The 115,343-nt window shown below is 60.4% G+C and carries 92 protein-coding genes and 10 pseudogenes (2 of these 102 only partly in view); 60 read left to right on the top strand and 42 right to left on the bottom strand.

Features of this window, described 5'->3' with window-relative positions:
- The 3 genes and pseudogenes from IVB26_RS40760 to IVB26_RS40770 form a co-directional block, all read left to right on the top strand.
- A pseudogene (locus tag IVB26_RS40760) lies at positions 1-297 on the top strand (IS110 family RNA-guided transposase) (it extends 734 nt beyond the left edge of the window).
- 379 nt (positions 298-676) lie between these two features.
- Entirely contained in the window at positions 677-4,063 is a 3,387-nt protein-coding gene (locus IVB26_RS40765; RefSeq protein WP_247973510.1) for an ATP-binding protein, read from the top strand.
- A 140-nt stretch (positions 4,064-4,203) separates the two neighbouring features.
- A pseudogene (locus IVB26_RS40770) lies at positions 4,204-4,344 on the top strand (ABC transporter substrate binding protein); the annotation flags it as partial.
- Between the two features lie 124 nt (positions 4,345-4,468).
- Here the strand turns inward: IVB26_RS40770 and IVB26_RS40775 are convergent.
- Positions 4,469-4,742, bottom strand: a pseudogene (locus tag IVB26_RS40775) (hypothetical protein).
- Between the two features lie 1,136 nt (positions 4,743-5,878).
- Here IVB26_RS40775 and IVB26_RS40780 point away from each other — a divergent pair.
- Positions 5,879-6,151 carry a hypothetical protein gene (locus tag IVB26_RS40780; protein ID WP_247973511.1) on the top strand — a complete coding sequence of 91 codons (273 nt, stop codon included), beginning with the start codon at positions 5,879-5,881 and terminating at the stop codon, positions 6,149-6,151.
- Positions 6,152-6,306: 155 nt separating this feature from the next.
- Here the strand turns inward: IVB26_RS40780 and IVB26_RS40785 are convergent, their stop codons facing one another.
- Complete coding sequence (locus IVB26_RS40785; protein ID WP_247973512.1) at positions 6,307-6,528, bottom strand: hypothetical protein; 222 nt, start codon at positions 6,526-6,528, stop codon at positions 6,307-6,309.
- Between the two features lie 2,671 nt (positions 6,529-9,199).
- Positions 9,200-9,682, bottom strand: a pseudogene (locus IVB26_RS40790) (helix-turn-helix domain-containing protein); the annotation flags it as partial.
- Between the two features lie 462 nt (positions 9,683-10,144).
- Between IVB26_RS40790 and IVB26_RS40795 the strand changes: the two are divergent.
- The 5 genes from IVB26_RS40795 to IVB26_RS40810 all read left to right on the top strand — a co-directional run bounded on the left by IVB26_RS40795 (position 10,145) and on the right by IVB26_RS40810 (position 12,325).
- Positions 10,145-10,399, top strand: a complete 255-nt coding sequence (locus tag IVB26_RS40795) for a hypothetical protein (RefSeq protein WP_247973932.1) — start codon at positions 10,145-10,147, stop codon at positions 10,397-10,399.
- A gap of 77 nt (positions 10,400-10,476) precedes the next feature.
- Positions 10,477-10,728, top strand: a complete 252-nt coding sequence (locus IVB26_RS40800; RefSeq protein WP_247973513.1) for a hypothetical protein — start codon at positions 10,477-10,479, stop codon at positions 10,726-10,728.
- Between the two features lie 311 nt (positions 10,729-11,039).
- Positions 11,040-11,297 carry a DUF6894 family protein gene (locus IVB26_RS43635; protein ID WP_458309389.1) on the top strand — a complete coding sequence of 86 codons (258 nt, stop codon included), beginning with the start codon at positions 11,040-11,042 and terminating at the stop codon, positions 11,295-11,297.
- Between the two features lie 13 nt (positions 11,298-11,310).
- A complete protein-coding gene (locus tag IVB26_RS40805; RefSeq protein WP_247973514.1) occupies positions 11,311-11,586 on the top strand; it encodes a DUF1488 family protein in 276 nt (91 codons plus the stop codon).
- A 511-nt stretch (positions 11,587-12,097) separates the two neighbouring features.
- A complete protein-coding gene (locus IVB26_RS40810; protein ID WP_247973515.1) occupies positions 12,098-12,325 on the top strand; it encodes a hypothetical protein in 228 nt (75 codons plus the stop codon).
- 643 nt (positions 12,326-12,968) lie between these two features.
- Here the strand turns inward: IVB26_RS40810 and IVB26_RS40815 are convergent.
- Positions 12,969-13,151 carry a hypothetical protein gene (locus IVB26_RS40815; protein WP_247973516.1) on the bottom strand — a complete coding sequence of 61 codons (183 nt, stop codon included), beginning with the start codon at positions 13,149-13,151 and terminating at the stop codon, positions 12,969-12,971.
- Positions 13,152-13,265: 114 nt separating this feature from the next.
- On the opposite strand from IVB26_RS40815, the gene IVB26_RS40820 reads away from it, so the two are divergent.
- From IVB26_RS40820 to IVB26_RS40830, 3 genes are all read left to right on the top strand, one after another.
- Positions 13,266-13,415: a hypothetical protein gene (locus IVB26_RS40820; protein WP_247973517.1), complete on the top strand. Its 150-nt coding sequence runs from the start codon at positions 13,266-13,268 to the stop codon at positions 13,413-13,415.
- A gap of 818 nt (positions 13,416-14,233) precedes the next feature.
- Positions 14,234-14,782 carry a response regulator transcription factor gene (locus IVB26_RS40825; RefSeq protein WP_247973518.1) on the top strand — a complete coding sequence of 183 codons (549 nt, stop codon included), beginning with the start codon at positions 14,234-14,236 and terminating at the stop codon, positions 14,780-14,782.
- 72 nt (positions 14,783-14,854) lie between these two features.
- Entirely contained in the window at positions 14,855-15,067 is a 213-nt protein-coding gene (locus IVB26_RS40830; protein ID WP_247973519.1) for a hypothetical protein, read from the top strand.
- 14 nt (positions 15,068-15,081) lie between these two features.
- On the opposite strand, the gene IVB26_RS40835 is transcribed toward IVB26_RS40830, so the two are convergent.
- Together IVB26_RS40835 and IVB26_RS40840 are read right to left on the bottom strand one after the other, a co-directional pair.
- The gene (locus IVB26_RS40835) at positions 15,082-15,273 is read right to left on the bottom strand and encodes a hypothetical protein (protein WP_247973520.1); all 192 of its coding nucleotides are present in this window, start codon (positions 15,271-15,273) and stop codon (positions 15,082-15,084) included.
- A 276-nt stretch (positions 15,274-15,549) separates the two neighbouring features.
- Positions 15,550-15,699 (bottom strand): annotated as a pseudogene (locus IVB26_RS40840) (SOS response-associated peptidase); the annotation flags it as partial.
- Between the two features lie 47 nt (positions 15,700-15,746).
- On the opposite strand from IVB26_RS40840, the gene IVB26_RS40845 reads away from it, so the two are divergent.
- Positions 15,747-16,172: a DoxX family protein gene (locus tag IVB26_RS40845; protein ID WP_247973521.1), complete on the top strand. Its 426-nt coding sequence runs from the start codon at positions 15,747-15,749 to the stop codon at positions 16,170-16,172.
- Between the two features lie 366 nt (positions 16,173-16,538).
- On the opposite strand, the gene IVB26_RS40850 is transcribed toward IVB26_RS40845, so the two are convergent.
- Positions 16,539-16,949, bottom strand: a complete 411-nt coding sequence (locus tag IVB26_RS40850) for a hypothetical protein (RefSeq protein ID WP_247973522.1) — start codon at positions 16,947-16,949, stop codon at positions 16,539-16,541.
- 30 nt (positions 16,950-16,979) lie between these two features.
- Here IVB26_RS40850 and IVB26_RS40855 point away from each other — a divergent pair.
- Both IVB26_RS40855 and IVB26_RS40860 read left to right on the top strand, forming a co-directional pair.
- A pseudogene (locus IVB26_RS40855) lies at positions 16,980-17,273 on the top strand (low affinity iron permease family protein); the annotation flags it as partial.
- Positions 17,274-17,345: 72 nt separating this feature from the next.
- On the top strand, positions 17,346-17,528 hold the full coding sequence (locus IVB26_RS40860; protein ID WP_247973524.1) for a DUF3606 domain-containing protein: 183 nt from the start codon (positions 17,346-17,348) through the stop codon (positions 17,526-17,528).
- Between the two features lie 39 nt (positions 17,529-17,567).
- Here IVB26_RS40860 and IVB26_RS40865 read toward each other — a convergent pair whose 3' ends face one another.
- Positions 17,568-17,834, bottom strand: coding sequence for a hypothetical protein (locus IVB26_RS40865; RefSeq protein WP_247973525.1), 267 nt, complete (start codon positions 17,832-17,834; stop codon positions 17,568-17,570).
- 345 nt (positions 17,835-18,179) lie between these two features.
- A complete protein-coding gene (locus IVB26_RS40870) occupies positions 18,180-19,349 on the bottom strand; it encodes an MFS transporter (RefSeq protein WP_247973526.1) in 1,170 nt (389 codons plus the stop codon).
- Positions 19,350-19,580: 231 nt separating this feature from the next.
- Between IVB26_RS40870 and IVB26_RS40875 the strand changes: the two genes are divergently transcribed.
- Positions 19,581-19,997 carry a hypothetical protein gene (locus IVB26_RS40875; RefSeq protein ID WP_247973922.1) on the top strand — a complete coding sequence of 139 codons (417 nt, stop codon included), beginning with the start codon at positions 19,581-19,583 and terminating at the stop codon, positions 19,995-19,997.
- A 1,025-nt stretch (positions 19,998-21,022) separates the two neighbouring features.
- The gene (locus IVB26_RS40880; RefSeq protein WP_247973527.1) at positions 21,023-22,738 is read left to right on the top strand and encodes a methyl-accepting chemotaxis protein; all 1,716 of its coding nucleotides are present in this window, start codon (positions 21,023-21,025) and stop codon (positions 22,736-22,738) included.
- A gap of 285 nt (positions 22,739-23,023) precedes the next feature.
- Here the strand turns inward: IVB26_RS40880 and IVB26_RS40885 are convergent.
- Positions 23,024-24,310 (bottom strand): annotated as a pseudogene (locus IVB26_RS40885) (ISNCY family transposase); the annotation flags it as partial.
- A 360-nt stretch (positions 24,311-24,670) separates the two neighbouring features.
- Here IVB26_RS40885 and IVB26_RS40890 point away from each other — a divergent pair.
- The 4 genes from IVB26_RS40890 (at position 24,671) to IVB26_RS40905 (ending at position 34,757) form a co-directional block, all read left to right on the top strand.
- Positions 24,671-25,129, top strand: coding sequence for a helix-turn-helix domain-containing protein (locus IVB26_RS40890; protein ID WP_247973528.1), 459 nt, complete (start codon positions 24,671-24,673; stop codon positions 25,127-25,129).
- A 2-nt stretch (positions 25,130-25,131) separates the two neighbouring features.
- Positions 25,132-25,722 (top strand): PIN domain-containing protein, encoded by a 591-nt coding sequence (locus IVB26_RS40895; RefSeq protein WP_247973529.1) that lies wholly within the window; start codon positions 25,132-25,134, stop codon positions 25,720-25,722.
- Between the two features lie 1,545 nt (positions 25,723-27,267).
- The gene (locus IVB26_RS40900) at positions 27,268-33,501 is read left to right on the top strand and encodes a DUF4082 domain-containing protein (RefSeq protein WP_247973530.1); all 6,234 of its coding nucleotides are present in this window, start codon (positions 27,268-27,270) and stop codon (positions 33,499-33,501) included.
- 8 nt (positions 33,502-33,509) lie between these two features.
- Positions 33,510-34,757 (top strand): GTP-binding protein, encoded by a 1,248-nt coding sequence (locus tag IVB26_RS40905; RefSeq protein ID WP_247973531.1) that lies wholly within the window; start codon positions 33,510-33,512, stop codon positions 34,755-34,757.
- Between the two features lie 268 nt (positions 34,758-35,025).
- Here the strand turns inward: IVB26_RS40905 and IVB26_RS40910 are convergent, their stop codons facing one another.
- The 3 genes and pseudogenes from IVB26_RS40910 to IVB26_RS40920 form a co-directional block, all read right to left on the bottom strand.
- Positions 35,026-35,316 (bottom strand): WGR domain-containing protein, encoded by a 291-nt coding sequence (locus IVB26_RS40910; protein ID WP_247973532.1) that lies wholly within the window; start codon positions 35,314-35,316, stop codon positions 35,026-35,028.
- A gap of 228 nt (positions 35,317-35,544) precedes the next feature.
- Positions 35,545-36,460, bottom strand: a pseudogene (locus IVB26_RS40915) (nucleotidyl transferase AbiEii/AbiGii toxin family protein).
- A complete protein-coding gene (locus IVB26_RS40920) occupies positions 36,441-37,238 on the bottom strand; it encodes a type IV toxin-antitoxin system AbiEi family antitoxin (RefSeq protein WP_247973533.1) in 798 nt (265 codons plus the stop codon). The pseudogene IVB26_RS40915 and the gene IVB26_RS40920 overlap by 20 nt, the downstream one beginning before the upstream one ends.
- A gap of 1,092 nt (positions 37,239-38,330) precedes the next feature.
- Here IVB26_RS40920 and IVB26_RS43640 point away from each other — a divergent pair.
- Positions 38,331-38,951: a hypothetical protein gene (locus tag IVB26_RS43640; RefSeq protein ID WP_458309390.1), complete on the top strand. Its 621-nt coding sequence runs from the start codon at positions 38,331-38,333 to the stop codon at positions 38,949-38,951.
- A gap of 3,169 nt (positions 38,952-42,120) precedes the next feature.
- On the top strand, positions 42,121-42,342 hold the full coding sequence (locus IVB26_RS40930) for a hypothetical protein (protein ID WP_247973534.1): 222 nt from the start codon (positions 42,121-42,123) through the stop codon (positions 42,340-42,342).
- A 76-nt stretch (positions 42,343-42,418) separates the two neighbouring features.
- Here IVB26_RS40930 and IVB26_RS40935 read toward each other — a convergent pair whose 3' ends face one another.
- Positions 42,419-42,877, bottom strand: a complete 459-nt coding sequence (locus tag IVB26_RS40935; protein WP_458309391.1) for a hypothetical protein — start codon at positions 42,875-42,877, stop codon at positions 42,419-42,421.
- A gap of 3 nt (positions 42,878-42,880) precedes the next feature.
- Positions 42,881-43,102, bottom strand: coding sequence for a hypothetical protein (locus tag IVB26_RS40940; RefSeq protein ID WP_247973535.1), 222 nt, complete (start codon positions 43,100-43,102; stop codon positions 42,881-42,883).
- Between the two features lie 590 nt (positions 43,103-43,692).
- Between IVB26_RS40940 and IVB26_RS40945 the strand changes: the two genes are divergently transcribed.
- From IVB26_RS40945 to IVB26_RS40970, 6 genes are all read left to right on the top strand, one after another.
- Positions 43,693-43,914, top strand: a complete 222-nt coding sequence (locus tag IVB26_RS40945; protein WP_247973536.1) for a hypothetical protein — start codon at positions 43,693-43,695, stop codon at positions 43,912-43,914.
- A 1,185-nt stretch (positions 43,915-45,099) separates the two neighbouring features.
- Positions 45,100-45,312, top strand: a complete 213-nt coding sequence (locus IVB26_RS40950) for a hypothetical protein (RefSeq protein ID WP_247973537.1) — start codon at positions 45,100-45,102, stop codon at positions 45,310-45,312.
- Between the two features lie 173 nt (positions 45,313-45,485).
- On the top strand, positions 45,486-45,674 hold the full coding sequence (locus IVB26_RS40955; protein WP_247973538.1) for a hypothetical protein: 189 nt from the start codon (positions 45,486-45,488) through the stop codon (positions 45,672-45,674).
- Between the two features lie 137 nt (positions 45,675-45,811).
- Complete coding sequence (locus IVB26_RS40960) at positions 45,812-45,973, top strand: hypothetical protein (RefSeq protein WP_247973539.1); 162 nt, start codon at positions 45,812-45,814, stop codon at positions 45,971-45,973.
- A gap of 366 nt (positions 45,974-46,339) precedes the next feature.
- Positions 46,340-46,630 carry a hypothetical protein gene (locus IVB26_RS40965; RefSeq protein WP_247973540.1) on the top strand — a complete coding sequence of 97 codons (291 nt, stop codon included), beginning with the start codon at positions 46,340-46,342 and terminating at the stop codon, positions 46,628-46,630.
- A gap of 400 nt (positions 46,631-47,030) precedes the next feature.
- Entirely contained in the window at positions 47,031-47,339 is a 309-nt protein-coding gene (locus IVB26_RS40970; protein ID WP_247973541.1) for a PilZ domain-containing protein, read from the top strand.
- 81 nt (positions 47,340-47,420) lie between these two features.
- On the opposite strand, the gene IVB26_RS40975 is transcribed toward IVB26_RS40970, so the two are convergent.
- The gene (locus IVB26_RS40975) at positions 47,421-47,627 is read right to left on the bottom strand and encodes a cold-shock protein (RefSeq protein WP_247321172.1); all 207 of its coding nucleotides are present in this window, start codon (positions 47,625-47,627) and stop codon (positions 47,421-47,423) included.
- A gap of 314 nt (positions 47,628-47,941) precedes the next feature.
- On the opposite strand from IVB26_RS40975, the gene IVB26_RS43260 reads away from it, so the two are divergent.
- From IVB26_RS43260 to IVB26_RS40990, 3 genes are all read left to right on the top strand, one after another.
- Positions 47,942-48,172, top strand: a complete 231-nt coding sequence (locus tag IVB26_RS43260; protein ID WP_346732900.1) for a DNA ligase-like domain-containing protein — start codon at positions 47,942-47,944, stop codon at positions 48,170-48,172.
- Positions 48,173-48,324: 152 nt separating this feature from the next.
- Positions 48,325-48,492, top strand: coding sequence for a hypothetical protein (locus IVB26_RS40985; protein WP_247321137.1), 168 nt, complete (start codon positions 48,325-48,327; stop codon positions 48,490-48,492).
- A 978-nt stretch (positions 48,493-49,470) separates the two neighbouring features.
- Complete coding sequence (locus IVB26_RS40990; protein WP_247973542.1) at positions 49,471-49,770, top strand: DUF2934 domain-containing protein; 300 nt, start codon at positions 49,471-49,473, stop codon at positions 49,768-49,770.
- 2,246 nt (positions 49,771-52,016) lie between these two features.
- On the opposite strand, the gene IVB26_RS40995 is transcribed toward IVB26_RS40990, so the two are convergent.
- Positions 52,017-52,139 (bottom strand): DUF1127 domain-containing protein, encoded by a 123-nt coding sequence (locus tag IVB26_RS40995; RefSeq protein ID WP_346732901.1) that lies wholly within the window; start codon positions 52,137-52,139, stop codon positions 52,017-52,019.
- A 302-nt stretch (positions 52,140-52,441) separates the two neighbouring features.
- On the opposite strand from IVB26_RS40995, the gene IVB26_RS41000 reads away from it, so the two are divergent.
- Positions 52,442-54,007, top strand: coding sequence for a winged helix-turn-helix domain-containing tetratricopeptide repeat protein (locus tag IVB26_RS41000; protein WP_247973544.1), 1,566 nt, complete (start codon positions 52,442-52,444; stop codon positions 54,005-54,007).
- Between the two features lie 349 nt (positions 54,008-54,356).
- Here IVB26_RS41000 and IVB26_RS41005 read toward each other — a convergent pair whose 3' ends face one another.
- Both IVB26_RS41005 and IVB26_RS41010 read right to left on the bottom strand, forming a co-directional pair.
- Complete coding sequence (locus tag IVB26_RS41005; RefSeq protein WP_247973545.1) at positions 54,357-54,557, bottom strand: hypothetical protein; 201 nt, start codon at positions 54,555-54,557, stop codon at positions 54,357-54,359.
- A gap of 1,181 nt (positions 54,558-55,738) precedes the next feature.
- The gene (locus IVB26_RS41010; RefSeq protein ID WP_458309399.1) at positions 55,739-56,680 is read right to left on the bottom strand and encodes a PhnA-like protein; all 942 of its coding nucleotides are present in this window, start codon (positions 56,678-56,680) and stop codon (positions 55,739-55,741) included.
- A gap of 488 nt (positions 56,681-57,168) precedes the next feature.
- Here IVB26_RS41010 and IVB26_RS41015 point away from each other — a divergent pair, with 488 nt between their 5' ends.
- The 8 genes from IVB26_RS41015 (at position 57,169) to IVB26_RS41055 (ending at position 67,661) form a co-directional block, all read left to right on the top strand.
- Positions 57,169-57,804 carry a YsnF/AvaK domain-containing protein gene (locus IVB26_RS41015; protein ID WP_247973546.1) on the top strand — a complete coding sequence of 212 codons (636 nt, stop codon included), beginning with the start codon at positions 57,169-57,171 and terminating at the stop codon, positions 57,802-57,804.
- A 583-nt stretch (positions 57,805-58,387) separates the two neighbouring features.
- The gene (locus IVB26_RS41020; protein ID WP_247973925.1) at positions 58,388-59,566 is read left to right on the top strand and encodes a cell surface protein; all 1,179 of its coding nucleotides are present in this window, start codon (positions 58,388-58,390) and stop codon (positions 59,564-59,566) included.
- A gap of 67 nt (positions 59,567-59,633) precedes the next feature.
- Positions 59,634-60,539, top strand: a complete 906-nt coding sequence (locus IVB26_RS41025) for a DUF6384 family protein (protein WP_247973547.1) — start codon at positions 59,634-59,636, stop codon at positions 60,537-60,539.
- A gap of 4 nt (positions 60,540-60,543) precedes the next feature.
- The gene (locus IVB26_RS41030; protein ID WP_247973548.1) at positions 60,544-61,935 is read left to right on the top strand and encodes a coiled-coil domain-containing protein; all 1,392 of its coding nucleotides are present in this window, start codon (positions 60,544-60,546) and stop codon (positions 61,933-61,935) included.
- A 353-nt stretch (positions 61,936-62,288) separates the two neighbouring features.
- The gene (locus IVB26_RS41035; protein ID WP_247973549.1) at positions 62,289-63,350 is read left to right on the top strand and encodes an IS110 family RNA-guided transposase; all 1,062 of its coding nucleotides are present in this window, start codon (positions 62,289-62,291) and stop codon (positions 63,348-63,350) included.
- Positions 63,351-64,775: 1,425 nt separating this feature from the next.
- Positions 64,776-65,231 carry a hypothetical protein gene (locus tag IVB26_RS41040; protein ID WP_247973550.1) on the top strand — a complete coding sequence of 152 codons (456 nt, stop codon included), beginning with the start codon at positions 64,776-64,778 and terminating at the stop codon, positions 65,229-65,231.
- A gap of 815 nt (positions 65,232-66,046) precedes the next feature.
- Positions 66,047-66,682: an ABC transporter substrate binding protein gene (locus IVB26_RS41050; RefSeq protein ID WP_247973551.1), complete on the top strand. Its 636-nt coding sequence runs from the start codon at positions 66,047-66,049 to the stop codon at positions 66,680-66,682.
- A 760-nt stretch (positions 66,683-67,442) separates the two neighbouring features.
- Positions 67,443-67,661 carry a hypothetical protein gene (locus IVB26_RS41055; RefSeq protein ID WP_247973552.1) on the top strand — a complete coding sequence of 73 codons (219 nt, stop codon included), beginning with the start codon at positions 67,443-67,445 and terminating at the stop codon, positions 67,659-67,661.
- Positions 67,662-67,954: 293 nt separating this feature from the next.
- Here the strand turns inward: IVB26_RS41055 and IVB26_RS41060 are convergent, their stop codons facing one another.
- Positions 67,955-68,194, bottom strand: a complete 240-nt coding sequence (locus IVB26_RS41060) for a hypothetical protein (protein WP_247973553.1) — start codon at positions 68,192-68,194, stop codon at positions 67,955-67,957.
- A 450-nt stretch (positions 68,195-68,644) separates the two neighbouring features.
- Here IVB26_RS41060 and IVB26_RS41065 point away from each other — a divergent pair, with 450 nt between their 5' ends.
- Positions 68,645-68,890, top strand: coding sequence for a hypothetical protein (locus IVB26_RS41065; protein WP_247973554.1), 246 nt, complete (start codon positions 68,645-68,647; stop codon positions 68,888-68,890).
- Between the two features lie 631 nt (positions 68,891-69,521).
- Here IVB26_RS41065 and IVB26_RS41070 read toward each other — a convergent pair.
- The 5 genes from IVB26_RS41070 to IVB26_RS41090 form a co-directional block, all read right to left on the bottom strand.
- Complete coding sequence (locus IVB26_RS41070) at positions 69,522-69,761, bottom strand: hypothetical protein (RefSeq protein WP_016839771.1); 240 nt, start codon at positions 69,759-69,761, stop codon at positions 69,522-69,524.
- Between the two features lie 222 nt (positions 69,762-69,983).
- Entirely contained in the window at positions 69,984-70,193 is a 210-nt protein-coding gene (locus IVB26_RS41075; protein WP_016839772.1) for a cold-shock protein, read from the bottom strand.
- Between the two features lie 808 nt (positions 70,194-71,001).
- Positions 71,002-71,520, bottom strand: a complete 519-nt coding sequence (locus IVB26_RS41080; RefSeq protein WP_247973555.1) for a flavin reductase family protein — start codon at positions 71,518-71,520, stop codon at positions 71,002-71,004.
- Positions 71,521-73,517: 1,997 nt separating this feature from the next.
- Positions 73,518-73,757, bottom strand: coding sequence for a hypothetical protein (locus IVB26_RS41085; RefSeq protein ID WP_247973556.1), 240 nt, complete (start codon positions 73,755-73,757; stop codon positions 73,518-73,520).
- A 418-nt stretch (positions 73,758-74,175) separates the two neighbouring features.
- Positions 74,176-74,388, bottom strand: coding sequence for a cold-shock protein (locus tag IVB26_RS41090; RefSeq protein WP_247973557.1), 213 nt, complete (start codon positions 74,386-74,388; stop codon positions 74,176-74,178).
- A gap of 2,471 nt (positions 74,389-76,859) precedes the next feature.
- On the opposite strand from IVB26_RS41090, the gene IVB26_RS41095 reads away from it, so the two are divergent.
- Together IVB26_RS41095 and IVB26_RS41100 are read left to right on the top strand one after the other, a co-directional pair.
- Positions 76,860-77,360, top strand: coding sequence for a phasin family protein (locus IVB26_RS41095; protein WP_247973558.1), 501 nt, complete (start codon positions 76,860-76,862; stop codon positions 77,358-77,360).
- A 198-nt stretch (positions 77,361-77,558) separates the two neighbouring features.
- Positions 77,559-78,518, top strand: coding sequence for an alpha/beta fold hydrolase (locus tag IVB26_RS41100; protein WP_247973559.1), 960 nt, complete (start codon positions 77,559-77,561; stop codon positions 78,516-78,518).
- 168 nt (positions 78,519-78,686) lie between these two features.
- Here the strand turns inward: IVB26_RS41100 and IVB26_RS41105 are convergent, their stop codons facing one another.
- The 6 genes and pseudogenes from IVB26_RS41105 to IVB26_RS41130 all read right to left on the bottom strand — a co-directional run bounded on the left by IVB26_RS41105 (position 78,687) and on the right by IVB26_RS41130 (position 84,007).
- Entirely contained in the window at positions 78,687-79,064 is a 378-nt protein-coding gene (locus IVB26_RS41105; RefSeq protein ID WP_247973560.1) for an NUDIX hydrolase, read from the bottom strand.
- Positions 79,065-79,067: 3 nt separating this feature from the next.
- Entirely contained in the window at positions 79,068-79,907 is an 840-nt protein-coding gene (locus IVB26_RS41110) for an endonuclease/exonuclease/phosphatase family protein (RefSeq protein ID WP_247973561.1), read from the bottom strand.
- Positions 79,907-80,716, bottom strand: a complete 810-nt coding sequence (locus IVB26_RS41115; protein WP_247973562.1) for a carbohydrate ABC transporter permease — start codon at positions 80,714-80,716, stop codon at positions 79,907-79,909. Before IVB26_RS41115 ends, IVB26_RS41110 begins: the two co-directional genes overlap by 1 nt.
- Positions 80,713-81,633, bottom strand: coding sequence for a carbohydrate ABC transporter permease (locus IVB26_RS41120; RefSeq protein ID WP_247279488.1), 921 nt, complete (start codon positions 81,631-81,633; stop codon positions 80,713-80,715). Before IVB26_RS41120 ends, IVB26_RS41115 begins: the two co-directional genes overlap by 4 nt.
- Positions 81,634-81,690: 57 nt before the next feature.
- Positions 81,691-82,924: pseudogene (locus IVB26_RS41125) on the bottom strand (ABC transporter substrate-binding protein).
- Between the two features lie 63 nt (positions 82,925-82,987).
- Positions 82,988-84,007 (bottom strand): ABC transporter ATP-binding protein, encoded by a 1,020-nt coding sequence (locus IVB26_RS41130; RefSeq protein ID WP_247973563.1) that lies wholly within the window; start codon positions 84,005-84,007, stop codon positions 82,988-82,990.
- Positions 84,008-84,229: 222 nt separating this feature from the next.
- On the opposite strand from IVB26_RS41130, the gene IVB26_RS41135 reads away from it, so the two are divergent.
- The 9 genes from IVB26_RS41135 (at position 84,230) to IVB26_RS41175 (ending at position 94,658) form a co-directional block, all read left to right on the top strand.
- On the top strand, positions 84,230-85,033 hold the full coding sequence (locus IVB26_RS41135; RefSeq protein WP_458309392.1) for a DeoR/GlpR family DNA-binding transcription regulator: 804 nt from the start codon (positions 84,230-84,232) through the stop codon (positions 85,031-85,033).
- 182 nt (positions 85,034-85,215) lie between these two features.
- Positions 85,216-86,610, top strand: coding sequence for an ABC transporter substrate-binding protein (locus IVB26_RS41140; RefSeq protein ID WP_247973565.1), 1,395 nt, complete (start codon positions 85,216-85,218; stop codon positions 86,608-86,610).
- A gap of 3 nt (positions 86,611-86,613) precedes the next feature.
- Positions 86,614-87,549 carry a carbohydrate ABC transporter permease gene (locus IVB26_RS41145; protein ID WP_247973566.1) on the top strand — a complete coding sequence of 312 codons (936 nt, stop codon included), beginning with the start codon at positions 86,614-86,616 and terminating at the stop codon, positions 87,547-87,549.
- Complete coding sequence (locus IVB26_RS41150; protein ID WP_247973567.1) at positions 87,546-88,385, top strand: carbohydrate ABC transporter permease; 840 nt, start codon at positions 87,546-87,548, stop codon at positions 88,383-88,385. The genes IVB26_RS41145 and IVB26_RS41150 overlap by 4 nt, the downstream gene beginning before the upstream one ends.
- Entirely contained in the window at positions 88,382-89,434 is a 1,053-nt protein-coding gene (locus tag IVB26_RS41155; RefSeq protein WP_247973568.1) for an ABC transporter ATP-binding protein, read from the top strand. Before IVB26_RS41150 ends, IVB26_RS41155 begins: the two co-directional genes overlap by 4 nt.
- Positions 89,435-89,438: 4 nt before the next feature.
- The gene (locus IVB26_RS41160; protein WP_247973569.1) at positions 89,439-90,212 is read left to right on the top strand and encodes a GntR family transcriptional regulator; all 774 of its coding nucleotides are present in this window, start codon (positions 89,439-89,441) and stop codon (positions 90,210-90,212) included.
- Between the two features lie 32 nt (positions 90,213-90,244).
- Positions 90,245-91,888 (top strand): arylsulfatase, encoded by a 1,644-nt coding sequence (locus IVB26_RS41165; RefSeq protein ID WP_247973570.1) that lies wholly within the window; start codon positions 90,245-90,247, stop codon positions 91,886-91,888.
- 3 nt (positions 91,889-91,891) lie between these two features.
- A complete protein-coding gene (locus IVB26_RS41170; protein WP_247973571.1) occupies positions 91,892-92,866 on the top strand; it encodes a formylglycine-generating enzyme family protein in 975 nt (324 codons plus the stop codon).
- 1 nt (position 92,867) lies between these two features.
- Positions 92,868-94,658 carry a chloride channel protein gene (locus tag IVB26_RS41175; protein WP_247973572.1) on the top strand — a complete coding sequence of 597 codons (1,791 nt, stop codon included), beginning with the start codon at positions 92,868-92,870 and terminating at the stop codon, positions 94,656-94,658.
- 3 nt (positions 94,659-94,661) lie between these two features.
- Here IVB26_RS41175 and IVB26_RS41180 read toward each other — a convergent pair whose 3' ends face one another.
- The 3 genes from IVB26_RS41180 to IVB26_RS41190 are packed head-to-tail and all read right to left on the bottom strand — an operon-like array spanning position 94,662 to position 98,135.
- Positions 94,662-95,384 carry a GntR family transcriptional regulator gene (locus IVB26_RS41180; RefSeq protein WP_063684293.1) on the bottom strand — a complete coding sequence of 241 codons (723 nt, stop codon included), beginning with the start codon at positions 95,382-95,384 and terminating at the stop codon, positions 94,662-94,664.
- 28 nt (positions 95,385-95,412) lie between these two features.
- Positions 95,413-97,008: a GMC family oxidoreductase gene (locus tag IVB26_RS41185; RefSeq protein WP_247973573.1), complete on the bottom strand. Its 1,596-nt coding sequence runs from the start codon at positions 97,006-97,008 to the stop codon at positions 95,413-95,415.
- Positions 97,008-98,135, bottom strand: coding sequence for a mandelate racemase/muconate lactonizing enzyme family protein (locus tag IVB26_RS41190; protein ID WP_247973574.1), 1,128 nt, complete (start codon positions 98,133-98,135; stop codon positions 97,008-97,010). The genes IVB26_RS41185 and IVB26_RS41190 overlap by 1 nt, the downstream gene beginning before the upstream one ends.
- 105 nt (positions 98,136-98,240) lie before the next feature.
- Between IVB26_RS41190 and IVB26_RS41195 the strand changes: the two genes are divergently transcribed.
- The 3 genes from IVB26_RS41195 to IVB26_RS41205 are packed head-to-tail and all read left to right on the top strand — an operon-like array spanning position 98,241 to position 100,835.
- Positions 98,241-99,011, top strand: coding sequence for an ABC transporter permease (locus IVB26_RS41195; protein ID WP_247973575.1), 771 nt, complete (start codon positions 98,241-98,243; stop codon positions 99,009-99,011).
- Positions 99,008-99,817 (top strand): ABC transporter ATP-binding protein, encoded by an 810-nt coding sequence (locus IVB26_RS41200; protein ID WP_247973576.1) that lies wholly within the window; start codon positions 99,008-99,010, stop codon positions 99,815-99,817. The genes IVB26_RS41195 and IVB26_RS41200 overlap by 4 nt, the downstream gene beginning before the upstream one ends.
- Before the next feature lie 22 nt (positions 99,818-99,839).
- The gene (locus IVB26_RS41205) at positions 99,840-100,835 is read left to right on the top strand and encodes an ABC transporter substrate-binding protein (RefSeq protein ID WP_247973577.1); all 996 of its coding nucleotides are present in this window, start codon (positions 99,840-99,842) and stop codon (positions 100,833-100,835) included.
- A gap of 314 nt (positions 100,836-101,149) precedes the next feature.
- Here IVB26_RS41205 and IVB26_RS41210 read toward each other — a convergent pair whose 3' ends face one another.
- The 5 genes and pseudogenes from IVB26_RS41210 to IVB26_RS41230 all read right to left on the bottom strand — a co-directional run bounded on the left by IVB26_RS41210 (position 101,150) and on the right by IVB26_RS41230 (position 105,333).
- Positions 101,150-101,599, bottom strand: coding sequence for a cupin domain-containing protein (locus IVB26_RS41210; RefSeq protein ID WP_247973578.1), 450 nt, complete (start codon positions 101,597-101,599; stop codon positions 101,150-101,152).
- A 21-nt stretch (positions 101,600-101,620) separates the two neighbouring features.
- Positions 101,621-102,042 (bottom strand): annotated as a pseudogene (locus tag IVB26_RS41215) (OsmC family protein).
- Positions 102,043-102,149: 107 nt separating this feature from the next.
- Positions 102,150-102,998 (bottom strand): enoyl-CoA hydratase/isomerase family protein, encoded by an 849-nt coding sequence (locus IVB26_RS41220; RefSeq protein WP_247973579.1) that lies wholly within the window; start codon positions 102,996-102,998, stop codon positions 102,150-102,152.
- A 59-nt stretch (positions 102,999-103,057) separates the two neighbouring features.
- Positions 103,058-104,371 (bottom strand): epoxide hydrolase family protein, encoded by a 1,314-nt coding sequence (locus IVB26_RS41225; protein ID WP_247973580.1) that lies wholly within the window; start codon positions 104,369-104,371, stop codon positions 103,058-103,060.
- Between the two features lie 260 nt (positions 104,372-104,631).
- A complete protein-coding gene (locus IVB26_RS41230) occupies positions 104,632-105,333 on the bottom strand; it encodes a VOC family protein (RefSeq protein WP_247973581.1) in 702 nt (233 codons plus the stop codon).
- Positions 105,334-105,916: 583 nt separating this feature from the next.
- On the opposite strand from IVB26_RS41230, the gene IVB26_RS41235 reads away from it, so the two are divergent.
- The 4 genes from IVB26_RS41235 to IVB26_RS41250 all read left to right on the top strand — a co-directional run bounded on the left by IVB26_RS41235 (position 105,917) and on the right by IVB26_RS41250 (position 109,650).
- Positions 105,917-106,618 carry a type 1 glutamine amidotransferase domain-containing protein gene (locus tag IVB26_RS41235; protein WP_247973582.1) on the top strand — a complete coding sequence of 234 codons (702 nt, stop codon included), beginning with the start codon at positions 105,917-105,919 and terminating at the stop codon, positions 106,616-106,618.
- Positions 106,619-106,761: 143 nt separating this feature from the next.
- The gene (locus IVB26_RS41240) at positions 106,762-107,718 is read left to right on the top strand and encodes an alpha/beta fold hydrolase (RefSeq protein ID WP_247973583.1); all 957 of its coding nucleotides are present in this window, start codon (positions 106,762-106,764) and stop codon (positions 107,716-107,718) included.
- A gap of 64 nt (positions 107,719-107,782) precedes the next feature.
- Positions 107,783-108,826: an alpha/beta fold hydrolase gene (locus IVB26_RS41245; RefSeq protein WP_247973584.1), complete on the top strand. Its 1,044-nt coding sequence runs from the start codon at positions 107,783-107,785 to the stop codon at positions 108,824-108,826.
- A 104-nt stretch (positions 108,827-108,930) separates the two neighbouring features.
- Positions 108,931-109,650: a hypothetical protein gene (locus tag IVB26_RS41250; RefSeq protein ID WP_008559589.1), complete on the top strand. Its 720-nt coding sequence runs from the start codon at positions 108,931-108,933 to the stop codon at positions 109,648-109,650.
- 6 nt (positions 109,651-109,656) lie between these two features.
- Here the strand turns inward: IVB26_RS41250 and IVB26_RS41255 are convergent, their stop codons facing one another.
- The 3 genes from IVB26_RS41255 to IVB26_RS41265 all read right to left on the bottom strand — a co-directional run.
- A complete protein-coding gene (locus tag IVB26_RS41255; protein WP_247973585.1) occupies positions 109,657-112,530 on the bottom strand; it encodes an ATP-binding protein in 2,874 nt (957 codons plus the stop codon).
- A gap of 570 nt (positions 112,531-113,100) precedes the next feature.
- The gene (locus tag IVB26_RS41260; protein WP_247973586.1) at positions 113,101-115,278 is read right to left on the bottom strand and encodes a xanthine dehydrogenase family protein molybdopterin-binding subunit; all 2,178 of its coding nucleotides are present in this window, start codon (positions 115,276-115,278) and stop codon (positions 113,101-113,103) included.
- A gap of 1 nt (position 115,279) precedes the next feature.
- Positions 115,280-115,343 carry the 3' end of a (2Fe-2S)-binding protein gene (locus IVB26_RS41265; protein WP_247973587.1) on the bottom strand. 407 nt of this gene lie beyond the right edge of the window, so 64 of the gene's 471 nt are visible here — the last part of the coding sequence; the start codon falls outside the window, past its right edge; its stop codon occupies positions 115,280-115,282.

Genomic DNA, 115,343 nt, shown 5'->3' on the forward strand with positions numbered 1-115,343 from the left:
TCGGCTTGGGTTGGGCTCGTGCCGAAGCAGAACTCGAGCGGAGGCAAGGACAAGCTTGGCAGCATCAGCAAGCAGGGCGACCGCTATTTGCGCAGCCTGTTCACGGCAGGCGCACTCGCCGTGATCCGCTATGCCAAGATCCATGGCACGGGGCATCGGCCCTGGCTCACCGCGTTGCTGGCGCGGCGCCCCACCAAGGTCGCTGCCATCGCGCTCGCCAACAAACTCGCCAGGATGGCATGGGCGATGATGGCCAGGAACGAACGCTACAAGGAACCCGTCGCTCTTACGGCGTAACCGAGATCACAGCCGGTCATCCGGGTGTGACGTAACGGTTGGAAGGACGAACAGCACTAATGCAGCGCCGGTCGATCCGGCGATCGGGACAACCCACATGGGCCATGGCATCTTCGAATGCGTGCTTTTGATCGGGACCTGATCCGCGGAGGGCATTATGGCCAGCGGTCATGTGGACCGCGCAAACAGGCCGAACACATGGCCGCTCCGACCAACGCCGCAAAGTGAAGATTCTCCTTGCCAACCAGGAGCCGTCCACACATGGGCCATGGACCGAGGGGCAGAGCAGACGTCGTCCCACCGAGGGGCTCAGGGCTGCCTTTGACCCAAACCGGTCCTCAAGAGGGCGCTCTAGACAGGCTGTCTCAACTGCAGGATCATGCAGCGCAAGGCGAACCGGGGCGCCATCATGGACGTCGGAGTTTGGCTGCGGAGGCTTGACCTCGAACAATATGAGGCGGCATTCCGCGAAAATGAGGTCAGTGAGAAGGTCCTGCCCAATCTGACGGCGGAGGACTTGAAAGACTTGGGCGTCGCCATGGTTGGGCACCGCCGCATGCTTCTAGATGCGATTGCGGCTCTGCGCGCGGAAAAGAGCGCAGCCACGCCAGTATTCGACGTTTCTCTGGCAATCCACGAAGAGGACACCGCCGAGCGTCGCCAAGTGACCGTAATGTTCTCGGATCTCGTCGGCTCGACGGCGCTCTCGGTCCGGATGGACCCAGAGGATTTGCGCGAGGTCATCACGGCCTATCAGAAATGTGTTGCCGAGACCGTCCGCAGCTTCGGCGGGTTCGTGGCAAAATACATGGGCGACGGCGTTCTCGTCTACTTCGGTTATCCTCAAGCGCATGAGGATGACGCCGAGCGAGCTGTTCGTGCCGGCCTCGCCCTGATCGACGCGGTTGCTGCCCTCCCAGCTCGCGAGCCCCTGCGGATGCGGGTTGGGGTTGCCACCGGGCTGGTGGTCGTCGGAGATCTCGTCGGCTCCGGCGAAGCGCAGGAGCGCGGGATTGTCGGCGAGACGCCGAACCTTGCGGCCCGTCTGCAAAGCATCGCGGAACCGAACACGGTCGTCATTGCCCAGGCCACGCGCAAACTGCTGGGCAATCTCTTCGAGCTGCGGGACCTCGGGCCAACGGAGCTTAAGGGGATCACAGGTCCAGTGCGAGCTTTCGCGGTGCTGCGGGCCAGTTCTGTCGAGAGCCGTTTCGACGCAATGCATCCCGGCGGCCTGACCGCACTCGTCGGCCGCGAAGAGGAGCTTGAACTCCTGTTACGGCGCTGGGCAAAAGCCAAGGCCGGCGAAGGCCAGGTGGTGCTGCTGTCCGGTGAGGCCGGTATCGGCAAATCCAGGCTCTCCACTGCACTCATGGAGCGCCTGACGGCCGAACCCCACACACGGCTTCGTTATTTCTGCTCGCCCCAACACATCGACAGCGTTCTTTATCCGATCATCGGGCAGCTCGAACGGGCTGCCGGACTTGTGCACGGCGACATACCGCAAGCCAAGCTCGACAAGCTCGATGCGCTCCTGGCGCAGACTTCGACGTCCCGGCAGGACGCGGCGCTGTTGGCCGAGATGTTGTCGCTTCCTAACGACGGACGCTATCCCGCTCTGGAGCCTGTTCCCGAACAGCGCCGGCAGAAAACGCTGGCGGCACTCGGCGTCCAATTGGAAGCCCTAGCGCGGTCCAGCCCCGTGCTCATGATCGTCGAGGATGCGCACTGGGGCGATCCCACGAGCCTGGAAGTGTTCGGTCGCTCGGTGAACCGGATCGTGAGCCTTCGCGTGCTCTTGATCGTGACGTTTCGGCCTGAGTTCGACGCGCCCTGGGTCGGACAACCGCATGTGACAACGCTTGCCCTCAATCGGCTGGGACATCGCGAGGTCGGGACCGTCATCGAGTGCGTCGTCGGCAATAAGCTGCTGCCGGCGAAGGTCAGAAAGGACATTGTCGAGCGCACCGACGGCATCCCGTTGTTCGTCGAGGAGATGACGAAGGCGGTGCTGGAGGCTGGGGGCGAGCGCGGAGCGATGCAGACTGCGGCCGCGATTCCCTCTCCAGCGCTGGCGGTCCCCGCGAGCCTGTATGCTTCTCTGATGGCGCGGCTCGACCGGCTTGGCCCGGCCAAGGAGGTAGCACAAATCGGAGCGGTGATAGGTCGAGAGTTCTCTCATGTGCTATTAGCCGCCGTGCTGCGGCAGTCAGAGCCGGAACTGGTCTCGGCGCTCGACCGCCTGATGCAAGCCGGGTTGCTGTTCCGAAACGGCATCCCGCCGCACGCGACCTATTTGTTCAAGCACGCCCTCGTTCAGGACACCGCCTATGGCACATTGCTGCGCAATAGGCGGCACGCGCTGCACGCGCGCATTGCCCGGGCGCTCGAGGAGACGTTTCCGGACATCGCGGCAACCCAGCCGGAAGTGCTTGCGCACCACTTCACCGAAGCTGACCTTGCGGAAAACGCCGTTGCCTACTGGCAGGCGGCCGGCCAGCGCGCGGCTGAGCGCTCGGCGCATGCCGAGTGCCTTGCCCATCTCTACAAGGGGCTGGCGCTCGTCAGGCGGGTCGCCGATCCGGCGGAGCGTGCCCGCCGCGAACTCGCCCTGCAGCTCGTGCTTGCGCCGGTGCTGATCGCCACCAAGAGCTATTCGGCGCCGGAGGTGGAGCAAGCCTATCTGCACGCACGCGATCTGTGTCAGCAAGCCGGCGATGTAGCGCAGCTCTATGCCGTGAACTGGGGGCTGTGGCTTGTTTACCAGCAGCGCTGCGAGTTCAAGGCGGCTCGCGGCCTATTGGACGGGCTGTTCGCGGTCGCTCGGCAGAGCGCCGATCCGGCGCTCCTCCTGCAGGCGCATCATGCCGCATGGACGACACTCCTTCATCTCCCGGAACTGACCGCGTGTCGGACGCATCTCGAAGCCGGATGGGCGCTGTATCGGCCGGACGCGCACCGTGGCCATACGTTCCTGTATGGCGGCCACGACGCAGCCGTCTGCAATCGATACACCGCGGCCCTCACGCTGTGGCCGCTTGGTTTCCCCGAGCAGGCGCTTGCCACGGCGCGCGAGGCGGTGAGGATGGCGCGGGGGCTGTCGCACCCCTTCAGCCTTGTTCTCGCCCTGGTGTTCGCGGCAATGATCTACCAGCATCGGCGGGAAGCGGAGCCGGCCCAGGAGCATGCGGAGACCGCAATCGCGGTGTGCGCCGAGTATGGCATCGCACCGCACCTGGCGGCGGCTGGGAGCATCTTGCGGGGGTGGGCGATCGCGGCACGCGGGCAGGCGGTGGAAGGGATCGCGGAGATTCGCGGCGGTCTCGCGGCCGTCGAGCCGACGGGCGTGCGCATCCGTCGGCCCTATTATCTCGCGTCGCTGGCCGAAGCATCGGCGTGGGCCGGAGAAATCGAGCAAGGATTAACCGCGCTGGTCGAGGCTGCGCGCATTGTCGAGGAAACCGGCGAGCGGCGATGGGAGGCGGAAATCTGCCGGTTAACTGGGGAGCTGACGCTTGCCAGGCGGAGCGGCGACGGGACCGAAGCAGAAGGGTGGTTTCAGCGTGCGCTAGACGTGGCGGGTTGCCAGAGCGCCAAATGCCTGGAGCTGCGCGCTGCCACCAGCTTGGCCCGGATCTGGCGCGACCGTGGCAAGCGCAGAGAATCCCGCGATCTCCTCGCGCCTATCTACGGCTGGTTCACCGAGGGCTTCGACACGTTGGATTTGAAGCAGGCCAAGTCCTTACTCGACGAGCTGGCGCAATGAAGGTGCTTGTGGTCGCGGGGGGCCACGTGGAAGGTCAGGTTATGGCCCGTAGCGGACCCTTGCGGCGATCCCCGCTGAAGCCGCTTGTGACCCATTGCGTGCATATCGTCGGGCCGCTTTGCGTCGCAATATTGCACTCACTGAAAGGCGCCAATCCGTCCGATCTACCGGTAGAGCAGCCGACTAAATTCGAGTTCGTGATCAACATGAAGACTGCCAAAGCACTCGGCCTCAGCGTGCCGACCTCATTACTGCTTCGCGCTGATGAGGTGATCGAATAGAGATCCTATTTGCTGCAATGCACGGGTCTCTGTTGGCCCAAAGCGGAGATCTGTCTTCGCGGCCTTTACATCAGCAATTAATCCAGAGCGGACGAGGCTGGCCGCCTCGAGGTCCGAGCGTTCGCTAGCGCTCCTCGGCAGGCAGGCACTCGGGACAAGTGTCTCCGATCTCACCAAGAATTTCCGCTACCGCCACAGTTGCTGCCCTTGGTGAAACTCCTGCCGGAGGATGTTGCCGAGCTATTGCGAATGCCTCGGTCGCGGGCATGAGGGTGAGCCCGGTCCTTAGCCCAGCCGTGCTCCTCGCACTCGCGGATGGTGCCGGCCTCCTGCAGCACGCTCAGTGCCCATCCACGCAGCGTGCGTATCGCCGGCCGTCTCTCCTTCGCCATCAGCATCGAGATTGCTCCTGCCGGGACGAATCCTTGCGCCCTTCTGTTCGTTCCGAGCGGTTAGCACAGGGCAAGGATTCACAAATGTGCAGGGTCGAGCTTGTCCACCTGTTCCGGACCGGTCTGTGGACAGCTACCGGTTAGATTTTAGAAGTGCCGCGGAAGTATGAGCACTTATTCATCTGACGCTCGACGATATAGGCGGAGCTAATTCAGACCGGCCGGCACTTAAAATCGACTTAGCACAACATGCACCAGCGCCGCTGTTTCGCAAAGTCCGTTTCGGGTCACAAGCGACGGTCGGGGTGATCCGGTCCCGCGAATGGTTCACTGTTGATAGCCGACTTTACAACGGCCATCCGGGTGCTTCGGCTAGGGGCCAATTCCGGAACTCGAGCTACCACCGAGAGCGAACGACGTCCTGGCCTGCATATGACCGGCTTACTTCGGAAAACTCACCCTCGAACGTCGCCACGGCGGCCAGTCGCTGATCCACCTCACTTCGGCCGAGGTGGTGTTGAGCGCGGCGTCACGCGCTGGCTGCCCGCCACTGGCAACGAAGCTGTGTCGGGCGCGTTTGGAGAATACTCTCCCCATACTCGGTCAGCTTGCATCGAATGTTGCTGTCACTCAGTGGTAAAATTGTTCGCGCTGTGGTTGGATTTTAATTGGCGTTCGGCGCCCTTGAGTTGTTTGACGAAGTTTTGCTGAAACAATGCGCTGCTATAGTCTGTACTAGCGTGACTAGCCCTGTTGTTTTTCGCGCAGACGATCAGGTCAACCAATCGGCTCTTGAACTTTCGAACTGGTGCAGTCTGTGAACGGGCTCACATCGAAGAGCCATCTGACGGGGCTACAATCACCGCGAAAATCGAGGTGGAAAAATCTGACATTGACACTCAAACGGTGGGGGTGACGATGCCCGCCATATTCGACCTGCTCTATCGTGAATATTGCCGCGCCTGCCTCGCGGAGATGCGAAAGCAGCTTCTGATCGCAGCTGAACGCCCAGAGGCTCCAGCCCGTGTCTGCAATCCGCGCTCCGACCCTCCTCTCACGTCGTCTTGGAGATCACGGCTCGAAATCGGGCACGCGCGCTCCTTGCTTTCGTAACAACTACGTCGCCCCACAGGAGGTGTATCATGAAGACCGCACTTCTCATTGCAGCTATGTTAGCTGTTGGTGTCGTATCCGCTGATGCTGGTCGAAATCAGCGTCATGGTTCATCATTCCACAAAATGCACCGTGTCGGATCAAGCATGGCGGCTGTTGGTGTTCCAGCAGGCGGTGGTCTTGGCGAACAGCCTGCTTCGGCACTTTATAGGCGGAATCTGCGTGACTCAGGCTACGATGCTAAGAAGAACTTTGATAAAGGTGGTCATATGTGCGTGTCCTGTGATTTTTACGGCAATTGACAAAGCTGGTGCTGTGGCGACTGAGAATGGGATAACAACAGGAGCAACCGGGCAAGACGAACCGGGCCGGGTGTGCAAAGAGAAGCCTCGCAGTTTTTGAATACGAGCTTCGCCAAAAACTCCCCCGCGTGGGACGTTCTGCGGGCAGCTGCATATCAGGTCTCTTTGTAAGCGTGTTCAGCCTCGACGCCGCGGAGCAGGGCGGCAAGGCTGGGATATTCCACGCCATTGCGGACGTAGCGGTTGACGTGCTCGACATAGCGGGCCGATCCGTCGGGCTTGCCCTGCCAGCTGAACAGCAGCACGGCACTGTTGTAATGGCGCAGTACGTGGCCAGCGCCATTACTGAAAGACTTGCTCATGGCGTGGCGCTTCATGGCTGCGCCTCCAGCTTCGCCAGCTCCGGCTCGTCAACTTCCGGAAAGCATCCGGAACCGAGACGTTCCTATTGCGAAGCGAGAAGATCTTCGCCGGGCGCAAGCGGCTTCACGTAAGTTCCACCTTCGTGAAGCACAAGATATTCTCCGCGCATTAACATTGAAATCTGGGCCCCCCTCGCAAGTGGCCGGCCAGTGTGCTGCCGAAGAGAGAGGATAAGCTGATGGCTTCCGTGATCATAACTGAGGGCGGTTCCTGTCAGCGCCACATCGACGGTCTCTTGGTCGCAAATTCGGTCTGCCGAGATAGCAGAGCCTCTGCACGTTGGGTGCTTTCGAGAGCACACTCATTGCACCTAAACAGTTGGGACCCGCCGTGCTCTCCCAAACACTTCATTGGCTCCAGGCAGAGTTCGCACGGGCAAAACGGCGTAGCCACAGCAGCTTTGAAATCAACTTTCATCCTAATCTCCGACCATTTGCTCTTCGTACGGCCGAACCAGTGCCGCGAGCAGATCTGCGATGCTCGCAACGTCGCTTGCGCAATCTCGATAGAGCTTGAGATCGTCTTCGCTCAATATTGAATCGATCTCACACTGGACAGCAGCCTAGAACCGGCGGGGGCAAGTGCCTGTACCCGCCTAGACACGCTGCGGGCTATTCGTCTGTTTTCCCCAGAGAGGCTGGATTTTCCACACGGACCGCTCGGCCAATCCGGTACTGCGCGCACCCGGTAGGCCTTAAGGCGGATGATCAGCTCCAGCTTGAACTGATGTCGCGCGCGATTGCCCGAGGCTTTGTTGTTATAAGGGCGTGCTGCTTTATGTGCCCGAGACCCGGACGCTCTCATACCAAAAGATGGATGACGTGCACCGGATGGAGTGGCGGCGCGGGTAGGCCGGCGGGTCATCCCGAGCAGGAAAGCAAAACCGGTGGTCTGGCCCCAATTTTACGCTAGCAGCAGGGGTCAAATCTGATGCACGGGGCCCTAATGCAATGCCTTGGAGCTGATTTCGATCAGCGAGGCGGTCCTGGCTTATCGGGATCAACAAGACCACTTTGGGCCGCCAGGTCGACAGCGGTTAATGCTAATCGAGCCACGCGATGGGGCCTCCAAGCGTCTCTGTTAAGTTCCAGCGGGTCCTTGAGCGACGTCAATGACATGTCGGTCCGAACCTACTGTGATCACGATCGTGTAGCTCTTCTGAGCTCCTGACTGGCTGGATCCGCAAAGACCATGCCAGCGTGCAACCTGACGCAGAGAGCGCTGTAGGCGGGCGCGAGGACTATCGGGTGGGTGGCACCTTCCATCCATAGGACTGGCGCGGAATCTGGCCAGTAATGTCGACGTCCTTTTCGTCAGAGAGGCGCCAGGCTGCCACTCCGAAGCAGACGGTCAGAACCACGGCTGTTGTTAGCAGCAGCATCGATAGAAACTGGCTCACATTTACACCCCTGAACGCGACGCATGGGCGAGCGACCATGGAACGTCGATTCGGAAAATGCAGATGCGTTGGCCTAACGCCGGAATGTCCCCAAGCTTCTGCAGGATAGCGCAAGTAACCCGGGTCGCACTCGCTGTCCGATCAAAGCGACGCCGCCCGCCGCGGTAATTTGGTATTCGGTTTCGCCTGATGTTTGGGGGGATTGCGTCCAGGCCGAGCTCCACCAAGCGCGCGACGAGTTCGTGATCGAACAGTGGGGCTGATCCACGGTTCGGTAGATAGCTGCTTCAGGAACGCGCGCGCAATATTCACGCAGACGCCGAAGGATGATCGTCGTTGAAATCGCGCAACCCAACCACTCTGTCCCTGGGCTAACTCAGCCGCGGCCGGCGAACTTAAGTGCTGGAGGGGACCATTAGTGCTGGCGCGAACCGTTCCGAGAATGTTGCGGCCTTCGCATCCCGCGCTGCAGAAAGGGCGGCCGAAATAAACGATGAGAATCCGATCGTTGCTAGTGCGACGAGCACTACGCCGAAAATCAGGCTCCGCATCTAACCCTCCTTCAGGGGCGATACACCTACTCATTATCGGATCGCATTGTTTCAACACCGCTTCGTGCGACGACCAAAATGGCTTCATGTGGAGAGAGTGGTCGGATGAAACGGAACGCGAGAGTTACGGATCGCTCAATCTGAACAAGCTCGCAAGGCGGAGCTCAGCGTTTGCGCATTGCAGCAAGACGGTGCCAGACACGCCGCGGTTGGAGCTCGGCATTTGTCGGATTTCGGCCCGTCTTGGGAAGTCATCGCCACCAGCGGGGATGAGCTTCGAATGCGCTCGGAAGCCGAGGCATAGTGGTCGGAAAATTCCAATCCATTTGCTGTTGCCCATTCTGACACTGTGCGGAAACATGCCCGATCACTGAGGGCGGTCTAATGGGGCTTTCAATCCGCTTGGCGGAGCAGGCGAAGATACCGTGCAACACGCTGTTGCTCGCCTACACCAACGTCAAGGCTTTCGAGCAACGACGCGCCGCGGGGCGTTTGTCCTGATTGCTTTACCGACGTCCGGTTCTGGCCCGTTCGAGACATGCCGGTCCGATATCCGCTTATCCGGTCAGACCGGAAGTCACCTGCTCAGGGCAAACCGACGCGATTGACCCGACGCGGACACAGCCGCGCGTTGCTCGTGCCTCTAACTGGCTTACACCCCCGCCAGCTGACCGTGCTGTCCCTGATACCGAGCACCAAGCGACGCCATGCCGCCGGGCTAACGCCGACCACGGCCGAAAACGCGCGCGTAAGGCGGCTTTGGTTCGCGAAGCCAACCGATATCGCGATCTTGGCCAGCGGCAGCTCGCGTACGGTCGTCAACTGCTGCGCAGCCTCCGCGCGCCGACGAAGCAGCCACTGATGCGGAGGCTGGCCGGTTGAATTCCGGAAAGCGCGCGAGAAATGGCTAACCGACAGGCCGAACTCAGCCGCGACCTGTTGCAGTGAGAGCTTTCCACCAAGATCGGCGTCAAGCCTTTCACAAGCTCGTTTCACCTGCCAGTGCGCGAGACCGCCCCGTGCAAACGCCGCGATGCTTCGCATACCGCCATAAGTCTGCGCGACGTGTACAGTGAATGCGAGCATCATGTGATCGATGAAGAGCTGGTTGATCTCAGCGGGCCTACTCAGCGCTTGCAGGAGCGACCCACCAATATGCAGCGTCCAAGCCATTGAGATGTCGGCTGTGGGAGGTAGAGCAGGCGCTGGGCAGCACCAGCGTTCACCGCCGCTTGTGACCCTTAGCTGACTTTGAGGCTCCTGCACTTCCTTGAAGGGAGAGGACGGCCGTCCCTGAGGCGCGGAGCGAACTTGTAATGTGACGGCCACGCTACCAGCGGTTAGCTTTGATGTATGAGCCAGACCGAAAGCGACCTTCTCAAGCGAGCCGACGAAGCCATCGCCGAGAGCCGCTGGCTTTGCGAACAGAACCGCTCAAACATTGCGAAAAGCCGGTGGCAGCTCCAGCAATTCTATTGGACCTTGAAAGAGAGGCAGCCCGCCCGACCTCCGAAGCCGAAATAGCGCTGAAGAACGAGCCGACATTGCACGACAAGCTAAGCGTGGTGGCCCGCCCCTGGAGATTAAATCGGGTTCCAAGAGGGTTGAACTGAGTGACCCATGAAGGATATGCAAGCGCAGGCGGAAAAGCTCCGGACAGACGCGGCCGAGTGCGCGCTCATTAGGGACCTTGCCACCGAGCCTCACAAGCGCGAGCTTTTCAACCGACTGGCAGAGCACCTCAACACTCTCGCAGACAGCGCTGATCCTGATTTTGCTCACCCGCGGAGGCGCCTGATGAGCACAATCGTCCTCATCTTTGAGTTGAAAGCCGCCCGCGAGAGGAAGCCGCTGCCATCGTCCCGAAGCGAGTGACAGCTCCTTGAACACAAGGCCGCGCGCTCATCCACTCAGATTCCGGCAGCCGATGTAAGGCTCCCGTCAGGATCGCGATGCTATACAAACGCCAAGTTCTGAATCATTCAAAAATGTCGGCAGCAAGACCAGAGCGCAAGGTGAAAGAATACAGAGCATATATCGCCGACAAAGACGGTCACATTGCGAGCCGGATCGACCTCGTCTGTGAAGACGAGGACAGCGCCCGCCAGCGCGCCCAGCAGCTTGTTGACGGTCACGTCGTCGAGCTATGGCGGGGCAATGAGAAGATCGAGCGGTTCGAGCCACCACCGCGCGCCCAACCCTGAAGGCGTGGACGTTCAACCTACCTTGTGGCTATTTGGGCCTATGAGCCAAGAAGACGCAAAGCGGTTCCGCGAGCAGGCGAACGACTGCCGCCAACAGGCGGAGAAAATCGATCAGCCAAGACGCCGCCGAAGCATGGTTGCAGCCTGGCGGGCGACTGGATGAAGCTCGCCGAAGACGCCGAAAGGCGACGAGGTCGTTTCGATCCGCCAGAGTCTGAGCAGAACGGCTCACTTTGAGTAAGTGAAAGCTGATCGCCGCAACCGGCTCTCAATCGATAGGAACGCTATTAGCCAAGGCAGTGTTGGCCCATATGCGCTTCTACTTTGACTATCAAGACTCGGCAGGCATCATCCTTGACGGCCAGGGCGAAGAGCTTCCGAGCTTCGAGGCTGCCCGGGACGCCTCGATGAGATATTTAGCTGAGGCCATACGAGACCACAGTCTTCCAAGCTTGACCGAGAAGCTGGCCGTGCTCATACGAACGGAAGAGGTCCCGATCATGACCGTGTCGGCTACAGTTGAAGTGGCGGCGGCAACTCCGACTGGGAGAAGCAGAAGCCTCTCTTGAGGGAGAATCCGAGATGCCCCTTTCCCCCGATCCCTCCGGCGGCTTCCAGCAAGCCGAGTTGGAAGCTGTTCTGTTCGCAATGTTCAACGGCGACGACCGTATTGGCTGCAGGGTCGAATGGTCCGCCTTGCGCGACCGTGCCATCTTCGACGGCACCGCCCCGAACGACATCTCCGGCACGTTTATGAGGCATCGGGCGACCATTGAGCGAATAGCGAGTGACCAGTTCGATGCAGGCAAAGAGATGCCGGTCGTTGAGCCTGAGCAGCTTACGCCGGCGGTGCCTTAAAGGGAGTGAACTCTTAGTCGGCTTTTGCCTCTGTCTTGCACCATCTCTTCAGTGCGCCCTTGCTGACGTCCCCGGACACCTCAAACTGATGTCCCATAACCGCCCTTAGTGCATTGCAGCATGCTTCGTTGAAGGGGAGCATGACACCAGTTTAGTTCCTGATCTCGGAACCAAATTATGCGGGTCAAAGATTCACGTGCTTAAATGTGAGTGGCTCCGCCTCCCATCTTAATTGAAGTCGTTTCAGAAGCGGCTTTAGCGATGGGGTCTTGATGCATAACTTTCGCACGTTTCTCGTTGCCCAACGATTGAATGAACTCACCTCTCAGCTCTCAGAATTGGAAATTCTTCGAGCTCAAGTCGAAGAAGCGGAGCAACGCGCCCGCGCCGTTCGTCGTCTTCCTCGGTCGCCGCCGAGCGCTCAATCGCTTCGCCGTTAACCCTTGTGATTGTCGGAATTTCCACAGCGTGCTCGACTTGGCCCAACCAAGTTAAGCGGGGTGGATCCGTGATGACCGAACGTTCGTTTAGAGCCTATGAGCTTGATCTGGAAGGTCATATCGTCGGCCGCTGGGACTTTGTGGGTTGCGCATGTGACAATGAAGCACGCCAACTTGTCAGTCATCTGCCCAACGGACAACCAATAGAGCTATGGGAAGGGGCTCGTTTGGTTGCAAGGTTTGCGCCTGCGGCCGGCCATCAGAAGAGCGGGCTTTATCCAGATGATCTTCTAAACTAAGCTGACGCATCGGGCAGCGAGCTTTCGGTAGGCTATCGCTTGCCCCTAAAGATTCGGCTTGAAACGCATGCTCTCGTCTGCGGCCCGCCGCGAACTCATTGCCTTTCGATGTAACGCATCAACGTCGCCTTGCGACCCTGCGACGTGCAGCTAGTCCCGCTATTTCCCGCACGTTCATATGATCGGTCGCTGGACTAACCTGGATTAGCAAGGCTTCACGAGTAGCAGAAACGAGCCAGTGCGCGAGGAACGGCTAAACAATAGACTCGTTGCAGGGACGTCGATGACGATCATTCCTCCCCATACTAACTCGGTCAGCGCTGCTGGCCGAGTTTTCTTTTCAAAGGGCGCTAGAAGCGCTTAAAAAAGGCCGCCACCTGAGTCGGCCCTTACTCGTTGCCCTCGGTCCAGGTGCGTTCGCCGCACTGGCATTCGAAAACGCGGACGGTAAGACCCCGCACGGAGTCCATCATGTTATGGACGAGTCTGGGTTGAGCACCGCACTTGCAGCGCCGGTCTTCCCGCGTCTTAGACCCTGAGAATTTATCGCTACTGAAATAGTTCATGGAGGGACCCTGCCACAGGCGAGTCATTAAGTACCAAAGTGCACATTTGTTCCATCAAAGCCGACTGCTGGGCCGCTTTACTCGGCTGCGTCTTGAACGGTACGTATTTGTTCGGCGCGGCGGGCGAGTTCGTCGTAGGTCTTGGCGACTTTACGCAAGCTCTCGCTCGTCTGTGCAAATTCGCAGTTGTCGGCCTTGGCGCGGAACTCCTCCGCTCGCATTCGCCAGTACTTCGGCGGGTGCATACGCTCGATACCCATGACGCCAATCCCCGGAATTGGTCCGTCCATGTTGGTTAATGAACATGCAGTTGAAGTATTCCATTCTTGCATACACGCTCACAGTCAACACGGAGAGCACCGGTCATTAAGCCGGTGGCCGTCCTGCTCCAGTTCTCTCAGGATTCGGGCGCGGTGCCCAATGTGCAGCATCTGAGTGGCGAAGAAACTATTGAGAAGCGTCTGAGCTTCGGCTGTGTCTGCCCCGAGCCGGATAAGACGCACAATCCGATCTTCCTGCTCTGAGATGTGGCGCTCGCCTGGGCAATATGCCGCTCTGCTTCTTCCAGATGGCGCAGCTGCATGGCTCGGTCCATGAGCCAAGCTAGAGCAAAACAGGCCACCGTAGAGATTAAATCAGCCTACCAAGTATGAAGACAGGCAGTGCCCGCCAAGGCTATAGGAACATACCGGCAGCCGGAACAGTCCTGAGACCCCACTGCGTCGGCTAAGGGGTCAAAATGCGAAGAACTCAGGTTGAGCAAATCTGAACCGCTCTGCCGCGATGAGCGGACCTCCGTCAGACCCGGCGCAACTTCGCTTATGGGCCACAAGGTGACATTCAACAGGCCGATCCTTATCAGCATGAGCGCCGAGAAAGCGCATGGTTGGCTCAACGGCGAGCTACGTCCGCCCAAGTAAAGGCCGCCCCAGTTGGCGGCCTCTTGCCTTTCAGGACGTTTCTCTCTTGGCGCGTGGCTGCCGCCTATCGGGCTCGCAGTGTCCGCTATCGAGGGCTGAGCAAAAATAAGCTTCATGGAGCTGCCGAGGGCAGCCTTTGATCCGAACCAGACATCCACTTCGTGCTCGCTTGCGTGGCGCGGACAGGATCGTCTAATCAATTTGGCCGTCGGGTTCTGCGCCCCGCGTTTTTGGAGTTCCCCTATTCCAGACTGGCGCTTGATCTGATTGTCCGACCGCCACTATTGGACAGACCACCGAGGGCAGACGGCGCGATAAATTTTCTTTTGGCTGGGGACCAAGCAGTGCCTTCAGGGGGTGATCGGAAAATCGTTAACATCGTCGATGACAATGCCACCTTCCGTAAGGCGGTAGAGGCTGTCTTGACGAGATTTGGGTATGAGGTTTTGGCCTATCCTTCGGCCCAGCACCTGCTGGATCGCTTGCCGAACGACGAGCTGCCAGGCTGCATCCTACTTGACGTGCGCCTGCCAGAAATGAGCGGTCCAGAGCTGCAACAGCAATTGAACGCACTCAACTTCGCGCTACCAATCATCTTCCTCACTGGCTACGAAGATATTCCCACCACCGTGCGGACCATAAAAGCGGGTGGCGAGGACTTCCTCACCAAGCCGGTCACACCGGAGCAATTGCTGGGCGCCATTGAACAGGCAGTGGCCCGCCACGCAATCATGCTTAACGCGCGACGCGGGCTGCAACAGATACAGGCGCTGTTGGCGACACTGACTGCGCGTGAACGGCGGGTATTCGAGCTTGTCGTGCGCGGAAAACTCAACAAGCAGATCGCGTCTGAATTGGGAGCGACGGAGCGGACAATCAAGGCACATCGTCATCGAGTGACGGAGAAGATGAAAGTGCGGTCTCTGGCAGAGCTGGTCACGATAGCTCAGCGGCTCGGATTGCTTGCTTAACGAATCTGGCCGCGATGATTGATACGGTCGAACGTGCTCAACTTAGACACCGCAAGGTAGCAAAGGCCAAGAATGTCAGCAGCCATTGAGCTGATCGTGGAGGGTTACGTTTCGCTCAAGGACCCGAAGTCTCTCGATGGGCTTAGGATGCAGCGCCGGAAACTGATTGCCGACCTCAATGCGTGTACCGGGATCGACTGCACGAGCACAATCCAGCAGATCGAGGAAGACATCGTCGTGATTGAGGCCGGGCTGGCGCGCTTCGACAGCGCGAGGACGAGATAACCGTCAGTCTGTGTTCACCCTGGTGTGGCCCGCAGGTTGCGGAGGTAATAGCCTTGTGCCCGCACGGCTGACTGGATTTCCTCGCTGACCTTGAGAACTCTTTTTCTGCTCTTGCGCCACTTATGCGCAGAGTAAAGCACGGGGACGGCAGAGCCTGTGCTTAGAACGAGCAAGTCGCGCTTGTGATTGCGATAGACATCAAACACCTTCTGCGCCCCGCTGATCATATGAACTAAGAATGAAGTATGTTTCTCGTCTCTATCGCGGAGCTTAGTGCCTCGAATGGCTATGCGGGTTGTAAATCTGCAACGCCTGCCGCTTTTTCCTTCATCGCGAATTGATGCAAGTCCACGGCTGGAGCGGGCGGCGCTTACGGAATTACCCTAGCGATGCCTTTCAAGGCACCAGCGGCTGTTGGTGACGAGGAAGGGGCGGCTTGTGCCTGGCGGTAGTGAACAGCTCCCGCATTAGCGTCATCTCGCTCCGGCCTCGGTGTTGCGGACCAGCCTGAACCGGTAATCGCGAAAGACGCCGGGCATCGGCTGTAAATTGCCGACGTAGCGATTGAGCACACGGAAGAGCGCGAGGATGGCAGCTTGGCTTGTTGTGATAGAATAGAGACTGCACCACATTTGCAGAGGATTACGCGTCGCAACAAAATTCGATTTAGGAGGTCAATATGGTTGATCAACGGACCGCGCCATGGGCGGCACTTCTGCTACGTCTAACTCTCGGCTCGCTCTTTATCGCACACTTGTATTGGAAGTTCGCCATACTCCCCGGAGGTCTAAGCACGTGGTGGGAGAACTTTGCAAAGAACGGATATCCAGCCATTACCCCATGGTACTGCATCTCGGCTGAATTTCTCGGTGCCATCCTCTTAATACCAGGCATTTGGACCCGCTGGGTCGCGCTCTACGCGCTCCCGCTTATTGCAGGAGCCGCCCATTTCTGGCTGATCCGAAAAGGCTTCTTTTTTACTGGAGCCGGGGCAGAGCTGCCGGTCGTCTGGTCGATAATGCTTGCGACCCAGGCCCTGCTTGGCGACGGGCTTTACGCCATGGTGCCTTCACTCGGCTCTCGAAGCGACTTGAGAGCCGCCTAGCTGCCCTTGGACGCCTAGCATCGGCTGCAAGTCGCGACGCAGCGGTTGACCACGCGGAAGAGCGCGAGGATGTCCGTGCTGCTTTCATTATTCCTTTTGACATCTCGGCCTTGGCAATATTGTCCAATGAGGCAGGGATTTCGGACATCATTGCTTCGAAAGCTGATGTAACTAGCTGCTTGTCCAGCGCGTTCATTCGGTCCCAGCGTTGCAATGTATCTTCGACTTCCTTTTTTGCTTCCATTGCTCGCGCTTCAGCCCATGGCTTCTTAATTCCTTCAAACATACCTGCTCCCCCCTCGATCACCGAATAAGCCGGTAGGCCTTAGGCTGGTAGCAACGCCAGCAGTGCGATTACCGTCTTGGTCATCGCGGCAAACAGGCCTTTAGCGATTCGCATCGAGTACACACACCCGCACTTTGGGATGGCGCAAAAACTATGCCTGAAGGATCGATTGACTGACGTGAATTGATGACGCGCATATCCTTCTGCACGGTCAACAGCCCAACAGGCGTACCGTCGGCATCCAATTCAACGAATACATGAGCGCCCATGCGGTCGGCGAAAGCAAAAGCTTTGTTTCCGATTCCGGGTGAGATGCCGATCCGCGCGTATTGACCGTCATTCTGATTGGTGTCGGGTGGGGACGTGATGAAAATGCTTTCGCTGAAGCCTTCGATTCTGCACCTCAGCACGTCGGCCGAGACGTTAGTCGCTAGAATGGTGAGCGTCAGCGAGGCGGCGAACGATAGCAGGGCGCATAGTGTCTTGGTCATCGGTTTCGTACCACCGAGCAGGTGCCGCTCTCCGACACTTGGCAGCTCGTCATCAACACCGGGACGACCATCGTGACCTTCCTGATGGTCTTCCTGATCCAGAACTCGCAGAACCGCGACAGTGCCGCGATCCAGGTGAATCTGGATGAGCTGATCCGGACGGGTATCGTGCAGAACAGCTTCGTGGGAATCGAGCATCTGAGCGCGGACGAACTCGAAGAACTGCGCGCGCGCTGCGAAGAACGCGCGAAGACCGTCGCCCAAGACGAGGTCGAGCGCAAGACGGGGAGGGCCGGCAGAGGCCGGAGAGCCGCAACTGACTAATCTGCTTCCGCCATCCGCTATTCCGGAACCCATGAATCCTTTGCTGTGTTACACGACGAACAGGAGGAGCCGATGGCGACAGCGAAGAAGACGGCACGCGGACGCAAGCAGGACCGGGCGCGCGTGGCCGGCGGGCAGGACCACGAAGTGAGATTCGAATCGAAAAAAACCGGGCGGTCGGCCTCGGCTGTGAAGAAGGCGGTCAAGAAGGTCGGCACCAGCCGCAAACGGGTCGAGAAGCGCCTTGGCCGGTAGTCGCCAACCGCGGCGCGACGTTGCACCGCGGCGCGCCGGCTATTTTTCCGGCGGGCACTCGGGGCAGGTGTCGCCGATCGAGTCCATGATGTCACGAACCTCGGCGGCGGCCTCGTCCGGAGAGATGCCGGACGGCGGGGCCAGGCGGGCGATGTCGAGGGCGCGCTCGCGGGCGTGCGGGTCGCCGCGGTCCTGCATCCATCCGTGTTCCTCGCACTCGCGGATGGCGCCCGCTTCCTGCAGCACGGAGATTGCCCAGCCGCGCAGCGTCCGGATGGTGGGCCGCCTCTCTCTCGTCATCAGCATTGAAATTGGTCCTGCTCGGTCGAATCCTTGCCACCCGGCCTTCGTTCCGGCCTGCTAACACAGTGCAGGGATTCGAAATCGTGCCGCGGCTTTTCCACCTGTCCGCCGCCCTGAGCAAATGGGCATTGCGCAATTTGGCAGCAACGCTCTGCCAAATTCCTCGGCTCACGCCGTTGCCCCTCCGGCATCACCGATCTGCTTGGTCTGGAGACGGAAAGGCCGACGACGCGAGCTCCTCAGCCGCAGGACGAGCTCCTGTCGGCGGTTGGCAGCGAACGGGAGCAGGGGCCGGCTTTCGTCCGTCGTCCTATTGGGAGGGATCCGAACGCCGGTTGTCAATGAACATCAGCGGAGTGATGTTCGTGGCGCGAGGCCAAACCACCCAAGCGGAAGCGCTATGCCGCAGAGAATTGCCATCCAGAGGAACGCTGCTCCACCATATGCGGCGTAGAGCATTCCTGACAGGAAGGTCAGTATAGCGGTCACCGAACCTGAGCCAAACGCGTAGAAGGTTTGGGCCGTTGCTGCGAGACTTGGGTGCACAAGCACTGCCATGGTGCGCATACAAGCAAGGTGAAGCAGGGCGAAGGTCAGACCGTGGAGTGGCTGCAGAATCGAGAGGGTGACGATGGACGTGGTCACGCCCGCAATCGACCACCGTATAATTCCAGCGATGGCCGCTACTGCGGCTGCGCCACGCGCATCGATACGATGGAGTAATGCCGGCCCAACTAGAACAAAGACGACGACTTCCGCAGCTACTGCTTCGGACCACAGCACGCTCATGATCCATGGCTGTATTCCAGCATTGCTCCATCTGATCACCGCAAACGCATCATGCAATGCGTGGCTCCCGTAGACTAGGGCTGATACCAAGATGACTGCCCGAAACTGCGGAATGGTGAGGAGTCTATATAGTCGAGCGAGAACTGGTGCGGCCGCATGTGATGACGATCGTGTGGCGGCAGGAGGGAGCCATGCGGTTGTTGCCGCCGTCAGCACAAGCAAAGACGCATTTATCCAGACGATAGGCGTCAGGTCGGTACTGGTTATGACGAGACCGATCGACAATGTGCCTGCAACGAATGCCGCAGACGCCGAACCTCGGACCCAGCCGTATTCAAAAGCTCGTCGTCCAGCCTGAGGCGTTGCTGCGTTGACTGACAAAGCATCCGCGATCGATGTTGTAGGGGCAAGCGCGGCCGCTTGAACCAAAGCTATCAAAAGGAGTAGCTGGAACGCCCGCGTCCAGAGCAGGGCAGTAGCTGCTCCCGCCGCGGCAATAGCGCAGGTTGCGAGGGTGAGCCGCAGCGATCCAGTGAGATCAGCGAGCACTCCAATCAAGGGACCAGCCGCTAGACGTATCAACATGGCTGCGGCCAATATCAGACCAATCTGCTGAGGTGGTAGAGCTTTTGTTTCGAAGAATTTCGGCCAAAACGGCGATGCCGCTCCAAAGGCTGCGTATAGAGCAGCGTAAAGAAGAATGTAGTCAAGTGGTCCGTTAACGCGCATGAATTTATTGCCGGTATGGGGCGACGAGGTGCAACGGGTTTTCTTCCTATGAGTTTCCCGCTGCGCAGGAACACCCTCCCTGTGGATGAATTGGGCTCTATGGCACGACGTGTAAGAGGTCCGTGGCCATCAAACGCGAAGGGAGTTGCGCTCGTATCGGCCCTGACACATAGGAACAGTCCCTTGAAGTACGTTGTTTATTCTCTTCTGGCGATAGCCGCTTCGACCACAATGGTCGGGGCACAACCGGTGCGCTGGACGACTTTTTCAATTCCGCAGACAGGCACATCGGTTCAGATCCCTTCATCAATATTCAGCCAAAGGGCAGGGCAGCCAGACGGGTTTGGACAACGGTTCGAAACGGTTGATGGCCGCGCTGAACTGACAATCCAGTCGGTACCTAGAAGAGGTAATGAGACGCCGGCGACCTTTCTAGCGGAAAGGGGGCCACCCGCGCACATTCAATACAAGAGAGTGACGCCGCAGTTCTTTGCAGTATCGAGTTACAAGCGGGATGTGGTCTGGTACAATCGATGCAACTTCTCTCGTCGCTTCGTGCACTGCGTATTGATTAACTACCCAGCGCGCGAGGAGCGCGCCTGGGACCAAATCGTCACGCGCATCAGTCTATCTCTGAAAGCCGATTGACGGGTGAAAGCCCTCTTGGCGTTGCAGCAGCACTTCCTCCGCTCAGAGCGCCGCCCGGCTGAGCGCCCTCATGCCGGCTCGGACGGGATCCAACTTTACCCGCTTCGCGGCCGCCTTGACCTACTTCGACGTCGCGTGCGGCACGCTGCAGAACGTGCTCGTGTAGAGAGCGCTTCGGTCGCGCAGCGAGCCTGGTCCAATACCCGCCGAGGCCAGTCCGTACTTCAAGGAGTGCCAGGGCAACGGGTACTGATCATTGCCGATCCGAGGAACCCGCCGAAGCCGAGATGCGCCTTCATCGGCGATGACATTGGATCCTGAGCAAAACGGCGGCACCTCGACGAGCGTTCCCATCAATTGCAACATAGGTGATGGACGGCCTCTCGCCGACCACCCTCGAGCTGTTTCGAGGAAATACGCGAGCTCTGCAAGGACGTCGAGGACGTCCTCGAGGCCGCAAAGCGCTTTGGCGTGCCGGCGCGGCTGCTTTCGCTGATCAAGGCGTCCCGAGACGATTTGCACGCCCACCTCGCCGAGACTGGCCCAAGACCATACTAGGACCGCGAGCCTTACCGGACAGCAGATCGCAGGCTCGCACTAGCACGGGGGCAGGCCCGCGGTCATCCGAAGTCGCTCGCGTCTACGCGATCTTTCTTGCCTCGGACGGGCAACTGGGAGTGCCGCCGTCGTAACGCGCCCGAACCGAGGCGATAGCGGCTCGGAGTCTTCCGGGCGCGTGGCAATCTCCCGAAGCTGCGCGCGAGTGCTCTCGAGGTCGTGCGTAGTCGTTGCTGTAAGCTGAAACATCTGCGCCTGCCAAGGTGCGCGATGCGGGCGGTGCTTCCGTGTTGCCGACAAACCGCTGCGTGCCCGTAAAGATACTGAGTAGTGCGACGTTAACCCTGTCTTTGGAGCGCATCGGTAGGATTGCCTAATAAGTGTGCAATCCCAGCAGGTTGCATGCAGGACCTGCACGAAGAGGTTGAGAGAGACAGATGCGCATGATCGAGAACATTGGAATTGGAATGAAGCTGGCCATTTCGTCCATGTTGGGCATCTTGCTCGTTGCCGCGATGGTCGCAGCTCAGATAATTAGCAACGCGACCATTCAGGCCGCCAACGACACAGCAACCATTCAGCAGACAATCACGAAGGATGGAATCGACGCGAAAGCTTCGGTGCGCGGCCTGCAAGTGGGCGTGCGGGACATCCGGCTTGCTGCCAGCACGGACGAGATGCAGTCCGCCCTAGAATATCTTTCGGCACGCGAGAAGTCGGTGCTCGGCTTCTGCGACGAGATGCTGAGGCTCTCGCAATCGGCGGAAAACCGAGAAAGAATTTCGAGGCTGAGAACGCTTGCCAACGAGTTCGTCAGCAAGGCTGGAGGCATCGCGAAGGTTAGAGCCGAGGCGATCCAATTCGGGGACAAGCGAGCGACGGCAGAAGACGCTGCCCGGATCGCAAAGCTGGAAGTCGAGGCCAAGCGCATCGCCGTCGAGCAGACACTGCCCATCGCGACTGAGATGGACAAACTCGCCAATCGGATCGGGGACTTCGCCAAGCACCGCGTCAAGGAGGAGCATGACAAAGCAATGGCGGAGATGGGATGGTCGGAGCGGAAGTCCCTCATGATCGGAGTTGGCGTCGCGTTGATGTTGATCGGCGCGGCCGTACTTTCGTTCATGACCATCGCACGGCCGGCCCGGTCCCTTGCCGGGGCCATGCACGAACTTGCCGGCGGCAACTTCTCCGTTACTTTGCCTGGTCTTGGCCGCAGGGACGAGATCGGCGCGATTGCCGCGGCAGTCGAGCAGTTCAAGACGATATCCGAGCAGAAGGCCCGCGACGATGCCGAAGCCAAGGCTGCGCAGGACCGTCTCGTGGCCGAACGCCGAAAAGCCGACATGATGAGGCTGGCCGAAGAATTCGAAGGAGCCGTCGGCGGCATCGTCGAGGCTGTCTCCACGGCTTCCGGTCAGCTTAAGGCCTCTGCCACGACCCTCACTTCCACGGCGGGTCGAGCCCAGGAAATGGCGACAATGGTCGCAACAGCTTCGGAAGAGGCCTCGACCAACGTGCAGTCCGTCGCCAGCGCCACCGAGGAATTGTCCTCGTCCGTCAACGAGATCAGCCGCCAAGTGCAGGAATCAGCCCGCATGGCCGGTGCAGCCGTCGACCAGGCCCGCACCACGACCGATCGGGTGGGGCAGTTGTCCAAAGCCGCGGCTCGCATTGGCGACGTCGTGGAATTGATCAACACGATCGCCGGCCAGACCAATCTGCTCGCGCTCAATGCGACCATCGAAGCGGCGCGCGCCGGCGAAGCCGGCCGTGGCTTCGCGGTCGTAGCCTCCGAGGTGAAAGCCCTTGCCGAGCAGACCGCCAAGGCCACCGGGGAGATCGGCCATCAAATTGCGAGCATACAGTCCGCGACCGGGGACTCCGTTACCGCCATCAAAGACATCAGTGCCACGATCGAAAGGCTGTCGGAAATCTCATCGACCATCGCGGCCGCCGTGGAAGAGCAGGGCGCCGCAACTCAGGAAATCGCCCGAAACGTGCAGCAGGCCGCTCAAGGCACCGGGCAAGTGTCCGCCAACATCATCGACGTGCAGCGTGGCGCCAGCGAAACCGGTTCTGCCTGCTCGCAGGTTCTGTCCGCGGCCCATTCGCTCGCCACCGACAGCAGCCGCCTCAGTCATGAGGTGGGCAGATTCTTGAACACTGTTAGAACGGCGTAGGGCCGCTTAGGATTGCTCCAGTGTGGCGGCTACGTACACCCACGAAGCTCAGTGCGCTCTTGTTTACGCGGCGACCCCCTGGTCGCCAATCTTCCGATGTTCGCCGGGCTCGACGCCGCCGGGCGGAATGATTGGAGCCCTCAGTTTGGGCTCGTTAGAAATGTCACCACAAGGTCCGGCGAGGAGGGCGCACGGACGCGAAGCTGGCCGGGGTTGCGCAGCGGCCGGGCGCCCGGATGAGAGGCCCAGTGCCAGTGACGGCGACTGGTCGATGCGGGATTTATAGCCTGCCTTGAACAGGCTCGCACCTTGGCCGCGCCGGCGCGGGGCCTTCTGGCTGCGGCTGACGTCGAGCAGCTTCTGCTGCTCGGCGATGTACGCCAGAACCGGTCCCAACCTCTTGTTCTCGACGATCGCCGCCTGGTCGACCTGTCGCACCTTGTCGAATGTCCGGTAGGGCAACGCACGGCCCCTGTGCTTGATCACAAGCCGCCCATCCGGATAATCGAACACGGTGACGCGCTGGCGGGCGAGGGTGCTCGTGATCTCGTTCGGCTCGAGGATGAACAGCATCTTGTCGTATTGCAGCGTCAAGCTCTGCGATACCGTGCGCTCTCCCTTCCAGGCAAAGGCATCATCCACGACGTCCTGCTCGGTCAGTGGGCGATGAACGTCCTTGTCAGTGGAGTCTTCGCAAATCGCCGATTGTAATCTTCCATAAACGCCGGCAAAAATGCATTGCCGGCCTCGATGGTCGAGATTCCGGCCAGCCGCATCTCCTTCACAGCCGATCTTGGAGCGTTCCATTGGCACGTTCGACACGGCCCTTCGCCTGCGGAGCGTTGGCACAGATGATATCGATGTTGAGCTCGTGCAGCGCACGGCCAAACTGGGTCATGCCATCGCCCCCGGTTGCCCCGACCTTGTTCAGCCGGAACGTCGCGTGCTTATCCGAGTAGAATGCGATCGGCTTGCCATAGCGCTGCAAATAGGCGCGCGTCGCGGCAAAATAATCAAAGGTCGACTCCGTCTCTGCAAAGCGCAAGTGCATCAAACGACTGGTCGCATCATCGATGAAGACGAGCAGGGTGCATTGTGGGCCGCGATCCTCGAACCACCAGTGTTCAGAGCCGTCGATCTGAATCAACTCGCCCACACAGTCGCGGCGATGCCGTGGCTGGTAGACCCGTTTGAGCCGTTGCCGGCGATCCTGCCAGAGCCCGTCGGCCAGCATCCAGCGCCGCACCGTCTCAACACCAAATGCAGCCCGTGCCGCTCCGAAAGCTTCTCCGCCGCCAACGTCGGGCCGAAGTCGCCGTAATTGGCCTTGATCAGCGCCATCGCTTCGGTCCGGACAACCGCCGGATACGCCCGATTGCTCGGCTTGCCGCGCTTCTTGGAAATCAGTGCTGCAGGGCCGCCAGCGCGATATGCCTTGAGCAATCGGAACACTTGGCGTCTCGTCACGCCCATCAGCTGCGCCGCTTCGCTCGGTCGTATCCGCTCGGCCAGCAAGTCCTTCAGCACGTGAACCCGGTCGAGCTCCGCTCGGCTCATCGACAGCACCGTCATCACACCAAACTCCCAAGCCCTCATGGCCGGGACAGTAATGAGGACAGGTGTGACCTTTCTAATGGTGGTCTACATCATTTCTTCGCATAAGATTGATTTCGGAATATATTCCTACCGTGGAAGCTTAGGTCTTGCGGAGAATCGCTCTGACTTCACCGAGCGGTTGCCCGATTTTGTGCCAATTCCCCGGCATTTCCATGCCTGTCCGGGGCGGCCCCGAAAGTCTCACCCTGAATTGAGCTGCTTGACCCGGGGGCAGGGAGCCCAGCTGACTGGAACGTTATCGAGTTTCGTTTATTTCTCCTGTTGCGTTTATTTCGAATATCGCCTACATACAAGGCCTGCAGGGGAGAAGATACAATGACGATGCCAGCCTATGCCGAAGAGCTGGGAGGTACTCGCTTGCCTTCCGCGAGTGAGAAGGCGGCAGCCAACCAGCTCCGTCAGATACTCGCGTCGCATGCGACAGGAGATGCCAAACTGCGCGTGCTCGACGATGCGCAAAAGGCTGCTGAGATCACCTTGTCACCGGCCCTGTCGAGTCTCTTGATGGAATTGCTGCGGCATATCGGTCGCGGCGACGCGGTGACGCTCGTGCCTGTACATGAGATGTTGACTACGCAGCAAGCTGCCGACATCCTGAATGTCTCGCGTCCGTTTCTGGTCTCGCTGCTCGAGAAGAACGAAATTCAGCACGTGACAGTGGGACGTCATCGCAGGATCAGGGCGGAGGACCTCTTCGCCTATAAGCGCATGCGTGATGAGAAGCGGGGCAACGCGCTTGCGAATCTCGGTGAGCGGGACGCGGAGCATTTGTAAGCTTGTTTGCAAACCGCTTCACCGCATTCATCGATGCGTGCTCGCTTGCGAGCGCGCTCAAAAGGAACCTGCTTCTCTCCTTGGCGGAGGCGGAGTTTTTTCGTCTCCGCTGGTCGAGCCGCGTCCTGGATGAGACTGAAGCAGCTATCGAGGAAATCTTGAGCGGCAAAGGCTTTGAGGATGCAAGGGCACGCGCGAAGCACGCGCGCGCCAGCATGGAAGCTGCCTTCGAAGACGCCATGGTTACTGATTTTGACAACTTCTTGCCGGTCGCGGCGGGTCTGCCCGATCCCGGTGATCACCACGTTGTTGCCGCGGCGGCCAAGACGCAAGCCGCAATGATCGTTACTGATAACCTCAAGGACTTCCCGGCGACAGTTCTTTCCGACCTGAACATGGAGGCGAAATCCGCCGACGCTTTCATTGCGGATACTATCGCGCTCGACGAAGCGCGCGCCGTTGCAGCCATCCGGCGCATGCGCGAACGCTTCAAGAAACCGGAAATGACGCCAGTGGAGCTATTGCTCGTGATGGAGGCTGCGGGATTAATTGAGACAGTTGACCTGCTAAGGCCACACGTCGAATCTCTCTAGCCAATGATCGATTCCGCGACTACTAGCTTGGCTTTTGGCAGCACGATTTGATGCAAACTCCACTTCGGATATTCCATAATGAAGGTTATGCGAATAGAAGATCTAGACCACCGAACCTGTCCTTTTGGTATTGAGACGGTACGGCGCTGGATGCTGGCTGATGGGCTCTGGCAGGATCGCCGGCAACGGCTAGTCGCCGTCTCCGGCATTGGGGTTCTCATCCGGGCGCCCGGCCGCTGTGCAACCCCGGCCAGCTTCGCGTCCGCGCGCCCTCCTCGCCGGGTCTTGCGGTGACATTTCTAACGAGCGCAATCGGCGACTTGTCTATCGAGTTCCAACAGAAGAGAACGACGGGCGCCGCCAATATGAGCTTCAGCCAGTTCCAGCTGGGCTGAGCAGCATATGGAGGTCGATCAGATGCGCGCGCATCTCCAGGCCGCATTCCGTGCTGTTGCAGACACCCGTTCGATGGCATCTGCGCGCGCATATCACCCAGAGTGCGCGCCACGAAGATCAAGCGCCTGTCCGGCTGCCACCCTACGTGACTTTTGCGAGGCTTGGCCGCCGGGGCCACCTCCTTCACGCTTCGCCACGGGGCCTTCCATCAAGTCGACGACGTTCTCTCCCTTCGGCCACTCCACGGCCCGGGATCGTCTCGCTGGCGCGCTTTTGACTAATCAGCCCATCAGTGAATGACGATGTGCCTGGCCAAGTCGAGCATGTCTCTGAGGACGCACTTTAGAAACGCGTTGGGCCGGCCGCGCCTTGATTCGTTGTAGATCTAAATACTAGTATTAAATTTTGGTACTTACATTAATAATCGGTTGGGTCAGAGAGGGCGGTAGGTCTTAATCGTTGCCCGCGCTTTCTGGACCACAACCTGCCTCCGTCAATGTCGTTCGGCCCGCAGCTCAATGGCTGGCGGGAGCAAGCGCCGCCAATCGGCTGACAGTCACCGTGCTCAGCGGATTTCTGAGTTCGGGGAAGCCATCCTCACTCCAGCAACAACGAAATGATGGGGCGCTGGGCATTAAAGCTCTATGCGACCATGTGACACGGAAATCTTGATTTTAAATGTTTAATGTAGTTAATATTGCTGCTTTAATTTGGCGTGAATTGAATTTTTGCCGGCGACGCCATGGTTGTAGCAACCGTTCCGAATAACAGCGCGATCGCAGCCGAACGGCAGATCGCGTGGGGCTTCGCGCTCGGCTCCTGGTTCAGAGCCTCTCCTGTAAGTCTTAAATTGGCTCGCTCACGAACATTAGAGATGTCGCTTCACACGTCGTCTAGGTGACGGCCATCGGGACCTGTCACGCATATTCCCCTATCTCTCGCGAGGATGTCATGAGGTCCTTGTACGAAAAGTCCGGCTTGAGCCACATAGCTCTCGGATTGCGGAGTTGGCCACGGACTCTGCGCCAGAGAAATATCTGGGCGTCTGATTCAGACGCCGAGGACGAGCGGCTGTCGCCGCACGCCGCACGAAATCCGCTGAAAAGTACAGGCCCGAGCACCTCCGATACCGATGCGCTATCGTCCAGTATGACTTCGCCCCCTGGATTTGCGGGCGTAACCGCAGGATTGCGAACGCCAACTTCTGCGGCAGCCGACCGAATGACCTCAAATCCCGTCGTCATCCTCGGTCAGGTCCCGTCGGCGGCCTTGACCCCGAGCGTCATCGGATCGTCTACGCCTCCAGCGGTCGCGCAGATTTGTGGTTGCGGCTACTTCATTGCTCCAACACGATTGCTCGATCAAAGTGCAGGCCATAACGGACAATTGCAGGGTAGTCGATTGTCTGGAGGAGCGGATTTCGTGCTGACCGGTCATGCCGGCATCATGGGAGCCTCTACCAGTGCTGACATGTCATTGCAGCACGTTGCGCCACTTGCCAACTGGAGCGTGCTGCCAGGCGGAGGCGAGACCGGTGCGAGGACGTCGGCCGGCCCAATCGGAACTTTGTCCGGCTCGGTGACGACCGCAAAGGCTCCCCCGGCCGGCCGCCAGCCCGCCACAACGGAGTCGACCAGCCTTCTCGCGGCCGCAGCGGCTTCTACAAATCCAATCGTTCTCGAGAACCAGAAGCCGGGAAACCCACAAAGCGAATGGGATATCGTTGGCGCGGGCAGTTCGAATATCGAAGGTTTTGCCACCGACATCAGCGTCAATCGGGGCAATCGGGTCGACTTCAAGATCAATACGAATTCATCAAACTACCGGATCGACATCTACCGCCTTGGCTACTATGGCGGCATGGGAGCGCGAAAGGTCGCCACGATCCAGCACACGGGCGTGCAGAATCAGCCTGCGCCGCTGCGCGACGCGGCCACCGGCCTGGTCGATGCCGGCAATTGGTCCGTCTCAGACTCTTGGAATATTCCGGGCGATGCGGTGTCCGGCGTTTATATCGCAAAGCTCGTGCGCCAGGACGGAACTGCCGGCGCCAATCACATCCCCTTCATCGTTCGAGACGACGGCAGCACCAGCGATGTCGTCTTCCAAACCTCGGACACGACCTGGCAGGCCTATAACGGCTGGGGCGGCGCCAATTTCTATGGCGGCAACGGTCCCGCGACCGGTCAAGGCGCGGGACGTGCCTACGCGGTGAGCTATAACCGGCCGATTGCCACCCGCGGCAACGTCGGGACCGTTGCCGGTCCGCAGGACTATCTGTTCGGCGCCGAATATTCAGCGATCTACTGGCTGGAGCAGAATGGTTACGACGTCTCCTACATGTCGGGAGTCGATGCAGACCGTTACGGCAGTCTCCTCCTCAACCACCAGCTCTACCTCGATGTTGGTCACGACGAATATTGGTCCGGACAGCAACGCGCCAATGTCCAGGCGGCCCGCGATGCCGGCGTGAATCTCGCGTTCTGGAGCGGCAACGAGATGTATTGGCGCACTCGCTGGGGCAACAGCATCAGCAGCGAAGCCAGCGCCTATCGCACCCTGATCTCCTATAAGGAGACCTGGTTACCGGGAGCGTCGATTGATCCAAGCGACCAGTGGACTGGGACGTTCCGTGATCCACGCCTCAGCCCGCCGGCGGTTGGCGGGGGAATCCCGGAAAATGCCCTGATCGGGCAGATGTTCCAGGTCGATGATGTCGGCCAAGGCAACCTCCAGGCAATCACAATTCCCGATGACGACGCCAATCTGCGCTTCTGGCGCAACACCAGCGTCGCCAATCTTCAGCCCGGGCAAACAGCAACGCTGACCAAGAACTATCTCGGCTACGAGTGGGACGAAGCGCCCGACAACGGATTCGATCCAGCCGGCCTGGTTCGACTCTCCTCGACAACGCTTCCCGTCAATAGCTATCTCCTCGACTACGGCAACACGACCGGCAGCGGCGTCTCAACCCATAATCTGACGCTCTATCGCGCTCCGAGCGGCGCATTGGTCTTTGGCGCCGGAACGGTCTATTGGGCGTGGGGCCTGAGCGACAATCACGACCTGGCGCCGACGCCAACCGATCCGCGCGTGCAACAGGCGATGATCAACCTGCTCGCCGACATGGGGATACAACCTGGAACGCTCCAGCCGGGGATGGTCGCGGGTACCGCTTCAGCGGACTCGACGGCCCCGACCTCCACCATCAACGCACTGGCAAATTTCGTTGCCGGAAGTGCGGTCACGATTTCCGGCACGGCAGCGGATGACGGCGGTGGCGTGATCGCCGGCGTGGAAGTCTCGACCGATGGCGGACTGAGCTGGCAGAACGCGATCGGTGACGAGACATGGACATATACCTGGTCGCCGCAGGTTGGCGGGACTTACACCATCAAATCACGCGCGGTGGACGACAGCATCAATCTGGAAACACCCTCGGCGGGGCGCACGGTGACTGTTTCGGCACCAACTTATGTGACGCTGTTCCCAGGCTCGGCGACCCCTGCGGTCGTCAACACCACAGATTCAAGCGCGGTCGAGCTCGGAGTGAAGTTTCAGACCTCGGTGGCCGGTACTGCTAGCGGCATTCGGTTCTACAAGAGCAGCCAGGATACGGGTACCCACACCGGCGAGCTCTGGTCGAGCACGGGCACGAAGCTGGCGACGGTCACCTTCACAAACGAGACCGCGAGTGGCTGGCAGAGCGCGATCTTTTCCACTCCGGTGTCGCTGACGCCAGGGGCAACCTACACCGCCTCCTATCATACCAATGTGGGCCGCTACTCCAACACCACCAACTACTTCACCACTAACGTGACAAGCGGTCCGCTAACAGCGCCCGCTTCCGGTAATGGCGTCTACGCGTACGGCAGCACAAGCCTGTTTCCGACGAATACGTTCTCTGCGACGAACTTCTGGGTCGACGTCATGTTCAACCCGTCCGCCGCCAACCAGTCGCCGGCGGCCGCGAACGATGTCGGCCCTACCGTGACGCAAGACACACCGATGGCCATCACGGCGGCGTCCCTAATCGCCAATGACAGCGATCCGGACAGCGATGCCTTGACTGTCACTGCCGTGAGCGCACCCACGAACGGAACCGTCACGCTCAACACGCAACCCAATCCACAGAACAATACCATCACCTTCACGCCCAACGCCGGCTATACCGGTCCGGCGAGCTTCAGCTACACAATCTCGGACGGACGCGGCGGCACGGCTTCGGCGAATGTGAGCTTCTCGGTGGTACCGCCCGGAGCGGCTCCCGTGAGCCTGTTCAGCGCGTCCAGCACACCGGCACAAACCGCCCTTAATGATGGACAACAGCTCGAGGTCGGCGTGAAATTCACGTCGTCGGTTGCCGGCAAGGTCACAGCCCTCAAGTTCTACCGCAGCGCCAGCGACACCGGCTCCGACATCGTCAATCTGTGGACCGCCACCGGCACCAAGCTCGCCAGCGCGACGTTCACCAACACAGCCGCTAGCGGCTGGCAGACCGTCGCGCTGCCAGCGGCCGTGTCCATCGCCGCCAACACCACCTACGTTGCCTCCTATCACACCACCGGCACCTATGTGGCGACCAACGGCTATTTCACCACCGCTGTCACCAATGGCCCCCTGACGGCACCTTCAGCCGGCAACGGTGTCTACGCCTATGGTGGCACCGGCACCGCCGGGATCTTCCCGACCAACACCTACAACGGCGCCAACTACTGGACGGACGTCGTGTTCGTTCCGAACGGCTCCACCAATGTCGCGCCGACGGCGGTCGCCGACGCGACGGACGCCACCGAAAAGGGTGGAACGGCGAACGGCACCGGCGGCTCGCTGGCCACCGGCAACGTCCTTACCAACGACACCGACTCCGATGCCGGCGACACTAAGACCGTGACCGCCGTCAGCTTCGGCGCGACCGCCGGTACGCTTGGCACGGCGCTCGCCGGCGCCCGCGGCAGCCTAGTGCTCAATGCCTCCGGGGCGTTCACCTACACCATCAACGAGAACGATGCCGCTGTGCAGGCCTTGCGGCTGTCGACCAACACGCTGACCGATGTCTTCAACTACACGATGCGCGACACCGCCGGCGCCACATCGTCGGCGACACTGACTGTCACCATTCACGGCGCCAACGACGCGCCGGTGCTAGCAGCCCAGACGGGCAACCAGAGCGCCACCGTGGGCTCGACCTTCTCCCTGGTGCTGCCCGCCAATACCTTCACCGACGTCGATTCCGGCGACACGCTCACCTACGCCGCCACCGCTGCCGACGGCTCGGCGCTTCCGGCATGGCTGACCTTCAACGCTTCGACACGGACGTTCAGCGGCACACCGACGGCGGCCGGTACCTTCGGTATCAGGGTTGCAGCCACCGATCTCGGGACCCTCGCCGCCAACGAGACGTTCAACATCATCGTGTCGACAACGCCGAACGCGGTGCCGACGGCGGTCGCCGACGCGGCGGATGCCACCGAGAAGGGCGGAACCGCCAATGGCTCGGGCGGCTCGCCCGGAAGCGGCAACGTCCTCACCAACGACACCGATCCCGACGCCGGCGACACCATGACTGTCACCGCCGTCAGCTTCGGCGGGACCTCAGGCACGCTTGGCGCGGCCCTCGCGGGAGCCCACGGAAGCCTCGTGCTCAATGCCGCCGGTGCGTTCACCTACACCATCAGCGAAACCGATGCCGCCGTGCAGGCTTTACGGCAATCGACCAATACGCTGGCCGATGTCTTCAACTACACCATGCGCGACACCTCTGGCGCCACGTCGTCGACCACGCTCACGGTCACCCTTCACGGCGCCAACGACGCGCCGATGCTGGCGGCCCAGACCGCGGACCAGAACGCGAGCACCGGCTCGGCCTTCTCCCTGGTGCTGCCTGCCAATACCTTCACCGACGTCGATTCCGGCGACACGCTGACCTACTCGGCCACCGCCGCCGACGGCTCGGCGCTTCCGGCATGGCTGACGTTCAACGCTTCGACACGGACGTTCAGCGGCACGCCGACAGCGGCTGGTAACGTCGGTGTCAGGGTTTCAGCGAGGGATCTTGGCGGCCTTGCCGCGAGCGAGACATTCAATATCGCCGTGTCCGTCCCTCCCGCGACGGTGAGCCTGTTCTCGAGTTCGGACAGGCCGGCGTTGCTGTCGGATTCCGATGCGTCCCAAGTTAATCTCGGCGTGAAGTTTACGTCGTCTGCGGCCGGCACCATTACCGGCATCAAATACTACAAGGGCGCCAGTGACACCGGCACGCATACCGGCTCATTGTGGAGCAGCACCGGCACCCTGCTGGCGACCGCGACCTTCACGGGCGAGACCACCAGCGGCTGGCAGACCGTGACGTTCGGCAACCCGGTGTCGATCACCGCCGGCACCACCTACGTCGCGAGCTTCCACAGCAACGGCCGTTACACGGCAACCGGTAACTATTTCACCACCGCTCATGTCAACGGCCCGCTGACGGCACCCGCGAGTGGCAACGGCGTTTACACCTACGGCACGGGCACTCTGTTCCCCACCAGCACATTCGGTGCAACCAATTACTGGGTGGATGTGGTGTTCACCACAGGCGGCGGCGCCAACCAGTCGCCGGCTGCGGCGAACGACAGCGGTTTCAACGCTTCCCAGAACAGTTCGCTCACGATTGCTGCTTCGGCGCTGCTCGCTAACGATACCGATCCGGACGGCGATGCATTGACGATCACGGGCGTCAGTGGCGACGTCAACGGCACCGCGAGCTTGAATGCCCAGACCAATACCGTGACCTTCACGCCGACGGCGGGCTATACCGGGCCAGCGTCCTTCAACTATGCCATCGCCGACGGCCGGGGCGGCACCGCCAGTGCGTCGGTCGCTCTCACCGTGAACGCCGCGTCTTCTACCATTGTGAGCCTGTTCAGTTCGAATCCCACGCCGAGCATTGTGTCGGTCAACGATCCGAACTCGGTGGAGCTTGGGATGAAGTTCCAAGCCTCCAGTGCCGGCGACATCACCGGACTCCGCTTCTACAAAGGCGCATCGAACACCGGCAGCCACGTCGCGGATCTCTGGAGCAGCACCGGCACCCTGCTCGCCACCGCCACCTTCACCAACGAAACCGCCAGCGGCTGGCAACAGGTGAATTTCGCGACCCCGGTGACGATCAACCCGGGAACCACTTACATCGCGTCCTATCACACCGCCGGAAACTACGCGGCCGATCCGAACCTGTTTGCCAACGCCGTCACCAACGGGCCGCTGACGGCTCCGTCGTCCAGCTCCAGCGGCGGCAACGGCGTGTATACGTACGGAAGCGGGAGCCTATTCCCGACGAACACCTACAACTCGACGAGCTATGGTGTTGACGTGCTGTTCCGTCCCCAGCTCACCAGCTAGGAGGACTGATGGAGAGAGCGGACAAGGCTAATCGGCTGCCAGTCACAGTGCTCAGCGGATTCCTCGGTGCAGGGAAGACAACGATGCTCAACCACGTGCTGCGGAATCGCGAGGGTCTGCGCGTCGCGGTCATCGTCAATGACATGAGTCAGCTAAACATAGACGCGAATCTGGTCCAGAACGGCGGTGCCAACCTGTCACACACGACGGAGACGCTCGTAGAGCTCAGCAATGGTTGCATATGCTGCACGTTGCGCGACGACCTTCTGCTGGAGGTCCGGCGATTGGCACAAGAACGGCGTTTCGATTATCTGCTGATCGAAGGAACCGGGGTTTCTGAACCTCTTCCCATTGCGGCAACATTCTCCTTTCGCGACGAAGCTGGCGCCTCCCTTTCTGATTTTGCGAGACTCGACACAATGGTCACCGTCGTCGACGCCTTGAGCCTGCTCGCCAACTATAGCAGTCGTGACCTGTTACGTGATCGCGGCGAGTCGCGCGGTACGCATGACCAGCGGACGCTCGTCGATCTCCTGGTTGAGCAGATCGAGTTCGCCGACGTAGTGGTGATCAACAAGGTATCAGAAGCGACAGAGGCGACCCGTGTGGCAATTCGCAAGGTGGTTGCTGCAATCAATCCCGAAGCGCGCCAAGTCGAGACCGACTTCGGCGAAGTTCCTCTCAAGGTCATTCTCAATACCGGCCTTTTCAACGAAGCGAAGGCTGCGACACATCCCCTCTGGCACAAGGAGCTATACAGCCCCGATTCACATGTGCCGGAGACCGATGAGTACGGCATATCCAGTTTCGTCTACAAGGAAAGGCGTCCCTTCGATCCTCACAGGCTTTTGTCTTTTCTCAACAAGCCCTGGCCGGGTGTGATTCGCGCCAAGGGACATTTCTGGCTCGCCACCCGTCCGGATTGGGTCGGTCTCCTCTCCGTTGCTGGGATGCAACGTCGGTGCGAGCCGATGGGCTTTTGGTGGGCAACAATCCCAAAACCAAGCTGGCCAAGCCATCCTCAGTTTCAAGAACATCTCAACAGCCGATGGGACGGCGTTTGGGGCGACCGACGTCAGGAACTCGTGTTCATCGGTTCAGATATGGATGAAGCGTTCATCCAAGCTTCGCTGGATGCCTGCCTAACCCATTCCGAACAGGGGTTCGATCCGCAGAGCTGGCGTAGCCTTAGCGACCCGTTTCCACCTTGGCATTCTCCTGACCATGGGAACCACACCGCAGTGTCCCTTCTCTAGCAGTTCCTGAGAAAGTCCTCCGGGACTTGCGGCTGATAAGTCTGCTCGTTGATGGGCCTGAATAAGCTACTCCTAGTTTCAGTTGAGTTACCCGCCTGGTGATTGGATCGGGCCTCGGCCGCTCTGCTCAACTAGTATTAACGGAGCGATAAACCTTAGTATGTTGGTTTGTGCAATGAAAGATCATGGAATACTTTTGCAATTCTTGGAATATGGCTGAAGATGACTTCGGATTACTTTGATAGACTTGCGGGGACATTTGTCTAGATCAGCCAGCTTGCGGCGCGTCGCACACGGATTCCGCGCGCGAAAAATGCCGCTGGACGTAACCACGACGGGTTTTGCGCCTGAGCCAGGACTCAAGGGCCTCGACGGCCTGCACCTGACCATCGAACAGATCGAGCCGCCGTCGACCGCGCCCACCGAGGCGGCCCCATTCGCGCACCAAGGCCGTATCGCCAAACAGCGTCGGCTCGATCGTGAGCACATAAAACCGCGCCATGTTGCGGGCCGGATCGCGCCGCTCGAGCACGAGATATTGCACGGTGAGTTCGGACATGCGCCAGAATCGCAATTCCCGAATCGAGCGTCCAATTAAATAAATGAATCGATCTGAGCCGAAGATTCAGAAATTTTATGCAGGCAACGTGACAGTCGAGGCCGGGCTCGCTAGGCGGCTGAGCTGAGCAGGCAAGCTCCGGTCTCGCTGGGTAGCGCCGTACTCCTTGGAGCGCGTCTGAACCAAGTTGGCCCGCGCGAGTTCGACGGAGATCCCCCTCCTCCGACCTCAGGCATTGCGCAAGACTTTCTCAAGCTGCGCAACGAGCTTCGACCTCTGCTCGGCAGGGAGCTTGTCCAGATTGATCTGCTTCCAGCGCACCGCCGGCAGCTCCGCCGCGCCAGGGACGCCTAGCAGGCTCCAATCGGGCTCGCCGCGCTTGAACCCCATGAGGAAATCCCTGTGAGCTTGCGGCATTTTTCCCGCGATTTCGGCGATCAGCGTTTCCCGGGCTTCGAGTAACTCGTCCAAGCTTACGTCACTGGCGGTCATGCCCTCAAAGCCGTGCGTGAATTCGTGCTGTAGGAGGAACCACGACCTCGGAAATCGGCCTGTCATGGCTGATGAGGTAGACGATGAACGCCTTGCGGAGATCGTCCGTGATGCCTTCGTTGGCGAGCAGATCGCGGACGTCGAAGAGGTCGCGCGGATGCTGCCGGTCGAGAGCCGCGACGAGCTTGCCGGCGTATAGATCGGCGAGGGAAACAACTTTCATCTGTGCGAAGCCGAACGTTTCTTCGACGCGCGCCGACACGTCGCGCAGCTCCGGCTCAAAAAAGCAGCCTCTGATCACCGGCGTGACCTCGATCTTGATTTGCGCGTCGCCTTTCTGGACGGTCAGCTTGGTGACGATCTTTTCACGGGCGTTGACGACTTCCGTCACCCGTGCGCCCGGCAATCCCTTCCTGGTGGCCGCTACGATGCGCTTCATCGCCGCATCGATCGCGGCAAGAGATTCGGGGCGCGGAGCCACCGGCAGATAGGTGAGGTCGATATCGACCGACAGGCGCGGCATGTCGCGGTGGAAGAGATTGATCGCGGTGCCGCCCTTGAGCGCAAAATCAGGCTCCGCCGCGACGAACGGAATCGTCTCGATCAACAAGACCACTTGATGCCGATATTTTTCAGACAGGGGCGTTGAGATCGTGTGGGATAGTTATGAGGTATTTGGTGTCGAGTTTGCCGCCCTTGACGAGCATACGCTTTCCGGTACCGAGATTAACTTTCGACTTGTCGATCTGTTTGAGCCAGGCGTGCTGATGCCGCTCCGCGAACCAGAAGAACAGTCGTTTGACCTTGACGCTCTTGCAGTCGTCCAGAAGCGTTTGCAGCCGCCGGGGACTGAGGCTCCTCAAGCCTTCCGCCAGGGCATCGACCTGATGGAAGCTTTCGTGGCGGGGCAATTCGTCGAGCAGTTCGAGGAACGCACGTTCGGGCGTCGATACCGTGAGAGGCCAGTCGAATGGTCCCGGTATTTCCCGCGTCGTTCCCGACTTTGATCCGGGCAGGCTCCCGTGCGTTTTGAATAGACTTTGCGTGCGGTGAACGCGGAATTTCTGTTTGAGCGGGAGTTTGCCGAGCCAGCCGGGAGCAGGCCGCGTTCCGTATAGATGTACGGTCGAAGGACCCGTCTGGCTCAAGTAGTGGCCGAGGCCTTGCGCTTCGATCGCGATACGTCCGCCGACGACGAGATCGGAGCCGAGCAGTCGCTGGAGTGACACGACAACGCCTTGCCAGGAGAGTTCACCGAGCGGGCGCTTAAAGGCTCCCCGCGCCGGCTGAACCAGCCAGCCGGCCGATACGTATTGGCTGCGCAGGCTGGTGGAATATCCATGCTGTTCCATCCAGGCAGCATCGACCAGAAGTCCCTGCGGAACGGTCCTTTCGAGCCTGTTTAGCTTCCTGTCCTTTTGCTCAGCCATACTAAGTAAATTAGCACCTCTTTACCGCCGCTTCATCCGCTTAATGAGACCTTGGGAGAAGATATCCAGGTCGGGCATGCCGAAGCTGCCAATTGCTCCGTGCGTTCGGCCAGTCACGTCCGCCAAAAATTTTGCGGGCGCGCGGGACGCTGCGATGAGATACTTGGCCGAGGGGACCCGAGACCACAGTCCTTCAGACCTATCCGAGAAGCTGTCCGTCCACGTAAGAACGAACGAAGCCACGATCATGACGGTGTAGGCGATGTTGAAGTGGCCGCGGCAATACCGATCGGGAGAAGCAGAAAGCTCTCCTGAGTGGACAGCCTTGAGTTACTGCCGCCGGCGCCATTTGATGGTCGCGCCTGCTCATGTTCTATTCCGACCGTCGCGCCAGTGCATTCAGCCCATGTATGTTGCTGAGGCGGCGCGCGTCCGCGTTAGCCCCCGATGCGATCGAACTGGCAGGCATCCCCACCAGCTCGACCGCCACGAGCCTCACGGCAAGAACGTCATGGACGAGAGTGTGGAGCTGCCACCGACATGCTATCAAACGGCCTTCCTTCCATGAATCCCGACTCACGAACTGCCGATAGCTTGGAATTACAAGCGGAAGCTGGCAATTAGTAGTCGGTTGCGTGGAAGGTTATCTACACCTGCGACGCCGGCCTAGTTTACTGGAACCTGAACGACCCGACCTCGACCGAGAACGGCGCATCTGCGCTTGCGCTAATCGGTTTCGCAGGACGCCTAATTCAGCAATTTGACATTCGAGAAATACGATACGTTGGTGCAAAGCAACAGCGGCGTCGAAAGTTCGATTGGAAATACTCATCACGGCCTCAAACACAACAGGGCTGAAAAATATCTCAACAATCTCAGCATTACGCCAGTAGACGGGCACAATTGCAAGGCGAATTCTTGGGCAGCGCGTCCCGCCGGTTGGCTCCAGTCTTCAAAAGGAACACCTGGGCGGACTGATGCTTGAATCGTCGCCAGCTCGATCTCGAGCTGGCGGAGCAGGCCCCGGCCCCACCCTCAATAGTCCCTGAAGCCGGGCCGTATCTCCGGGGTCGGTAGTATCGAAGTAAGCGTATGCGTCAGTCGCCTTCGATTGTCCCGCTCGATCGTCTGGATCGCGACATCTATTTGGTGCTGGAGCACTTCGGCGCGCGCGCGGGCTGCGCCTGGCGAGAAACCGACGAGCAGGACAGCGATCGGGAAACGGTGCTGCACGATCTGCTCTCCGGCCAATATGCCTACCTGCTCAGGATCGTGGCATTCAACCCCATCGAAGGTTGGTCCGGCGACGCCACCGAGGACATCGCCGACCCGAAATTGCCGCACAAGAACGATTTGATCTCTCGCCGGCGCTTGAGGCATTCATCCGGGGCAACGCCAGCCCTTACAGCTCGCACTACCGCTGCGCGGAGCCGCTTGAGCCGCTGTTCGGCCGCAGCCTCCGCTCCGGTTGCAGCTCCTGCGGCCGGCGCCGGACGTTCCGCACGATCGGCGCGGCACCCTCCCCTAGCAGGCATGAACCGGCCTAGCGAGGTCCGCTTCTTCTTCACCTCACGGGTGAGAGTATCAGCCAGCACGGCTGCTAGGAAACCGGCTGTCACCAACAGGCCGGTACAAAGCGCGAGAAACGAATTTTGGATCATACGGAGGGCCCAAACCTGGCCCGGCCACCGGACGATGCACGAAACCATTTAACGCCACCGGCGAAGTCGTCCGGAAACAGGCAAGGCTGTAGATTGGCGGCATCAGACACGGGGATGCCACCATGTTAACCCTTATGAACCTGATTTGCGACGCCTGGCCTACACGATGCTGATCGGAATGAGATCCACGCTCGTACGTCAGTGAGGCTAGAGGCGGCTCTCGTCAGGAGGCCAATGCGCAAACAGATCGTATTGCTTTCTGCTCCTTGGCAGCCGCATGCGTAGTCGCTTTCATGGCGGCGTGGTTGCGTCACACTAGAAAGAGGAAGCCCGCCAGCTCCGGCAGCCAGCGGGTTTCCACAATGCCCATGCGTACCGCGGTACTCGTCACCAATCCGCGATGGCATATCCTAGGACGACTCCCGTTGACGTCAGGTTACCGACTGAGCCTACGCCTGGTGCGTCAGCCGCTGCCGATCGCGCTTTCGATGGGTTCTGCGGCGACGCTTAACAGGTCGCGCTCTACCATTATGCCGCGGAGTACGGCCTTTACCATCATCTGATCCTCGGGCGAGAGCTGAGCGCACCTCGCCGCAATGTCAGCCGTTTGCGTTGTCACCGCCTCCGGCCGCGGCGGTCCGGTTGATCAAACCCTCATCCGCTGATTTGCTTGAAAAGGCTACCCTTCGTTGGGGTGGCACGCTCCTTGCCAATTGGAGCTCCTTTAGCAAGGAGGCGTGCACCGATGGGACAGCGAGCCCGTATTCTTAGATGCCCGAGCCCCGATCTGAAGCAATCCGCCCGCGAGCTAGTGAGACTGCTCGACGCGATCGAGGAGCTCGAGGAGTTGAGAGAAAGGGTCCGGCTTGCCGAGGCGAGCAAGGCAGCCCGGGTATTGCATTAGAAGTGCGGGGGATCCCCTCCGGCACCAAGCCCTTCTTAACCTCGTGTCGAACGCGCCCTGGCTTCCGCGCCGTCTCGCCCTCCTCGTTTTGTTGAAGGATCACTTCATAATTGGGATGCCCGGTTGGCTTCCCTCAACGCGGGTCCAGTTCCGGTCTTCAGAGGCGACCGGACGCGCTAGCCGAGGATCGGCTGGACGGTTCCCGCCCCTACATAGAATTCCGCTGGGAAGAATTGGCGCGCGGCTGCGCAGGGCGCGTATGATCAGAACGTGCGCTCCGAATGAATTGAAGACGCGGATTACATGAATCGCCGGCGCAACCTCAGGAACGCATCGCGTCAATCGCGTGGGCGATTAATATCGCTATGCTGACGCCGATAATAATAGCGAGGACAAGGTTTAAAAACACGTTCGCCTCCGATCTTTGGAATTGAACGCGCGCAATGGTGCACAGTCAAAAACAACCGGCCAAAACATTAATTTCGGCTTGGGATGAGGATTCAATGTGACTCTTGCGTCCGCTGTCGGCCCTATCTATGGAATGCCATGAACAGAAGAACCCCGACAACGCACGCCGCGAGTGAGAGCAAGTAAATACCCACGGCTACCCCGACTCATCCTGAACTAGGGATTTAATGGGAACTCGCATTATGAACCGGTCAAGCCCAAGCTCTCCAGAAACAGTTGATATGCCCTGTAACCTTTCGGCTGCGGCAATCACGGCTCGAAGCCCGGAAGTAGTCTGCCGCTCGCGACCCTCCAACTTTAAACGACTGAACAAAAAGATTTTGGCACGGAATTGCAAATCCGATTTAATTCCGCTCTCACGCGACTGCGGGCTTGCAAACCACCGCATTCAAACTGAGCTTTGCAACGTCGCGATCTGCGCTCGCCGGCCGACGCCGTTTTCCACGTTTAATGACAAACGACCTCAGTTTGGGGGCCGAGGTCGCCAACCCTTGGGGAAGTTTTGCTCCCGACCGGGGCTTTTGGCTTGGGACTGGTCGGGAGCTTGGATTCGATTCGAAGTCGTTCCGTTTGCCGAGCAACAAAAGCGGCCGGGCGCCCGTTCGACTAGCTGTTGCAAGGAACGTTTAGCCTTGGCCCGCGGGGCCGCGGCGGCCAAACCAGCGCTTCGCCCATGGACAGCGGTTGGTTTGCAATTTCGCCTCTCATCGTTCTCTTCGGCGTCTGGATCATTGCTGCCGGCCTTTCTCCAGCTCACCTGTCTAAGTCATAGCCAAAACGGATTTGCCCGCGAGTCCGCCACTGCCTTTGTGAAAAGGTTGTGTCGCCTACCTCAATCGACTGGGTGCCGGGGTGTTCGATCGCCCGCCATAGCAGGCTACGCGGCTGAGGCCGGCCGGGCTTAGGGAGCTTTTTGGGCCAGAGCAAAACAGCAATCCACCCTTCAAGGTCGCGTGCACGAAGCCATTTTGGCGCGGTCAAACGGAGCGGTTCTGAAACAATGCGGTCCGATGCTGAGATCAGTGAAGGAGGTTTAAATGCGTAGTCTAATTTTCGGGGTAGTCCTCGTAGCGTTAGCAACGATCGGATTTTCCTCATTTGTTTCGGCCGCTCTTTCTGCAACGCGAGATGCGAAGTCCGCAACGTTCTCAGCGCGGTTCTTGCCAGCAGCAAACGCTCCCACCTGCACTTTGGCACCGGGCCGCTGCCCGGTTCGAGCGTGCGTTCTCGACCGGCTGCTTTCCGAACCATGAATCGCCACTCCGATGTTGGATCAGAGCTCGTTGCGACCGATACACTGCTTGCAAACATCGGGCGAAACTTAATACCAGATTACCGCGGCCGGCGCGCGAGCTTGAACGGATAACACAACTGCACCCAAGGGTACTTGTGCCTTCGCGCAGAAGCTTGGGGACATTCCGCCGTTAGGTCAACGCATCTGCATTTTCCGAATCGACGTTCCATGGTCGCTCGCCCATGCGTCGCGTTCAGGGGTGTAGATGTGAGCCAGTTTCTATCAATGCTGCTGCTAACAACAGCCGTGGTTCTGACCGTCTGCTTCGGAGTGGCGGCCTGGCGCCTCTCTGACGAAAAGGACGTCGACATTACTGGCCAGATCCCGCGCCAGTCCTATGGATGGAAGGTGCCGCCCACCCGATAGACTTGAGGAGGAGAAGAACCGGCAGGTTGCCGCTGCCCTCCTCACAGGCGTCGCCGCCGGGGCCAACGCATACAGCGCCTCTCGAGCCGGTTACGGTAGCTACACGACCGGAGCGGACGAACCGGCACGTTCTACAGCCCGACGGCCGCGGCAATTGCGCAAGGCAACGCGACCGCTCAGAACGAAGCGATGATTTCTGCCACGATCGAAACAGGCCAGCGCAACATGGCCGTGCTCGAGCAGTCCGTGATCAAGGACAATAGGCTACTCCCCGGCGAATGGTACGGCGGCCAACTGCACCTGACAACGCCAACCGACCAGGGCGGAGCTCAAAAGAGCTACACGATCGTCATCACTGTTGGGCCTGACCGCCACGTGATCGATGTGGCTCAAGGCCCGCCTGGGGTGTAGGGTCGGATCTCCGTAGCCTAACGAGCAGATGCACCAAGACGAAGACCTGCTTGAATGCGAGATTCTCAACCAAGCTCTAGCTGGGATAGAGTCGTACGCGTGAACTTCTTCCCTCTGAGGAACGACTATCGAGTAGGCGCCACCCAATCGGCCCCGGGAAGCTGTTCGCGACGCTCAAGGCGCGCTTCTCGTCGGTTTCGAGAGCTAGCTTCTGAGCAAGCATGACGTCACCCTGAGCCAGGCCGCCCAAAGGAACGAAGCACTGCCCAGTTCCGAGCCGCCCGTGTTCGTCGATCTCGTTTACGTTGGCCGACGTTCCGCGCCGGATGCGATAGCGCTTTCCGGTATCGCACCCTGTGACGTCGAAGTATCCTTTCGTGTCGAATTCGACCCTCTGCTGAGGCGAAAGCCAAGACCGCAGAAGCCGCATTGACCGTGCGTGTATGGTTTTCTCATCCTTAGCTGCTTGGTACAGCTTGGTCACCGCCAGGCCTCGAAGGCTCCAGCGGCCGAGAGGCCCATATTTGTTCTTCACTTGTCACCCACCAACAAGGCGCGGGAAGAACAATGTTTCTTCGGCGCTTGGATCGAACGTGGTGATCTTAGTCACCTCACCCGGCCCCTTCCGCACCGTTGCAGTATATCCTTTGGCGGTGAATTCCAAAAACAGCCTCTCCGCCTCTGCCAGGGCATCCGCACTGGAATTGTCAAAGAAGTGCCGGCTGTCGCCGCTGTGATCCATCACGATTTGCGTGGCCATTGCTGAGGCTCCCGATTGCACCTCAAAAGGAATGTGGAAGCCGAGACGTCGTTCCTAAATTCGCAGATCTGACGCTTCCGAGGAGCTACCTTAGGCACCGCGGAGCCGCTCAAGAGTGATCGCACGGGTGTCCATCGCAGCTCAAAGCAACGCGCATCGGCCGCTTTTTGCCGAATCTCTTCCAATTCGGAAAGCTTACCAAGGGCTCGAGACGTTGGCGCAAGTCCTCAACACGTCTCAATCAACCGCAAGGTATCGCATGGCCTTTTCCACGTCCGGAAAGCTGCCACTACGATTCTCCGCGTGCTCCTTCGGCGGAGGATCGACCTTTCACCTCCAAACAAACGGCCCCAGCTTTGGCGGCGGCTGGGGCCGTTGGGACTTACTCCGGCATCGCAGGGGGGCTTGGAGCCGGAGCAGAGCACAATCTGGTCGCTTGCTACTAGTTCCTAGACAAGCCGTGGGCCTGCCGAAGAAGGGTGCCGCTGCGATGGCCTCTGTCACTTATCGTGATTGAACTACTAGCGATTTAATTTATTTAATTCACGCCTTAATCATATGATTCAGTCGCGCGGCTCTCGGAGAGTGCAATGACAGAACGAGAAGATGACGATCGGCGGGAATTCCTGAAGACCTGCGGTAAGTTTGCCGTTGTAACTCCCCCCACCATCACGGCGTTGCTATCGACGTCCCTGACCAGTACGGCCATCGCCCAGTCCGGCGGCGGCTTGGTGCATCCTCGGGGCAACAACGGTTATGGGAACGGCGGCGGTGACGGCAGCCCCAACGGCAAACCCGATAAGGATCGGTGACCTGAGGCAAGGCCGGGAACGCTTTGCCGATTGCTAAGTTTTCCCGTTGCCCTTCCCCAAGGGTGACCCCGATGCGCCCCAGCTCTCCCCAATGCCCCCCGGGAGCTGGGGCCATTTTTTGCCGGCCGCGGGCCAAAATTCGAACTATGCCACCACTGTACTGGCGTGGCCCGTACCCGGGAAACTTGGGTGCGTTGCCATGTTTTCCCGACGTGATTCACATACGTGAATGAAGCTGTAAAGATGAATGCGCTCCCTGCTAGGTGCTGGGCAATTCGGGAGCATGCTTCATTGACTGACGAAGTTCCATCGCCGCGCCGATTTTTCATTCGAATCGGAGGCAAGGGTTGGATGGTCTACGATCGAGAACGCAAAGGCCCAGCATTGATCGGGACCGCCTGGGCGGCCAGCCTGACCAAGGAGCAAGCTGACCAAGTGTTACGGTCGCTTACTTCTTCGCCTGCGGAGAAGCCGTCCTCTGAATCCGACAGAGGCCCGCCAGCGTGAACCGACGGACCGATTGTCACTACCTCAGCCGTTTCGGGGCAGTATCAGCTGCTTCAGTCCATCCTCCATCACTCGGGGATTCTTAAGTAGAACATCCCGAGAGTGGGTGGTTCACGCCTGATGTGGACTGTGGCTGTTCGAGCAAGTGGCGCCGAAGGTCCCTCATATTCTCCAAGGCTGCCGGTTGACGCATAAGCCGAAACGATCGATCCAATGCTTGAAGCCAAACGGGCAGATCCAAATGCAAGATTCTAAAATAGGTTGTATAGCAACCATTTCGAGCTAACCCGCAAGCGCCATCATATAGCATTTTGGTAACCAATCAGCCCAGGGTGCTCTGGGACGGGGTCGTGGGGACATACGCGGCTTGTGCTTGTGGGTTGAGGGCCCGCCAATTCAGCCAGCCCCGGCGGGTCCTCCCTCATCCCGATGCACGTTAAGCCTGCTGCCGATTGTGAAATAGATCATATTGCGAGCCAAAAATGCCGCGATAGGATCATGCCACCGGGGCTGGCTGCATATTTCACTTAAATCTTTTCACCGGTTTCATCTTGACCCGCGGGCCGCGGCGATGTTCTCGCTGCGGCCTTCCTGCAGAAGGGCTGCGTTTCGATCACCAGCAAGCTTTGTGGGCACCAGCAATTTTGCGGGTCCAAATTGCCAATGGGAGGACGTTTTATGCCTAAGGAGAATTGCCTGATTGTCCGTGCTGCCGGGAAACGACTGGACCTTTTACGAGGCGAAGCTGCCCGCATCGCGCAAGGAGCTAACGTTCGCTGGTGGACCGACCGCGCGGAGATCGGCACCAAGTTCTGCTTTGAAGATTCCAAATCAAAGGAGTTGTTCGCAATTACCTGCGACAGCCTCGGCATTACCTCACAGGACGGCTAGTCCATTGAAAAACCCGCCGAGCTGGGAGCCGACGAGTTCTCAATGCCAATACGTATCACGGTGCTCGTCACAAAACCGAGATCGTCAATCGTAGCGCGGGACCCGTTGACGGCTGGTCACGCCTAAGTCTTCGGCGGTGCGTCATCAGCCGCTGCCGGTCGCGCGATCACCAAGTGCAGCTCTATGCCTTCGACGTCCTCGCCATGGGCGGCGGCGACTTGCGCGATCTGCTGCTGCATCTGCGAAAGATGAACCTCGAGCGGTTGTTCGCGCGCAGGCCGGAGGGCATAACCGTTGCGCCCTTTGAGCGCGGCGAGATTGGACCCGATCTATTCCGCGCGGCCTACCGCATGGACCTTTGAGGGGCTGGTCTCAAAGCATCGCGATCGACCGCATCGTGCGGGCGGCAGAAGCACTGGATCAAGGTGAAGAACCGCGGCCATCGGGCGATGGATCGCGAGTTGTAGATGCTCGTGGAACCGACCAAAGCAGTGCCAAGTTGATCGTCATGGCCCTGAAGGAAGTTCGAGGCTGGTTGACCAACATCGGCGTGCTTGCCTCCCGGCCAGCCGCGTTCGTCGTCTTTCTCATTTATGCCGCGCTTTGGATCGTCTTCGGCAATGACCTAGAGTGGCATTCGCTTGCCAGTCTCGCAACATGAGAATGACCCTCGTGATCCAGCGCGCCGAGCACCGCGACACGCAGGCCATTCATGCGAAGCTCGACTAACTCCTGAAGGTTCACGGCGATGCCAAGAACTCGTTTATGACCATCGACGACAAGGACGCTGAGGACGTCGAGCGGGAGCGAGCACGGGTCCGTAGGTCGTGAGAGTTACCCAACGGATCACCTTGATCGCTCTTCCCCTCGGGTTCCAGAATTAACCCGCAACCGCGACATCAAGCTTAATTCCAGACATTGATTGCAGCAAAGCTGCGGGGCGCTAGCTTCACACGGCCACATTGCCCTTGGTCCGGGTCCCCAATGGGAAGCCGTCGCGCCAATATACTCGACGCGGCGGCTTCGCTTGATTGCAGGCCCGTTCTATTTGAAACAGCAGTCAGACAGCGGAAAACTTGACCTTATCGAGATGCGTCGGCAACTCACGACCGTGCGCTCGCAGCATTCGGACAACCTTGCGATAGCATCACTACTGAACCGCTTCCTCGTGAAGGTCGCATTCCTCTCGGAGCCTATCGACCCGAAGCACGAACAGCATCTCCGATCTGAGTTTGCACAGACGCTGAAGAAGGTGGAGGCGATCACCTCGCGCAAGCCATCAGCGAAGCGACCAGTAACCACTAAGCCATCCAAGTAACACTTACGATCGTATCTCATTGCGCTTGTTGCCGGGGCCGCCGATCCTGGATGCAGTCGCGAAGTCGCCTTTGTTTCGCGTACTGGAGCCTTCGCGGCGAGGGGTCGCCGGCCCTTCGGCCGGCGGCCCCGCCCAGTGCTAGGATTGATGGCGGCCGTGCGACGAAGCGCGATCCGCAGCGTAGTTTGGGCGGAAGGGCCTCATAGGCCGGTCCTCCGCTTCGCGATCAACTTGGCGCGTTGAGCCGACGGCTCGTAGGCATCAACCGAGCCGGGCAATCACCGATAGCGAGCAACCCAGAAGCGCGTCTTGGGCCCTCGCGGTCCTTCCGTTCGTTCACAGACGGTCAACGCTCTGGCCTTACTCTAAGCGGCTGCGCGAAGGCCACGCGGGGCGATTCATGAGTGAGGCGGAACAACGATCCGATAGGCGCGTCGTTTTCGAACGTCCAATCGAAGCACGGTTGATGGCGATCGACGGCACATGGCAGCGCGCCTGCAAAATTCACGATGTTTCCGAATTGGGGGCCAAGCTGGTGATTGATGGTGCTATCGGCCAGAAGGAGTTTTTCCTCGTACTGTCGCCAATCGGATTAGCCTACCGACACTGCGAGCTCTCCTGGGTCAACGGAGAGTTCGTTGGCGTTCAATTCATCAATCGCGGCAAAGCTTCGAAGAGAGCCCAACGCGGCGAAACGCTGGTGAAGTGATTAGATCCAGAAGGGTGACGAGCGGCTAGAGCACTCCGAAACACGGCGCGCTCCGGGCCGCTAGGATACGATACCTGCGGGTCAGCCAATCCGGAGGTTTTCCGCGGACATCTTACCGGAGCTCCCGGCCCTCACCTCATAGCTAACATGCGCACCCTCGGCCAAGCCCGTGTAGCCGGCTTTCTCGACCGCCCTGATGTGCACGAACACGTCTGGGCCACCATCATCAGGAGCAATAAAGCCGTAGCCTTTGGTAGCGTTAAACCACTTCACTTTACCTATCGCCAAGTTGATATCTCCCAATCAAAGACCGTATCCCAAGTATAGAATAGCCTAAGCGCAGCCCTCCTGACTGTTCGATTCACGACGCAGACTCGCCTCAAGGCGTCGCCAGAGCCGGGTTCCAAATTCGTAAAAATCCTCGGCAAGCGCCTATCTCCCACCATGCGAATGGCGTACGAGCTCTGCCTGGCCACCCCCGGCAAGCAGGTCTCGGACGGGCCGGGCTGGATTCATGAAGTGAAGCACGACGACTATCGAATGCTAGCCATTCGGTGAATGACTGCCTGCGCCTGCTGTCTCGCAACGGCACTGATTGGACAATGCGTTATCCCTGGATCGCCGAGGCCGGGCTGAAGAATCGCCAGAAGCACTTCGTTATCGATGGCGAAGCCGTGAACTTGGGCGTCGACGGCATCTCTAATTTCAATGCCCTGCACTCTCGCAAGCACGACCACGAAGTTCAGCTCTACGCCTTCGATATTCTCGCTGTGGGCGACGACGACCTGCGGCCTTCGCCAGAACATCGACCGCAAGTCGGGTATCGTGACTAGCGCGCCGCTCAAAGAGCACCGCCCGATTTCGAACTGGCCACTGGAGTCGGAACAGGCCCTGTCCAACTTAGGCCATTAGAACGTGAACACGGGGCAGCACTAGAATTGAACCTTGAGCGGGAACAACCCTGTAGTCGCGAAATTGACCCGCCATGGGAGCTGTGAAGGACATTCGCGAGCAGGCAGCGGCGGCCGAAAAGGTGGCCGCCCGCACGGCTGACGTCTTTGTCGCGGATCAGATGAAAACATTGGCTGAGGCATTCCGGGCCCAGGCCGCCACCTTGAAGAAAGAGAAGAAGAAGAAAAAGAAGAGAAAATGAGCTTCATCGTCAAAGGGATATGCAGACACGGAGAGCTTGCACACCGCAGGAAGACCGCCGAAGCGGCCCTCGAGAAGGCACGTGAACTTGCGCGGACGGGCTGCTACGAGGTCCACATTGTCACCCCGGAAGGCAGAGACTACGCCGCATCCGAGTTCGGCGATCTTCCGCGATCGCCCGTGGCACCCCGCTCTATTCCGGTCTGACGGTCGAGTAAGTACAAGCCGTCACGACCAGCAGAGTTCGGCTGCATTGCCAATCGGGTCCTAACATTGGTTCAAAGACTCCGCGAGGAGTACCGATTGCCATAGTGGTACCGGCCGCCACCAGAAGAACTGCCGTCAGAGCGAGCATTCGAGAGGGTTTCCAATTGAACTTCATGGCGCGTCCTCAGTTGAAGCGAGGACGCTACGCTTGGTGATACCTGCCGCTTGTGAACTACTTCACACGGCTTCCTCAATGTTCATCACAACGCGTGGAGCAGGTCTAACAGCGCGCTCCGGCGGCAAAAGTACTCGTTCCAAAAGGCTACGCTCCGGAACGTTCCCTGGCGCCGGTGCTTGGGAAGCCATGACCAGCTCCATCGTTCTCATTCCGGCATGCTCAAGCCGCTACGGCTGGCCCGCATCTACGGCTTTTTGGTCGAGCGCGGAGGCCGCGTCTATCACCCGGGCGGCTGCCAGCCGATATGCTGGACAACATCAGCGCGGAAGATGGTTGAAGGTGGCTGGCTGGTGAAGCACGGGGAGCGCTATGAGCCGACAGAGCGGGGTCTGCGAGCGGCAGAATGATCGGGCGATGCTGGAAGCGCCGCCCCACCCCAGAGCGTCTGCGCGGAGGAAACCTCCCGAAATAAGCCTCTTCGTTCGGGCCGCCGCTATCGGCGCGAGGACCTTGGTAGCCCTGGCCCGTCGCCCCCCGCGCTTCGATCGAACATTCCTGGCGCTCCAGCGTCTTATAGCCAGTTGGAGCGACGTTATGGATTACCGCGCTGAACTTCTAAGGCTGCAACATCAGGTCGACCTGGCTAGTCGCGCAATCGCCCGAATCGGCGATAGGACCACGGTGAAGAATTTGGAAAGTTTCGCAAAGAAGATTAAGGGCAAGCTCGATGAACTACAGGCCGTCGCTCTGCACGAGGAGATCAGGACGCGGGCTTTTGGGCTTTGGCAGGAAGCCGGTCGGCCCGAAGGACGCGACCTGGAATTCTGGCTGCGAGCCGAACAGGAGCATTACCGTCGAATAGAGCGACCGCCGTGCACGCTGGACCAACGGTGATGCCGATGGTCTGGTAGCTGTCACCGCCGGAGTTGGCGCCAAGGCGGCGCCGTTCGAGATTCATCGCCCGCGGTGTGCAGACGCCCGCTACATTCGATTGCTGGATTTCAATCCGTCGACGCGGATTGCGTGAACTCGGGACTGTCGGATCGGGATGAAGAGGCGTTTAGTCATCGCTCCAATCTGAGGCGGCGATGTCGATGTTGTTCGTATGCACCGTGTACCCCCAGGCGCTCACGTTCACATCCGCAAGAGCTCCCTGGCCGTTCGACCAGCACGCGGGAGCGCCACTCAGGCAAGCAGCACTGCCGACACTCGTAGGTGTGCCCGAAAAGACGACTCACTTTAGGTCGCGCGTACCGTGTTTGATGCTGATGCTTTACCAGGCGACCCCGGAAGGTGCCTGAACATCACGCCTCTTCTACGCTCCTCCTCGAGCAGCTTAAGTGCGTGCCACATTTCGGGGGTGAAGCATCCAGGAAGGCCAAGACGCTGTCGCTGATCTCGTCCTGCGTTCGCCAGCGGAGCGCTTTAAGGAAGCATTTCATCTAGCACGTGGCGGTCGACACGCTCAACCATATGCAACTCGCACTCAGGCTGAGCCGGTCTTCGGCATTGGCGCGCGTCGCGAGCTCGTGAAGCTGTCGAATTTGCTGGCCAGCAATACATCATCTGTCGTCAGCGGATATTCGAAGTCAGGCCATCGGGGTAAGCCGCGGGCCCAACTTCGTAGCTACTCACCGTAGCAATTTGCGCGACGTCCCTATTTATCTAAAGAAGTCGCTGTCTTTTCAGCATCCTGTCCTTGTTCGTGTGGAGGAGCGGATGTCCGCTACGTCAATGTGAGTCGACAATGCCCGCTCAGCGCACACGCGGAGCTGCTCTGACCTATCTCGAGCCTCGTACAATTCGCCACGAATTCGGCACTTGCGCGGAAGCGGAACATGACTTTCAGCTCTACCGCGTGCAATTCGAATCCCAGCTAAGCGAAAGACTGGTAGTCAGACGTGTGGGGACTACCGGCTGCGGAGTTTCCTGTCAGCGTTCCATTGTGCCCGTCGATCGCCCAATGGACTTGCCATTGATCGCCCGACAGCCATGTAGGGGTCGCCCGTCTATCGCTTTCGCGACGCCATTTAATCTCAGCAAATCGTCTATTGCTGAGAGAGATACCCCGTGCCGTCGCCGTCTGCGTCTTCCATGCTGCAGTCAGACTCCACGTAGGTGATGATACAGCCGAAAGCCACGCCTTAGAGCGCGCCAAGAGGATCGTTAGGAGCGATGGCATGAATTGTAAGGCGCAAGACCTCAGGCAAACAATCGGATGGCAGCTCAACGTAGCAGCGGACGGGGAGTGTCCACGCTGCGCTTCACATCGACCCAGCGTCAATGGCGCGGGGCGCCCGGGGTGGGGACGAAAGAGTTCAATAGCTTTCTTGTGGCTTGCTGGGAGCGTGCTGATTACCGCTGATTACGGCACATGGAATGGGAATGTCGGCTCCGGCTGTTCTCCCAACCTGCGGCTGGGGCCGTTTTGAACTTTTAGCTGTATCGTTCAACCCGGTCCACGACCATGCTTAGAGGCATTGCTATCGCGCTATTTGGAATGGGTACCTTTTCGCAGCTTGATCGAGCGTTCTACTATGGCCGCAATACCGACGCGGCGCTTAGGTTTGCGCGGGAGATTGGCCGCGGGTTTGGGCTGTAGGACGGTGCCCTTCGTTCATCGGGCCAGCGCCCACGCCGCAGCAGAGACGGCTACTTCTTCAACAGTATCCCTAGTGTTCGCGCCATTCGCCTCACTGATCCTGCGTGACGGCCCAGCTCGGCTGCTATCTTCGATACGCCAGCCCGGGCCCGGGCGAGCCTGACCAATCGTCGGACTTCCTGCTCGTCCCATTGTTTTGGCTTCGGCGTTTTCATGGTGCGGCGCTCAACCCGCCCTAGTTAACCAGCGAGCCTACTAGCCGACACTTGGGAAATTTACGAGTGGTGCCTGCCGTCACGAGGCTCGGCGGTGCGGCGGCTTTGGACGCGCAAGATGGGGGGTGCGCGGCGCCCCGATTATCGCGCGAGCTCTTGGGGATCAGACCGGTGTCGCTGGCGCAGGAGGTCTGGTATTAAGGGAAGATCGGCCCTGCCGTATGCGAGCGCCGGACCGCCGCTTGTGACCCGTAAGCGCATGTCAGCACCTGCGCAACGACCCGCCTGGTGGGCCCAATTCGACTGTCCACTGCTGCCGGGGGCTATTTGCCGGATAAGATACCTCTCGGGTCGCCGCCTCGGTGCGTGGCGACGTAATCGATTTCGCCGCGCGTGATACCGACATCCATCAGCTCCCTGTCACTTAGGTCGTACAAGCTGGCCAATAACTTCTGGCGTTTGCGCCACTGCTGGAAGGTGTGGAAGAACGCGGGCTCTTACCGCCACAAGTGGCGTTCCAGTATGGTTCGAGAGGACTGTAGCGTGCCCCCCATCGATTAGCGGTCCCCGCGCGGTGGTCTGCTGCGTCGTGCTCATTTAGCGTGTGTCCTATCTGGACTGTTCACTAGGCTGAAGTTGCCGCAAGATGCGCCGGCTCGCTAAACTGGTGGCTTACATTTCCCTTACCGGCGGCTTATTCTTCGTGAACTAGGGTGCTGCGGAGGCGCCCTCGAGAAGGAATGGTCGCTTGCGCTATCTTTTCGAGGATTCCACGCTTGATACCGAAAGACGTGAACTGCATCGCGGGGCTGTCGCGGTGTCGATCACGCCCCAGGTTTTCGACCTGCTCGATTATTTGATCCGGAACAGGCAGCGCGTCGTCAGCAAAGACGACCTCATCAGCGCTGTCTGGAGCGGACGCGTTGTCTCCGATGCGGCGTTGACGACCCGCCTGAATGCCGCGCGAAGCGCGATCGGCGATTCCTGTGAGGAACAGCGCCTGATCAAGACGTTACCACGCAAGGGTTTTCGTTTTATCGGCACGGTCCGCGAGGTGAACCAGCCTCCGGGCGCGGCGGCGACCTTGAGCCGCGATATGGAATTGACGTCAGCTCCCTTTCCAATACCCGAGACGCCCTCGATCGCCGTGTTGCCATTCGAGAACATGAGCGGTGATGCCGAGCAGGAGTATTTTGCCGACGGAATGGTGGAGGAGATCATCACGGCGCTTTCGCGGTTCAAGACACTGTTCGTTATCGCGCGAAATTCGCGTTTCACCTTCAAAGGCAGAGCTGTAGACATCAAAGAGGTCGGGCGCGGGCTCGGCGTGCGCTATGTGCTTGAAGGGTCTGTGCGTAAGGCAGCAGGAAAAGTTCGCATCGCAGGACAATTGATCGATGCAGCTACAGGGGCGCATATCTGGGCGGACAGATACGAACGTGACCTGACAGACGTCTTCGCTCTGCAAGATGAAATCACGCTAGCTGTCGTCTCCGCCATTCAGCCGAAGCTGCTCCAAACGGAGATTGCAATGGCGACGCGGCGGCGACCGGAGAATCTCACCGCCTATGATTTTCACCTCCGGGCCGTGCGCGAGTTCCGTTCGATGACCCGCGAAGGCTTTGCCGAGGCGATAAGGCTGGCTCATCGCGCCTTGGAGCTCGACCCTCGGCTCGGTCTGGCTGCCGGCCTGGCAGGCAACTGTCACGCGCTCAACGTCGCCTTCGGCTTTGCTGTCGATCCTCAATTCGAGCGCCGGGAAGCACTTCGACTTGCTCGCCTGGCGTTGAGCATCGACGACAGTGACGCAGACACGTTAGCATCCGCCAGCTTTATCTCGGCGATCGTGACCGGCCCTGGGCAAACAGAGATCGAAATGGCGAACCGGGCGGTCGCACTTAACCCTAATGCATTCCACACCTTGAGCTGCAAAGGTCATGTCTACAGGATTGCGGGGTTGCCTGAGGAAGCAATCCGCAGCTTTGAACATGCCGTACGCATGAGCCCGGTAGACCCGGTGTTGCACGCGGTGTTTGCCGGGATAGGAATGGCCTTGATTGAACTTGGTCGCTTTGAGGAGGCCGTCCAAGCAGGAAAGAAGGCCCTACGTCAGAATCCCTCCTATTCATCGACTTACCGCTGCCTCGCGTCCGCATACGCCCATCTCGGACGGAATCCGGAGTCACGCGAAGCGGCGGCACATCTCCTTGAACTCGACGCTGCTTTTAACATATCAGGGTGGATAGCCCGAGGCGGGCAATCGAACGCGAAGCTGCTGATCGAGGGGCTCCGGAAATCGGGGTTACCCGAATAGCAATCCGATTTTGACGAGACGATGCGCCAGCGGCGCTGCAAGCGCCGCGCTTGAGTCCGGTTATGGTCCGTCTGCAAAGTTGCACCTCGTCAGGCGGATGTCCGCTCATCGCGGCAGAATGGACTAGATTTGCTCAACCTGAGTTCTTCGCATTTTGACCCAAAGCTGAAATACGTAGCAACGCGGCGTACTCGATGTGCCTCCTATCGGCCAACGGCTGCCTTCGAATCTGCTTTAGAAGGATGATCCAAGCAGGAGAATTAGGCGCCTTAGCCGGAGCTGCTCTACACTTCGTTCCTGCTGCACGCTTTCGTACAAGGAACTTGCCCCGCGGTCGAAGTCCTAACCGTCAATCCTGCGAAGTCTGATGGTCGGGTGTGCCCGCTCCACGACTGGGGGCGATTTCCAGCCCCGCCCCATTCAGCGCCTCAACAATCAACTTACCCAGCAGTTTAGCTTCCTCACTCGCGATCCGAATGGTGGAATGATCTTTGAAAAACTCGCAAACCGTTGTTGCGATCATGGCGTTGACTTGGTGCGTGTCATGCATTGGATGCACCCAAAAACGTTGGCTCTGCAGGCTCGTGATTTGATATGCAAGGTAAAAAAGCGGCAAACACTCCTGTGAGCAATACTCCATCCACTAGGTGAACTTTAGGCGGATCGAGTCACTGAACGGCAACTACGTCTTTCGCCGCAGCTTCACATTTTTCAACTTCCCTTGCCTTTTCCAGCTCAACTTGCTTCCGGATGGCGGTCAGGGAGTTGCCGATCTTCCGGACGATTCTGGCTAGGTCAACCTGTGATATGTTGAGCCGCCTCCTAGCGGATCTCACCTGCGCTCCGTTCGCTAGATCGAGCGTTGTGCGGATCGAATGTCGCAGTCTCGAACGCAGCATCTAACTGACTCCCAACCTTGCCCCGGGCATATTCAAGCCCGCTAGTCACAAGCACGTAGAACGCGCAGCGAGATGGACCAGTCGCGATCTTGCAATGGCGCCCAAAAGCTGTGCTCGTGGATGTCCGCTGTCCGATCAAATGAATGATGTCCTTCTTTACCAGCGAAGGTGGTGCCTCCAGCCGTAGTGGTGGCCACGGCCTCTGCCCCAGCCGTAGTGATGCCCACGACCCCCGCGGCGGCTCCAGCGATGACCTCCGCCGTGACCGTGGCCCCCTTTGACTTGCATCGCGCTCGATTCAACGGCGCCAATCGCATCCGGTGTTGCCGCGGGCATCGCCGAAGCCGAGGGTGTGGCAATCGATGCAACGGCCAACGCGACAAAACGGATAAGCTGACCCACTTCATGTATTCCGTTCTCCAACAGTAGAACCGAGCGCCCGTGGGGCCCCTGATCGTTCCAGATCCTCTAATGGGAAAGATGGGAAAAAGTTGCAATGAAAGGCAGGCTCGGGAAGAACTCTCCTGCGGGGCTATGGATCAGCCATCACGTCCGAGCCTAACGTCCGATGTGGCCGCCGATCGGGGTGGCACACACCTCGCCGCCCGGAGTTCTAAGGAGAGGTCCAACATTCGTCAAAACCAGAGCTGGCTTTGATTGCGACCACGACTGGGCTTCTTTAGCGAACAGGTACCAGACGGTGTGTTGGCCGAGCGGCAACCCGGCCATTGGATCGCCTGAGTGCCGGCAATCCGAGTTCACCGCCGCAGTAAGACGCTTTGGGTTTGCGGCAGCTGCGCGTGTTGTACATGGGCGCTGTTTATTCTCCCCCTCAAGTGGCTCTGACGGAAACGGCCGGAGTCACAGCGCTCGCTCGACCACCGAAGAATGCAGCCAGCGCGCCCAGAAGGAGGGCAAGGGCACCGAACAATGCGCCCTGCGATACACGCTTCGCCGCGGTGTCGGCAGCCTGCTTTGCCTGCTCTTTGGTCTTCGCTGCCGTCTCCTTGTACTGCTGCTGATACTGAGCGATCTGCCCTTTCGCCTCGTCTTGAGAAATGTTCTGCGCTTTGGCCAAGGCGTCCGCCGCCTTATCGTTCGCAGCAGCCTGTTGCGCTGGGTCGCCATTTAGTGCCGCTCGAACAGCTGTCATTGCGGCGTCGCGAAGTGCTGCAGGATCCTGGCCGCCGGACGCGCTCCGTACTTTGCTTTCGATGGCTGCCATCGGATCGGCAACGTTATTCAGAGAGGGCGATGCGGTCTGAACCGCGGTCTGGACTGTTCCGCCAAGGGCCTTGCCTGCTCCACCAAGAGCCGAGGACGCCGTGCTGACAGCGCCACCGATCATGCCGGAGGCAGCGGACGAGAGAAGATAGACGACAGTGAGAGTCGAGACCGCCCAAGAAATTAGACCGTGATAAGCTGTCGTCGATTGCGAGGCTTTGCCGGAAAGCCTGCCAGCAATGTACCCGCCGAGCGCAGCAGCGACTATTCCCGAGACGACAAACCAAATCCCAGCACCGACCGACATTGAGCCCGCGCTAGGCGCGTCGCCTTGAGCGATATCCATCGTCGATAGACCTACGCCCAGCCCGACCATATTGAGGATAACCTGCATGACTAGCCCGATTACGGCCCCTGCGAAAACAGCTCCCCAAGCCACCTGATTCAGCATGATCGTCCGTATGTCGTCGGCAGGAGCCACTTCACTCCTCTGCGGAGGAGATCGATGATTCTGGCGAGGCGCTTCGGTCGGGTAAGCCATGGTGTCCATACCTAGGAATGAGAGGTTCAAGCGCTAAGCCGGCGTTTCATCATGACGTTCCTAATTTAAGCCGCGAAATTTTCCCGCCACCTTAGTAAGCGATACAACGCGTTTTGCATGCTGGCGTGCATAGGGTTCTGAAGCCGACGAATTACCGTAACGAGAAAGCAAAGTGTCGGCCGTATTGGCCCCGAGCAACACGGGTGCAAACCAACGCCTCACACGCCACCTTTGTGATCGCACCACTTATGCCCGAGTGCAGTGAAGGCTCTGTGCGCGACTACTGTGTGCCAAAAATTTAAGAACGATGCGCCGGAGCTCGCGTTGAGCGCACGTCCATAAAGGAGGCAATCATGCAAGGACAATGCGTAGTAGCAGTATACAGCTCCCGCAACAATGCGGAGCAAGCGTATCGTGCTGTGGTCGGTTCAGGAGTTCCAGCAGACCATGTTAGGCTGAGCAATCAGGAGCCTTCGCAGGCAACAAGCACTGAACGAATGAACGCCAGCTCTGGTGAAGAGAGCATCTGGGACTGGCTGTTTGGAAGTGATGTGCCGGAGGCCGACCGTCGTGTTTACGAGGGCCATATGGCAAAAGGTGGTGCGGCCTTGTCAGTGTTGGTGGACTCTCCTTCGATGGCTGACCTCGACCGTATCGAAGGGATGCTACAGCAGTACAGTCCTGTGGAGATCCACGAAGAAAATAGCGATAGCTCCACGGCAGTCGGAAGCGGCCTACCAGGAAGCGCGACGGGACAAACAGGATATGGTGCTCAAGACGCAGAACGCGAGAAAGTCATACCTCTACCCGAAGAAGAACTGAAGGTCGGCAAGCGAGCCACTGAGACGGTCAAGCATATACGAACTTACGTGGTCGAGGAGCCCGTGCAAAAGGACGTGCGGCTGCGCGATGAACGGACGGTCATCGGGCGCCGTCCAGCCACGGGAGCTCCGACAGGGCAGCCGACCGAACGCGAATACGAAGTTCGAGAAATGCATGAGGAGCCCGTGGTCCAAAAAGACGTTCGAGCCGGGGAAGAACTGGTCGTTAGCAAAGAAGCGACCGAGCGTACCGAAAGGATCGCGGATACGGTGAAGAAGACCAAAGCCGACATCGACAAATCTGGACGTTAGGTTCCGCCTCCCTGGCTGCACGCGAGTCATGTTTTGGCAGCAACGCGTGGGGGCGGCAGCAGTCCCGCCCTCACTTCCTCCAAACATTTTTGAACCGCGGGGGGAAAGTGCCGTGTCTTAACGATGCGCTGAATGTTTTTGCGGCCGAGATAGGCGCAAAGCTCGCGAGTCGTTCCCTTACCCGCTTCTCAATACTTTAGCAGTGGGGGCGGCGTCGGCTGACATCTCTTAGCGAAGATTATCCGCTGCCGCTGGTGGCCCGTTGCTCACCTTCGCGCAATGTCTGCTTTCCGGAGATGGGCCGACCAAGGTGAAGAAGCCTGCCAAGAGCCGCTTCTGACCCAAGGCGGATCAGCTTCACCACCTACCCGCGATTCCTAGACGGGGCTTCTGACCCACGAGAGCTTTCGTGCGGTGCAGCGGACGCCTCGTTCCCCTGAACGCGGCCACAGCTGCCGGACGGGCAATAGGAACTAAGACGACGGGAATGCAATTCTCCATGGAAGCGCTTCCCTTTGTTGTAGGCGTCGATTTTCTGGAGCGCGTTCAGGAACCCATTCAAAGAATTCCACGGGAGGCGCCAATGTCTGACGTCGTAGCAACGTCGCCGATGCAGTATCTTGACAGAGCCACCCGAGCTTTGCAGGCAATTGGAATTGCGCCGCCTCAGGCTATAGAGGCTCCGATTGCCGGGTTGCTGGAGAAAATCTCCGCTCTCGATGAGGATCGGATCGTGATCATCGCGCGCACTCTGGGCCAGACCAGCGTCTTCAACGAGGTCGTCCGCGAGCAGGTCCAGGCGATGGAGATTGGTGACCGTTACCGTCAGATCACCGAGTCCTTCAATTCCATTCGCGACGACACCAAGAAAATGGTCGACCAGCTGGAAGACCAGAAGATCGATCTTTTCGAACGCATCAACAACGTTTGGATGAAGCTGTCTCGCGGCGATGTCGCCGATCGCTTCGACGAGATCAGGCAAGTTTATCTTGACGTCACACGCTCAACGAAAGACCAGATCCAGCGCGAGCAGGTCATCCTCGACGCCTACCGCGACTTCCGCGGCGCGCTCAAGCATGCCGAGGTCATGGCGCTGGAGGTGCTCAAGATCGCCCAGCAGGGGCTGGAGGGCGCTCAAGCCCAGTTGCAGAAGGCGTCTGATGCCGTGGCCAACTTCACAGGACAGGAGGTCTCTGAACGCGCACGGCTCGAACTCGCCCGTGACGAGCAACTCCGGCGCACCCAGGACGAGGAGAAACGCTACCAGATCGCCAAGGACCTCTCGGACAACCTGACGATTGGCTACAACACGTCTGAGGTGGTCATGGCGCGACTGATGCAGATGACCAACGCCAAGGAGCGCGTCTACGCGCAAGCCGTGACCTTCTTCTCGACCAACGATTCCGTCTTCACGGCTTTGAAAGCCTCGTTCACGGGCATGTTCGGCCTCAATGAGTCGACCCAGACCCTGAATGAAATGAAAGAGGGCGTGTCCCGCAGTCTCGAAGTGCTCGCCGAAATTGGCGATCAGGTCGGAGAAGCGGCAATCAAGGCGGGCTACGGCCCGACGATCCGCGCGGATGCGGTCAAGAAGCTCGTAGACTCCGTGATCACGTTTCAGGAGCGCTCGCAGGAGATCATTGGGGAAATGCGACAGCTTGCGACTCGGAACTCGGCCGAAATCCGTGACGCGGTCGAAGAAGGCAAGCGCCGCATCGCACGCCTCGTAGCGGAAGGACAGGCATTGCCGGCCAATGGCTGATCAAGCTGCATCGATCGGGCGGGAGCCCTTGAAGGCTCCGTCGAGCCTCAATGACGTGATGCTCGCGATGGACGTCGTCGACACGCTGCGTCACCAGGAGAATCTCGTCGGTCGAGAGCTGGGCGAAGAGCAGCGGGACGCCCAGCTCCTGAAGCGATTGCGCGAGATCTATCACGGACAGGGTATCGAAGTGCCCGACCGTATTCTGGTCGAGGGTGTGCAGGCCCTCAAGGAGCAGCGCTTCGTCTACACCCCGCCTCCAGCCAGCTTCTCCCGCACGATCGCGCTCTCCTGGGTCAATCGTGGCCGCATCGGTCGCCGTGTACTGTCTCTCCTGGCGCTGCTGGCGTTCGGCTGGGGCGCCTACCATTTCGGCGTAGTCGAGCCGGCACAACGACGGGCAGCGCAGGAGCAGGCCCAAGCGGAGCGTACCAGGGTCGATCTGGCCGAGAAACTGCCGGCGGCCCTGGAGCAGAAGCATGAGGATCTCCTGCGGGAAGCGAAGGTGCCGGCAGCACGGGAAAGGGCCGACGGCCTTCTTGCGGACGGAAAAGCCGCCATTGCCCGCGGCGACGCCGATGGAGCACGCAAGGCCGCCAACGATCTCGACATGCTGCGCACGGAGCTGCGCCGGGAATATGTTCTGCGTATCGTTTCGCGACCAGGCGATGCGACCGGCGTCTGGCGCATACCGCAACGCAGTCCGACTAGCCGAAATTACTATTTGATCGTTGAACCGGTCACGCCCGACGGGCGCGTTCTCAAGCTCCCGGTGACGAGCGAAGAGGACGGCCGCACTGTGGAGGTCTCAAAGTGGGGCGTGCGTGTGAGCGAGGCGACGGCCATGCAGGTGCAGCGGGACAAGAACGACGACGGAATCGTGCAGCAGAATAATCTTGGCGAGAAGCGCCGCGGCCAACTCGACGTGGATTACAAGTTGCCGGTTCTCGGCGGGGCGATCACGCAATGGTAAGGCAATGATATCCGGAAGACAGGCGCTTGCCGAGATCGAACAGTTCATTCAGAAGGCCCGCCAGCAGGAGGCGCAGGTTGAGCGGGCATATGCGAAGGCGACTGAGGACGTGGGCCGCCTCCGACTCCAGCGCACGGAAGCGTTCCGCGAACTCGCACGGCTGAAGCTCGACGCAATCAGACAGAACCAAGTCGTCGGCGAACTGGATAGCGCGGAGCGCGAGGCCATCAGCCTGCTCCAGAGCCGACAGCAAGCCTTGCAGCGCTTGACCGAGCGGCGGCACCAAGCCGAGCAACGGGTGCGGCAAGCGGAGGCCGAGCGGCAGGCTGCCTTGGATGATCTGCAACGGGCCCTGGCCGACGCCGAGACGATTCGTAGGAGCGTCGAGGCCAAGATCAGCATCAACGCCGAGTGGATTTCTGTGCGGGCGCGAGTTGACGAGATCACCGGACAAGCCCAGCAAGCCGAGAAGAAGGCTATACAGGCGGAAGCCGACCGGGAGGAGAAGCGCCGTCCCTACGAATCCGATCCTCTTTTCATGTACCTGTGGAGCCGGAAGTTCGGGACCGCCGCCTACAAGGCGAACCCGTTCACCCGCTACATGGACCGCCTGGTGGACGGCGTAGTCCGGTATGACAAGGCGCGACCTAATTACGCTCTTCTTAACGAAATCCCTGAGCGGCTACGCGACCATTCCAGGAGGATTATCGAGAAGCTGCAAGAAGAACGATTTAACCTGAAGGCCTTGGAGCGCAAGGCGCTCGTAGAAGCAGGCTCCGAGGGCGCTGAAGCTAAAGTCGCAAAGGCACGCGACTTGGTCACCCACCGCGAAGCCCAGCTTGCCAAAGCGCGGGAGGCTCTCGCTACTCAGGACCGAACTTATGATGCATCGATCCTCGAGGGGGATGCTCCCTACCGTGATGCGGTCGAGCTGCTGGCAACCGCCGACCAGCGCGAAGACCTGCACAAACTCTACGAGGAGGCTACTCGCACGCCCACCCCCAAGGACGAGGAGATCGTCCGGCGGATTCAGTCTACAGACAAGTTGATGAACTCAGCGCTTCGCCAGGCGGTAGAGACTCACAAGAAGCTCAAGGAGCTTGCTCAGCGCCGCGCGACAGTCGAACAACAATGGGAGCAACTAAGGCATCAAGGCTACGACACGCCTTACGGTACGTTCGGCAACGAGGCATCGCTCGGAAACGTGCTTGGAGGCATCCTGACCGGCGCCGTTGGAGGTGCGATACTGGGCCAGGTTCTACGTGATGGCTTCCATCATGGGCCAAGCCCATGGGACTCGGGCTTTGGCGGAGGGTTGCCGATCCCGCCCCCGGATGGTTTTGAGACCGGAGGGTCCTTTGGGGACGGCGACTTCAGGACGGGCGGATCATTCTGATCCCGTTTGAAGGCGGAAGAACGGAGGCGGATACTCGCTGCGGCGGCGGCACCGAGCCGCAACCCAATCATGAGGCGGGGGCCAGGTTGGCTCTGTTGGCAACCGTTCATCTTCACATGTCCACAAATGGCCGATTTTTGAAAAGGGCCCCTTAAGGCAGGCCTCCGAGATTCGGAACGACCTCAGATCGCAGCGGAGAGAAACGCTAAAGTGGTTCCGCTCGCTCCTTTATTGGTGCAGGCGCTGGGTGACGCAATGTCCGCAAGTGATGCTGTGGACGGCTCCTCCACCGGCACGAGAGTGCCAAGGAGTGGGTGCTGTTTTGAGGCTCCCACGATTCGGAGGAGCAGCCTATGCAGTCAATTTCGACGATTGGTCTTGATATTGCGAAGTCGGTCTTCCAAGTGCACGGCGTTGATGCAGCCGGCCAAGTGGTCGTACGCCGTCAGTTGAGGCGCCGCCACGTCTTGGCGTTTTTCCAGAAGTTGCCGCCATGCCTGGTGGGGATCGAGGCTTGCGCATCATCGCACTATTGGTCGCGCGAGCTGCAGGCGTTGGGGCACACGGTTCGATTGATGCCTCCGGCCTATGTGAAGCCCTACGTCAAGCGGCAGAAGAACGACGCGATGGACGCGGAGGCGATCTGTGAAGCGGTCACGCGACCCAACATGCGATTTGTGCCGACCAAGACAGTCGAGCAGCAGAGCTGCCTGATGCTGCATCGAGGGCGCCATCTTTTCATCCGTCAACAGACAGCAGTGATCAACTCGATCCGTGCCTATCTTGCCGAGTTCGGGATCGTTGCCCCTGTCGGGCGCCGAGGTGTCGAGCAATTGCTGGAAGTTGTCGCTGATCCAGCCGACGATCGTCTGCCCGAGGTGGCCCGAGCATGTCTTACTGCTCTCGGTGGTCAATTGCGCGCCCTGAAAGTTCAGATCGTTGAGTTTGACCGCCGCATCATCGCCTGGCATCGTTCAAATGCGACGAGCAAACGGCTGGATGCGATCCCGGGCGTCGGGCCGGCGCTGGCAACAGCGCTGGTTGCCAGTATTGCTGATCCCAAGGCCTTTCGATCGGGGCGGGACTTCTCAGCGTGGGTCGGGCTCGTACCAAAGCAGAACTCGAGCGGGGGCAAGGACAAGCTCGGCAGCATCAGTAAGCAAGGCGACCGTTATTTGCGCAGCCTGTTCACGGCTGGCGCACTCGCCGTGATCCGCTATGCCAAGATCCATGGTACTGGCCACCGGCCTTGGCTCACTGGACTGCTGGCGCGGCGGCCGACCAAGGTTGCCGCCATTGCGCTCGCCAATAAGCTCGCCAGGATGGCTTGGGCAATGATGGCCAGGAACGAACGCTATCAGGAGCCGGCCGCGCTGGCGCGCCTAAACGAGATCGCGCCGACATCGCCGGCGTGACGTAACGGTTGGGAGGCGAACAGCACGTAATGCAGTGCCGGTCGATCCGGCGATCAGGACAACCCACACGGGCCAGGGCATCATCGAATGCGTGCTGTTGACCGGGACCTGATCCGCGGAGGGCATTATGGCCAGCGGTCACGTGTACCGCGCGAAAAGGCCGAACACATGGCTGCTCCGACCAATACTGCGACGTGAAGATTCTTCTTGCCAACCCGGAGCCGTCCACACATGGCCCGTTGCTGACCTTCGCCCAGCCTGCCAAGAGCACCTGTGACCCATTTGAGACCCTCCACTGGACGCTGAAAATGTCCGCTCGGCGCGGCCGACCGGAAGTCAAAGCCGCGGGATGACGCAATCAACCCAAAGCGGCCTCGGCGCTGGCCGATTTGGCGTTCCGGAGCGGACCCAGTACAGCTCCACAAATCAGCAGATTCGGCCCGATGAGTTCGAACTAAATCGAACCATTCTTCGTGACCTGCAAGCGACGAACGTAATACCCTTGCCGCTGAACGGTTGACCTAATCTCGTCGCTTACCAACGCGCCGTTCCTCCACCCCTGAAAGGCAGCGGCCCAGAGTTCGGGCCGGCATCAAGTACGCAGTCCAGCAAGGCTGACTCAAGCGTCACGAAAGCGGGACCTATATGGCTGACGCCGAAGAGCCCAAATGTGCTTCCGAATTTGCGAGGTAAGGTACCGAGCCCCTTTGCTGCCGACGAGGCTTGGCTCATTAAGCTATCCGAATTCTCAAATACTAACCGGAGATGACTCTGCGAGGCCTCGCCCAGACCTCAACAGAAGGATGTGCACCTAAAAGCTTCTTGGCTCGAACCTCGGCATCGTCGTCCGTGGACAATCAAAGTCGTAGACTGCGCGAGCAACGCGCCCTGAACAGAGCGATAGACCGGCGAGCGCGAAAGATTTGGGCTCAGTTTAGGCGCTTTTTCCTGCCTCGATCAGCCTCGAACTTTCGGCGATCGGACTCATTTGCCGATGGCGCCTTCGCGCGCAGCGCCGGGCCCGAGTGCACAGGTTAAAACTGTGCTAAACAACGAAACTCAGCACCCTCGTCAAGGGTTCATATGGAGCACCAAATGGCTTCCACGCGGGACGACAGCGTCGCGGAACGGCAGATCGCGGAGGAGCTTTCGCACCTGGCGCGCAAAGCGGAAGACGGTCCCTCGGTCCAGCCGACCATGGAGACGTCTCGGGCACCGGCAACGAACCATCTATCGACGAAACAGCCCCCCGTGGCTTTCGTCTGCTCTCTGTTGGCTGTATCCTTTGCTGCTTGGTGGTGGTGGTCGTCCTCCGCTCAACCGGCGATGAGAGCCCCTTCGGATTCTGCACCTCTGACGCGGGGCCCCCGAGAAGCTGCGGCGCCGAAAGACGCTGCGCCGTCTGCAATCGCTCTGGTTTCCGACTTGACGCAGCAGCTGCAGTCGATGACGCGCGATCTCGCTGGCTTGAGGCAAGCAGTCGAACAGCTTAACGTGACGCAAGAGAAATTGGTCCACGACAATGAAAATGTCGCGCGCCAACTCAAGACAGGCCGGGAAGAACTCGCACGTAACAACCGTGTCATCGACGACGTCAAAGGGATCCAGATCCAGATGGCACGCGAAAGTCAAACGCTCACCGATCGCCTCAACGCAAACCAGGAGCAACTCGCCCGCGCCACGGCCAACGCCTCGGCGCCAAAGGAGATGATGCCTGAAGTTACGAACGCGATCCCAGAAAAGCCAAAGGTCATGCAGGAAGTACCATTGCCACGTCCGCGGCAGTCGGCCAATGTTGCCCAGCCGCCGAAGCCGGCGCCAATTGCCAGGCCGCAAGCTATAAAACCGCAACCGTCATTCGCGTGGCCTTGGTCGCGCTAAGCCGCGACCGACCTGCTCCTACGGCTATGGAGTCGGGCGCCGTTTGACTGCGGCTCCTATTCAGACTTTCGGATCTGGCCCGCTGTCGCCTCGCGGTGCCTTTCGCTACGCTCGACTAGCTGACCCATGAGGCCCAACCTTCGAATGTAATACCCCTGTTGCTGAACGATTAACTTAATCTCGTCGCTTTCCTTTGAGAATTCACCTTCTGCTCTTGGGCCCACTTGCTTGCGGAGTAACCGCCAGGTACCGCGGAGCCTGAGATTAGAACGAGCAAGTCGCGCGTTCCATTGCGATAGACATCAAACATTGTCGGCCCTCGCTAACTGTCCAAGTAAACACGAAGTATGTTTCCGGCCATTCTGTTCGACCAGCTTACCAGCTCGAACGGCTATGGGGGATTGCAATTGTGCAGCGCTTCGCGACCCGATTCTTGACGCATCAAGCTCCGAGGCGCCCTCACTAGTGAGATCCTTCGTCAAGTCAATCGAGATCAATCGTGGCTCGTGGCAGTGGCTCGGGGATGCCGCGATGCCATGTGTCTTGAGCTTGAAGGTATCGTGGACCAACTGAACTCACGTTCGGCTCTGCGGCGCCGTCAATTAGATGGAGGGCGCTCGCCTTCTTGACGGCTGAGCGAAGTCAGCGAATACCGGCCTGAAATTGTCGCCGCTTCGCCGAATCTCGATATCACCCTGAATTTTCTAGCGTAAAACCCCGAGCTGGCGCTGGGTGGATTTGCGCGGAACATTACTTTCGCCGAGCGCGTGTGCTCAATTTTGCAAGCTCGGCTAACTGCACGAATTGGGCAGAAGATGCCCGGCTTCATCATGGGCTCCGACCTCAAGCTGTTTGAAGTATTCAGAAAGGAGCTGAACGCGCTCGGCTATGTCGAGGGCAAGAACCTGATCATCGACAAGCGGCAGGCTGAGGGAAGAAACTACCGCTTGCCCGCGTTGGTCAGCGAGCTCATCGCACTCCATCCCGATGTGCTTGTTACCGTGGCGAGGGCGGCGATTGCCGCCGCACCGAGCAACATCGACCATCCCCATTGTGATGACCCTGCGACTGATCCGATCGGGTCCGGCTTTGTGAAAAGCTTCGCTCGTCCTGGAGGCAATATAATCGGCTTAGCGAACATGTACGGCGACACCACTACCCAGATCGTTGACGTGATCAGCACCATTCTTCCATCTGCCAGAAAGATCGCGATCTTGATGTCGTCAAATCCCACCCACCCACGACTTTATGAGGGTATCACACGCGGCCGCGCATACTGTTGGACTCCCATTGTTGCGGAGACTCCAGCCGGCCTGGAGCGCGCGTTTCAGGTTATATGGAAGGAACGGTGCGATGCACTGTTCGTCCTAGCCGATCCAATTCGGCTGAAAATTGTCGATCTGGCCAACGCAGCTCCGATCCCCAATCTATCAGATCAGCGAGTTTGTTGAAGCGGGTGCGCTGCCAAGTTACGGTCCCAGCCTATCGATCATATTTCCGGCGCTCGGCGCAGTATGTGGATAGAATATTCAAAGGCGCCGTTCCCGCTGAAATGCCCAGTCGAACAACCGACCATGTCTGAACTGGTGCTTAACCTCAAGACTGCAAAGTTGCTGAACTTGTCCAGACCAGAAGCGGTCCTCCTTCAAGCTGATAGGCTTATCAATGAGCTTCGATTATTTCGGCAATTGGCCCATCGCTGCCCAGCGGAATGCTCGTTGGGGCGTCAGCTGTCGGCTGTGGAGCGGAAACTGATTGCAGCGGTCTGCATCGCCGATTTTGACCCATCACCGACATTGTCGTGCCCTGTGGCGATAGTCGTGGTATTGGATTATCCAAACAGACCAACGACAAGTTGCAGAAGGATTTCTGACCAAGCAGACAACGAGAGGAGACGGTGCTGATTGAACTGAATTGGTTCTGGACTGCGTGCGTGCCATTCTCGATTTTCGAAATGGCGCCTCAAATTGAGAAGCGCGACTGGTTCTCATTGCGATCCTTGTTTGGATCGCCTGCTGGCAGGATACGCCTGTATCTCGTGGGCGGTTGTCCGCGTCATGAGTTAAAAAATCGCATCTGCAATATCAAATGATACAACGCCACACCTAAATTCAGCGCAGTCTGTCGTCATCACCGAACAGCCCGTGGTATTTATCGGTGATGAGACCGCCGGTAGCGCTCCCGCCCTTCTCAAACAATGGGGGCGGCAACATGCCGATCACTCGCCTAATTTCGGACAATCTTACGCCAGAGCAACGTCACGTTATTGAACTGGCCTTCAATCTCACCTTGCGCAAGTTGAATTTGGTGGATCGCAGCGATCCGGTCTGCGAGATCGTTGCGCAGAGAGTCGTTGAGATCGGCACGTCCGGTCCCTTGAACGCCCTCGCCATTGCCGAGATTGCGTCTAAACAGATGGACCCGCGGTAAGGCGGCCCCACGGCGAGGGTTACATTTCAGAGCAGGAAGAGTGGCCGAGAGCTGCCGTTTGACCGTTGGCTTTCTTCTCGAGTTCATCAATTCGGTCGAGTGTGTTGCTTAGGAGCTCGCCTAACACCAGCAGTGTTGAGTAGAGCTGCTGCGACATACCTGGCGTCGCAGCATGTATCACTCGCTTTATTTCCTCTCGCATTGCCATGGTTGTGCCCGCACTGCCCTTCGTGATCGGAGCTAAGACAGACGCGACTTCATCGGCTCTGGAACTAAGGCGCACGTCGAAGTCACTAGCGGCGATCCTGCTCAGTCCGGTTGGCAGTCGCTAGTTTTTCCCTGATGTACTGCTTTAGATCACCAACCTCTTTCTCAATGGCCGCTCGCGTGATGTTTTGGTTCTTGGCGCCTCTAACGAGGCGGTCAACCAATACGTCCACACTTTGTGAAGCGCCCGGCGTCCCGTATTGCCCCGCGGCGTGAACGCTGTTCTCAATCCAAAAATCAATGTACTCGCGTGCCGTCGTAAGCATGTGAAGTCTCTGCCAGCATCGAATTGAGCTTCGCCTGGAGCGTAACTAGATGCAGGGCTCGGGGCAAGGTGGCACCCCGCACAGCGTCCCAGGCTTTGCTATCAGACGTTCCGGTTGCGGCCTGTACCTTCAGCTTCACGGGCAGCAGCCAATTTCCGGCCTCGACGGCCTAGTTCGTTTTCGTAGTGGCCTGTTTTGCCTTTCGGGCGCATAAACGGACATGTCCGATTCTCATTACCGAACCTGTCGGTGTGGCGCGGTCTATAGCCGAACTGAGGCGATGGCCCCGGGCCGGCAGATCGCCAGCTTCGAGTGCTCGGTTTGCGGCGCGACCATGGAATCATGGAACACCGCTTGCGTGCCCACGTACAGGTTGATTGCCGGCCCCGTCCGACTTCCTCGACCCAGCTAGTTATTGCAACTCTCGGCATGTCCCCGGATTAGCCATTGATGGCAGAGTCGTTCGGCAATTCGTTCACTATCGTTGAGGTGACCTCAGACGACTCGCCCCAGCCAACGAGGCAGATGTGGCTGGCCCTAGCCAAGCCCAGTCAGGCGTTGACGCTGGTTCTCGCTGCCGTTCCCGAAGGCTGGACAGCGGAAGTTGTGACGGCGGTTCTCACTGAAAAGCAGCAAAGGATGTTCGAGGAACTCAACCTCGAACCCGGCGATGTTTACAGGATCGCTCCAGATTAAGGCATCCTCGGAGGGGGGCAACGTCTGCTATTTACCTAGGCCGAACATGGCACAACCGGGTTCCCTTTTCGGCCGCCTTCCTACATAATTCGGCATGGCGAAAATAAAAGTGAACTTCAAACCAGTTCGTAAATCCGAGGGCGACTGGGCTATCATCGCCGAGTACCCGGGCGCAGAAGCGCGAGAGATTACGGGCTTCACGAGCAAAGCCGATATTGACGATTGGATGAACGGAGAGCGTCGGATCGCTTGGCTCCGATCACAGGGTTACGCGAAGTGACTCGATGACCCCTTCAGGTGCGAGTCCGGTGCTTTTGGCGTGGCTGAAGGTCCGGACTCACTGGTACTATTCCAGCTCCTCAACCAAGGCGCCATTCTCGCGGAGATCAGTGAAGATACGAAAGCTGATCTTCCGTAACGACGCGCTCAATGTTCTCGGACCTGCACTTGATGCGATATCTTACTCGTCCATCGGACTCGATCGGCATGCACTGTACGATCGTGTAGATCCTTGGCAGTTCAGTTGCGGCGCGTCCTTGGGGACCTTGAGCGTGGTGCCGAACCTCTTCATTTAGCTTATAGGCGTATGACATATTTTCCTCGACGTTTACGGCTCTATCGAGCGGTCTTGCTAGTCTTCAAGAATGGATTTTGTAGCCTCGAATATCTGTTCCGCAGTGCCCTTAATCGTGCCCTTTGCCCAAGCTTGGAACACTGTGACGTATGCGTTCTTGTAAGCCGCTTCGTCCGCGGAGAAGTAGACTTCGTCTGTGGCAGTATCCAAGACAAGCGCTCCTGTATCGATACAAATTTCCTCGATCAGGACCAGGCGTTCTTCTTGCTCGGCTAGATGACGTTTAACTATGCTCATTGAGTCTCCTGCGTGGCACTGAGGAATCACGTTCCCGATGCGGCTGGTGAACACGCTGACGTAGTCACCGGGCACAGGCAAGGAAGCCACAGTGGCGCCCGCTTTTCGATCTTTTTACCTGCTTGAATGAAAAACCCCGCCCCGATAGCTCGGGAGCGGGGCAGGACCACAAGCGCTACCAGTACATCCGTGGCTAGAGCGACAGGTCTGTCGCGCTCTTAACTAAGCAGCACGAAGGTTTTCGGCAGCGGACTTGCCCGTGCGACGGTCTGCGACGACGTCATAAGACAGCGTCTGACCTTCGCTCAGAGTACCCATACCGGCACGTTCGACCGCGCTGATGTGAACAAAAACATCGTTGCTGCCGTTTGATGGCTGGATAAAGCCGAAGCCCTTTTGGGTGTTAAACCACTTCACTGTACCTGTGTTCATCAGGTCTTCCTTTCGTATGCGCGCAGGACCTGGCGCACGGAGTTGCGGCCAGTCGTCCGGTTAGTCGATGTTGGAGAATGTCTGAAACGTGCGCGCCGTCAGGATCTGAGGCGAAAGCGGAACAGTTGTTCGGCCAGTATCGATATATGAGGCAATACACTAGCAGTTGAGAGACTTCAAGAAGAAAGCCAGCGGTGCACACACGGTGCTGCACGAATGCGTTGTGACGATGCCGACGAGGTGGCATTACGAGAACCGGCCCATCGCCAAACGCGCGTCGGACGATGGGCCGTTCCGAGTGGATGACGAAAAACCTAGCGGGGTCCAGGTATCGCGCCACAGACCGATATCTCAATCAACGGAGCGCCGAGTCGTTCCTGTCAGAAGCCAGACGCTAATTTACACGTCGGCCGAGTCGAGCGCTCTCGGCCTGGTTGGCCTCCGAGAGCTTGTCTCTCACGTAGCTGCGAACTTCCCCGAGCTCGGTCTGCAAGTCGGTTCCGAGGTGCCCTGCTCCTTTGCTGCCGCGACAAGACGGCTGGTAAGCTCGGCCTCGTCCTGAAAGGCTCCAGGAGCCCGGAACTGCTCTGCGGGGCTAACGCTGTTTTCAACCCAGAAGTCGATGAACTCGCGTGCCTTGCGCACCCCAACCGACCCGGCGTCTGTCGACCTAGGGTAATGTTCACAGACGGATCGAGCAAGAACGGCCTTGAATGGACTCGCAGGTCTTCGGGCAGTGGAGCGATTGTCCAAGATGATCGGAGGTCCTTCAATCCGCTGATTCGATTGGGAGCGCCTATAAGTCCGCTTAGGCATGCGCGGTGGAGAGCACTTCGGCAAAGATGACGCTGTGCGTGCCAATTTCGCGGATATCGGCCACTCGACAATCGAGAGCGACGCGTGAGGTCACGCAGTACGGTGAGCCGGTGGCGAGCACGGCCCAGTTCGGGCCGGCAAACCCCTCGGTCATTGGGACCCGACCGACGCCTGCGAACATCTGCGACAGCCCAATCTGATCGGCGCCAGGGCTGCTGACGCAGAGCACACCGTTCGCCTTGATGATCGCGTTGGCCGCACTCTTGCGGTTGACGCACACCATGATCGTGCGGGGCTCGTCCGTCACGGAGCACACGGCCGAGCAGGTAAAGCCTGCGATGCCTTGAGGGCCATCAGTGCAGACGATGGAAACGGATGAAGCAATGCGGGACATAGCTTCACGGAACTCGCCTGCACTTGCTCGCCCAAGATTATTTTGAACGGAGGCTTGGAAGTGCCCGTTCCTAAGCGCACTGCCGGGCAAAGACGGAGCATCTGTCTGCACAAGCATTTTTTGTCTCCATGGTGTTTTCCCGCGACGCCGGAATTCCGACGCGTCGGCCAAGATGTTTTCTTGTTGTTGGGACGAGTTTGTCGCGGCCGGAAACACCGCGCCATTGGGGGCAGGGCTATAGGGAGTATTGCTTTATGGGAATAGAAGCGATGTCGTCGCGCTCGGCCTCGCGACGAATCGTATTGCTCCCCCAGTTGCAGCCAGATGGCTGCGCTATGACGTGACTACGGCGGCCGGTTCATTCGATCGAGTAAGCATGAGAGCGGATGATCGTGCCCAACGCAGCTGGGATGACCTCTTTGCGCTTGAACATACGTATCGGCACTCGCCTCAATTTCCCGAGCATTTCCCTTTACGAAATCGCACGAAATCGCAGTTTGGCGTGCAAACTCGCGCAAATGGCGGAGAGAGTGGGAGTCAAACCCACGATTCGCGATTGTCCCCCTTCGAACAACTGACACTGCTCGTAAGCACTCGCCGGCCTCCTGCCCTCGGAAATCCGGACCTGCACATGCGCCATAAGATGCTCATGTTGGCTGTGACGAGATTTTTTTGATGTGCCGGGTGCACAGGTCATGCACAAGCCGCCTCTAATCAACTGAAAAGTTTTCGCTTTCGCTCAATCCATCATGGGCTCAATTTGAGCTAGGTCGTGCCAATGCGATCGAGGCGAATAATGAGTGTGCGCTTTGCACTAGAACCTGTCGGTGCTCCAAGCCAGGCTCTAAGCGCCCGGCCCTCCTGTACGATCGAGCGCGCTGTGATACTCCGTCAGTGAAGACGCGATGGATATCGGACCTCTGCTAGGATAAGCCAAGCTCACTACTTCGGTCAGAATTTTTAACGCGAAGGAAGCGAGAACACTCGACCACACTACGCTAAACTGCGCGATGCCAGCCGGCAGCACTACTCCCACTCTATCATTTCAAACGACTCTTCGTCATTGATCTGCAAGCACAATTTGTAACGTCTGACGGACAAACGCCGGCGGTATACCGAGCTGTCCGCAATGCCAGCGATTTCGATACCTATCGGAGTCAATCGACTGATCGGGTCATCTGCGTAGACAAGAAAGCGATACCCGATCCAGCGCAGCGTCGTTTCAAATACCGTCAGAGGTGAAGAACACCTTGCTAGGGCGTCTTGTGATCGTGCGCCGACCAGAATAGTCCGCTTTTCGCCAAGAACTGCCTTCCCCCCAAGTCGCCTTTTGACCCGAAGCCGACATGGCGCCGCTCGTTTGGCTCTCTCCGCGTTCAAGTTCGGCGGTAAGACTGTCCCGTTTCCTAGCGCGATGTCGTTGGCAGTCCATGTAGGTTCCCAAGCGCCCGACCAGAAGATGTTGGCGTTTCGGATACCTCTCTCGCAACCGGCCATCGCCCCTTATATTGTCGGGGGGCTAGCTAGGAGGAGATATGTCAGACCGGCGAGAGCTCTATCGGAGCCCGAATGGCGACGCATGGTTCATCGCTCGCGAACCCGCAAGCGGTCACGCTTTCATCATCCACCAGCCCAATGCGCCCTCTGGCGGCCGCCTATCTCACGTCGAATTGGGTGAGTTCCTGCGTCTCGGAAGTGGGCCCGAACAGCACGCATTGTTGCGGTTGATCGGAACGCTGGTCGAGGTATCACCTTTTGCGTAGCAGGGCTCGCGCTCTCAGGACATTTTCGCGATCGATCAATCGCTGCAGGTCACTGAAGGTACGAAAGCTGATCCTCCGTAACGACTCGCTCGATCCTCTCGGACTTGCACTTGATGCGGTACCTAACCCGTCCATCGGACTCGATGGGCATATGCTGTACGATGGTGTAAATCGCTGGCCGTTCAGTTCCTGTGGGCCTTGGGGTTGGTGGCGGACGTCTTCATTGAGCTTATAAGCATAGGACATGTGTTTACCTTACGGTTGCGGCTGCTCCAGCGGGGCCGGAATGCATCCTGTTGCTTCCGGATCCTGACGCGCTCACGCGCGGACCATTCTTGCCTTGGCGGGTTTCTAATCCTCCAGTATTGATTTTGTAGCGTCGAATATCTGTTCCGCTGTGCCCTTGATGGTGCCCTTAGCCCACGCTTGAAACACGGCGACGTAGTCATTCCTGTAAGCCTCTTCATCTGCAGAAAAGTAGACTTCGTCTGTGGCGGTATCCAAGACGAGCGCTCCTTTATCGATGCAGATTTCCTCGACTAAGACCAGGCGCTCTTCCTGCTCGGCCAGATGCCGCTTTACAATGCTCATTTGATCTCCTGCTTTGCGACTAACCCTACCACGTTTGTCGAACTGCACGCCGCCCAAGGCACACACGAATCGCTTCTAAGAGTGATTAAAATAGGCCGCCTCAGGCCGAGGGAGCGAGCGTGACAAAATGAAAATAATCTCACCGAACAGCCTTTGCTGCTCTTTGGCCAGGGATCGAACCACGAGTCAGCCGATCAGCGATCGGGGGTCTTCGCGAACGCAATCCAAACTGCTTTGTCGGCTCTTCTCTTGGCAACCACGCGCGGTGATTTTGAAGCGCAGCCACCGCGAGCTTGCTGATGCATCGCTTGACCGGGTTCAATCAAAAACCCCGCTCCCAATGATTTGGGAACGGGGCATGACCACAAGCTCTGCCAGTACATCCGTGGCGAGAGCGACAGGTCTGTCGTGCTCTTACTTAAGCAGCAGCACGAAGATTTTCGGCGGCGGACTTGCCCGTGTGACGGTCTGCGACGACGTCATAAGACACCGTCTGACCTTCGCTAAGAGTGCCCATGCCGGCGCGTTCGACCGCGCTGATATGAACAAAAACGTCGTTGCTGCCGTTTGTCGGCTGGATAAAGCCGAAGCCCTTTTGGGTATTAAACCACTTCACTGTGCCTGTGTTCATCAGGTCGTCCTTTCGTATACGCGCAGGATCTGGCGCGCGGAGTTGCGGCCAGTGTTCCGGTTAGTCGATGTTGGAGATTGTCTGAAACGTGCGCGCCGTCAGGAGCTGCGGCGAAAGCGGAACAGTTGTTCGGCCAGTATCGATGTTCGAAACAATACACCAGCAGTTGAGAAACTTCAACAAGAAAGCCAGTGCTTCTCAGCACGGGTGGTGGTTGTTCCAAACCTGGTGATTGATTGGGAAGACCTTAGGTGCTCGGAAATATAGCGGCTCCCGCCTACTCACAAAAGGACATGGCGTCGGCCGGGAGCCGGCGGCTCGAAATGATTCCGCGAGCTTCACTTTTTGCGCACTTTCCTGCATAGTTCGGCATGGCAAAAGTAAAAGTGAGCTTCAAACCACTCCGTAAGTCTGAAGGCGACTGGGCTATCATGGCCGAATACCCAGGCGCAGAACCCCGAGAAATCACGGGTTTCACAAGCAAGACCGAGATTGACGATTGGATGAATGGAGAGCGTCGGATCGCGTGGCTCCGATCCCAGGGTTACGCGAAGTGACTTGATGACTCCTTCCTGATGAGTGCAAGGATCTAGCAATGACCGAACGGAAACGCTCCGCCCAGGAACAGGTAGCCGACGAGGCGGACCGCAAGGCGCAAAACCCAAACGGAGCGAGGCAAACGATTGCGGACAGTCAGGCCGATCCAGAGTTTCAAGAAAACCACAGACGTCTCAGAGCGGAGCGGTTAGCGCGAGAGGTCGTGGGCAAGCCCGGCAGGTGAGGCGTCTTGAAGTGCCATTCAGGAATGTCCTTTCCCCTTGGCGCTCGATCAGCGTTTATCTGTCGTCTGTCTGTCGGCTTTCTTCTCAAGCTCATCGATTCTGTCGAGTGTGCTGCTTAAGAGCTCGCCCAACACAGCAGTGTTGAGTAGAGCTGCTGCGACATACCGGGTGTTGCAGCATGTATCACTCGCTTTATTTCTTCCCGCATTGCCATGGTTGTTCTCGCAGTGCCTTCGCGATCGGAGCTAAGACAGGCGCCAACTCGCGGCCCTGGATCTCAGATGCAAGTCGATGTTATTTGCGGCGATCCTGCTCAATCCGGTTGGCAACCGCGAGCTTTCCCTCGATGTACTGCTTTAGATCACCAACCTCATTCTCGATGGCCTCTCGCGTGATGTTTTGATTCTTGGCCCCGTCAACAAGGCGCTCAACCAATACGTCCACGCTTTGTGAAGCGCCCGGTGTCCCGTATTGCTCCGCAGCGTGAACGCTATTCTCGATCCAAAAATCAATGTACTCACGTGTCGTTACCGAGCAAAGTCTCTGCCAGTACCGAATTGAGCTTCACAGTAGAGCGTAACCACATGCAGAGCTGGGAGCAAGGCGGACACCCCACACAGCGGTTCCAGGCTATTCCCAGCCTCAGCGGCCTAGTTCGATTTTCGCAGTGGCCTGGTTCGCCTTTTGGGCGCATAAATGGGCATGCTCGATTCTCATAATCGATCCTGTCGGTGTGGCGCGGTCTATAGCCGAACCGAGGCGATGGCCCCGGGTCGGCAGATCGCCAGCTTCGAATGCTCGGTCTGCGGCGCGACCATAGAATCGTGGAACACCGCTTGGGTGCCCACCTATAGGTTGATTGCCGGCCCCGTCCGACTGCCCCGAACTAGCAACTAGCGACGCGCTGCGGCATTAGCCGGTGATGGCAGAGTCGTTCGGCAATTCGTTCACTCTCGTTGAGGTGACCTCAGACGACGCGCCGCGGCCAACGAGGCAGATGTGGTTAGCCCTGGTCAAGCCCAATCAGGCGTTGATGCTGGTCCTGGCGGCTGTCCCTTAGGGCTGGACGGCGGAAGTTGTACCAGCGGTTCTCACTGAGAAGCAGCAAAGGATGTTCGAGGCACTCAAGCTCGAACCCGGCGACGTTTACAGGCTCGATGCGGAGTAAGGCCACCCAGAAGGGCAGCGTTAGGCGACGTCCGCCTCTGCCCCTTAGCTGAATAAGGCTGAGCCGATTTGAGTGTCTGCTGTTGGTTGGTAGTAGACCGGAGGCGGCCTCACTTGCCCCGACCGCCGCTTTTCAGCCAAAGCCGTCCTCGCCACGCCTTGAAGGGCGCTTGGAAGTATCCGCAGGGGCCGGATGCGACGAGGGAAATGCTGCGCTTCTTCCTCGAGCATTCGCTCGCGATCAAGTCATGAATGCTTGCGTATTCGCCGCAAGGCACAACGAGCGGAGAGCGAATTGTTCTCAGGCCGACGGCCCGTTGAGCATAGGTCTGGAAGATCGCCAGCTAGACGTTTGTTGGTTAGAGTTGCTACCTGAAATCATCGTCCACATCGCAGAACGTGCGATTGATCTCAGTTCATGCGGGACTCCAACAATGCGCGGGTTTGGAACGCTACATCACAAAGCCTGTTGTCCGTTCAGAAATGACCGTGTGGTCGCACCCCATATTCTTGGAGCGTCAGATGAGTAAACGCAAACCGGCACCAGCGTCAAAGCGCGCTCGCAAACCGAAAATGGCCGCGCGGGCCCAACTGAACAAGCAGGCCACCGTTAGAAGCCCGAAGGAGAATCTACTTCGCTCTGTTGCAGCAGCCTCGATTGAACCACCTCTTAGGTTTCAGGATGATTCTAAACACGAGGTTCCTATGGTTGAGCCTCGGGTGGATGCCTTGCCAGATGACCTCAGCCAGAGAATGATTGTTAGCGATCCAATGAAGGGCTTTGGTTTAGCCACGGCAAACACGCAGGCGTACCAAGCAAAGCTTCTTGAGATGGCCCAGGCCAACGTGCAATTTGCTTTTGATTTCGGCCTGAGACTTGCGACGATCAGGTCACCAACTGAATTTTTCGCCGTCATTACCGAGTTTACAAGCAGAAGGGTCGATATGTTCGGGCAGCATTCGAAAGAATTGGCGGCATATCCGTTCTGGCGCATCGAGCCGTCCGGGAGCTCACGGCTCTGAGAGGACGATAACTGCAAGCCGTACCCGCTGCGGCAAATAGATGAACGCAATGCGGATCACGCACGCGCCGACCACGGTTGCTTTCGGCTGGAGACCGCGGCTCACAACAAGGGAGAGGAATCAGCATCCGCATTGGCCCTTAGCGGGCTCAGGGCCGCCGATTGGGAGTCCGCCAGCGCGGAATATTAGGTTGACCCGATGTCCATAACTGAAACCGTCCTGCTGATCATTTTGGTCGGACTCGTCGTTCTGATACTCGGCAACATCGCCTTTCAGGTGGCAGCCGAGCGAAAGAATCCGCCGATCGGCGTCTTCACCGTGTGCGACGGAGTGCGCCTTCACTATATCGAACGGGGCGATGCCGCCGCGCCTTGCGTGGTCCTGTTTCACGGGAACGGCACCATGATTCAGGATCTCGTCCTAAGCGGTTTGGTCGACCGCCTGGCCCAGAACTATCGCGTCGTTTGCTTCGACCGGCCAGGGTTTGGCTACAGCGACCGTCCGCGCACGCGCATCTGGACAGCCACAACGCAAGCTGCCTTGTTCGCGAAGGCTCTTGATCAGCTTGGGGTGCGCAATCCCGTGGTGCTGGGCCACTCCTGGGGAACGCTGGTGGCGATCGCGCTGGCGCTGCGAAGCGGTTATGCCGTGAGTGGGCTCGTGCTTGTGTCCGGCTACTATTTTCCAACCTCTCGGATGGACTTTTGGCTCATGTCAGCTCCGGCACTGCCGCTGCTCGGTGATCTGATGCGGTACACTATCTCGCCGATCATATCGTCGGCCATTATGCCGAAGCTGATGCGCACCTTGTTCGCGCCGCGTCCCATTCCGCCGGAATTCAAGAACGAATTTCCGATCTCGTTGGCTCTCCGGCCCAAGCAGTTGAGGGCGGCCGCCGAGGAGAGCGCGTTCCTTATTCCAGCTGCTGCGCAGTTGCAGCTTCAATATCGGGGCATCCGGTGTCCGGTTAGGATCGTGCATGGAAAGGCTGACCGGCTCATCGAGGCCGACCAGTCGCGTCGCCTGCACGAGGCGTTGCCCCGCTCCCTGCTACATCTGGTCGAGGATGCCGGTCACATGGTTACCTATGCAGATACGCCGGGAATAGCGGATGCCGTGGCAGCGCTGGCGCTCCCCGCACCGGTAAGGACCGCATAGGCTTTCTTGTTGCAATGCTTGCGTCCGGAAGTGGCCCTTCTCGGACATGTGGTGCCGGCCGAACGTCCGGTCTGCGCCAAGAGCGGCTTCCCCTTGACCTGAGGCTTGGGCCCACCAAGCTCAGGTCTTTTCTGCATACGGCACTACGCTATAATCCACCGGCGAAATCTATTTCGGAAACAGCTTGTCGCGAATGTAGCGCGAGGTCGGAGTTAATTTCAGCCCGCGCGGCTTTCGCCATTCCGCCCGGTCGAGCTCCTTCTTGTCGCCGATCTTAAGAGGGCCCGAGGCTTTCTTGCTCAAAAAGATCGCATCGCTCATCCTCCGGCCGGACCTGCGGTTCTTGCCGTTGACTTCCTTCCACAGCCTCAACTCGCCAAACCTGAGCTTGGGCAGCTCCTCCATGATCTCGCGATGGAGGCATTTTCTTTCGCTCTCGCCGGCCCGCCTGCGGCCGCCCGGAAACATCCAGCGCTTGTCGCGCCGCCGCCTGACTAGGAGTACCCTGCCCTTCCTTGCAACGACAAGCTTTGATGACTTGGCCATTCTCTAGTCCGCCAGCTCGATCGCGAGAGGTTGGTGGTCCGAAGCATCGGTTGCTTCGTTGACCTCGATGCTGCACACGCGACTGACCAGATCTTCTGTGACGAAGATGAAGTCGCGACAGTCCGGCCCGTCGGCCCATTGCGCGCGGTCGTAGATGCCGCACGTTGGCGCCCGCCAGCGCCCGGAACGATTGGCGGTCCACGCATCCCGATAATTCAGACCCGGCCGGCTGGCGCGGTCGATCAGGGCATGCTGGGGATCGGCAACGTCGAAATTGAAATCGCCGCACAGCAGGCTCGACGCCGCCTGCGTCTGGCTTCCATATGGCTCCTCGTGCTGGGAGCCGGCCTGCCGGGGGCTCTCCGAGGCGTCCTGTTGCAGATCCAGCAGCCGCGCGATCTGCGCCTCGCGCTGGACGGCGGAATGAAACTCGAGATGCGTGTTGACAATGCGGATCGCGCCGAAGGAAGCCTGCACGGTGACCTCCAGGGCGTGCCGTCGCATGCTGCGCACCCCACCTGCGCCCGGAAACGGCAGGAGGTGATTGGCGATCTGCAACACCGGCAATCGCGACAGTGTCATGTTGCCGAAGCAGTGGATGCTGCCCGAGCGATCTATCGTCTCGATCGCCGGGCGGAATATCGCGGTGTAGCCGGGCAGCAGGGCTGCGAGCTGGGCGCTCTGATCCGCGCCATCGCCAAATCTCGAAAAATTGGCGCTTACCTCCTGGAAGCAGAACACGTCCGCATCAAGCGACTGCCTGGCGACGGCAACGATCCTGGAAAGATCGGTGACACCGTCGCACCCCTTGCCGCACTGAATGTTCCAAGTGAGAAGCCGCATTACCGGATACCCGCGCGCATGAATGACTGAACGAACTGACGCTGGAACAGCAGGAACGCGATCAGCAGCGGCGCCATCGTCATCACGGTCGCGGCCGTGATCACCGACCAATCCACACCGGTCTCAGGAGCGCCGAAAACGGCGAGCCCGACCGTGAGCGGCCGCGCCTCCACCGAATTCGTGACGATCAGCGGCCACAGGAAGTTGTTCCAGTGATAACTGACGGAGACGAGACCGAAGGCGACGTAGGTGGGCCGGGCCAAGGGCACATAGACCCGCCAAAGGATGACCAGCGGGCCTGCTCCCTCGACCCGGGCGGCTTCGACCAGCTCCCGAGGCACGCTCTTGAAAGTCTGCCGCAACAGGAAGATACCAAAGGCGCTCGCCAGATAGGGCAGCGCGATGGCAGGAATCGTATCGAGCAAGCCAAGCTTTGCGATCGCGCGGTAGTTCTCGACGATGAGGACGTCGGGCATGATCATGAGCTGGAGCAGCACGAGGGCAAACGCAATGCCGCTGCCCCTGAATCTGAAGCGCGCAAAGGCATAGGCGGCCAGCGTCGACAGGATCAGCTGGCCGACCAGGATGAACGTCACCAGCACGACCGTGTTGAGGTAGTACCGGCCGAACGGCGCCTGCTTCCAGGCCCGGGCAAAATTCTCCAGCGTCCAGGGCGCGGACAGGCTGAACGACGTGGCATAGGCCGCCGGATGCAGCGCGCTCCAGAAGGCATAGGCCAAGGGGGCGAGCCAGATCAAAGCCAGGAGCCATGCTGCGACGGCCTCGACGGGGTGTGTCCGGCCTCTCATTGGTAGTGGATCCTGCGATCGAGATAGCCGAACTTGAGCAGCGCAATCGCGCTCAGCAGCGTCAGAAGCACGACTGTCAGCGTTGCCGCGTAAGAGGAGTCCTGAAACGTGAAGGCGACCTCGTAAATGTAATAGAGCAGCAGCGTGCTGGCGTTGTTCGGACCGCCCTTTGTCATGATGACCAGATGGTCCACCAGCTTGAACGAGTTGATGACGGCGTTGATGGCCACGAACAGCGTGGTCGGCATCAGCAGCGGGAACGTGATGCGGCGGAACGTGTACCACCGGCTCGCGCCCTCAATGGAAGCGGCTTCATCGAGGTCCGGCGAGAGCTGTTGCAGCGCCGCCAGATAGAAAATCATGAAGAAACCGGCTTCCTTCCAGATCACCATGACGATCAGGCAGCCCATCACCGTCGAGGGATCGCCGAGCCAGTTCCAGCCGCCGAGGCCGAACAGCCCGCGCAGCTGATCGAGCGCGCCGTAATCCGGCGTGTAGAAGAACAGCCAGATGTTGGCGACGGCGATCATCGGCAGCACCGTCGGCGTGAAGTACGCCAGCCGCAGAAAGCCGCGGCCGCGCATGTTGCGATTGACCCAGACCGCCATGATCAGGGCGAGCGCGATCGACGTCGGGATCGTGCCGAGTGCGAACCAGAAATTGTTGACCAGCGCCTTCCAGAAGATCGGATCGGCCGCCATGGCCCGGTAGCTGTCCGTCCCGACGAAGACCTCGCTGCCGTTCCGCTTGGTTATGAACAGCGAATGCCGGATCGTCGCCAGGATCGGCCAGTGCGTGAAGGCAACCAGCAGGACCGCCGCCGGCAACAGCAGCAGCCACGCATTCACGGCATTCCACCACGCCTGCGACCGGGCGCGGCGTTCGGGGATTGGCGATGAGGCAGCGAGATCGGTCATCCTGGAGCCGGCGGAATGGCGGCGAACCGCCACCCCGCCACGTCCCTTACTTTGCGATTACTTGGCGGCGCGCAGCACGCGATCGGACTGCGCCTGCGCGGCGGCCAGCGCTTCCTGCGGCTTCTGCGAGCCCGTGACCGCGGCCTGCACGGCATCATTCACGAACTTGTAGATGCGGCCGTTTTCGTGGACGGACAGCTCCGGCACGGCATGCTCGAGCTGATCGCGCGCGACGGTCGCCTGCGGGAAGCCCTTGGTGTAGTCTTCCATCGACTTGGTTTTGTAGGCGGCCGGCGACACCGCGACGTAGCCGGTCTTCATGCTCCATTCCGCCGCACGCTCGGGCGCCGTCATCCACTGGATGAACTTGACGGCGGCCTTCTGCTGCTCGGCCGAAGCGTTCTTGAAGATGTAGAAGCTGCCGCCGCCGGTCGGCGATCCCCGCCGCTCCTTGGCCGGCAGCATGGCCACGCCGAACTGGAATTTCGCGGCGTCCTTGACTGCCGTGAGGTTACCCGTCGTGTGCCACATCATCGCCGTCTTGCCTTCGAGGAAGTCGGTGCGGAGCGTCGCCCAGTCGATACTCCCGGTCGGCATGACGTTGTGCTTGCGCGACAGGTCGACCCAGTAGTCGAGCGCGCCGACCGTCTTCGGCGCGGTGAGGTACACCTCGGTGCCGGCCTCGTTCATCATCTTCTGGCCGTTCTCGATGGCGAGCGCCTGCAGCATCCAGTAGCCGTAGCCGGTCGTCGGGAGTGTTGGCGCCCTCCTTCTTGACCAGCTTCTTCGACATCTCGACCATTTCGTCCCAGGACGCCGGCGCCTTCTCGGGATCGAGGCCGGCTTCCTTGAAGGCGTCCTTGTTCCAGTACAGCACGATGGTCGAACGCTGGAACGGGATGCTCCAGGTCTTGCCGTCCACCTGGCCGTTGGCCATGAACGCGGAATAGAATTCCTTGAACCAGGCCTTGTCGCCGACGAGGTCGTCAAACGGCACGATCGCGTTTTCGTCCATCAACGTGAACACGTCGGTCGACAACAGCACCGACAGTTGCGGCGGCTGCCCGCCCTTCATGGCGGTCATCGCCTTGGTCATCGTGTCCGTGTAGTTGCCGGCATAGACTGCCGTCACCTTGACGTCCGGATTGTCCTTCTCGAAGCGCGAGACCATGTCGTCGATGATCTTGGTGACGGGACCGCCTACCGCGACCGGATAGTACATGGTCAGATCCACCGCGGCAGCGGGACGTGCCCCCAACGAGAGCACCGCAAGTGCGGCTGCCATCAACATCGTTCGTCGCGCAAACATCTCTCTCTCCCTCTGTAATCCGCCGAGCGCCTGAAGCCACCGCTGCTATCCAGCAGAGGTCGCCACCCGGCCCTCCCTGGCAGAAGTTTCCATTCGGCATTCCGTAGCCGGATCGAACCGATGCTCGTGACCGGCCTCCCAGGCCAGCCGGACATCCTCGCCGGGCTGAACCTTGCTGAACCCGTCGAGCCGCACCGAGATCGGCTGACTGTCGATGTCGCACAGCACGATGCTGTCGGCTCCGAGATGCTCGACGGCCTTGACCCGCGCGGCATGATCGCCACCGGGCACGATGCGAATGTGCTCTGGCCGGATGCCGATCAGATGATCGCCCTGACGCACCAGATTCATCGGCGGTGTGCCGATGAAACGCGCCGTAAACGCCGTCGCCGGCCTGTTGTAGAGCTCTTCCGGCGAGCCGTTCTGCTCGATACGGCCATCGCGCATCAGGACGACGCGGTCCGCCATCGTCATGGCTTCGGTCTGATCGTGGGTCACGTAGACCATCGTCATGGCAAGGCGCTGCTGCAACGCGCGGATTTCCGTTCGCATCTCGTGCCGCAGCTTGGCGTCCAGGTTGGAAAGCGGCTCGTCCATGAGACAGACCCGCGCCTCGGCGATGATGGCGCGTGCCAGCGCGACGCGCTGGCGCTGCCCTCCCGACAATTGCGACGGCTTGCGATCGAGCAGATGCGCGAGACCAACGATGTCGGCGACGCGACGAAGCCGGGCGTCGCGTTCGGCGCGCGACACCCGCCGCACGCGCAGGCCGAAAATGATGTTCTCGGCCACGCTCAAATGCGGGAACAGCGCATAGGACTGGAACACCATGGAGATCTTCCGGTCCGCCGGCGACAGGCGGGTCACGTCCACGCCGCCGATGGCGATCGTGCCGGCATCGGCCTCCTCGAGCCCGGCGATCAGCCGCAACGTGGTCGACTTGCCGCAGCCGGATGGCCCCAGCAGCACCAGCAGCGAGCCCTCGTCCGCCGTCAGATTGATGTCATCGACGGCGCGCATCGCGCCCCACGACTTGGAGACATGATTCAGCGTAATCGCCGACATGGCCGGTTCGCTCTCAGCATGATGCAGCTACGCTGATGGCGGCTCGCTCCAACGGAGCAGCACAGTGCCGGTCAAAAACCAGCTCATGCGTCCTCCCTCGAGCCACGCTCATTCATCGGCGTAGCGACTATTATGTTCATATGAACATAGTGTGACACCATATGAAACAGAAAATTGCGTCTTGGCCGTTCGAATGATACTTTTGTCGCGAACGGAGGGCTCATGGCCAGGAGCGCCACGACACGTCAGGTCCACATACTGGAGATCGTGCGCGAGCAAGGCTTCGCTTCCATCGAGCAGCTTGCGGCGCGTTTCGAGGTGACCCAGCAGACCATCCGCCGCCTTGTGAATGCGCTTTGCGACCAGGGTTTACTTCGGCGCGTGCATGGTGGGGTCAGCCTCCCCGTCCAGAATCAGAACCTCGCCTACAGCAGCAGACACAGGCTGAACGCCGAAGCCAAGCGGCGGATCGCGCATGCGACCGCCAAACTCATTCCCGACGGGACGTCGCTGATGATCGGGCTCGGCACCACGCCCGAATATGTCGCGCAGGCACTTTCCCGTCGACGGGATCTGCGGGTGATCACCAACAGCCTGAACGTGGCCGCAGCCTTCTCGCATAATCCGGACGTGGAGATCACCATCGCCGGCGGCACGCTGCGGCCGCTCGACCGCGACATCATTGGCGAGGCCGCCGTGCATTTCTTCTCGGGATTTCGCGCCGACTTCGGAATCTTCGGCGTCGGCGGCGTCGATGCGGACGGCTCGCTGCTCGACTTCCATGTCGATGAAGTCAAGGCACGCCAATCCATCGCCGCCAATTCACGAACGTCCGTGCTCGTGGCCGACATCACCAAATTCGGGCGCAATGCAACGGTTCGCGGCGGCCACCTCGACGAGTGCCACCATCTCGTTATCGACGACCGATTGCCGGCAGCGTTCGAGCTGAGCGCACAGCGATATAGCGGCCAGATCCATACGGCCGGCGACGCTCGCGCAGATTTCGAGCTCCTCGGCGACATCTAGCCGTCAACTGCATCTCATCGCTGCTCGGCCCGATCGCGTCTCCCGGAGGCGAGGTCCGCGGTCGTTCCACGCTCCGCGCCAAACGGCCGGAGGACCCAATTTGTCGCGGTTGACTTGTTATAACTTTTGGACAAATGTCCTAACTAACCGGAAGTATAAATCCGGATTTTCGGGAGGATCGCATGCCGTCATTCACGCCGACGCGACGAACGCTACTCAAGACTGGAACCGCCGCCGCCGCTTTCGCGACCTTTGGTCCGGCCTTCCTCCGGCAAGCTGCCGCGCAGGACGCGGACCTCGCGCCTTACAAATCCGCTCAGATACACTGGCAGCAGGTGTCCGGCGAGACCATCACGGTCGCCGTGATCCCGGCCAGCTATTTCGAAAACCTCATCACGCTGGCGCCGCAGTTCAAGGCGCTCACCGGCATCGACGTTCGCTTCGAGAAGATTCCACCGGCGCAGATCCGGCAGAAAAGCGTCATTGATCTGACCTCGAAGACCGGCACCTACGCGACCCATGCCGCGGATCCCATGTATTACGCGCTGTATGCCGCGAACAAATGGGTCGAGCCGCTCGACACGTACCTCGCCGACAAGTCGCTGACCGATCAGGCCTGGTTCAAGCTCGACGACATCATTCCAGCCTGGCGCAGCGCCAACGGCATCGACGGCAAGCTCTATGGCATGCCCTATGACGGCGAAGTCACCATTCAGGTCTATCGCAAGGACCTCTATGACGCGAAAGGTTTGAAGCCGGCCGACACGCTAGAGGCCTACATGTCCAACGCCGCGGCGTTGAACACGCCGAACGATCGCGTCTGGGGCGCAGCGTTGCGCGGCGTCGCCGGTGCCGGCCAGAACATGTACATCTATCCGTCGATCTTCCGCGAGTTCGGCGGCGACTGGATGAAAGGCGGCAAGCTCACCGTGAACGGCCCCGAGGCCGAGGCGGCACTCGCCTGGTACGTGGACATCATGAAGAAATACGCGCCGACAGCGGCGGCCAACTGGAACTGGCCCGATATCGCCGACGCCTTCTCGCAAGGTGCTGTCGCCAGCTACATCGACGCACATTCGTCAGCCTCGGTCATCAACAACCCTGATAAGTCCAAGGTGATCGGCAAGGTCGCTTATGCCCGCTGGCCCAAGGGCCCCTCGGGCAAGCGCACCACCTCAATCTGGAACTGGGGCTTCCCGATCAATTCCGCGCTGCCGGAGAAGAAGCGGAAGGCCACCTGGCTATTCATCCAGTGGGCCGCGAGCGCCGAGACCCAGGCGCGCACCGCGCATAAGTTCGCCGGCCCCACCAAACGCTCGGGCGTCAACCGCACCTCGGTGTGGAAGGATCCCGACTACATCAAGCTGATGAACGGCTTTGGCGAGAACTTCGTCGAGGCCACGATGGGTGCCCTGCAGGAGGACACCGACGTCGACTGGCGTCCGCGCGTGCCGCAATGGCCGGCGATCGGCGACACCATGGCGACAGCGATCCAGTCGGCCCTCTCGGGCCAGGCCATGATCAAGGCCGCATTGGACGATGCGCAGCGCCGCATCGAACCGATGATGCGCGGCTGAGCCATGGCGACGACAGCGGTGACATCGGCCGGGATCGCGAGCGAGGCGCCCCGCAGCGATCTCGGCCGCGTCCTTGCACAGCGCGAGCGCCGGTTTGCAGCAGCCCTGCTTGCACCGGCGTTTCTTGCACTGCTCGCCACGACGACGTTTCCGCTGCTCTTCCTGGTCTACACCAGCACATTCCGGATGGATCTGGCGATGCCGTTCAGCAACGGCTTCGTCGGCTTCGAGAACTACCAGGTGCTGCTCTCCGACGAGCGCTTCTGGACCTCGCTGCTGGTGAGCCTCGTCTATACCGGCTCGACCGTCGCGCTGCAGGTCATCATTGGCCTCGCGCTCGCCTTGCTGGTCATGGACATGAAGCGTGGCCAGGGCTGGTTCAGGGTCATCGCCATCCTTCCCGTGGTGCTATCGCCGGCCGTGGTCGGCATGATCTGGCGCACCTTCATGCTGGCGCCGGAATTCGGCATCGTCGACTTCCTCGCCATCAACGCCGGCCTCGGCAGCAAGAACTGGCTCGGCGATCCCACGCTTGCGATGGTCTCGGTGATCGCGATCCATACCTGGCAGTGGACGCCGTTTGCGTTCATGGTGCTGCTGGCCTCACTCGCCTCGTTGCCAGAGGACATCTACGAGGCGGCGCGGCTCGACCGTGCCTCCGCCTGGCAACGCTTTCGCCGCATCACCCTGCCCTTGCTGCGCCCGGCGATCGTCATGGTCATCATCATGCGGACCATGGTGGCGCTGACCGCGTTCGCGGCGATCTTCACCGTCACCGCCGGAGGCCCCGGCACGGCGACGGAGATCCTCAATCTCTATGCCTATCGCAAGTCATTCACCGAGCTGTCGATCGGCTACGGCTCGGCGCTCGCGGTCGCGCTGCTGATCGTGACCATCATCATCTCCGGCATCCTTTTTACGATGCGGAGGGCGAAATGACCGCAAAGCGCCTCCGCATCATCGCCCTACTCGCGATTTCCACGGTCTTCCTGCTCGCCTGGGCGTTTCCGATCGTCTGGAGCGCCATGAATTCGCTCAAGACCGATTCCGACGTGCTGGCCTATCCGCCCAAGCTGGTGTTCACGCCGACGTGGGAAGCCTATCGCGACGTGTTGTTCGGCTCGGGATCGATCCTGCCGAACCTTCTCTCCAGTGTTATCATCTCGGTCGGCACCACAATCGTGACCATGCTGATGGCGGTGCCGGCGGCCTATGCACTGGCGCGCCTGCGCTTTCGCGGCAAGAAGTTCGCGGGCTTCTACGTGCTGGCCACGCAGATGCTGCCGCCGGTCGGCATCATCATCCCGTACTTCCTTGTGTTGCGGAACATCGGCTGGATCGACACCTATCAGGGCATCATCCTGATCTATCTGTCGTTCTCCCTGCCCTTTGCGATCTGGCTTCTGGTCTCCTATTTCGAGGACATTCCTTTCGAGATGGAGGAAGCCGCCTATCTCGATGGCGCCAGCCGATTGAAGACATTGTGGCGGATCATCATTCCGCAGGTCCGTGGCGGCATCGCCGTGACGGTCGTGTTCGTATTTCTCAATGCGTGGAACGAATTTTTGTTCGCCGTCGTACTCAGCGGCAACACGGTACGCCCGGTCACGGTCGCCATGTTCAATTTCGTCTCCGTCGAGCAGACGCTGTGGGCCAAGCTCGCCGCGGTCTCGGTTCTCGCCATGCTGCCTGTCGTCGTCCTCGGCGTGGTCGCGCAGAAGCATATCGTGAAGGGCCTGACGGTCGGTGCAGTCAAGGGCGGAGGACGCCGATGAGCGGCCAGGGTCAGGTCAGTTTTCGCAACATCGTCAAGATGCACGGCGAGTTCGCCGCTCTGAAGGGCGTCAATTTCGACATCAAGCCGGGCGAGTTCTTCGCGCTGCTCGGCCCGTCCGGCTCGGGCAAGAGCACGACGCTGCGCATCCTCGCAGGCCTCGATGCGCCGACCGCCGGCCGCGTTCTGATCGACGACAAGGACGTCACCTCGACCGATGCGCGGGACCGCGACATCGCCATGGTATTCCAGAGCTACGCGCTCTACCCGCACATGACGGTTGCCGAGAACATCGCCTTTCCGCTGGAGATGGCGAAGCTGCCGAAGTCCGAGATCGCGCCCGCGGTCAAAGACGCCGCGCGCAAGGTGAAGATCGACCATTTGCTCGACCGCAAGCCGGGCCAGCTCTCGGGCGGCCAGCAGCAGCGTTGTGCGCTGGCCCGCGCCATCGTGCGCAAGGCTCGCCTGTTTCTGCTCGACGAGCCGCTCTCGAACCTCGATGCAAAGCTGCGGCTGGAAACCCGCGCCGAGTTGAAGAAGCTGCAGCGCTCGCTCGGCGTCACCGCGGTCTACGTCACCCACGACCAGGAAGAGGCCATGACGCTTGCGGACCGCATGGCGGTGTTCATGTCGGGCGAGATCCAGCAGGTCGGTACGCCCGCAGAGGTCTTCGCCCGTCCGAACTCTATCGACATTGCCGGCTTCATCGGCAATCCCCCGATGAACCTCGTTCCCGCCCGCTACGTGGACGGCGACGTCATCATCGCCGGCCACCGTTTGAAGACGACGACCACGACTGCGGGTGAGCGGGACGTGGTGGTCGGCCTTCGCCCCGGCGCCCTGCGCATGACGGAGGGTGGCCTCGGCGCGCGCGTCGACCTGATCGAGGATCTCGGCGATACCGCCGTGCTCGACCTCGACTGCGCCGGCACCATGATCCGCATGCGCGTCGCCGACGGCAACATTCCCGGCGAGGGCGACACGATCTCGATCACGGCCCGGCCGCAAGACATTCATCTGTTCGATCCAGCAACACGCATGCGGCTCTGACACCATGGCTATTCAAACACGCAAGAAGAAGCCCGCGCCGCTCGGCAGCGATGTCGTTGCGGAGGGATCGACGCCCCTGCATATCCAGATCCGTGAATCCATTCGCAGCCAGGTGCGCGACGGCAAGTTGATCGACGAGACCGGCCGCCTGATGACCGAGGCCGAACTCGGTCGCCATTTCGGCGTCAGCCGCATCACCATCCGCAACGCCATAGCCCCCCTCGTGAACGAAGGCATGTTCGACCGCTCGCGCGGCCGTGGCACCTTCCTGCGCTCGAACCAGCCCGAGAACTGGGTCGGCCACCTCATGGGCTTTTCGGAAACCATCCGCGATGCCGGCTACCAGGCCGGCGCCACGATCCTGCAGCAGGGCATGACCAACCGGCACGATGCCGCCGTTCGCGAGCAACTGCGCGAACGCGCCGTCTGGCAGCTCCGGCGCTTGCGGCTGGCGGACGACACGCCAATCGCCATCGAGCACGCCTTCTATCCCCCGGATATCGGTCTCGAGCTCGAGAAGCGCGACCTGATCTCGATCATCATGTACCGCGTCTTCGAGGACGAGCTTAGTCTCGCCATCAAGGACGCCCAGCAGACCATCAGCGCCGACCTCGCCGACGCCGGCAGCGCCAAGCTGCTGGGGGTGAAGGTCGGCTCGCCCCTGCTCTCCATCGAGCGCGTCACCTTCGGCAAGGACGGACGGGCGCTTGAGCTGCTGCGCGCCGTCTACTTGCCGAAATATTTCCGCCTTAGCATCAGCCTGACGCGCCGCCACTAGCAACGCCACACGTCAATCACGAGGACAAGAACATGCCGAATGGCGCAAAGACCCCTGACAACCCCAACATCCTGCTTATCCTCAACGACGACATGGGCTTTTCGGACATCGGCTGTTACGGCGGCGAGATCCAGACGCCGAACCTCGATCGCCTCGCGGCCAATGGCTTGCGCTATTCGCAGTTCTACAACACCGCCCGCTGCAGCCCGTCACGCGCCTCGCTGCTCACCGGCCTGCATCCGCACCAGACCGGCATCGGCATCCTTACCTACAGCAACGGGCCGGAAGGCTATGCCGGCAATCTGAACAAGAGCTGCGTGACGATCGCCGAGGCCCTGAAGAGCAAGAACTACACGTCCTACCTCAGCGGCAAATGGCACATCGCCAGCAGCCTGACGGAGCCGACCGACGCATGGCCGATGCAGCGCGGCTTCGACCACTTCTACGGCACCATCATCGGCGCCGGCTCCTTTTACCATCCCAACACGCTCACCCGCGGCAACGACAATATCGAGCACGAGGCGGTGAAGGATCCCTCGTTCTTTTACACCGATGCGATCAGCGATCAGGCTGCCGCCTTCATCCGCCAGCACAAGGCGCAGAAGCCCGACGCGCCGTTCTTCCAGTACGTCGCCTATACGGCGCCGCACTGGCCGCTCCACGCCCATGACGAGGATATCGCCAAGTACAAGGGCCGCTTCGATGCGGGCTGGGACAGGCTGCGGGAGGAGCGCCTCAAGCGCCTGGTCGACGACGGCATCATCCATCCGAACTGGCGCCTGACCGATCGCGATCCGACCCAGCCGCCGTGGACCGACGCGGAGCAGCGCGAATGGACGCTGCGCTGCATGGAGGTCTACGCGGCCCAGATCGACCGCATGGACCAGGGCATCGGCCGCATCCTGAAGGCGCTGGAAGAGACCGGCCAGATGGACAACACGCTGATCATCTTCCTCTCCGACAATGGCGCCTGCGCCGAGGACATTCCGGAAGGCGTCACGGCAAAGGAGCTTGTCGACCAGCTCATGATCGCGCAGGCGAAGACGCGCGACGGCAGACCGGTGCGCTTCGGCAATGACCCGACCCTGATGCCCGGCGCCGAGGACACCTACCAGAGCTACGGCACCGCCTGGGCCAACCTCTCCAACACACCGTTCCGTCTCTACAAGCACTGGATCCACGAAGGCGGCATCGCAACCCCGTTCATCGTGCACTGGCCGCGCGGCATTTCCGAGAGAGGCGGCCTGCGGCACAATCCGAGCCAGCTCACCGACGTGATGGCGACCATCCTCGACGTCACCGGCGCCACCTATCCCAAGGAGTATAACGGCAACGCCATCCTGCCCTGCGAAGGCGAGAGCCTGGTACCGTCATTCGCCTCGGCCTATGGCAACCGTGGCCCGCTGTTCTGGGAGCACGAGGGCAACGCGGCCGTCCGCGTCGGCAAGTGGAAGCTGGTGCGGAAGTATCCCGGCCCTTGGGAGCTCTACGACATGGAGACGGACCGCACCGAGATGAACGATCTCGCCGCGCAGCATCCGGATCGCGTCCGCGAGATGACGGCGCAATATCAGCAATGGGCCAATCGCTGCGGCGTGATCCCGCGCGAGAAGATTCTGGAGTTGATGAAGGCGGAAGGCGGCACAGCCTTCTGGGAGGAAGAGAAGCAGAAATAGGACATGACCGGAGATCGCTCACACTGTTGCACCCAGCGCGCCGCCGGCAGCGGGCCGGCGACGGGCGAGGATGCGCAAGCGGCGATCACTCCCAGTTCAACTCCGATCCTGCGCCGCTGGAGCTCGCTGATCGGCGGAAGCTTCCACATGGGATCCGCCGGTATCGGCTTCGTCGAGGACGGCGAAGGCCCGGTACGGCTGGTGACGTTGTCGCCGTTTGCCATTGCCTGCCACGCCGTGAGCAATCTGCAATTCGGCGACTTCGTCCGGGCCACGGGCTACACGACGGATGCCGAACGCCACGGCTGGAGCTTTGTCTTCGACGGGCTATTGCCGGAAGAGACACGTGCGGCCCGCACGACGCGCGTTCAGGAAACGCCATGGTGGGTCCCGGTGACGCGCGCTTATTGGGCGCAGCCGGAAGGACCATCGAGCTGCATTCTCGACAGGCTCGATCACCCCGTCGTCCACGTCTCCTGGAACGACGCACAGGCTTATTGCGAATGGTCCGGCACGCGCCTTCCGACCGAAGCGGAATGGGAGATGGCCGCGCGCGGCGGATTGGACCAGGCTACCTACCCCTGGGGGAACGAGCTGCACCCGGGCGGTGAGCATCGCTGCAACATCTGGCAGGGCAACTTCCCCGACCGCAACACCGTGGATGATGGCTATTTCGGTACGGCGCCGGTTCACAGTTTCGCGCCGAACGGATATGGCCTGCACAATGTCGCCGGAAACGTCTGGGAATGGTGCGAGGACTATTTATCCCCGAGCTATCACCGCCTCACGCCATCACGAGACCCCCTGAACCGCGAGCCTGCTCCCAACCGGTCGATGCGCGGCGGATCCTTCCTCTGCCACGAATCCTACTGCAATCGCTACCGCGTCGCGGCGCGAAGCTCCAACACGCCCGACTCCGCGTCCAGCAACATCGGCTTCCGCGTCGTGCGCGCCGAATCGCCGCGGGATCCGGCCTAGGATGGCGTCGGCATCACATCCTGCGAAGCCGGCCGCGGCTCCCGGCATCCGCCTGCTGCCGTTGTCCCTGCGCAACTTCGTGCGCAATCGCGAGACCGGCCTTGTGCTGGTCGCGATCGTTGTCGGACTGCTCAGTGGCGTGCTGGTGGCTGCGATCTCGAGCCTCAGCCAGGGTTCTCACGCCCTGCTGTTCGACATTCCTTTCGATGCACATCTCAGCGCCACCGGCGTGATCTCCTGGCAGCGCACGCTGCTGATCCCGACGCTCGGCGGCCTGGTGCTTGCGCTGATCGGGCTTTACTTCGCAAGGCGTGTGAAGGGACAGCAGCTCGCCGACGCAATCGAGGCCAATGCGCTCTATGGCGGCCGGGTGTCCTTTCGCGGCAGCCTGCTGATCTCGATCCAGACGCTGTTGTCCAACGGGTTCGGCGGATCGGTCGGTCTGGAGGCCGGCTATACCCAGATTTGCTCGATGTTCGGCTCCCATTTCGGCCAGCGCCTGGTTGCCCGTCGCAACGACATGCGGCTGCTGGTAGCCTGCGGCGCCGCGGGGGCGATCAGCGCCGCGTTTTCCGCGCCGCTCGCGGGCGCCTTCTACGCCTTCGAGGTCGTGCTCGGCGCCTATACGTCCGCCGGTCTCGTGCCGGTCATCGCCAGCGCCGTCACCGCATGGCTCGTCGCGCGGCAATTGACGCACCAGTCCTTCCTGATGGTGCCCGGCTTCCCCTCGCCGGTCTCCGTCGAGATGATCGGTCAAACCGTGCTGATCGGCATCATCTGCGCTTTCGTCAGCATCCTCGTGATGCTCGCCGTCGCATTCTCCGAGCGCTGCTTTCAGCGCATCACGGTGTTCAAGGGCTTCCTGCGCCCAATTCTCGGCGGCCTCCTCCTCGGCGGCCTAGCCTTGCTGACGCCCACTGTGCTCGGCGCCGGTCACGGCGCGATGCAGATCCTGCTGGTCAGCAATCCGACCTGGCTTCTGCTCACGACCACGATCGTGTTCAAGATCCTGGCCTCCGCCATCTCGCTCGGCTCCGGCTTCCGCGGCGGCCTGTTCTTCGCCTCGCTGTTGCTGGGCGCGCTGATCGGGCAGCTCTACAGCATCGTGCTGACGGGCCCTCTTCCCACGCTGGCGCTTCAACCCGGCACGGCCGCCATCGCGGCGCTGGCCGCACTCGGGACGGGCGTCCTTGGCGCCCCGTTCAGCATGGTGTGTCTTGCGCTCGAGATCACCGGCGATTTCTCCGTCACCGTTGGAGCGGTGGTCGCGTCGTCGGTCTGCGCGCTGATCGTGCGCGAGCTGTTCGGCTACAGCTTCGCCACATGGCGCTTCCATCTGCGCGGCGAGGTAATCCGCGGCCCGCAAGACATCGGCTGGGTCCGGCAGATGAGCGCGGCTTCGCTGATGCGCACCGACTTCGAGAACGCGCTGACGACGATGCCGATCGGCGAGGCGCAAAAGCTGTTCTCGCCGGCACAGGTTCGCCAGATCGTGCTCCGCGATCCCAGCGGCATCTATGCGGGCATCGTGCCCGCCGCGACGCTGCATTCCGCTGCCAACCAGGTCGACGAGCAGCTGGGGTCACTGGCCCAGCAACAGGATGAGTGCCTGCTCCCGACCACGCCGGTGCGCGAGATCCTGAAGGCCTTCGAACGCAGCGAGGCCGATGTGCTCGCGGTCGTCGATCGCACCGATCATCGCGCGACAATCGGCACCTTGAGCGAAGCCCACGTCCTCCGTACCTACGGGGAGGAGCTCGAGCGCCGGAACCAGGAACTGTTCTCGCGTTGAGGGCTATGGCCGCAGATCCATGTCGATCCGCACGAAGTCGCCGCGATAGGTGACTTCGCCGAGATAGATCACGGTGCGGTCCGCGGTCGTGAAGATGCGGCGGACTTCTGCCACCGGCGAATTCAGCGGCACGCGCAGCAGCCGCGCGGCTTCGATGTCCGCGGCACCTATCGTCAGGGTCTGGCGCGCGCTGGCGATGGCGGGATCCCTGAGATCGTTCAGGATCGGAATCACGGTCTCGTTGCGAAAACGCTTCGGTGACCTGCGGAAGATCTTCTCGTCGAGATAGATGGAAATGACGCAATACGGCTGCTTCTCCCGCGAATGCAGCCGACGCATGAAGACATATTTTTCGGCCGGCTTGCCGTCGCCGGGAAGCAGCGGCGCGTTGGTGCGGCTTTCCGAGATATTGATGATCTCGGGCGAAGTGTCGCGGTACATGTCGGCGAGATCGGAGAGCGTCGTCTCGACCTTGAGCCAGCGATCCTGCCGCACGGTCCCCGTGACGAAGGTGCCGCGGCCCTGCTGGGCCTCGATCACGCCGTCGCGGGCGAGCAGCTCCACTGCCTGCCTGATCGTGACGCGCGACACGCCAAACTCGGCTGCCAGTTCCTCGTTGGCCGGCAGGCGAAACCCCTGGGTCCAGACGCCGCGTGCGATGCGCTGCCTAAAGATGTCGGCGATCTGCGCGTATTTGGGGACGTGACTATCGGAACTCAATTCCATCTCGCCCTCCACAATTCAGGCCGCGCGATCAAGCCATGACCAGTGCGGCACCGCGTTCGCCAATCATCAGGCTGGTCGCGTTGGTGTTGGCCGACGTGATCTGCGGCATCACAGAGGCGTCGATCACCCGCAGCCGCTCGACGCCGCGCACGCGCAGCTGCGGATCGAGCACGGCCTGCGCGTCGCCGCCCATGCGACATGTCCCGACGCAGTGAAATACCGTGCCCCCCGTATTGCGTGTAAAATCCCACAGCCCGGCATCATCCCTTGCTGCCTCACCCGGCACCATCTCGATGTCCCAGAGCGGGCGAAACGCCCTCTGCTGATAGATCTCGCGGAGAATCTTCAGACCTGCAACAATGGTCTTGCGGTCGATCTCCTCGGCAAAATAGTTTGGTACGATACGCGGCTGCTCGAACGGATCGGTTGAGCTGATCGCAAGCCGTCCGCGCGACTTTGCGTGGCACTGCCAGACGGAGGCGGTGAAGCCGGAATAGCCGTGCAGGGGCTCACCGGGCTTGTCGACCGATAGCGGCATCACGTTGAACTGCACGTCCGGCCGTCCGCCGACCGCGTATTCCGTACAGGCTGCGCCGCCTACCTGCCCCGCCCCGACCGTCAGCGGGCCGGTGCCCGCCAGCATCCACTGCAGACCCATCTTGGCAAGCTCAACGGGATTGCGGACCTGGTCGTTCAGCGAGATGCGATTCTTGAGGCGGACGATCAGCCGGGCCTGATAATGGTCCTGGAGATTGGCGCCGACCTCCGGAGACTCGGCAATAACGGGAATGCCGAGCTTGCGCAGCAGATCGGCTGGACCAACGCCGGAGAGCTGGAGGATTTGCGGCGACTGCAGCGCGCCGCCGGACAGGATGATCTCACGATCAGCCGCCGCACTGTGGACCTGCCCCTTGCTGATCCACTCGACGCCGGTGGCGACGCGACCGTTGAAAACGACCCTGCTGACGTGCGCATGGGTGATGATGGTGAGATTGGGACGGCTGGCTACGGGGCGCAGAAACGCAGAGGCAGCACTGGTCCGCCAGTGCCGCCCGATGCCGAGCTGGTAGGTACCGACGCCCAGCGTTGTGGCACCGTTGAAGTCGGGATTGCGCGGCAGGCCGAACTCTACACCCGCCTCGACCCAAGCCTTCGATGCCTCGTTGTCGTTGCGGAGATCGGAGACCTCGAACTCCCCGAGCCCGCCGTGAAACTGGCTCTCGCCGCCGCGGTAGCGTTCGTAGCGCCGAAAATACGGCAGGAGTTCGCGATAGCTCCAGCCATCGGCGCCGAGGCGCTCCCAATCGTCGAAGTCTTCGTGCTGGCCCCGGATGAAGATCAACCCGTTGATCGACGAGGAACCGCCGAGCACGCGGCCCCGCGGCCACACGATGCCACGGCCGCCGCTCCCTTCCGAGGGCTCCGTCCTGAACAGCCGCGAGAAGCGCTCGTTATAGATGGTCCGGTAGTACCCGACCGGAAGTTTGAGCCAGAAATTTCGATCCGATCCGCCGGCTTCCAGCAGCAGCACGCGGCAGGACGGATCAGCCGACAATCGGTTCGCAACGATGCAGCCGGCCGAGCCCGCGCCAACGATGATGTAGTCATAACCCCGAGCTGGCATCAGATCGTCCGGTATTCTTCAATTGAGGCGAGATCGGGCGTGATGCCGAGGCCTGCCTCGTCACTGAGCGCGATCGTGCCGTCGCGGACGTCGAGCACCGGACCACAGAAGCGGTCGCGCAGCGGGTTTTCATTGCAGTCGACTTCGAGCAGCCCGTCGCCGCCGACGCCAGCGAGAAGATGCGCGGATGCCAGGAGGCCGATGCCGGCGCCGAGATAGTGCGGGCAGAACATCTTTCCCGACGCAAGGATATCGCGCGCGATGCCAGCGCAAGCCGACAGCCCGCCCCATTTGGCGATGTCCGGCTGGACGACACCGAGCACCAGCTCACGCAGCACCTCGGCAAAGCCGGCATGGCTCGCGATGTTCTCGCCGGCCGCAAGCGGAAAGCGGATGGCCTCGCGCAATTGGGCCCATTCCCGCCGGGGACGATCGGCGCGGATCGGCTCCTCGAGCCACGCGAGACCGAAGTGCTCCAGTTGCGGCGCGAGCTCCAATGCCTGCGCAATGGTCCAACCCTGATTGACGTCGGCGGCCAGCAGACCTTCGCCCACAAGACGGCGCAGCGCGGCGAGATTGGCGTGGTCGGTTGCCGGATCGAAGCCGACCTTCAGCTTCAACGCGCGGTAACCGCGGCCGAGCGCAGCTTCAGCCGTCCGCTCGGAGCCGACCGGGTTGATGCCGCTGGCGTAGACCTTGATCTTCTGCTTGGCACCACCGAGCAGCCGCCACAGTGCGAGGTTCTGGCGGCGGGCGTGGAGATCCCAGATAGCGAGATCGATGCCGGCGATCGACTGCGCAAACGGGCCGGCTTCTCCTGATTGCAGCGCGAGCACTGAGATTCCTTGCGTCAAACGCTCGAACGCCACAGATGGCTCCGGCACGGTAGATCCGACAAGAGCCGGCGCAAGCACCTCGTTGGCGAGTCGAACACGATGTTCGGCACCTGGTGCGGGAAAATTGCACCACACTTCGCCCCAGCCGACATCTCCGTCAGTGTCTTCAACGCGGACGAAGACGGCAGGCCGGTCCTGCATCCGTCCGAAGGACGTAATAACCGGCGTCGTCAGTGGATAGCGATAGCCAAAAGCCTGAACGCTTCGGATGGTGAAAGGCGGCAGTGTCATGCGAAAAGCCTGCGACGCCTACGACAAAAGGCGCCACTTGTATGGTCATCCTATTTATAATATGACCCTTGAAAACATCAACCGCAATCTGGGTGGACGCGTCGAATGAACGGAGCTGGCCTGAGACGCCTCGGTCTCGGATTGACACCGTGGATCGGTGCAATCCTGCTCTGGTACGCCGTGCGCTGGAGCGGCTTCGTCAACGTCTCGCTGATCCCTGCGCCGCACCATGTCGCCGCAAAATTCTTCGAGCTTCTGACCAAGGAAGGCCTGCTGATCGACATCTTTGCTTCGACCCGGCGCGTCTTTCTAGGCGTCGCGCTCGGCATCCTCGTGGCCGTGCCGGTTGGATTTCTGCTCGGGTGGTATCGCCCCGCGCGCACCTTCGCCGACCCTATGATCAACTTCTTTCGCGCGCTGCCGCCGATCGCACTGATCCCGCTGGTGATCGTCTATTTCGGCGTCGACGAGCTCGCAAAGCTCGTCATCCTGTTTTACGCCTCGTTCTTCTCCGGCGTGATCGTGATGTACGAGGGCGTGTCGCAGATCACACCGCTCTACATCCGCGTGGCGCAGACGCTGGGAGCCAACCAGGCCGAGATCTTTCGCAAGGTCATCATTCCCCTCACCGTCCCGCACATTCTCACGGCGCTGCGCGTGGCGTTGGGCGTAGCCTGGGCGACGCTGGTCGCATCCGAGCTGATCGCGGCGCAGCGCGGGCTCGGCGCCATGATCCAGAATGCCTCGACCTACTTCCTGCTCGACGTCATCTATGTCGGCATCATCTGCATCGGCCTGATCGCGCTGATCATGGATTTGATCCTGCGCAAGATAACCGCGCGGCTGTTGGTCTGGCAGGATCGGGCCATCGCATGAACAAGCGCGCGCAGTTCGACAAGGTGTCGCTGTCCTTCGAGACGCCGAAGGGTCGTCTCAACGTCGTCGAGAACGTCAGCTACGACATCAACGACGGCGACTTCATCGCGGTGATCGGGCCGTCCGGCTGCGGCAAGACCACGATGATGAGCATGCTCGCCGGCTTCCAGAAGCCGACAACCGGCAAGGTCCTGTTCGACGGCCGTCCCGTCGCCGGTCCCGGCCCCGAGCGCGGTGTCATCTTCCAGGAATATGGCGTCTTCCCCTGGTTGACGGTGAAGCAGAACATCGCCTTCGGCCTGACGCTCAACGCCAACCACGTTCCGACCGCCGAGCGCGACACGATCTGCGATCACTATCTCGGCCTGATGGGCCTGTCCGACTTCGCCAATTCCTATCCGAAGCATCTTTCCGGCGGCATGCGACAACGCCTCGCGATCGCGCGCGCCTATGCGGTGAAGCCCCAGTTTCTCCTGATGGACGAGCCGTTTGGGGCGCTCGACGCACAGACCCGCTCCAACATGCAGAACTTGCTGCTCAAGGTGCTGGAGACTGAAGGCAAGACCGTCATGCTGATCACCCATTCCGTCGAGGAGGCGATCTATCTCGCCTCCCGCATCGTGGTGGTGACGGCGCGGCCAGCGCGGATCAAGGAGATCATCGACGTTCCCTTCGCTTACCCGCGCGACGAGTCGATCCAGGAGCGTCCGGAGTTCGCGGAGCTGCGCAGCCATATCAGGCAACTGGTGATGGACGAATATCGCGCCCAGCAGGCGCAGATGCGTCCGGTCTCATTCTCGGAATAACAAGCAAAACGGAGGACACATCATGGATCGGCGGCAATTTCTGACCACGACGGCGGGCCTCGCGCTCGGCACCTTCACAGCCTCGGCACCGGCGATCGCGCAAGCCAAAACAAAAGTCCGCGTTGGCTACCTCCACACCGTCGCTGTCGACGGCCAGATCTGGACCGGCATGGACCGCGGCTCCTTCGAAAAGCAGGGCCTCGATCTCGAGCTGCGGCAGTTCAACACTGGCCTGGAAATTTTCCAGGCCTTGATCGGCGGCAGCCTCGACGTGCTGGCGACCGGCGCTGTCCTCTCGAACTTCCCGGCGCGCGGCCAGGGCAAGGTATTTCTCATCAACGACATCGAGGTCGCGACGGCGCAGCTCTGGGTTCGCGGCGATCAGGGCATCAAGTCGTTCGCGGACCTGAAAGGCAAGCGCATCGCGACGGCGGCCGGCACGACGGCGCACGTGTTCCTCGACACCGCGCTCCGGGCCAACAAGGTCGATCCAAAGGAGGTCGAGCTCGTCAACCAGACCATGCCGGCGGCCGTGACCGCCTTCATCTCCGGCGCAGTGCCAGCCGTAGCGCTCTGGGTGCCTTTCAACGTCACGGTCCGCGACAAGGTTCCCGGCGCGACCATGCTGGCCGATGCGTCAGCCTATTATCCAAAGGCGGCCATCATTGGCGGCTGGGCTGCGGCGAACGACTATTATGAACCCAACAAAGAGACTCTGGCCAAACTGATCCGTGGCTGGGCGGATGCCAACGACTATATCGTCGCGAACAGCACCGAGGCGATGGAGAAGCTGCAAAAGGGGCATTACAGCCAGACGCCACTGTCCGACATCAACGAGTCATTCAAAGCGCAAAAGATGTTCACGTCCAAAGACTGGAAGCGGATGTACTCGGACGGGACCGTCACCAACTGGCTGCAGCAGTCGACAGACTTCTTCATGGCTAATGCGGGCATCAAGGACTTCACGCCGGCGAGCAAATACTTTGATCCGGGCCTGTATTTGAAGACGATCGCTTAGATACCAAAGCACTGAGGGACTGGGTGTTCGCGCCGGACGCTTCATCTGTGCTCGCGATCCAGTTGTTTTCAATCCGGCCGATGATTTGCTGGCGTACCAAGCATGTATTGAGCACCGAAGCGAACACCTGTCCCTCCCGCACGCTCAACTGCGCTGCTGACTGTCCCACTGCTCGCTCCGAATGAGTTGTGGGCGGATACTGTCGCACGCTTCAGAAGTCCGCCAACAAGGCTTTCCAGCAAGCCCATTCTCCGAAGCAACCGACAAAAAACGTGCCAGCGAAAAACAAGGATTCCATCATGATGCCCGAGACCCTACCGTGCCGTTCCAAAAAGACGGGGGTCATCATGCTGATCGTGATACTCTAGACCCAAGGGGCCGATAGCGGAAACCTGCGTGACGTATTCGCCCGACTTGGCCCAATGAAAATGCCAGGTCTCGCCGGGCAGCACTACGACGCTACCAGGCGGATAGGCCTTCACCTTGTCGCCATCGAAACTCTCGCCAAGCCCGATGTAGAATACACCTGACATGACCGTGTAGATGCGGTCTTCCGGATGCTTGTGCGGCATCAGCTTGGTGCCACCGGGGACCTTCACCCGGACCAAGTAGGGTCCGGGTTCACTGGGGTGACCGACCATCACGGCGAGCTTCGCGCCTGGTGGAAACGCAGGGAACGGCTGCCATGCGATATCCTCGGGAAGGATCGCCCGAAACCTCTCTTCATCAGGCTGATGTTGGCGAGGCGGATCTTGACGGGTCATGGCAACACTCCCTGTGCTCGGTTAGATTAGCTTGGCGTCGAGCGTGATGGCGGCGTTGAGCACCTTCGAGACCGGACAATTCTTCTCGGCCTCGCCGGCGATGCGGGCGAAGTCGACCTCGCCGAGGTTTGGCACTTTCGCGCGCAGCGTCAGGGCCGACTTGCCGATCTTGAAGCCTTTGCCTTCGGGCTCGAGCGTGACGGCCGCTTCGGTCGAGAGCTCTTCTGGCGTGAAGCCCGCGAGCTGAAGGCCAAACGCCAGCGCCATGGTGAAGCAGCCAGCATGTGCCGCCGCGATCAATTCCTCGGGATTGGTGCCCTTCTCGTTTTCGAAGCGGGTCTTGAACGAATACGCGTTGCGGCGAGCACTCCGGATTCGCTCGACAGTTGACCGGCGCCATCTCGTCCGGTGCCCTTCCAGACTGCTGTTGCCTTGCGGATCATCTCAGTTCTCCATGTTTGATTTCAGCACCGGCGCACGGTATCGAAGGAATGTCAGATCGGCACCACCGCCTGTCCCCCTTCCACCCGGTTGCGCCGCAGCGATTCTGTCAACTACCGATCTGTCCGACGTGGAAGCCCAGCCGGTTCTCGACGTCGCCGGCGCGGTGGAAGCCGCGGGCCATCAGCGCCTTGATGCGGGTTTGGCTTGCGGGACGGCCGAGCGCGGCCAGGAACGCGTCCCACTCCGGCTTGATTTCGTCATCCGGCGGCAGGCTTGCGATGTCCACAAGACGCTTCGTTTCCGCGATGGCCTCCTTGTCGAACGAAGCGATGCGCATGGCGAGAGCCTCGACGAAGCCGTCGAGCCCGGCATCCGGCAACGACCGATTCACGTAGCCGTAGCGTTCGGCGAGATCGCCGCCGATGTCGTCGGCTCCGATCAACACCTCCAGCGCGCGTCCGCGACACATCAGGCGCGGCAATCGCGCCATCGGTCCGCCGCCGGGCACGAGGCCCGCTCCGACTTCCCATTGCGACAGGATCGCCTTTTCGCGGCTGGCAAAGCGCATGTCGCTCGCCAGCGCGAGCTCGCTGCCGACGCCCGTCGCACGGCCGCGGATCGAGGCAATCGACACGACCGGCGCGCGGCTGAGACGCACCAGCATATCCGGCAGCGCTTGGAGCCCGGTCGCCCCAGGCGGGATGCTCAGGGACTCCTCCAGCGGGGCGAGGAAGTCGTAGTGCGTGATGAAGAAGCCTTCGATCGCGCTGTCGAACACCACGACTTTCACGTCGGGATCGGTCTCGATCGCCGTAACGATGTCACCCAGCAGCGGAAGCTGTTTTGGGCCGAAGATGTTGACCGGCGGCATGTCGAAGGTGACACGCCAGTAGGTCGGCAGGCGCCGGTCAAGGCGAATCTGGTCGCTTGTGAACGTACGTTCGGGGCGGTTCATGATAGGACTCCTGATGCGTGAAGGAACAGGGAGGCGCTGAAGCGGTCAACCCGTTTGATTCAGATCGACTGCCGCAGCGGCCTGAACGCCGTACGCACTTCCGTAGAGAACAGAGCAGGCTGCTCCCAAGCCGCAAAGTGGCCGCCCTTCTCCAATCGGTTGTAGTGCAACAGCCTCGGATATGCCTTCTCGGCCCAGCTCCGCGGCGCAGCGTAGATCTCGTCGGGAAACACGCTGACAGCGACGGGGATCTTGATATGCTTGGGCTCGAAGAAGACCAGCTTGTTCTCCCAGTAGAGCCGAGCCGACGAGACCGCGGTGTTCGTGAGCCAGTAGAGCGTGATGTTGTCGAGGACATCGTCCCGCGACAGCCCTTCCGTTTTGCCGGCGAACACCCGTGCGATCAGTGCGGCGCTGCGTGCATCGTGATCAAGCATCCAGGAGGCGAGACCTGCCGGCGAGTCCACGAGTGCGTAGAGCGTCTGCGGGCGGTTCGACATCTCGATCGCATAGCCCAGGCCGTGCTTGTAGAAATCGTCGAGTTGGTCGTAGGCGGCGCGCTCGTCGGCCGAGAGGCCAGACGGCCGCGACCCGCCGGGCTGGAGCGCCTTGGCGATATCTTCGGGGACCGTGGCGGGCATGTTGGTGTGAATGCCTAGCAGCTCCGGCGGCGCGATCACCGCCATCTGCTCGGTGACGGCATTGCCCCAATCACCGCCTTGCGCGACATAGCGGCTGTATCCGAGCCGCTTCATCAGCACGATCCAGGCGCGCGCGATGCGCTGCGGATCCCAGCCCAGTACCGTCGGCTTGCCGGAGAAGCCATGGCCCGGGAGCGAGGGAATCACGAGATCGAACGCATCCGTCGCCTTCGCCCCGTGGGCGGTGGGATCGGTTAGCGGGCCGATGATTTTCAGCTGCTCGATGATCGAACCGGGCCAGCCATGCGTGACGATCATCGGCAGCGCGTTCTCGTGGCGGGAGCGGATATGAATGAAGTGGATGTCGACGCCATCGATCTCGGTGACGAATTGAGGAAGGGCATTCAGCCGCGCTTCCATCTTGCGCCAGTCGTAGTCGTGCTGCCAGTAATGGACGAGCTGCTGCATCGTCGTCAGCTGCACACCCTGCGACTGGTCCGCGACAATTTCGCGATCCGGCCATCGCGTCGCGGCGAGGCGGCGACGGAGGTCGAGCAGATCCTGCTCGGGCACGTCCACGTGGAACGCGCGGATGGCGCCGGTGGCAGCGGCTTCTGCGCTGCGCAGCGGCAGAACGCTGGCGACGCTCGCCGCAACGGCGGCCATCGCGGCCTGGCTCAGCAGTTGACGCCGGTCGGGGTTGAGAATGCCGGTCCGTGCTTCCGTATTCACTTTGGCTCTCCTGTGCTTTTTGTTCGTGGCGCCCACCGGCTCGAAATCAAGGTGCCGGGATCGTCATGCACAGAGATTGGCGCAGGCGCCGAACATTTGCTCGTTATGGATTGTTAGGCTGCGTTAGCCGTTGAAAGTCTGAGCGATGAGAAGAGCGCGGCCAACGATGACAATGCAGGCGATACAGTGCGACACGGCGCGCGACGACCAAGTCGTCGCGCGCCGTGTCGAGCGAGGTCCACAGATGTGTCAGCTTTTACTCAGGACGGCAGAGGCTGGCCGGCCTGCTCGCGGACGATGTAGTCGGCGTACCAATCGGCCCAGTCGTCGTCATGTCCGCCGATCCGCTTGTCATGCTCGCCATGTGCCGCCGCCGCACGCCGCACTGCGGCTGCGAGTTCTGTCTGCGAAGCGAAGTTAGTGGCCCCGCCTGCGATGCGTCCGGGCAGCCGCGCAGTGACCTCCTGGAACAACCAGCCATTGCCGTCTGGATCGTTGAACGAGGCGAATGAACTATAGCTGCCCCGCTTCGGGTCCACGCCGCTGACCCGAAGGGTGCCCGATAGATACGGCTCGTCCGGCCCGGCATGAACGTCGCCGCCACCATGGAATGGTTCGCTCACCGCGATGCCACGGTCGAGCAGGTCTTTTCGTGCCACCTCCAGATCGGAGACGATCAGGTACAGACCTTGTGCCGAACCGGGCGTTGCGGACGTCACATTCCTGCCGAAGATCACCGAGCAGGCAGAACCAGGGGGCGTGTATTGGATCACGCGCCAGTTGTCGCCGGAGGCAAAATCCGCGTCCAATCGCCAGCCGAGGCCCGTGTAGAACGCCTTGGCGCGGTCGACATCGGACACGGGGATAACCACGACTTCGAGCTTCATATCATTGCTACGCGATGGAGGAGGCTTCTTTGAAGACTTGGCGGCCGCCTTGCGGTCGACTTCTGTACTGACCATCTCGAACTCCCTGATGTGAGACCCGGGCTCGGACCGATCCCGCGGTTTGCACAATCAACCTTGCGCAGACCGGGGACCGTTGGAAGTTATGAGATGTTATGGCTCGCCGCGATCGCGTTGAGGCGATTTTCAGCGACCGCAGGCGACCTGCCGACGCGCGCCGCGCTCGCCGCTCCTGTCGCTACGCGGAGGACTCGCAGACGGGCGATCCGGTCGCTGCAAGGGGATGCTGATGCCTTAGTTTCAGAGCATCTTGAATGGGATATCACCATTCTGCGCGCTCGGAACCCATAACAACGATTAACACGCCAGGCCGCACTTTCCCCCTTGGTGTTGGCAGTTCATGGTGGATCAGGCGCGGACGTTGATCGTCGATCCTCTTCGAGGAGCGCCTGGAGATGCCCGAGAGTCGGATAACACTCTCTCCCAACGCCTAACACCACATAACGAGCTAATAGGCCCGGTTCAGTCCAGATTGCACTCACGAGCGGCGGACGACGTCACGTGCTCGACGAGAGTTAGCTCGACGCGTCTCCACAGCGAGGAGCGCGTCATCCAGCACATGCAATCAAGGGAACGTATCATGAAGATTTTGATGGTCATCACCTCTCACGACCAGCTCGGCAACACTGGACGCAAGACGGGCTTTTGGCTCGAAGAGCTTGCGGCTCCTTATTTCGTATTCAAGGATGCGGGCGCGGAAATCACGCTCGCCTCGCCGCAGGGCGGCCGTCCGCCGCTGGACCCCAAGAGCAACGAACCCGAATTCCGCACCGACCTCACGCTGCGCTTTGAAGCGGATGCCGCCGCGCAAGCCCAGCTGAACGAGACGGTTCGCCTCGACAGCATCAAGCAGGAGGACTTCGACAGCGTCTTCTATCCCGGCGGTCATGGCCCCATGTGGGACCTGGCCGAGGACAAGGGTTCGGTCAAGCTGATCGAATCCTTCCTGGCCGCCGGCAAGACCATTGCCGTGGTCTGTCATTCGACGGGAGCGCTGCGTCACGTCAAGACACCCGATGGCAAGCCGCTGGTTCAGGGCAAGGAAGTCACCGGCTTCACCAATGGCGAGGAAGAGGCCGTCGGCCTCACCAAGGTGGTGCCGTTCCTTGTCGAGGACGAGATGCTCAAACTCGGCGCCGTGTTTTCGAAGACCGCTAACTGGGGCGTGCACGTCGTCAGCGACGGCCAGCTCATCACGGGGCAGAACCCGCATTCGTCGGGTGCGGCGGCGCAGACGCTCCTCGCCAGCCTGCAGGGCAAGCCGCTGGTGCGCGCTTCGTAGATTCGGACACGCTTTCACCTGAGAGGCGCTCGTGATTGCGCCTTTCAGTGCAGCTTACGAACGTCGTCTGCCGTGCGGCAGCTGCCGCCCGTAAGGGCGCCGGGTCTGATGATCTGACAGTGGCTTAAAACAGGAGCGATCACATGAACTTCCCAGCCACCGTAGCCCTCTCGGCCGCCCTGGCCTGCACAACAATGCAGGCGTCGGCGGAAACTTTACCGTCGAGCCGACGCTCGATCACCTATCACAGCGTCGATATCCAAGGCCTCAAGATCTTCTATCGTGAGGCCGGACCCGCCGACGCCCCCACCGTGATCCTGCTTCACGGCTTCCCGTCCTCGTCGCGGATGTGGGAGCCGCTGCTGCCCCTGCTCGCGGACAAGTATCACCTGCTCGCGCCGGACTATCCCGGTTTCGGCAACAGCAGCGCACCGACGCCGTCCGATTTCAATTATACATTTGACAATATCGCCAGCGCGATGGGCGAGCTTACGAACAAGCTCGGCCTCACCAGCTACGTCCTACTGATGCAAGACTACGGCGGCCCTGTTGGCTTCCGCATGGCACTCGCGCATCCCGAGCGCGTCCGCGGCATCATCGTTCAGAACGCTGTTTCGCATGAGCAGGGACTGGGTCCACTCTGGGCGGCCCGGCGGAAGTATTGGGCCGACCCAACGCACGAGCTCGAGGCACTCAAGGCCAACTTCACCTCCTTGGAGGCGACACGCCAACGGCACCTCGGCACCAGCCCGCATCCGGAGCGATACGACCCTGATACATGGACGGATGAATACGCGTTTTTGACGCGTCCTGGGCAGCCCGAGATTCAAACCACCCTGTTCCTGGATTACCGCACCAACGTCGCGTCGTATCCCAAGTGGCAGGAGTGGCTGCGCACAGCGCGTCCGCCAACTCTGGTGGTCTGGGGCAAATACGATCCATCCTTCGCCGTCGCCGGCGCTGCAGCCTACCGCGACGATGTGCCCGACGCCGAGGTTCATCTCCTGGAGGCCGGCCATTTCGCACTGGACGAGGCGACAGACGAGATCGCCTCCCTTCTCCGCAACTTCCTTGCTCGGATCGACGGGCGCACCCGCTGAAACGTGACAGGAGTGGCGCCCGCACAACACCGCACACCAGACGACGACAACAGGAGCCAAACACATGTCCGACAACATCAATCGTGAACGCCGCCGCTTCTTCGGAGGCGCCGCCATGACCCTTGCGGCAGCCCAGTTTTCGCTGACCGCGGCGGCCGTCGCCAAGCCGGCGAAGTCTGCCGCGCCGATCAAGACCGGGACCAACACCTCGTTCGCGCCCCTGAAGCAGATCGAGGCCGGCCTCCTCAGCATCGGTTATGCCGAGGCGGGCCCCGCCGACGGTCCGCCCGTGATCCTGCTGCACGGCTGGCCCTACGACATCTACGCTTTCGCCGACGTCGCCCCGCTGCTCGCTGCCGCCGGGCATCGCGTGATCGTCCCCTATCTGCGTGGCTACGGCACCACCCGCTTCCTGTCGGAGGCGACGATGCGGAACGGACAGCCCTCGGCCATCGCGGCCGACATCGTCGCGCTGATGGATGCGCTCAAAATCGACAAGGCGACCATTGCCGGGTTCGACTGGGGTGCACGCACAGCCAACATCATCGCCGCCCTGTGGCCGGAGCGGGTCAAGGCGATGGTCTCCGTGAGCGGCTATCTGATCGGCAGCCAGCAGGCCGGCAAGATGCCGCTGCCTCCCAAGGCCGAGCTACAATGGTGGTACCAATTCTATTTCGCAACGGAGCGCGGCCGCGAGGGGTACGACAAGTATCGCCACGATTTCTCCAAGCTGATCTGGCAACTCGCATCACCCCAGTGGCACTTCGACGATGCCACCTTCGAGCGCAGCGCCGCGGCCTTCGACAATCCGGATCATGTGGCGATCGTGGTTCACAATTACCGCTGGCGGCTCGGCCTCGCCGACGGCGAGTCGAAATACGACGCGTACGAGGCGCGACTGGCGCAGGCGCCCGTGATCGCCGTACCCACCATCACCATGGAGGGCGACGCCAACGGCGCGCCGCATCCGGAGCCTTCGGCCTACGCCAAAAAGTTCTCCGGACGCTATTCGCACCGGACCATCAAGGGCGGCATCGGGCACAATCTGCCGCAGGAGGCGCCGAAGGCCTTTGCCGATGCGGTGCTGGACATCATGTCCGAAGCCTAGGCGCCGCGCTTCGACAACGGCACTTAACAACGCTTAACGGGCGGGCTGGTGCGCGCCGGGCTATCTCCATTCGGCAACACCGCGGATGTGAGAGGGAGAGTCGGATGATTCCGCTGCTGGCGAATGCGATCGAAGCCCATGGCGGCCTCGATCGATGGAATGCCCACAGTCTTCTCACCGCCACGATCGTGACGGGCGGCGATTTCTGGGCCTTGAAGGGTCTCGACCAGGACCAGGCGCCGCGAACGATGCGCATCGAGCTGCATCGCGAGCGCGCGTCGGTCGAGCCATTCGGCAAGCCCGGTCAGCGCACCGACTTCAGCCCGGAACGGATCGCCATTGTCGCTGCGGGAGGACGAATCGTGGCAGAGCGCAACAACCCGCGCGCTGCGTTCGCGGGACACGACATGCGGACGCACTGGGATCCGCTGCATCGCGCCTATTTTAACGGCTACGCGCTCTGGACCTACATGACCGCGCCTTTTCTGCTCGCGATGGACGGATTCGAGGTGCGCGAGATCGAACCGTGGCGCGAGGGCCCTGAAGTCTGGCGCGGATTGCGGGCCACTTTTCCGGCGGCTATCGCCAGCCATAGCGACGAGCAGGACTTCTATTTCGGTCCTGATATGCTGATCCGCCGGCATGACTACCGAGTCGAGATCGCTGGCAATTTCCCGGCGGCTCATTACGTATCGGATCCCGTCAGCATCGACGGCATCATGATCCCGACGCGGCGGCGCGCCTATCTGCGCGGCGAGGATTTGGCGCCGATGCGCGACGAGCTGATGGTGTCAATCGACCTCTCGGAACTGCGATTTGACTGAGCGTTCTCAGGAAGCCTCGTCCAGCATGAGCCGCGCCGCCTTGAGATCGGCGGTCTCAAACCCTTCCGAGAACCGGGCGTGGGTGGCCGCGAGATCGCCAAGCGACTTCTTGCCGCCCCGTTGCTGCGCCAACCGCACCAGCGACATTTCCGTCCGCAATCGCCAGGACAATGCGCCCTGGTGCTCCGCCAGTGCGAGCGATGCGACAAAGCTGCCTTCCGCAGCATCGACAGCACCGGTACGTGCTTCGAGGTCGCCGCGCCGCCGCAGCAGCTCCGGCATGTCAAAACTTCCGCCGCCTTGTTCGACCCGGGCGATCGTCTCGTGCAGAACTTGCAGCCCTTCCGTCGCCCGGCCGAGGGCCGCCAATCCTTGCGACAGGTCGGCAGCGAACGCCGAGGCGTAGAGCTCGTAACGATCTGCATGCAGGCGCAGAAGCGCGGCCCGCATCAAATCGACGCCGCCAGTCACGTCGCCGCGGGCGATCATGGTCTGGGCGCGAAATCCCGAGGCTACGGCTTCATAGGGCGCGAGCCCGTGCACATTCGCATGCGTTGCCAGGCGCCCCGTCATCGTCTCGACGGAGGCCCAGTCCCCGACCCAACCGAACACGGAAGCCGACCAGCACAGCGCGATGCAATGCATCACTACGTCGCGCGGCACCGCCGCGCCGACGAGCGGGCGGACGCAGTCGAGCGCCCGATCGGGAAAGCCGCGGAGCCACAACACCCGCGCGAGCGGAATCTGCGGGGTGCGTGAATAGGCGAAATGCCCGGGCTGCGTTCCGCGCAGCGCGGCATCATCCCGCACGCCTTCCTCGAGATGGGCCTGTGCCTCGGCCTGATTCCCGGCAAGATGATGGGACACTCCAAGAAGCGCCTTGCTGCCGGCGATGCCCGCGCTGTCGCCGATCAGCCGGGCAATCCGCTCGGCGTGGAGTGCGGTCGGCACCAGATGCCGGTAGTCTCCCGTACGGCGATAGAACATGTTCAGTCGCGACAGCAGTCTGAACCCGTTTGCGTGGTCGTCCATCGCTTCAGCGATCTCCAACCCGCGCCGGAGCGCCCCCTCGGCCTGCTCGCTGTTGCGCTCGGTGAACATGAAGGCATGACCGAGCGTCGACTGGAGCTCGAGCTCCCATTTCCCGCCCTTATCGGCGTCATCAAGCATTGCGAGCGCGCGGCCCGACCAGATGCGCGCCTCGTTCAGCAGATTGAGCTCGATGAACAGCCTTGCGCAGCTGCCGGCAAGCGGCACGCGCAAGGCGGCGCCTTCATCGTTGGCATAGCTCCATTGCAGCGCCGCGCGGGCATCGGCGAGCAGGCTGGCGCGCTCCTGGAGGCGGGAGCCCTGATCGCGGCCCTGCTCCGCCATGCCGGCTTCGAGCGTCCGCTGGACATAGAAGGCGTGACGGCGCGCAATCACGTCCGCCTCGCCGCCGTCGGCCAGCTTCTGCATCGCGTAGGCGCGCGTGGCATCGAGCAGGCGATAGCGCCGCGAGGCACCGTCCGGCTGCGCCGACACCAGCGACTTGGCGACGAGCTGCTCCAGTGCGTCGACCACTCGATCGCCCGGCGCGCCCTCCTCGGTCGCGACCGCCATCGCAGCCTTGAGCGTGAAAGGGCCTGCGAAAATGGCAAGCCGCTGAAACACGATGCGCTCGCTTTCGCCGATCAGGCCGAAGCTCCAGTCAAGCGTTGCACCGAGCGTCTGTTGCCGGGGTGGCGCCGTTCGCCGTCCGCGCCATTCGAGCTTGAGCCGGCTGTCCAGCAGCGCGGCCAGCTCGCGCAATCCGTGGACGCCGAGGCGCGCGGCAGCCAGCTCGATCGCCAGCGCGATGCCGTCGAGCTTGCCGCAGACTTCAGCAAGCACCTCCGCGTCCTCATCCGTGATATTTGCCCGATGCCCCGCCGCGGCAGCACGGTCGACGAACAACCGCGCGGCAGGATAGTCCAGCACTTCACCGGCGCTGAGGCTAACGCCTTGCGGCGGCCCCGGCAGCGGAACGAGTTCGAAGATCTGCTCGCCTTCGACCAGCAGCGACTCGCGACTGGTGGCGAGAATTGCGATGTCGGGCGCCTCGCGGTAGATGTTTTCCGCCAGGCGCGCGACCTCGTCGATCACGTGCTCACAACTGTCAAAGATCAGAAGCAGCCGCCGTCCCCGCAGGGAATTGATGATGCTGTCCGAGGGATCATCGTGATGCACCACGAGTCCCAATGCGGCCGCGACGGTGCTCGAGACCAGCGCGGCGTCCTTCAATGGACCGAATTCGAGAAAATGGACGCGGCCTTCGAACGTTCGCCACATGTCATGGGCGAGCGCGGTCGCGACGGTCGTCTTGCCGATGCCGCCGGGCCCTCGAAGCGTGACGAAGCGGTCGCTGAGCAGACGGGCCGACAGTTCGGCCACCACGTCGTCGCGCCCGATCATCCGTTCTAGCCGAGATGGCAGGTTGGGCGGGGGTGCTGCTTCGAGGGCACGCGATGCGGGCACCGGATCAACGTTGGGTTCGCGGCGCTGCACGGGAGCGACGAAGCAATAACCCCGACTCGGAATGTTGGTGATGAAGCGGGCACCGTCCTTGCCGTCGCCGAGAACCTTGCGCAGTTCAGCGACATGCACCCGCAGGCTGATCTCCTCGACCGCCAGGCCCGCCCAAGCGTAGGCCAAAATTTCGTTCTTGGGCACCACTTCGCCGGCACGGCTGACGAGCAGGCGCAAAATATCCATCGCGCGGCTGCCGAGCTTGACCGGCGCGCCATCTCTCTCGAGCAACCGGGACCTCAGCGAAAACGGTCCGAACGAAACGGCGTCGATATCCAGATTCAGTGGGGCGCCCTTGCCGGAGGAGCCATTTGCAGCCGAGAGCTCGTTCACATCTGCCCCATCTTGGCGACCCCTGCATCCCAATGCGAGAGGCGCCCATTCTCTACGCCTGCAGCATATAAAGCTTATCGATCGAAAAGCGATCGAAGCCCTCTCCTCATATGCTACCGTTCTACGCAAATAATTGAAAAGCTGGAGAAAATCAAATCTCTGCGACGCGCGGCGCTCATTTTGAGCTCGCACACCGTCTGCCCCGTCCAAAACATCACGCAGGGGCTTTTTGTCCGGCTGTCGGCTATTTCCAGAGCACGGAAGGATTTGCCTTGATTTTGGCGGGCGCGTGAAATCTCTACCGGTCTTCAAGCGCGTCAGAGGCCAATCTCCCAGCATGCTGCCCAAAGAGCGAAAGGGCGTGCGCCGCTATGCCTCGCCCCGTACCCCTTCTGCCAGCACGCGCTGGAACTGCAGGCGCGCCGGGGTAATTGCTGCGTCCAACCGGTGAACCACCGGATAATTGTTCTCAGCCCCGCCGGCGAGACAGGCACGGCCCGCGGTCGCCAGGCGGGAACCTTGCCTCCCGGATGAATAGAAAATTTCCGATCTTGAATCCTAGAGGTCCGGTTACACCGACCGCTTTAGGATGTTGCTGTCGGCCGGCATCTTGCGCAGGCGCTTGCCAGTGGCAGCGAAGATCGCGTTGGCAATGGCCGGTACGATCAACGACGTGCCGGTTTCTCCCATCCCGCCTGGAGCTGCGAAGCTCTTGACGATATGGACATCGATGGCCGGCACTTCGTTCATGCGCATCATCTGGTAAGTGTCAAAGTTGGTCTGTTCGACGCGCCCATTCTTCAGCGTGATCTCACCATAAAGCGCTGCCGTCGCTCCGAAAACGATGCCACTCCGGACTTGCGCCTGCACCGTGTCGGGGTTGACGACCGTGCCGCAATCGATCGCGCACACCACCCGCACAACCCGCACATTTCCGTCTTTGGACACCTCGACCTCGACAACCTGTGCCATGTAGCTGCCGAATACAAATTGCAATGCAACGCCTCGGCCCCGGCCTGTGGGCAAAGGCTCTCCCCAGCTGGACTTTTCCGCGGCCAGATCGAGCACGGCCCTGGCGCGCGGATTGCGATCCAGGAGCATCCGCCGGTACGCAACAGGGTCCTGCCGTGCTGCCGATGCAAGCTCGTCGACGAAGCTTTCAGTCACAAAAACATTGTGCGACGGGCCGACGCTGCGCCAGAACGCCGTCGGAATACCAGGAGGTTCCACGCGCACGAACTCTACATGGAAGTTCGGCAGCTCGTACACGAGATCGATTGCGCCTTCGGTGGAATCGGGATCAAGGCCGTTCTTGAAGGCGGGAGGTAGCCAACGCGCAATCACCGAAGGGCCGGCGAAGCGGTTCTTCCAGGCCACGGGCTTGCCCTGCTTGTCGAGCCCGGCGGAAATTCGGTCGAACCAATACGGCCGATACATGTCATGCTGGATGTCTTCCTCGCGCGTCCACACGACCTTCACGGGACCATCGACATGCTTTGCAATCTCGACAGCGCGGACCGCACCATCGGCCTCCAGCCGCCGGCCAAACCCGCCGCCGATTAGATGATTGTGGACAATGACCTTCTCGGGCGGAAGACCTGCGGCCTTCGCCGCCATCCCCTGCACGCGCGCCACAGCTTGGCTGCCGATCCAGATCTCGCACTCGTCTTTACGAAGGTGCACCGTGCAATTCATGGGTTCCATCGTCGCGTGCGCCAGGAACGGAACCTGGTACATCGCGTCCACCTTGGTGACTGCACCCGCCAGCGCCTTGTCCACGTCACCAACGTTCTGGGCGACCGCGCCAGAACCAAGGGTAGCCTGCTCCAGCTCGCGAGCGATCTGCGTCGTGTCCAACCCAGAGTGAGGACCATCGTCCCATTCTATAACGAGGGCCTTCAGACCCTTCTTCGCCGCCCACATATGATCGGCCACGACAGCGACGGCATCGTCGAGCCGGACGATCTGGCGGACGCCGCGGACGGCTCTTGCGGCGCTATCGTCCAGACTCCTCAATCGGCCGCCAAACACCGGTGATTGCGCCAGCGTCGCTATCTTCACGTTCGGCGGGCGCGCGTCGATGCCGTAGCGGGCCGTCCCGTTGACCTTACCAGGCGCGTCGAGCCGCTTGGCGGACGTGCCGATCAGCTGGAAGTCTTCTGGCCGCTTCAGCGTCACCTTTTCCGGGACAGGCAGTAGCGCCGCATCAGCGACAAGCTCCCCATATTTCAGTCGACGACCTGTCGGCTCATGGATCACCTCGCCGTCGCGCGCGCGGCAGGCAGTCGGGTCAACGGCCCAACGCCGCGCGGCCGCGGCGACCAGCATGACCCGCGCAGTCGCGCCGGCCTCTCGCAGCGGTTGCCACCCCCCGCGGATGGCATTTGAGTTTCCCGTGGCCTGCACGCCCAACATCGGATTGGCATAGAGTTTTTCATTCGGCGGCGCGTGCTCCAGATGCACTTGGGACAGGCTCACCTCGAGTTCTTCGGCGAGCAGCATCGGGATCGAGGTGTAGGTGCCCTGCCCCATTTCGACATAAGGCATCGTCAGGACGACCCGACCATCGCCGGCGATACGGATGAATGCGTTCGGCGTGAAGTCTTCCAGCGCCGCAGCCTTGGTTTGGCCGAATGGCAAGCTCAGACTTAGTAACAGACCACCGCCAGCCGCGGCGCCACTGTAGAGGAAGCCGCGACGCGACAGCTTGGTGCCGTTGGAACGCGATGTAATGCCATCAAAGATCATGTCAGTCTCCCTTTGCGTTCGCTTGCGCGGCAAGCTTGATCGCCTCACGGATGCGCACATAGGTC

The sequence above is a fragment of the Bradyrhizobium sp. 195 genome (assembly GCF_023101665.1).
Classification (GTDB): domain Bacteria; phylum Pseudomonadota; class Alphaproteobacteria; order Rhizobiales; family Xanthobacteraceae; genus Bradyrhizobium.

Coding starts and splice junctions, on each gene's coding strand:
- IVB26_RS40765 (WP_247973510.1), top strand. CDS start 677: ATGCAGCGCAAGGCGAACCGGGGCGCCATCATGGACGTCGGAGTTTGG.
- IVB26_RS40780 (WP_247973511.1), top strand. CDS start 5,879: ATGAAGACCGCACTTCTCATTGCAGCTATGTTAGCTGTTGGTGTCGTA.
- IVB26_RS40785 (WP_247973512.1), bottom strand. CDS start 6,528: ATGAAGCGCCACGCCATGAGCAAGTCTTTCAGTAATGGCGCTGGCCAC.
- IVB26_RS40795 (WP_247973932.1), top strand. CDS start 10,145: ATGAAGGATATGCAAGCGCAGGCGGAAAAGCTCCGGACAGACGCGGCC.
- IVB26_RS40800 (WP_247973513.1), top strand. CDS start 10,477: ATGCTATACAAACGCCAAGTTCTGAATCATTCAAAAATGTCGGCAGCA.
- IVB26_RS43635 (WP_458309389.1), top strand. CDS start 11,040: ATGCGCTTCTACTTTGACTATCAAGACTCGGCAGGCATCATCCTTGAC.
- IVB26_RS40805 (WP_247973514.1), top strand. CDS start 11,311: ATGCCCCTTTCCCCCGATCCCTCCGGCGGCTTCCAGCAAGCCGAGTTG.
- IVB26_RS40810 (WP_247973515.1), top strand. CDS start 12,098: ATGACCGAACGTTCGTTTAGAGCCTATGAGCTTGATCTGGAAGGTCAT.
- IVB26_RS40815 (WP_247973516.1), bottom strand. CDS start 13,151: ATGGGTATCGAGCGTATGCACCCGCCGAAGTACTGGCGAATGCGAGCG.
- IVB26_RS40830 (WP_247973519.1), top strand. CDS start 14,855: ATGTCAGCAGCCATTGAGCTGATCGTGGAGGGTTACGTTTCGCTCAAG.
- IVB26_RS40845 (WP_247973521.1), top strand. CDS start 15,747: ATGGTTGATCAACGGACCGCGCCATGGGCGGCACTTCTGCTACGTCTA.
- IVB26_RS40850 (WP_247973522.1), bottom strand. CDS start 16,949: ATGACCAAGACACTATGCGCCCTGCTATCGTTCGCCGCCTCGCTGACG.
- IVB26_RS40860 (WP_247973524.1), top strand. CDS start 17,346: ATGGCGACAGCGAAGAAGACGGCACGCGGACGCAAGCAGGACCGGGCG.
- IVB26_RS40865 (WP_247973525.1), bottom strand. CDS start 17,834: ATGCTGATGACGAGAGAGAGGCGGCCCACCATCCGGACGCTGCGCGGC.
- IVB26_RS40870 (WP_247973526.1), bottom strand. CDS start 19,349: ATGCGCGTTAACGGACCACTTGACTACATTCTTCTTTACGCTGCTCTA.
- IVB26_RS40875 (WP_247973922.1), top strand. CDS start 19,581: ATGGTCGGGGCACAACCGGTGCGCTGGACGACTTTTTCAATTCCGCAG.
- IVB26_RS40880 (WP_247973527.1), top strand. CDS start 21,023: ATGAAGCTGGCCATTTCGTCCATGTTGGGCATCTTGCTCGTTGCCGCG.
- IVB26_RS40890 (WP_247973528.1), top strand. CDS start 24,671: ATGACGATGCCAGCCTATGCCGAAGAGCTGGGAGGTACTCGCTTGCCT.
- IVB26_RS40900 (WP_247973530.1), top strand. CDS start 27,268: ATGACTTCGCCCCCTGGATTTGCGGGCGTAACCGCAGGATTGCGAACG.
- IVB26_RS40905 (WP_247973531.1), top strand. CDS start 33,510: ATGGAGAGAGCGGACAAGGCTAATCGGCTGCCAGTCACAGTGCTCAGC.
- IVB26_RS40910 (WP_247973532.1), bottom strand. CDS start 35,316: ATGTCCGAACTCACCGTGCAATATCTCGTGCTCGAGCGGCGCGATCCG.
- IVB26_RS40920 (WP_247973533.1), bottom strand. CDS start 37,238: ATGGCTGAGCAAAAGGACAGGAAGCTAAACAGGCTCGAAAGGACCGTT.
- IVB26_RS43640 (WP_458309390.1), top strand. CDS start 38,331: ATGCGTCAGTCGCCTTCGATTGTCCCGCTCGATCGTCTGGATCGCGAC.
- IVB26_RS40930 (WP_247973534.1), top strand. CDS start 42,121: ATGATTTCTGCCACGATCGAAACAGGCCAGCGCAACATGGCCGTGCTC.
- IVB26_RS40940 (WP_247973535.1), bottom strand. CDS start 43,102: ATGGCCACGCAAATCGTGATGGATCACAGCGGCGACAGCCGGCACTTC.
- IVB26_RS40945 (WP_247973536.1), top strand. CDS start 43,693: ATGACAGAACGAGAAGATGACGATCGGCGGGAATTCCTGAAGACCTGC.
- IVB26_RS40950 (WP_247973537.1), top strand. CDS start 45,100: ATGCCTAAGGAGAATTGCCTGATTGTCCGTGCTGCCGGGAAACGACTG.
- IVB26_RS40970 (WP_247973541.1), top strand. CDS start 47,031: ATGAGTGAGGCGGAACAACGATCCGATAGGCGCGTCGTTTTCGAACGT.
- IVB26_RS43260 (WP_346732900.1), top strand. CDS start 47,942: ATGCGTTATCCCTGGATCGCCGAGGCCGGGCTGAAGAATCGCCAGAAG.
- IVB26_RS40985 (WP_247321137.1), top strand. CDS start 48,325: ATGGGAGCTGTGAAGGACATTCGCGAGCAGGCAGCGGCGGCCGAAAAG.
- IVB26_RS40990 (WP_247973542.1), top strand. CDS start 49,471: ATGGATTACCGCGCTGAACTTCTAAGGCTGCAACATCAGGTCGACCTG.
- IVB26_RS41005 (WP_247973545.1), bottom strand. CDS start 54,557: ATGCATGACACGCACCAAGTCAACGCCATGATCGCAACAACGGTTTGC.
- IVB26_RS41010 (WP_458309399.1), bottom strand. CDS start 56,680: ATGGACACCATGGCTTACCCGACCGAAGCGCCTCGCCAGAATCATCGA.
- IVB26_RS41015 (WP_247973546.1), top strand. CDS start 57,169: ATGAACGCCAGCTCTGGTGAAGAGAGCATCTGGGACTGGCTGTTTGGA.
- IVB26_RS41020 (WP_247973925.1), top strand. CDS start 58,388: ATGTCTGACGTCGTAGCAACGTCGCCGATGCAGTATCTTGACAGAGCC.
- IVB26_RS41025 (WP_247973547.1), top strand. CDS start 59,634: ATGGACGTCGTCGACACGCTGCGTCACCAGGAGAATCTCGTCGGTCGA.
- IVB26_RS41030 (WP_247973548.1), top strand. CDS start 60,544: ATGATATCCGGAAGACAGGCGCTTGCCGAGATCGAACAGTTCATTCAG.
- IVB26_RS41035 (WP_247973549.1), top strand. CDS start 62,289: ATGCAGTCAATTTCGACGATTGGTCTTGATATTGCGAAGTCGGTCTTC.
- IVB26_RS41050 (WP_247973551.1), top strand. CDS start 66,047: ATGCCCGGCTTCATCATGGGCTCCGACCTCAAGCTGTTTGAAGTATTC.
- IVB26_RS41055 (WP_247973552.1), top strand. CDS start 67,443: ATGCCGATCACTCGCCTAATTTCGGACAATCTTACGCCAGAGCAACGT.
- IVB26_RS41060 (WP_247973553.1), bottom strand. CDS start 68,194: ATGCTTACGACGGCACGCGAGTACATTGATTTTTGGATTGAGAACAGC.
- IVB26_RS41065 (WP_247973554.1), top strand. CDS start 68,645: ATGGCAGAGTCGTTCGGCAATTCGTTCACTATCGTTGAGGTGACCTCA.
- IVB26_RS41070 (WP_016839771.1), bottom strand. CDS start 69,761: ATGAGCATAGTTAAACGTCATCTAGCCGAGCAAGAAGAACGCCTGGTC.
- IVB26_RS41075 (WP_016839772.1), bottom strand. CDS start 70,193: ATGAACACAGGTACAGTGAAGTGGTTTAACACCCAAAAGGGCTTCGGC.
- IVB26_RS41080 (WP_247973555.1), bottom strand. CDS start 71,520: ATGCTTGTGCAGACAGATGCTCCGTCTTTGCCCGGCAGTGCGCTTAGG.
- IVB26_RS41085 (WP_247973556.1), bottom strand. CDS start 73,757: ATGAGCATTGTAAAGCGGCATCTGGCCGAGCAGGAAGAGCGCCTGGTC.
- IVB26_RS41090 (WP_247973557.1), bottom strand. CDS start 74,388: ATGAACACAGGCACAGTGAAGTGGTTTAATACCCAAAAGGGCTTCGGC.
- IVB26_RS41095 (WP_247973558.1), top strand. CDS start 76,860: ATGAGTAAACGCAAACCGGCACCAGCGTCAAAGCGCGCTCGCAAACCG.
- IVB26_RS41100 (WP_247973559.1), top strand. CDS start 77,559: ATGTCCATAACTGAAACCGTCCTGCTGATCATTTTGGTCGGACTCGTC.
- IVB26_RS41105 (WP_247973560.1), bottom strand. CDS start 79,064: ATGGCCAAGTCATCAAAGCTTGTCGTTGCAAGGAAGGGCAGGGTACTC.
- IVB26_RS41110 (WP_247973561.1), bottom strand. CDS start 79,907: ATGCGGCTTCTCACTTGGAACATTCAGTGCGGCAAGGGGTGCGACGGT.
- IVB26_RS41115 (WP_247973562.1), bottom strand. CDS start 80,716: ATGAGAGGCCGGACACACCCCGTCGAGGCCGTCGCAGCATGGCTCCTG.
- IVB26_RS41120 (WP_247279488.1), bottom strand. CDS start 81,633: ATGACCGATCTCGCTGCCTCATCGCCAATCCCCGAACGCCGCGCCCGG.
- IVB26_RS41130 (WP_247973563.1), bottom strand. CDS start 84,007: ATGTCGGCGATTACGCTGAATCATGTCTCCAAGTCGTGGGGCGCGATG.
- IVB26_RS41135 (WP_458309392.1), top strand. CDS start 84,230: ATGGCCAGGAGCGCCACGACACGTCAGGTCCACATACTGGAGATCGTG.
- IVB26_RS41140 (WP_247973565.1), top strand. CDS start 85,216: ATGCCGTCATTCACGCCGACGCGACGAACGCTACTCAAGACTGGAACC.
- IVB26_RS41145 (WP_247973566.1), top strand. CDS start 86,614: ATGGCGACGACAGCGGTGACATCGGCCGGGATCGCGAGCGAGGCGCCC.
- IVB26_RS41150 (WP_247973567.1), top strand. CDS start 87,546: ATGACCGCAAAGCGCCTCCGCATCATCGCCCTACTCGCGATTTCCACG.
- IVB26_RS41155 (WP_247973568.1), top strand. CDS start 88,382: ATGAGCGGCCAGGGTCAGGTCAGTTTTCGCAACATCGTCAAGATGCAC.
- IVB26_RS41160 (WP_247973569.1), top strand. CDS start 89,439: ATGGCTATTCAAACACGCAAGAAGAAGCCCGCGCCGCTCGGCAGCGAT.
- IVB26_RS41165 (WP_247973570.1), top strand. CDS start 90,245: ATGCCGAATGGCGCAAAGACCCCTGACAACCCCAACATCCTGCTTATC.
- IVB26_RS41170 (WP_247973571.1), top strand. CDS start 91,892: ATGACCGGAGATCGCTCACACTGTTGCACCCAGCGCGCCGCCGGCAGC.
- IVB26_RS41175 (WP_247973572.1), top strand. CDS start 92,868: ATGGCGTCGGCATCACATCCTGCGAAGCCGGCCGCGGCTCCCGGCATC.
- IVB26_RS41180 (WP_063684293.1), bottom strand. CDS start 95,384: ATGGAATTGAGTTCCGATAGTCACGTCCCCAAATACGCGCAGATCGCC.
- IVB26_RS41185 (WP_247973573.1), bottom strand. CDS start 97,008: ATGCCAGCTCGGGGTTATGACTACATCATCGTTGGCGCGGGCTCGGCC.
- IVB26_RS41190 (WP_247973574.1), bottom strand. CDS start 98,135: ATGACACTGCCGCCTTTCACCATCCGAAGCGTTCAGGCTTTTGGCTAT.
- IVB26_RS41195 (WP_247973575.1), top strand. CDS start 98,241: ATGAACGGAGCTGGCCTGAGACGCCTCGGTCTCGGATTGACACCGTGG.
- IVB26_RS41200 (WP_247973576.1), top strand. CDS start 99,008: ATGAACAAGCGCGCGCAGTTCGACAAGGTGTCGCTGTCCTTCGAGACG.
- IVB26_RS41205 (WP_247973577.1), top strand. CDS start 99,840: ATGGATCGGCGGCAATTTCTGACCACGACGGCGGGCCTCGCGCTCGGC.
- IVB26_RS41210 (WP_247973578.1), bottom strand. CDS start 101,599: ATGACCCGTCAAGATCCGCCTCGCCAACATCAGCCTGATGAAGAGAGG.
- IVB26_RS41220 (WP_247973579.1), bottom strand. CDS start 102,998: ATGAACCGCCCCGAACGTACGTTCACAAGCGACCAGATTCGCCTTGAC.
- IVB26_RS41230 (WP_247973581.1), bottom strand. CDS start 105,333: ATGGTCAGTACAGAAGTCGACCGCAAGGCGGCCGCCAAGTCTTCAAAG.
- IVB26_RS41235 (WP_247973582.1), top strand. CDS start 105,917: ATGAAGATTTTGATGGTCATCACCTCTCACGACCAGCTCGGCAACACT.
- IVB26_RS41240 (WP_247973583.1), top strand. CDS start 106,762: ATGAACTTCCCAGCCACCGTAGCCCTCTCGGCCGCCCTGGCCTGCACA.
- IVB26_RS41245 (WP_247973584.1), top strand. CDS start 107,783: ATGTCCGACAACATCAATCGTGAACGCCGCCGCTTCTTCGGAGGCGCC.
- IVB26_RS41250 (WP_008559589.1), top strand. CDS start 108,931: ATGATTCCGCTGCTGGCGAATGCGATCGAAGCCCATGGCGGCCTCGAT.
- IVB26_RS41260 (WP_247973586.1), bottom strand. CDS start 115,278: ATGATCTTTGATGGCATTACATCGCGTTCCAACGGCACCAAGCTGTCG.